The following is a 114555-nucleotide window of genomic DNA, read 5'->3' as shown; positions in this document are numbered from 1 at the left end:
CGGCTCCGACGCGGGCGCGCACCTGGACCGGATGTGCGGGGCGCCCTACACCACGCGCTTCCTCGGCGACTGTCTGCGCGGCCGGAAGCTGGCGGGCCTGGAGCAGGCGGTGAAGATGCTGACGGACGACCCGGCGCGGCTGTTCGGCCTCCGGGAGCGGGGCCGGATCCAGCAGGGCTGGCATGCGGACCTGGTCCTGTTCGACCCGGAGCGGATCGACGCGGGCAAGGCCACCCTGGTGCACGACCTGCCGGGCGACAGTCCGCGGCTGGACTCGAAGGCGATCGGCGTACGGGCGGTCTGGGTCAACGGAGTGGCGGCCATCCGGGACGACGTGGTGACGGGCGCCGTCCCGGGCCGGGTGCTGCGCTCGGGGCGGGACACCAGGACGGTGAGCACCAGGTGACCGACGGGAGCGCCGGCGCCGGAGGCGCCGGCGGGCAGCGGCTGTTCGTCGGCGGTGCCTGGGTGGAGCCCGACCGCGGGCACTACGAGGTCGTCGACCCGGCGACCGAGGGAACCGTCGGCTGGGCTCCGGAGGCCTCCCGGGAGCAGGTGCGCGCTGCCTGCGCGGCGGCCCGGGAGGCCTTCGGTCCCTGGTCGCGCACCCCGCCGGAGGAACGGGCGGCGACCCTGGCCCGGGCGGCCGACATCATGCGCGCCCGGCTGCTGCCGTACGCCGAGCTGGCCCAGGCGGAGACCGGCGCCACGACCGGCACCGCGCGCGGGATGCAGGTCGGGGTGGGCGTGGCCCGCTTCCGGCGCTACGCGCGCGTGGAGCCCGCCGAATGGCCGATCCCGCCGCAGGTCAACGAGGCCGGCCCGATGGGGAGCGCGGGGGTGATGGGCGCGGTCGCCGTACGGCAGCCGGTCGGCGTCGTCACCTGCGTCACCTCCTACAACAACCCGTGGGCGAACCCGGCCGGAAAGGTCGCCCCCGCACTCGCCATGGGCAACACGGTGGTCGTGAAACCGGCCCCGCAGGACCCCCTGTCCGTCTACCGGATGGCGGAGGCGCTGGAGGCGGCGGGCGTGCCGCGCGGGGTGGTGAACGTCGTCTCCGGCCGAGCCGTGGAGATCGGCGAGACGGCGGTGTCGTCGCCGGACGTCGACATGGTGAGCTTCACCGGCTCGACGGCGGTCGGGCAGCGCATCGCCGAGGTGTGCGGCCGGGACATGCGACGCCAGCTGATGGAACTGGGCGGGAAGGGCGCGGCGGTCGTCCTCGACGACGCGGACCTCGCCTCGGCGGTGGCCGGCATCGCCACCACCTTCTCCTTCTACAGCGGCCAGATCTGCACCGCCCCCACACGGGTGCTGGCGCAGCGCGGGGTGTACGAGCAGCTGGTGGAGCGACTGGCGGCCTGTGCGGTCCGGTTGAAGGTGGGCGATCCCCGGGCGCAGGACACGGTGGTCGGTCCGGTGATCTCGGCCGCCCACCGGGACCGGGTGGAGTCGTACGTCGAACTCGGCCGCAAGGAAGGGGCGTCGGTCGTCGCGGGCGGCGAACGCCCGCCCCTGGAGCGGGGCTTCTTCGTCGCCCCCACCCTCCTCGCCGACTGCACCAACGACATGCGGGTGGCGCGGGAGGAGATCTTCGGCCCGGTGGTGACGGTCATCCCCTTCGACGAGGAGGAAGAGGGGATCGCGCTGGCCAACGACAGCGACTACGGCCTGATCGACTACGTCTGGTCGGCGGACGTGGCCCGGGCCTTCCGGGTGGCCCGCCGGCTCCGGGCGGGCGGCGTCGGCATCAACACCGTGGGCCGCAACATGGAGGCGCCGTTCGGCGGGTTCAAACGCAGCGGAGTCGGGCGGGACGTCGGCTCGTACGCGCTGCACGCCTACAGCGAGGTGCAGTCGATCGTCTGGCCCGGGTGAGAACGCCCGACGACCACCCGTCACGGGCCGGGAACGGCACATAGGCCGCCACGTCGTCCGACAGGCTCATCGGCATGCCGACCGTCGTGCGGACCGGCATGTCGAACGTCGTGCCGTCATCATGCGGGAGGCATGGCGGCTCTCAGCTCGACAGATCCACCCGCACCGTGAGCAGGCCGGTCCCCAGGGCCCGGACGGCCGCGCTGTTGCCCCGGGGCAGGGTGCGCAGCCGGGCCACCGGGTCGTCGTCGGGGAGCAGCCGGGCGGTGCCCGCGTGCCACCGCCCGCCGATCCGCACCCGGACCCGCGGATCGGCCTGGATGTTGCGGACGTACTGCGACCGTTCGCCGAACTCCGAGACCAGCCAGAAGACGTCACCGACCCGGCGGCCGCCGAGCGGGGTGCGCCGGGGCAGACCGGAGACCCGGCCGGTGGTCTCCAGCAGCGTGTGGAACGGCAGCCGGCGCATCAGCGGATTGGCGACGTACCGCTGGAGTGCCGTGGTCGCGCGGAATCGGAGGTCGCTGGAACGGGCCATGATCCGGGGGCTCCTTCACGCACGGGATTGTTGCTTCAATGGTCCCCGACGCCGTCGGCGTGTCGAGAGCGGGGGCAGCACATGCGCGTCATGACCTGGAACCTGTGGTGGCGCTTCGGCCCTTGGCGGGAACGCCAGAAGGCGGTCCTGGCCGTCCTGCGCGAACTGGACCCCGACGTGGTCGGCCTCCAGGAGGTGTGGGCGGCCGGTGGCGAGAACCTCGCCGAGTGGCTGGCCGACGAACTCGGCCTGCACTGCACCTGGGCGCCGTCACCGGCCCCCGAACGCTGGCGGAAGCGGATCGACGACCCCGACGCCGGCTCGGTCGACATCGGCAACGCGGTGCTGAGCCGCTGGCCGGTGGTGGAGCGGGAGACGCTGCTGCTGCCCGCGCCCCCCGACCTGGCCGACGGCCGCGCGGCCCTCTACGCGCGCGTGGCCGCCCCCTCCTTCGACATCCCCTTCTTCACCGCCCACCTCACCTCGGCCGGGCACGCCTCGGCGGTGCGCCGCGCCCAGGTCACCGCCCTCGCGGAACTCGTCGCCCGGCACCGCGGCGGCACGCCCTTCCCGCCCGTCGTCACCGGCGACTTCAACGCCCGGCCGGACTCCGACGAGGTGCGCCTCTTCGGCGGCACGAGGACCGGGCCGGCCGTGCCCGGCCAGATCCTCCACGACGCCTGGGACTACGCCGACCCGGCCGCCCCCGCCGCCACCTGGACCCCCGAGAACCCCTACGCGGCCCGTCTGCTGGAACCCGCCGTCCGCATCGACTACATCCACGTGGGCCCGCCCGGCCCGCTGGGCGAGGGCCACGTCCGGCACGTCCGCCGGGCGGGCCACGGGCCCGTGGACGGAGTCTGGCCCTCCGACCACGCGGCGGTGGTCGCGGACCTGGCGGGGGAGGAGACGGCGATCACCTAGGCCGTCACCGTCGTGCCGGGCCGTTTCCGCCTCGAACGCGCGGGCGACCGCGAGGCGTCCTCGTACACGTGGTGCCGGGTGACCAGGCCGCCCCCGACCGTGGGGTACGACCATCGCGACCGGCGGGGTCGCCGCGGGCGCGTTCCGAGGCGGATGCCGACCAGTCGGTATGGACAGGCGTCCGTTCCGCCGGTAGAGATGAGAAGGTCACCCGCGACGACGCCGTCGAAAGAGCCGTACGCAGCGAAAGGGCCGCCATGCGCATCGCCGTCACGATCTTCCTCACCGACGAGACGATCACCCCCGTCCGCCTCGCCCGTGAGCTGGAGCAGCGCGGCTTCGCCGGGCTCTACCTGCCCGAGCACACGCACATCCCGGTCGAACGCACCAGCCCCTACCCGGCGGGTGGCGACCTCCCCCGCGAGTACGGCCGCACCCTCGACCCCTTCGTCGCCCTCGGCCAGGCGGCGGCGGTGACCGAGACGCTGGGCCTCGGCACCGGCATCACGCTCGTCGCCCAGCACGATCCGATCGACCTCGCAAAGCAGATCGCCACCGTCGACCACCTGTCGGGCGGCCGCCTCACCCTCGGACTCGGCTACGGCTGGAACGTGGAGGAGGCCGCGGACCACGGCGTCGAGTGGCGCACCCGCCGCGAGCTGGTCCGGGACCGGATGCGGCTGATGCAGGCCCTGTGGGCGGAGGAACCGACGGCGTACCAGGGCGAGTACGGCGGGGTCCGTGCCAGCACCGCGTATCCCAAGCCCGTACAGAAGCCGCGCGGGCCGGTCGTCGGCCCCCGCACCCTCGTCGGCGGCGCCGCCGGGCCGAAGCTGTTCTCGCACATCGGCGAGTACGCCGACGGCTGGCTGCCGATCGGCGGCCGGGGCCTGTCCGAGGCGCTCCCCGTGCTGCGCTCGGCGTGGGCGGACGCCGGCCGCGAGCCGGACGCCCTCCAGGTGGTGCCGTACGCCGTCCACCCGTCCCCCGGCAAGCTCGCGTACTACGCCGGGCTGGGCATCGAGGAGGTCGTGGTCCAACTGCCCCCGGTGGGCGAGGCGGAGGCGCTGCGCGCACTGGACGAGTTCGCGCCGTACCTCTAGGACCCGCTGTCCGCCGACGGGGGAGGCCGGGCGGCCACAGCTCGTCCCCGGCGGGCCGGCCGTCGCCCTGCCGCCGACCCGGGTCGACGGCGCGGGGCGTGGTCATGCGGCGACCGCAGGCCGGCCGGCGCGGGGCGTCGCTGCGGCTGCGTACGGCGGAACGGGGGTCCGGGCCGGGACCGCGCTCGCGCCGACGGAGCCGTCCCGGGAACCGCTCCCGCCCCAGGCTCGGAAAACGTGATCGTATGCTCGGAGGATGACGACTTCCGCGACCTCCGGAACCGGCCCCGGGCCGACCCCCGGCCCCACCGAGAACTCCATGCGTCGCGCTCTCAAACGGGCTCGTGACGGTGTCGCCCTGGACGTCGGCGAGGCGGCGGTGCTGCTCCAGGCGCGCGGGGCGGCGCTGGCGGATCTGACCGCCTCGGCCGCGCGGGTACGGGACGCCGGTCTGGAGGCGGCGGGCCGCCCCGGGGTCATCACGTACTCGAAGAGCGTCTTCGTCCCGCTGACCCGGCTGTGCCGGGACAAGTGCCACTACTGCACCTTCGTCACCGTCCCGGGCAAACTCCGCCGCGCGGGACACGGGATGTTCATGTCCCCCGACGAGGTCCTCGACATCGCCCGGCGCGGGGCCGCCCTCGGCTGCAAGGAAGCCCTCATCACCCTCGGCGACAAGCCGGAGGACCGCTGGCCGGAGGCCAGGGAGTGGCTGGACGCGCACGGCTACGACGACACGATCGCCTACGTCCGCGCGATCTCGATCCGCATCCTGGAGGAGACGGGTCTGCTGCCGCACCTCAACCCGGGTGTGATGTCGTGGACCGACTTCCAGCGCCTGAAGCCGGTCGCGCCCAGCATGGGCATGATGCTGGAGACGACCGCCACCCGGCTGTGGTCCGAGCCCGGCGGCCCGCACCACGGGTCCCCGGACAAGGAGCCCGCCGTCCGGCTGCGCGTCCTGGAGGACGCCGGCCGCTCCTCCGTCCCCTTCACCTCCGGACTGCTGATCGGGATCGGCGAGACGTTCGAGGAGCGGGCGCAGTCGCTGTTCGCGCTCCGCAAGGTCTCCCGCGCCTACCACGGCGTCCAGGAGCTGATCATCCAGAACTTCCGCGCCAAGCCGGACACCGCGATGCGGGGTATGCCCGACGCGGAACTCGACGAGCTGGTCGCGACGGTGGCCGTCGCCCGGCACATCATGGGCCCGGCCGCGAACCTCCAGGCCCCGCCCAACCTCGTCGACAGCGAGTACGAGCGGTTGATCGGGGCGGGCATCGACGACTGGGGCGGCGTCTCCCCGCTCACCATCGACCACGTCAACCCCGAGCGTCCCTGGCCGCAGATCGAGGAACTCGCCGCGAAGTCCGCCGCCGTCGGGTTCGAGCTGCGCGAACGCCTCTGCGTCTACCCGGAGTTCGTGCGGCGCGGCGAGCCGTGGCTCGACCCGCGGCTGCTCCCGCACGTCCGCGCGCTGGCCGACCCGGAGACGGGACTGGCCGTGCCGGACGCGGTCGTCGAAGGCCGCCCCTGGCAGGAGCCGGAGGAGGTGTTCGTGCCGTCCGGCCGTACCGACCTGCACCGCACCATCGACACCGACGGCAGGACGTCGGACCGCCGCGACGACTTCGACGAGGTGTACGGCGACTGGGGCGCCCTGCGTGAGGCGGCCGCCCCCGGCATGGTCCCGGAGCGCATCGACACGGACGTACGCCAGGCCCTGGCGACGGCCGCCGACGACCCCACGAAACTCACCGACGACGAGGCCCTCGCGCTGCTCCACGCGGACGGCCCGGCCCTGGACGCCCTGACCCGCATCGCGGACGACGTGCGCCGCTCGACGGTCGGCGACGACGTCACGTACATCGTCACGCGGAACATCAACTTCACCAACGTCTGCTACACGGGCTGCCGTTTCTGCGCCTTCGCGCAGCGCCGCACCGACGCCGACGCGTACACCCTCTCCCTCGACCAGGTCGCCGACCGCGCCCAACAGGCCTGGGAGCTGGGCGCGGTGGAGGTGTGCATGCAGGGCGGCATCCATCCGGACCTGCCCGGCACCGCCTACTTCGACATCGCGAGGGCGGTGAAGGAGCGGGTCCCCGGCATGCACGTGCACGCCTTCTCGCCGATGGAGGTGGTCAACGGCGCGACCCGCACCGGGATGTCGATCCGTGACTGGCTGACGGCGGCGAAGGAGGCGGGTCTGGACTCCATCCCCGGCACGGCCGCGGAGATCCTGGACGACGAGGTCCGCTGGGTCCTGACCAAGGGCAAACTGCCGACGGCGACCTGGATCGAGGTCGTCACGACGGCGCACGAGGTCGGGATCCGGTCGTCCTCGACGATGATGTACGGCCATGTCGACCAGCCGAGGCACTGGCTGGGCCACCTGCGGACCCTGGCCGGCATCCAGCAACGCACCGGCGGCTTCACGGAGTTCGTCACCCTGCCGTTCATCCACACCAACGCGCCGGTGTACCTGGCGGGCATCTCCCGGCCCGGCCCGACCATGCGGGACAACCGCGCGGTGACGGCGATGGCCCGACTGCTCCTGCACCCGCACATCCCCAACATCCAGACCAGCTGGGTCAAGCTGGGCTCGGAGGGGGCGGCCGAGATGCTCCGCTCGGGCGCCAACGACCTCGGCGGCACCCTGATGGAGGAGACGATCTCGCGGATGGCGGGCTCGTCGTACGGCTCCTACAAGTCGGTCAAGGACCTGATCGCGGTCGCGGAAGCCGCCGGCCGCCCGGCGAAGCCCCGCACCACCTTGTACGGCGAGGTGCCCGAGGAGCGGCAGCGCGCGGCTTCGGCGTCGGACGGGCACCTGCCGGACCTGCTGCCGGTGCTGGACTGAGCCGGCCGCTCCGGACCACTCAGGGAGGACTCGGGGGCCGCTTCCGGGACTTCTCGGGGATCAGGGAGCGGGCCCCTCGCAGTACGATGATCGGGCCCCGACCGGAGGGGTCCCGTAGCTGAGGAGATGCGTGCCCGTGCCTGCCCGACGGCTTCCCTCCTGGGTCTGGGTCACCGGCCTGACGACCGGCGCGATCGCCGCGGTCGTCTTCCTGACGGCGCAGGCCGAACAGGGCCCGCACCCCACGGCCTCGGCGGCGAAACGGCCGAGCGCGTCGGCGTCGGCGGGCGCGCGGCCCTCGGCCTCGCCGAAGCCGCCGGCCACTCCCGAGGCGGCCGGGATTCCCGCCGGTTCGGGCACCGGGCGGCGGATCGTCTACTCACTGGGGCAGCACCGGGTCTGGCTGGTCGACGCGGACGACACGGCCCGCCGCACCTTCACGGTCTGGCCCGGCACGGTGGACCCGGCCGTCGGCAGCTTCACGGTCTCGCTCCGCAAGGACGCCACCACGGGCTCCGACGGCGTGGCGATCGAGCACATCGTCTACTTCTCCGCCACGTCGGGCGTCAACATCGCCTTCTCCAACGCCGTCGACGGCTCCTCTCCGCCCCCGGCCGCCGCCGGTACGCAGACCGGCGGCATCCGGATGGCCAAGGCGGACGGGACGGCGCTGTGGGCCTTCGGCGAGACGGGCACGAAGGTCAGGGTCGTCGACTAGGTCCCCGGAACCGCGGGCGTCACGCCCGGGAGTCGTCCGGCGCCTGTCCGGCCGGCAGGTGGTCGACGATCAGCACGACCCCGGCGAACAGGAACGCCCGGGTCGCCGCGTCGAGCCCGTTCCAGGTGTCCGACTGCCACATCGAGAACCACTCCCCGCCGATCGCGATGAACCCGGCGCCGAACAGCAGCATCACCATGACGAGCCCGTACGTGGACAGCGCCCGACCGCGTATGTGGTCCCGCCGCGCCCAGAACCACGTGCCGGCGGCCAGCACCACGCCCGCGACGGTCTCCCACACGATGATCGCGACGTAGGCGGTGTCCTGGAGCCCCTTGCTCGTCACCGCCCGCCACATCACGTCGTCGTCCTTGAACGTCGTGTCCATCGCCAGCACATGGCGTACGAACTGCTGGTTCGTGCCGAAGTCCGTGATGTTCCCGAAGGCGACGAGAAGCATGTAGAGCGCGACCGTCCCGGTGAGGAGGGTGGCGGCGAGCGGCAGCACGCGTGACGCGTGTGCGATACGTGTGGTGGGGGTGGTCATGCCGGTGTCCTTACCCCACCAGGTCTTCATCACCCCTCCACCGGACAGCCCGTGCACAGGGTCGGAACGAGGCCCTGTTCGATTACAGTGACGGACGTCGTATGTACGCACGGTGCGGGAGGACTGGGTGGGTGCGACTGCCGGGCCAGTCTGGGGCCGTGCCGAACAGCAGGACTTCCGCAGCAGGGTGCGTGGCACGCTGCTGGGCGCGGCCGTCGGGGACGCCCTCGGGGCGCCCGTCGACGGGCTCGGCATCGAGGAGATCCGGCAGGCCCACGGGCCCGGGGGAGTCGTGGACCTGGCCCCCGCCCACGGGCGGCGCGGCGCGGTCACGCACCTCACCCAGCTGACCCTGTTCACCGTGGACGGGCTGATCCGCGCCCAGGTACGGCGGGACACCGGCGCCTGGCATCCGCCGACCGATCTGCACCGGGCGTACCTGAGATGGGCCGCCACCCAGCGCGACTGGGGGCCCGACCTGCGCCGCAAGGAGGACGGCTGGCTGGCTCGCGAGGAGTGGCTGTACGCCCGGCGCGCCCCGACCCGGACGCTGCTGCTCGGGCTCGGCGACGAGGTCATGGGCACCCTTGACTCGCCCAAGAGCCCCGGCGCGGCCGGGCCCGAGGTCGTTCCCCGTTCGGTGCCCTTCGGGCTGCTCGTCGGCTGGGAGCCGCAGCTCGTCGCCCAACTGGCCGTCGAGTGCGCCGCTCAGACCCACGGTCATCCCACGGCGTATCTCTCGGCGGCCGCCTACGCCGTCACCGTGCACGCGCTGGCCTGCGGCGAGAGTCTCGACGGGGCGGTGCAGCGGGCGCTCGCCCTGCTGGCCGCGTGGCCGGGGCAGGAGGCGGTCTCGCAGGCGCTGCGGCACGCGCTGGGCGCCGTACGGCAGGGGCTGCCCGGGCCGTCGAGGGTGGAGGGACTCGCGGGGGCGGGGACCGCGGAGGCCGTGCTCGCGGCCGCCGTCTACTGCGCCCTCGTCGCGGAGGACGTCGGGCACGGGCTGCGGCTCGCGGTGAACCACGGCGCGCCCTCGGGACCGACCGCCGCGCTCGCCGGCGGCCTCCTCGGGGCCCTGCACGGCGAGACGGCCCTCCCGCCGGCCTGGCTGGCCGAGCTGGAGGGCCGCCCCACGATCCTGGAACTGGCCGACGACTTCGCCATGGAGATGACCCAGGGGCCGGCTCTGCACGGCCCCGCGGGAGCTTCGCCCGGGTGGATGTCCCGCTACCCGAAGGGCTGACCGGGTCCGGGCCGGGCGGTCCGGGGGCCGCCGCCCCCGGACCGCCCGGCCCGGCCGCCGACAGGGCCTCGTCCTCAGACGCCGGACGGGCTGGTCGGTTTGTCCCCGACCGAGTCGCGCGGTTCGGGGACGACGGCCGCTGCCCCCGACGAGTCCCCGTCCGTGTTGATGCGCTCGATGAGCGCCAGCCGTTCCGGGGTGTCCTCGGGCTTGATGAACCCGATGAGGATGTAGAGGACCAGCGACACGGCCAGCGGGATCGACACCTGGTACTGGAGCGGCACTCCGCCGTCGACCTTCCAGTTGATCGGGTAGTTGACCAGCCAGAAGGCCAGCAGACCCATCGACCAGCTGGTGAGCGCGGCCGTCGGGCCGGAGCGGCGGAACGGGCGCAGCAGGCCCAGCATCATCGGGATGGCCATCGGGCCCATCAGCCCGGCCACCCACTTGATCACGACGGTGATGATGTCCTTGAAGGCGGGGGAGTTGACCTGCGTGGCCGCCGCCATCGAAAGACCGAGGAAGACGACGGTCGCCACGCGGGCCGCGATCAGCCCCGACCGCTGGTTCCACTCCCGGGCCCTCGCCCAGATCACCGGCGCGCAGTCCCGGGTGAAGACGGCGGCGATGGCGTTCGCGTCCGACGAGCACATGGCCATCGTGTGGGAGAAGAAGCCGACGATGACGAGCCCCAGCAGGCCGTGCGGCAGGAGCTGTTCGGTCATCAGGGCGTAGGAGTCGGAGCCGTCCGGCTTGTCCGACGTCACCAGCAGCGGCGACATCCACATCGGGAAGAACAGCACCAGTGGCCAGACCAGCCACAGCGCCGCCGACAGCCGTGCCGACCGCTCGGCCTCCTTCGGGGTGGCGGTGGCCATGTACCGCTGGGCCTGGTTGAGCATGCCGCCGTTGTACTCGAAGAGCTTGATGAAGAGGAACGCGAGCAGGAACACCGTGCCGTACTGGGCGACCAGGGGCTTGTCGTGGCCCTGGAGCGCCGGCTGGTCCCAGGCGTCCAGGAACCCGATGCCCTTGTCGTTCAGCTTCAGCACGACGGCGACGAACATCGCGACGCCGGCCAGCAACTGGATGATGAACTGGCCGAGTTCGGTCAGCGCGTCCGCCCACAGGCCGCCGATCGTGCAGTAGACGGCGGTGATCGCGCCGGTGATGAGGATGCCCTGGTTGAGGGAGATCCCGGTGAAGACCGACAGCAGCGTCGCGATGGCGGCCCACTTGGCGCCGACGTCCACGATCTTCAGCAGCATCCCGGACCAGGCCAGCGCCTGCTGCGTCTTGAGGTCGTAGCGGTTCTTCAGGTATTCCAGCGGGGAGGCCACGTGGAGTCGCGACCGCAGCCGGTTGATGCGCGGCGCGAACAGCTTCGAGCCGATGGCGATGCCGAGCGCGATGGGGAAGGACCAGGTGACGAAGGAGGTGACGCCGTAGGTGTAGGCGATGCCCGCGTACCCGGTGAACATCACCGCGCTGTAGCCCGACATGTGGTGCGAGATGCCGGACAGCCACCAGGGCATCTTGCCGCCGGCGGTGAAGAAGTCGCTCACGTTGTCGACGCGTTTGTGCGACCAGACGCCGATCGCGACCATCACGCCGAAATAGCCGATGAGCACGGCCCAGTCGAGACCGTTCATGTGCGTCCTCCCAGGGTTGAGCCCGGCGCTCATCGTGGGCGCTGCCGCGTGAACACGACAAGTAACCGTAGGGTCAAAGGGAGGTAAAGGAATTCGGTATGGTGGTTCGCGTTCACCTACATGAACTCATCGCATCAGCTCCCCGGCGTTGACCAGCAACGACTGTCCCGTGATCGCCCGAGCCCGGTCCGACGCCAGGAACACCGCCGCGTCCGCCACATCCCCGTCCGTCGCGAGTTCGGGCAACGCCATCCGCTCGGTGAGCCGCCCCAGCACCTCCTCCCGCGCCACTCCCTCCGTCTCCGCGGTGAACTGGACGTAGGCCTGCACCGGCGGCCCCCACATCCACCCCGGCAGCACGGTGTTGACCCGGATCCGGTGCGGGCCCCACTCCCGTGCGAGCGCATACATGACACTGGTCAACGCACCCTTGGAGGCCGCGTACGCGGCCTGCCGCACCTGCGAGGGGGCCGCCACGGCGGACTGCGTCCCGATGAACACCACCGACCCGCCGCCCGCCCGCAGCCCGGCCAGGCAGGCCCGCGTCATCCGCAGCGACCCCAGCAGGTTCACGTCGATCACCGACTGCCAGGTCGCGAAGTCGGCGTCCTCGACCCCGCCGAAGCAGGAGTCCCAGGCCGCCACGTTCACCACGGCGTCGATCCCCCCGAACCGCTCCCGCGCCAGCCCGGCGAGCGCCTCGCAACTCCGCTCGTCCGTGATGTCGGTGACCCGGTAGGCCGTGCGCACCCCCTCGGGATCGATCCCGGCCGCGCTCTTCGCGAGATTCGCCTCGGTCCGCGCCCCCAGCACGGCGTTCCCGCCGTCCCGGACGACCGCGGCGGCGACCTGGTGACCGAGCCCGGCGCCGACTCCCGAGACGACGACGGTCTTGCCGTCGAGCAGTGACATGAACCCTCCCTGATTCCCGACCCTGGCGCATGAACTGACGGACCGTCAGAGTATGAGCGACCGCAGGAGGACGGAAGGGAAGGGAAGTTCCCATGTCCGAGGAGACCCGCAGCGAGACCTACGCCGAACTGGCCGCCGTCGGCCCCTACGGGGTACACCCCGGCCACGCCCTGATCACCATGGTCGAACCGCACCCCGGCCACGAGTACGCCTACAACCGCTGGTACGAGGACGACCACTACTACGCCGGCGCGATGGCGATGCCCTGGATGTACGCGGGCCGCAGGTGGGTGGCGACCCGCGACCTCCAGCTCCTGCGCGGGCCGGACAGGTCGGCGATCGCCCAGCCGGTCACCGCCGGCTGCTACCTCTCCACCTACTGGATCACCGACGGCCGCTACGACGACCACATGAAGTGGACGGTCGCCATCAACAAGCGCCTCAACCGGGACGCCCGCGTCCATCAGGACCGCACCCACGTCTTCACGGCCTTCCAGGACCACGAGACCACCGTGTACCGGGACGGCGCCGCCGGCCCCCGCGACTTCCACGCCCTGGACCACCCGTACGCGGGCCTGGTGCTCGAGGTGGTCGACACCGACTCGGCGGAACAACGCGCCGAACTCCTGGAGTGGCTGCGCGCCCGCCACCTCCCCGAGCGGGTGGCAGGTTCCCCGACGGCCATGGTCACCGTCTTCCGCCCCACCCCGCTGCCCGGCGACCGCATGACCTACGTCAAGCAGGTCGAAGGGGTCGACACCCGCCTGACCCTGCTGTGGTTCCTGGAAACCGACCCGAGGCACTGCTGGCACCCGCACTTCACGGGCCTGGAGGAGGCGGTGACGGAGTCGGGCCTGGGAAGGGTGGAACTGGTGGCGCCCTTCATCCCGACGGTGCCGGGCACGGACCGGTATGTGACCGACCTGCGCTGACCAGCCCAGGACCGGGCGTCTCCGCCCGGCCGGCGATCATGGAAGAGGCCCGTCCAGAGCCGAAGCGGGGCCCCGGGGGAGCCGGCCCCCGGCCCCCGGCGACGCCCGCGTCGGCGGACGCCGGTCACCGCCCGCTCATCACTTCAACTCGTCCGGACACGGCGTGCCCCGCGGCAGCTGGTAGGGCGCGGCCAGCCGGTACACCCCCGCCCGCGGGGCGACCAGCATCGTCCACTTGTCCCCCTCCGCGTCCTCCTCCGTCTCGAACAGACACCCGTCGACGTTGTCGTACGTCCTCGGCTCGCCCTCGGCCCGGTCCTTCGACGCGTCCGTCTCCTGCGGCGGCTTCAGGCTCTTGCCCTGCGCGTCCACGACGCTCAGCCACGGCGAGTACGGAATCCGGATCAGGATCCGCCCCGCCTTCTTCACGTCGATCGTCATCTCGTCCTGCTTGGCCCGCTGCACCACCGCGTTCGGCTCGGCGAGCGAGGCCGGGTCGGTGACCTTGAACAGCTGCCAGTTGGCGTCGCCCCAGATCTGCACCAGATACGGCAGCCCCCGCTGCACCAGCTGCCGCTCCCGCTCGCCGCCGTCCCCGTCCAGCGCCTCCTTCGGGACGACGACGAAGTGCACGGCCCACCGCTGAAGCCATTCGTGGTAGTTCGCCGAGTTGAGGGTGTCGTCATAGAAGAGGGGGTTGCGCTCCATGTCGGCCTGGCGGTTCCAGCCCCGGGCGAGGTTGACGTACGGCGCGAGGGCGGACGCCTCGCGGTGCGAGCGGGCCGGCACGACCTCCACCCGCCCCTTCTCCGCGCCGATCTCCTGGAGTTCGTTGACGAGCGGCGCCAGCTCACGCGCCCAGGAGGCCGCCGGGGTCGTCCGCAGGACGTCGTCGACCGACTTGAAGCCGATCCAGCCCACGAATCCGGCGAACGCCAGGACGATCACGTACCACTTGCGGCTGCGCGGCACGGCGAACGGCAGCGCCGCCATCAGCACCACGCCCGTGAACAGCATCGCGAGACGCGTGATGTTGGACCCGATCTGGGAGCTGATCAGCCACACCAGCAGCACGCCGAGCCCGTACACCGCCGACGTGATCCGTACGGTCTTCCAGTCGCGCGGAACGGAGACGAAGACGGCGACGGCGGACAGCAGCGGCAGCGACGCCGAGCCGAACGACATCGGCTGGGTGCCGGAGAACGGGAACAGCCAGGCGGACAGGGCGACCACGGCCGTCGGCGCGAGCCCCAGCGCCCACGCGCCCGGTCGTCGCTTCTGGAGGAACAGCGCGGCGGCGACGAGCCCCACGAAGAGCCCCGCCACCGGCGAGCCCATCGTGGCGAGCGCGGCGAGCGGGGCGGCGCACAGCGCCTTCGCCCACCGTTTGTAGCGCCAGCGGTGCGGCCAGCAGAACACCACGGCGACCGCGCCCAGCGCGAACATGTTGCCGAGTCCGAACGTGACGCGCCCCGACGCCGCGTTGCACAGCAGGGCGAAGACCCCGGCCAGCGCCGGCCACCACGGGTTCCTCACCGGCCGGCAGCGCAGCAGGATCAGGGTGAGCAGCCCCGCCGAGAGCGTGCCCGCGATCATCATCGTCGTCCGGACGCCGAGCAGGGACATCAGATACGGCGACACCATGCTGTACGACACCGGGTGCATGCCGCCGTACCAGGCGAGGTTGTACGCGGAGTCGGGGTGCCGGCCGACGAACTCGGCCCAGGCGTCCTGCGCCGCGAGGTCGCCACCACTGTTCGCGAACGTGAAGAACCAGACGAGGTGCAGAGCGCCGGACAGCGCCGTCATGGACAGCACCGGGTGGCGTCGCAGCCACCCGCCCACCCGGTCGAGCGCGGATCTCACCCGGGACGGCTCCCGCGCGGGGGCCGCCTCGTCCGGACGGTCGGCCACACGGGCGTCCGCAGGGGTGTCCGTACGGCTGTCCACGCGGCCGTCCGTCGGCACGGGGTCCGGGACGTGGTCCCGCTCCAGCTCTGCCACCGCGTCACGGTCGCCGCGGTCGGCACGGTCGTGGTCGCCCGACTGTGGGACGGGCACCCTCGGTCGCGGGCCGGCGTCCGGGCCCGGACCGGTGTCGTCGGCGCGTGTCGGCTCCGCAGTGGCCACCTGAAGGCACTCCCCGTGTCCCGTCTTCTGCTCTCGGCCGCATGCCGTTCGCGTCCGCTTCACGGCTGCGTCCTTGCGACCGGCGACCTGTCCCGTTTCGTGACGCTAGCACGCACCCCGCCGGGCGGCTGCCCGACGGGGTGGCGCAGGCGTACGAGCGGGGCCGCGGGTCAGCCGATGCGCGTCAGCTTGTCCGAGAAGCCCGGCTCGGCCAGGTCCGTCTGGAGCGCGACCGGCACCTTCACGGCGCTGCTGGTGCCGTCCCCGACGGTGAGCGTGCCCACCTGGGTGCCGGCCTTCGCCGTGTGCGGCACGTCGTCGGCGGTGAAGGACAGCTCCACCGTCATGCCCGGCCAGCCGACCGCGGAGACGTCCTTGGTGATGACGACGGGCGTGCGACCGCCGAGCTGGTCGTCCACGTACCCGACGACGTCCCCCTTCTTCAGGATCTTCGCCGAGGCGAGCGCGTCCTGGGCGGCGAGCAGCGCCGTCTTGCTGACCGCGTTGACCGTTTCGAGGATCTTCGGCTTGTGCTGCCCGAGGACCGCGCCGACGAGGGTGACGGTCTGCCCGTTCACCTCCTTGCGGGAGGCGAAGAGCAGGTTGCCGCCGGCCGCGGTGGTGCTGCCGGTCTTGATGCCGATCGCGCCGATGTAGTACGGCAGGGTGTTGTAGTTGTTCCAGTACTTGCCGGAGGGGTCGGTCCAGCTGGCCGCACCGGAGATCGCCACCAGGGCCGGGACCTTCACGAACGCGCGGCCGAGCTTCACCTGGTCCTCGGCGGTGGAGACGGTCGTCTCCTTCAGGCCCGAGGGATCGGTGTACGTCGTGTTCGTCATCCCCAGTTCCTCGGCGGTGGCGTTCATCTTCTTCACGAACGCCGCCTCCGAACCCGCGTCCCAGCGCGCGAGGAGCCGCGCGATGTTGTTGGCGGAGGGGATCAGGACGGCCGACAGGGCCTGCTTCTCGGTGAGCCGGTCGCCGGCCTTGACGGTGTTGAGCGTCGACTCGTCGCCGGAGACGTCGTAGCCGCCCTCCTTCTCCGCCGTCGCGTCGACCTCGATCTCCGGGCCTTCCTCCCCGGCCTTCATCGGGTGGTCCTTGAGGATGATGTACGCCGTCATGGTCTTGGCGACCGAGCCGATGGCCACGGGCGTCTGCTTGCCGAAGCTGCCCATCGTGCCGACGCCGTCGGCGTCCATCCAGCCCTGCCCCTCACCCGGCCAGGGCAGCTGCGTCTTGCCGCCCTCGAAGGTGTACGAGTCCTTCGCGGTGAGCGTGAGAGCGGCCGCCGGGAGCGGTCGTACAGCCTGCGCGATCGCAAAGACGACCAGCAGCAGGATGACCAGGGGCGTCCAGATCTTGAGCCGCCGCCCGAGCGTGCGCATCGGGGTCGGCGGAGGCGGCGGGGTGTTCGTCAGCTCCGCCAGCAGGTCCAGCGGCGGCTTCGGCGGCAGCGGCTGCTGGGTGGTGCGCTCGGGACCGACCTGCGGGACAAGGGCGGTGACATCGGCCGGCTTCAGCGGGCGGGGCTCGTCGAGCGGCTTCAGCGCGACGAACTTGCTGGTCCGCTCGGCGGGAGCCTCGGGCTCGGCCTTCGCGTCGGCCTTCGCGTCGGCCTGTGCGTCGGCGTCGGCCTCCTCCGCGTCGGGCTTGGGCTTGGTGGCGCCGCCCAGCTTCAGCATGGTGGTCGGCTGGTCGACGGCGGGCTTGGGCCGGGGGGCCTTGAAGATGGCGGTGGGCTGGTCGACCGGGGAATCGGCGGGCCCGTCGGCTTCGGCGTCTGCGTCGGCGCCGGTTGCGGCTTCGGCGTCATCGGCCGGCCGGGCCCCACCGTCCGCAGCGGCGTCCTCCTCGGAGTCCGAGGCCCACTTCGGTGCGGGCTTGGACGCGGACCTGGAGGCGGGCTCGGGCTCGGCCGCCGGCTTCGCGTCGGCGGGCTCGTCGGCTTCCCCGGCGTCGCTCCCGGAACGTTCCTCCGCCTCGGCGTCGACGTCCTCGGCCGCGGTGTCCTCGTCCGGGGTGTCGCTGCTCGGGGTGTCGCTGTCCGGGGTGTCGCTGTCCGGGGTGCTCCCGGGCTCCTCGGTGGAGCTCTTGCCGTCGGCCGAGGCCACCCACTGGGCCACAGCCTCCCGCAGACGCTCGTCACCGCCCTCGGAAGCGTCCTTCGTGGCGCCGGGGGCGCTCTCGGCCGCCTCGGGGCCATCAAGGCCGTCCTGGGAGCCCTCGGAGCCGCTCCCGGCGTCCTCGACCTCGGCGGAGCCGGGCTTCGTGACGGTGCCGCCGCTTCCGGCCCCTGCCGCCTCGTCGGCGTCGGGCTCGTCGGCGTCGGCGTCGGGCTCGGTCCTCTCGGCGTCCTCGGCCTGCGCGGCGTCCTCGCCGGGCTCACCGGCCGTGGCCTCGTCGCCGTCCTCGGCCGCTGAGGGTTCCTCACCCTCCTCGACGGCTCCGGGCTTCCCGCCGTCCCCGGGCCGTTCGGACTCCGCGGTCTTCAGGTCCCGTACCGAGAACACTCGCGTCGCCGTGTCCACGCCGCCCCGTGACGCCGACGGCTCGGCCTCCCGCGCCACGGCCACCCGCGGATCGGGGACGTCGCGGGAATCGCGAGGCTCACGTGCCTCGGGAACCGTGCTCGCGCTCCCCGACGTCGGTTCCGCCGACGACTCGCGCTGCTTCGACCTGTCGGGGGACTCGCCCGCCACCGGTGCCTCCTCCATGTGCCGCACGCCCACCGCGCGCTCGTGCCGAACCGTGAACCGCCCGCCCGGGACACGCCTCACGGCGTGTCCGAACCATGTACCAGTGTCCTGTGTAGAGGGCTTGGCTCCTGCGGTAGACGAGAACGACATACCTACTGGTTCCACTACAAACAGGTCACGCACCCTCGACAGACCAATGTGAGAGGGGTCACCCTGTCACTCATCCACGCGGGGAGGCATGGATGGGCAGGAGCCGCAGAACAATTCCGGAAGAGCTTTTGTTGCTGGCGCTGGACCCGACCACGGGTACCACCGCACAGCCGCAGTCGCTCGACCTCGGTCTGGCCGGAGCACAGCTAGTGGAGCTGGCGCTGGCCGGACGGATAGCCCCTGACGGGGATCGTATCGCCGTGGTGTCCCCACGGCCGACTGGAGACCCAACGCTGGACTGCGCGTTGGAGTTGCTGCGAAGGCGTGGCGCTCCTGTACGGGCCGTCCACTGGATCGGCGGGCCGCGTCTCGGGCTACGCCAGACCTACCTCTCGCATCTGGAGCGGTGCGGCATGGTTCATGCCGTGGCGGGCCAGATGTGCGGAGTGCTGCCGACGACTCGCTACCAGGCGACGGACACCGACATCAGCCGGGAGATCAAAGCCCGGCTGGACTCCGCGATCCGCACCGGCGTACCGCCGGACCCGCGGACCGCGGCGCTCGCCGCACTGGCGCACGCGGTCGGCCTCGGCAAGCACCTGTACCCGGGCAACGAGGGACGTTCGTCCCGCTCCCGGCTGCGGGATCTGATCAGGCACGACCCGATGGGCGGCCTCGTGGCGCACGCCGTGATGGACGTCCAGAACGGCGCGGTGGCACAGCCGCGCCGCAACCAGGCACCACCCGGCCGGCAGGCCGGACCCGGTGCCAGGCCCGCTCCGGAGCCCGCCCGTGGCGTTCCGGCGCAGCCGCACCGCGGTCCCATGGCGCGTGTCGTGGCTCACTGAGCCGCAGTTCCACGACACCGCGCCGGCAGGTCCGGTGAACGCATGACGTAAGACCGCAGGACCGGTTGAACCCGTTGGACCCAGGACCCGTCCGGGAGCCGCAGCGGCCGCGCGGGGTGGTGGGGCGCATCGATCCGCCACTCCGCGCGGACGCATGTCGGTGACCGACCCGAACTGGCGTGTACCCGCCGCATATCCACCGTTTTCCAGCGCTGGAAAGCGCCTTGGTGGCAGTCTGCTCAACAGCAGATACGCAAAGTGTCAGTTACAGACACGCAGCCGGAGGTGCACGTCCCGTGGCGTCCAATGTCAATCCCACCGTCAGGCGACGCCGGCTGGGCCAGGAGCTGCGCCGGCTCCGTGAGCTCAAGGGCATGACGGCCGAAGAGGTCGCCGAGCGCCTGCTGGTGTCCCAGTCGAAGATCAGCCGGCTGGAGAACGGCCGGCGCAGCATCAGTCAGCGTGACGTCCGTGACCTGTGCGGGGTGTACGAGGTCGAGGACCAGCGGATGGTCGACTCGCTGATGGAGATGGCCAAGGACTCCCGGCAGCAGGGCTGGTGGCATGCCTTCGGCGATGTCCCGTACAGCGTCTACATCGGCCTCGAGACGGACGCGGCGAGTCTGCGCGTGTACGACCCGCAGGTCGTGCCCGGGCTGCTCCAGACCCGTCAGTACGCCGAGGCGCTGATCTCGGGCGCGCTGCCGGAGGCCCCGCCGGCGGACATCGAGAAGCGGATCCAGGTGCGCCTGCGCCGACAGGAACGTATTTCCACAGCCGACAACCCGTTGCGTCTGTGGGCGGTCCTGGACGAGGCGGCGCTGCGTCGCGAGGTCGGCAACCGGCAGGTGATGATCGAGCAACTGGACTACCTGCTGGAGATGTCCCAGCTGCCGCACGTGACCGTGCAGCTGATCCCGTTCACCATGGGCGCGCATCCGGGGGTGAGCGGCCAGTACGCGATCCTCGAGTTCCCGGACGCCGCCGACTCCAGCGTCGTCTACATCGAGGGAGTCACCAGCGACCTGTACCTGGAGAAGCCGCAGGACGTGCAGAAATACAGCGTGATGTACGAACACCTGCGGGCGCAGGCCCTGAACGCGGACCAGACACGGGAGTTCATCGCGAAGGTGGCGAAGGACTATGCCAGGGAGGTCACTTCATGAAGCGCCGCAAGGTACACCTTCGTCCCGGCTGCAGGGAAGTCCCTATGGAATATGCCATCCGGACGGGTGAATAGTCGCTCCGTATCACGATGTTGGCGAGTAGCGTCGATCACGCCATCAAGCAACAACGGTGGCGCAAACCATGCCGTGCAGACGGAGATCTGCGCACGGCGTGGTGACAGCAACTCAGCAACTGACTACCGGAGCGAACATGGCAATCCAGCAGGGCGCCGCGAACGAGTGGGTCAAGTCCTCCTACTCCCAGGGCAACGGCGCATGCGTCGAGATCAAGTCCCCTCTCCGTGCGGCCATGGCCGTCCGTGACTCCAAGGTCACCGAGGGTCCGACCCTGGCTTTCCCCGCAGACGCGTGGAACACCTTCGTGGCATCGGTCAAGGCATAAGGGGACGATCCCCTGAGACAGCCCCACAGCACGACCGGCTTCACCAGCAGGACCAGCTTCACCAGAACGATCGGCCTCACCTGTAGGGCCGGCTTCACCAGCACGACCCAAGAGCCCCCTCGACCAGATCGCCGTCCTTGCCGAGGGGGCTCGGCACATGCCCGGGCACATGCCGGGCGCGGGCCCGGCACTTGCCCGGCCCAGCCCCGCACCTGCCGGGCGCGGGCCCGCCGGCCGGACGCGTCGGCCGCGCCGGGTCCCCTGCCCCGCCGACGGGGCAGCCCGTCAGCCCCGCTTGACCGGGAACGCCACGTCACACACCGGGTCCTCGGCTCCCGCCGCGTCCCAGTCGGCGAAATAGATCTCCCGGCAGGGCCCGTCGTAGTCCCAGCCCTCCCGCTTCATCCACGCCTCCACCGCCTCGTACGGGGCGAGGATCTGCGGGTGTGCCACCTGCGCCTTGGTGATCCTCGTGTACGCGAGCCGCCGGGCCGGCTCCACCCGCGCCTGGAACTGCCGGCCCCGGCTCTGTGCGGCGGCCGCCCATGCCCGGGCCCCTGCCGCGTCCGCGACCGGCACACAGGACTCGACCGGCCCGTCGCTCTCCATGGACACCGCGGAGTAGTAGACGACGTACGGCGCGGCGACGACGCCCCCGCACCCCCCGGCCGCCTCCTCCAGCCGCCCCAGTGAGGCGGGGATCCACGTGGGCAGCTCGTCCGCGAGCGTGTGCCGTGTCTCGGTGACCACCACCTGCTCGGGCACGTCCACCAACCGGACCTCGAACTTCTCGTACATCTCGGAGCTCCTCCCCGACAGCCGTGCACGGAGGTAGGCGGCGAGGGTGCGCTGGGCGGCGAACCGGGCCTCGACATCGCCCCAGTAGGCGGCGAGCAGTTCCCCGGACACGGACCCGTCAGTGGTCTCCACCACCTCGGCGATCCGCGCGAGCGGCATGTCCAGCTGGCGCAGCATCGCCACCAGCCGGGCCCGTTCCACCTGGTCGGCCCGGTAGTAGCGGTAGCCGCTGGCGTCGTCGATGTGCGCCGGGGCGAGCAGCCCGAGCCGGTCGTACAGCCGCAGCGCCTTGGCCGAGAGCCGGGCCCGCGCGGCGAACGCGCCGATCGTGAGCAGCGCGCCGTCATCCCCGATGCCCATCACGCACCCCCGTCGTCCTCCGTCGCCGGACGGCCTTCGCGCCCGGCGACGAGGAGGCTCCGCCCTGCCCCAGGGACAAGGTCAAGCCGGACGATCCGTTCGATCCGTCCGTCCCGGGACGGATCAGCAAACGCCTAGGCCAGCTGGCCCTCGATGGCCGCGACGACCTCGGCGGCCTCGGGCTCGGTCTGCGGGGAGAAGCGGGCGACGACGGACCCGTCCCGCCCGATCAGGAACTTCTCGAAGTTCCAGCGGATGTCGCCGTCGTGGCCCTCGGCGTCCGCGAATCCGACCAGCCGCTCGTACAGCGGGTGCCGCTCCGCACCGTTCACCTCGACCTTCTCGGTCAGCGGGAAGGACACGCCGTAGGTGGCCGAGCAGAACTCGGCGATCTCCTCGGCGGTGCCGGGCTCCTGCCCGAGGAACTGGTTGCAGGGCACGCCGAGCACGGTGAAGCCCTGGGCGGCGTACCGCTCCTGGAGCTTCTCCAGGCCCGTGTACTGCGGGGTCAGGCCGCACTTCGAGGCCACGTTCACCACCAGCACGGCCTTGCCCGCGTACTGGGAGAGCTCCGCGGAACCGCCCTTGAGGGCATCGATCGAGACGTCGAGGGGAGAGGCACCGGCATCAGTAGTCATGCTCCGGATGCTAGCCCCGGACGGTGCGCCCACCTCTTCCGGGGCCGTCCCCCGCTTCCGCGTCCGGCGCGGACGCCCAGGGGGCCTGCCCGGCCGGTCGTGCCGTGGACCCGGGACCGGCCGGACAGGCCCTACCCGGCGGCGGCCCTGGCCAGGACGTCGCCCGCCGCGGTCCGCGAGTAGAGCACCGAACGCCCCGCACGCCGCCGCTCCACCAGCCCCGCGTCCAGCAGCACCCGCAGATGGCGGCCGACCGAACCGAGGCCCTGGCCGGTCAGGGCGACCAGCTGGGTGGTGCTCAGGGGGCCGGTGAGGAGGACGAGCACCGCGGCCCGGCTGGGCCCCAGCAGGGCGCCCAGCGCGGCCGGTACGGCACGGGCCCGGTCCCGCCGGTCCCCGGCGAGCACCCCCGTGCAGGGATAGACGACGGCGTACCGCTCCCGCGCCTCCCACGACACCCAGCCCGTCTTCGGGGTGACCGGCACGAACACCAGCTCGGCGCCGGAGATCTCGCGGGGCGGATACTCGTGCAGGTTGACCTGGAAGCGACTCTCGCCGAGCCACCGCGTCCCCGGCCGCAGCGAGTCCAGTACGGCGGCCCACCCGCCCCGGCTGACCTGTGCGGTCCGCGCGACCACATCGGCCTCCAGCACCCGCCGCCGCCGCTCCCAGTACGGCCGTACGCCCGCCTCCCACACGTACTCCAGCAGTCCGGCCGCCCGCTCCGGCAGGTCGTCCCGGTCCAGGGCGGCGGGAAGCGGGCCGGCCAGGGAGATCCGCAGATGGGCGCGGGCCTCCGCCGGGTCGGCCGCCCGTACCCGGGCCACTCCCTCCTCGAAACTCTCGCCGTCCCTCGGGGTGGGCGTGAGGAAGTCCGCGACCCAGCTCCGCCCCAGCCCGGCCCGCACCAGCAGCGCGGTCACCGGGTCGGCCGCCAGCACGGCTCGGTAGCCGGGGAGACGGTCGCGCAGCCAGTCGCGCTCGCCGGGGTGGGCGCCCACGCCCGCGTGCAGCAGCTTCAGGCTCGCGAAGGTCTCGGCGAGCGGCGAGAGCACGAACCGGCTGCGCGCCAGGGTGTCCGCGTTCACCTGCCACCAGCCCATGCCCCTGCGCCCCTCACCCGTGCCTGTGCCCGTACCGGTGCTTGGGCCCGTACCGGTGCCTGGGCCCCATGCCTGTGCCTGGGCCCGTACCTGTGCCTGGGCCCTGTACTCGTGCCTGTGCTTGCTGCCCGTACTCGGGCCCGCGCGCGTAACTCGTGCCCGCACATGCCTGTGCGACGTGCGACGTGCGACGTGCGACGTGCGACGTGCGACGTATGCCGTACGGCATACGACGTTTCGCGGTCACGCGAAACAATAACCACCCCTCTCCGGCCCGTCGCAGACTCCGCCCATGACCGGCCACACATACCGACAGCTCTTCCGGACCCCCGAGTTCACACCCCTCTTCCTCTCCGTCGCCGCGTCGACCGCCGCCGGGACGGTGAGCGGTCTCGCCCTCGGCACGCTCGTCTACCGGGCCACCGACTCCCCGCTGCTGTCGGCGGTGAGCATGTTCGGCCCGTCGCTCGCGCAGGTGCTGGGCGCGACCTTCTTCCTCTCGGGCGCCGACCGGCTGCCCCCGAGGTCGGCGCTGACCGGCCTCTCCCTCGCCTTCGCCGCCGCGACGGCCGTCCTGGCGCTGCCCGGGCTGCCGGTGTGGGGCGTCTTCGCGGTCGTGCTCCTGCAAGGGCTGATCGCCTCCCTCGGCGGCGGCGTCCGCTGGGGCCTGCTGAACGAGATCCTCACCAAGGACGGCTATCTGCCGGGGCGTTCGCTCTTCAACATGCTGAGCGGGTTGACGCAGATCATCGGGTTCGCCACCGGCGGCGCCCTCGTGACCGCGTTCTCGCCGCGCCCGGTCCTGCTGCTCGCCGCCCTGCTCCACGCGACCGCCGCCGTGGTCACCCGCCTCGGCCTGACCGCCCGCGCACCGCGGGCCTCCGGCCGGCCCTCGGTCGCGGCGACCCGGCGCACGAACGCCGTCCTGTGGTCCTCCCGCCCCCGCCGCCTGACCTACCTGGGCCTGTGGCTTCCCAACGGACTGGTCGTCGGCTGCGAGGCGCTCTTCGTGTCCTACGACCCCGAAGCGGCGGGCACGTTGTTCGCGTGCGGGGCGCTGGGCATGCTGGCCGGGGACCTGACCGTGGGCCGCCTCGTCCCACCGGCCCTGCGCCCCCGCCTGGCCACCCCTCTCCTTCTGCTGCTGGCCACCCCCTACGTCTTCTTCGCCCTGCGCCCCGCCCTCCCGCTCGCCGCGGTCTGCGCCGCTCTCGCCTCCGTCGGCTTCGGCGCGGGCCTGGTCCAGCAGGAGCGGCTGATGGCGCTCACCCCGCCCGAACTCAGCGGTCACGCCCTGGGGTTGCACTCGGCCGGAATGCTCACGATGCAGGGCGTGAGCGCGGCGCTGGCCGGGACGCTGGCCCAACTCACCTCTCCGGCAACGGCCATGACGGCGATGGCGCTCATGTCGATCGCGGTGACCCTGACGCTGAAGTTCACCGCCGCACGAGCCGACGCGGAACGCGAAGCGAACGACTTCGGGCGGGTCAGCGGGTGAGCGGGCGCCTGGCTGAGCGGGTGCCGACACGCGAGGCCCGCGGCGGCGCGGGCCGGGGTACAGGCGTAATCAGACGCGGCAGACGTAATCAGGCGCGGTCAGACACAATCAGGAGTGGTCAGGCGCGGCAGGCGTCGGGGTCGGTGAAGACCTCGGGGACCTTGTTGTCGACGACGACCCGGGCGAGCAGCGCGGCGAGGCGGTCGCGTTCGTTCGTGTTCAGCCCCGAGGGCAGGCCCTCGAGGCGGCGGCACGTCTCGTCGTAGAAGCCATGCGCGAGCCGGGCGCCCTCCTCGGTGAGCCCGACGCGTACGGCCCGCCCGTCCCGCGGATCCGGCTCGCGCCGGACCAGTCCGCGCTGGACCGTCCGGTCCACCAGCCCCGTCAGGCTCGACTTGGCGAGTCCGAGCATCTCGCCGAGTTCGCTCATGCCGTACGGCTGCGGCATCAGCACGCACAGCAGTTGACCCTGCTGGGGTGTGATGCCGTGGGCGCGGCTCGACTCGGCGTACACGGCGTTCACGAGGAACGCCGACCGTACCAACGCGGCCACGACCGCCCTCTGTCCACCCGCGGTTTTCCCCATGAGGGGACAGAGTAGCGGCGGGTGTGGGGACGGCTCGACCCTCGACAGGACGAGGTGTCCGGTCGGCTCGGCTGGTCGTTCGCGACCTTGCCATAGGTTGATCCGATGGGTTTTTTCGACAGATTGACCGGAACCAGGCACCCCGAGAGCGGTCTGGTGCCGCGTTCCGCCGACGAGGTCCGGGCCGCGCTCTTCGCGGTCAACGGCCCGGAGGTTCCCTTCCGCGTACGTCATGCGCTGCCCGAGGAGCGTGGCGATCTGGTGGCGGAGTGGCGGGTCCGCGAGCCCTCCTGGCACGCGCACTTCGTCCGGGTGCGGATGCACCGCACGCTCACGATACGGATGCGTCTGCTGCCGGGGGCTCACGAGGTGCGCAGCGTCGACGAGCAGCGCGAGGTCACCTGGATCGGCGATCCTCCCCGGCCCGGCGTGGCGCGGGAGTTCGGCCGCGGCCAGGTGACCGCCGTCTCCCGCCAGTGGTCCGTCGAACGCGGTCCCGACGGTCGCCGGCACCTCCAGGAGACGTACCGCTTCGACCCGGCGGAGCTGAAGGATCCGCTGCGGGATGCGGTGCTGGCGGCGGGTTGGACCTGGCGTGGGGTGGCGTTCGGCAGGCTGTGAGCGAGCCCGGGGGAGGACGATGGCCGCGAGGCGTTGCGAGGCGGGGCGAGGCGGGGCGAGGGCGTCAGGCGTGCTGGGCGTGGGCGACCGCGTGGCCTTTGCCGCGGCCGATCATCCACTTGTTCACGGGTGTGGTGATCAGGAAGGCGATCAGGAAGCCGCCCAGGAGGGCCGCCCAGAACAGCCCGTCCGAGAGCTGGGCCTCCATCGCGCCCGGGGTGAGGGCGACGACGGCGTTGTCGACCAGTTCCATCACGGCGATCGACACGGTGTCGGCGGCCAGTGCCACCTTGACCGCGGCCCGCAGCTCCAGGCCGGCCCGGCGCAACGCGAACAGGGTGAAGGAGTAGCCGAACAGGAACGCGAGAACGATCGCGACGACCATGGTCGGCGCATTGCCCCAGCCGAGGGCGGTACCGATGACCATCCCGAGGATCTCGCCGACGGCGCATCCGGTCAGGCAGTGCAGCGTCGCCTTCATCGCCATCGCCCAGGAGGCGCCGCCGTGCCCCGCGGGGGAGGCGTGATCGTGGTGCGGGTCGCTGTGCTGGTCGCTGTGCTGGTCGTGGTCCATGAGTCCTGTATACCCCCAGGGGGTATCCTGCGCAAGGATCCGCCCGGGCGGTGAAGGGCGGAGGCGAGAGGCTGCGTCTATACGATGTCCGACCGGGAAACGGACGGCGGCGGAGGGAGACGGGGCGTGGCGGATCACCGGCAGCGTCCCCGGCGTCGGGGACAGGGCGAGCTCGAGGCGTTGGTGCTGTCCGCGCTGCGGGAGGCGGACGGTCCGGCCACCGCGGGATGGGTGCGCGAACGCCTCGGCGGCGGTCTCGCCTATACGACGGTGATCACGATCCTCACCCGGCTGCTCGCCAAGGGCGCGGTCACCCGCGAGCGCGGCGGTCGGTCGTTCGCGTGGCTGCCCGCTTCGGACGAGGCGGGTCTCGCCGCCCACCGCATGCGCAGGGTCCTGGACGCCGAACGGGACCGCGAGGCCGTGCTGGCCAGCTTCGTCTCCGGCCTGCGCCCCGACGACGAACGCCTGCTGCGCGAACTCCTGGGACGGCCCCGCGATACACGCGCAGACGCAGACGCAGACGCAGACGAAGGCGCAGTAGCGGGCGCCGGCGAGGACGAACGCGAGGACAGAGGCGAGAACGCAGGGAAAGACCTCTGACCGCGTCGGGAGGTTTATCCCGACGCGATGCGGTAAGCAGGGCCCGGGTAATGGTGTCGGCTCTTCCCCCGGCGGGCCCGGGGCGGGGAGCACGGGTCGTGTGAGAGGTGTTCTGGTCTGTCCGGATCGCGCCAGGAGGGCATCGGGCAGACCACACTGCCCCCGAGCGGCACCGAGGAGGCACAGGGCGAGCCCCCAACGGTCCGCCCGGCACCGGCCCGGCCGGCCGAAGCCCCGCCGGTCCGGACGGCCTCGCCCGCGAAGAAGCGGGACGCCTTCTTCGACAACGCCAAGTACCTGGCGATCGTGCTCGTCGCGGTGGGCCATGCCTGGGAACCCCTGCGCGACGGCAGCCGTACGGTCACCGCGTTCTACACGCTCGTGTACGCCTTCCACATGCCGGCGTTCATCGTCATCTCCGGCCACTTCTCCCGCGGCTTCGACGGCAGCCCGCAGCGCGTCAAGCGCCTGATCACCGGCGTGGCCGTGCCGTACGTGGTCTTCGAGGTGGCCTACACCCTCCTCACGAGGTGGACCGACGACGCCCCGGACCGCGACATCAGCCTGCTGGACCCCCTCTATCTGACCTGGTTCCTGGCCGCCCTGTTCATCTGGCGGCTGACCGCGCCGGTCTGGCGACTCGTACGGTGGCCGTTGCCGCTGGCGCTGGTCGTCGCGATGCTCGCGACCCTCTCGTCCGCCATCGGCAAGGACCTCGCCCTTCAGCGGGTCCTGCAGTTCCTGCCCTACTTCGTCCTGGGCCTGCTGCTGAAACCGGAGCACTTCCGTCTGGTGCGCCGCCGCGCGGTCCGCGTCGCGGCGGTGCCGGTCTTCGCGGGCGCGCTCGCCGTCGCCCACCAGGTGGCCCCGCCGAACGTCTACCGCTGGTTCTTCCACGACGACAGCGCCGTGCAGCTCGGGGCGCCCGCCTGGTACGGCCCCCTGATGACCCTGGCCACCTTCGGCTGTTCCCTCGTCCTGGTGGCCTGCTTCCTGGCCTGGGTGCCGGGACGCCACACCTGGTTCACCGTCCTGGGCGCGGCCACGCTCTACGGCTATCTCCTGCACGGCTTCGTCAAGCAGCTCGCCGGCCCCGCCCACTTCTACGACCAGCCCTGGATCCACCGGCCGCTCGGCGCCCTCGTCGTCACCCTCGTCGCCGCCCTGACCGTCACCCTGCTGTGCACCTCCCCCGTCCGGCGGATCTTCCGGTGGGTGGTGGAGCCGAGGGCGGAGTGGGCGTTCCGGCGGAACGGCGAGGGCGGACGCGCGGCGGTTTAGCCAGGGTCACTCGGTGCGCAGGGCGGTGGCCGTGGTCGCCCGGGCGGCCCAGCCGGCCGGGAGCAGGGCGCCCGCCACCGCGATGACCAGCCCTCCCAGGGCGAGCAGGGCCAGAACGGGCGCGTCGTAGACGGCGATGTGCGAGGGGGGCAGCGTCATGCCGACGGCGTCGCCCATGAACGGCGTGACGTAGTGGTGCAGGGCCACGCCGACCGGGACCGCCAGCGCGCCGGCCGGCAGCCCGATCGCGGCGACCGAGGTGACGACCATGGTCAGGGTCTGGCGGGGCGCCATGCCCAGGGCCTTGAGGACGCCGAGGTCGCGGACCCGGTCGCGGGTGTCGAGGACGACCGTGTTGAGCACGCCCAGCCCGGCGACCACGACGAGCATGAGGGTCAGCGTCCCGATCAGCGCGTCCATGGCGACGATCACGCTGGATTCGTCCGAGGTGTCGGCCTGGGCGACCGCGCCGAGCGGGTCGAGCCTGTCGTTGAGCGCCGTCAGATAGCCCGTCAGATCCGTGCCCGGTTCCGTCTTCACGATGTACCGGCCCGGCGTCGCGTCGAGTCCGAGCGCGGTGAGGGTCGAGGCCGGGGTGAGGAGTTCCATGCCCTCGCCCTCCGTGAAGAACGCCTCGCCGACGATCCGTACCGCGACGTGCCGCCCCCGCTCCGTCAGGGTCACCGTGTCGCCGACCCGGATTCCGGCGGCCTTCAGGAACCGCCCGGTGACCACGGCCTGACCCGGCCCGTCCAGCCAGTCGCCCGAGACCATCGGGGGGCCGGCCCATGAAGTGTCGCCCTGGTACGCCACCACGGTGGTGGCTCCGGTGATGCCGGACGCGCCGACCTCCGCCTGCGTCGAGCCGTAGAAGCGGCCGGTCCCCTGCTGTGCGCGGAGCGCGGCGGCGACCGCGGCCGGGTCGGCCTTCGGCTCCTCGGGCCCGCCGCCCTCGTGTACGGCCTGCGCGCCGGGCGGTGCCTGTCCGCCGCCCGTCCCGACGACGACCGACCCGCCCGAGTTGAGCATGCGGCCCGACTGGACGGCGCCGAGCGTGAGCGCGAGCCCGACGCCGAAGGTGACGGCGACGGCGCCGAAGACCACCGCGGCGGCCGTCGTCGCCGAACGCGCCGGCCGCGCGAAGGGGCCCGCCAGCCCGAGGCCGACCGCGGGCGGCCCCGCGAACCGCCCCGCGAACCGCCGCGCCAGGCGCCCCCGGCCGGTGCTCGGCGTACGGCCGGCGGTGATCGCCGCGACGGTCCGCAGCCGTCCGGCGCGCAGCGCGGGCACCAGAGCGGCGCAGGCGACCAGGGCGAGGGCCGCGGTGGGCACGGCCGCGTCGATCCAGACAGGGATCGACGCCGCCGGACCGGCGAAGGCCTCGCCGACCTCGTGGAGCACGGGCAGGGCCAGCAGATTGCCCACCACCAGCCCTAGGGCGCAGCCGACGGCCGCCGGGACCAGCGCCTGCCCGACATACGCCCGCACGACCTGCGCCGGGGTGAAGCCGAGGGACTTGAGGATCCCGATGCGCCGGGTCGCGGCCCCCACCGCGCCGCTCACGACGATGCCGATGACCAGGACCGAAAGGAGCAGCCCGAGAACACCGAAAGCGGCCAGGAACGGCACGAACGCCATCGCGTTGGCGGTCGCCTCCTCCTTGACGGCCAGATAGGACTGCGACCCGGTCAGCGCGCCCTTCGGCACCGCCGCCGTGATCGCGGCCCGGTCGGCGGCCAGCTGTGCGTCCGTCCCCGCGCGGGCGAAGCGGTAGAGCATCTCGTACGAGGGGGTGTCGCCCGGCGCGGCCAGCGTCCCGGCCCGCGCGGGAGTCACCCAGGCGTCCGCGGTGCCGGTCACCGACCGCGCGATGCCGACCACGGTCAGCGTGGGGCTGCCCGGCGCGGCGGGGAACGTCAGCCGTGTGCCCGGTTCGACGGGCAGCATGCCGTCGGCCACCACGATCTGGCCGGGGCCGGTGAGCCAGGTGCCGGAGACGAGGTCGATCCGGTCGACATCGCCCCCGGTGTCCGCCCGGCCGACGACGGTCACCGGCGGCAGATCGACGCCCTCCGGGAACACGTCCGAGGACGAGGCGGTACGCGCGCGTACCGATGCGGTCCGGAACGGTCCGGCCGTGGCGGTCACGCCCTCGGCCCGGGCGGTCGCCGTGACCTCCACGGCCGTCACCCTGGCGCCGTCGAACCGCGCGGTCAGGTGGGCGCCGTGCTGCTGGGCGAAGGCGTGGTCGAAGGGCGCCCGGGACGCGACGAGCAGTCCGGCGGCGAGGACCGACGCGGTGACGGCCATGAGCGTCGTCATGATCATCACGGCGGTCTGCACCCGCCGCCGCCCGACCCCGGCGCGCACCACCCGGCCGAGGGCGCTCATCGGGCCACCGCCGCAGCGCCCTCGGCGCTTCTGGTGTCCCGGACGACACGGCCGTCGACCAGTTCGACGGTCCGGGTCGCGCAGGACGCGGCGAGGCCCAGATCATGGGTGACCAGGACGATCGTCTGCCCCGACGCGTTGAGTTCGGCGAGCAGTTCCCGGACCTCCGCGCCCGAGGCGGTGTCCAGCGCGCCGGTGGGCTCGTCCGCCAGCAGCAGAGCCGGACGGTTCATCAGGGCCCGGGCCACCGCGACCCGCTGCCGCTCCCCGCCGGACAGCCGGCCGGGGTAGGCGCCCGCGTGCCGGTCGATGCGCAGGTCCGCCAGCAGAGCGGCGGCCCGTGCGCGGGCCTCCGCCCGGGGCATCCCCGCCAACCGGGCGGGCAGCAGCACGTTGTCGGCGACCGTCAGATCGTCCAGCAGGTTGAAGAACTGGAAGACCATGCCGACCTTCGCGCGCCGGTAACGCGCCGACCCGGCCTCGCTCAGCCCGTCCACCCGCAGCCCGTCCACCGTGACGCTGCCGGTGCTCGGCCGGTCGAGTCCCGCGATCAGGTTGAGCAGCGTGGACTTGCCGCTGCCGGACGGCCCGAGAACGGCGATTGCCTCTCCGGCGGCCACGCTCAGCGTCACGTCGGCGAGGGCCGGCGGTCCTTCCCCGTACGTCCTGCTCACAGCCCGTATGTCGATGACGGGCGCGGTCGCTGCCACGGTGCCTCCAGGGTCGGCGGTCGACGGTTCGGTCCGAAGCTAGGGGCGGACCCCGGCCCGGGGCGTCGGCTGCCACGGCGAGACGGGCTGCCGTTGTGGGATGACCCGCCGGGCACGTCATCCCTGCGATGTACGCGGCGGATGTAGGCCGCCCGCGTCACCGTCCGCAGCGGGACGGATGTGGGAGGCCACACGGGTTGCCACACTGTGCGCATGGGCGGGGCGGGGACGGTGCGGGCGGAGATCGTGCAGCGGTGGCGGACGGGGGCCGCGGCCCTGCTGCGCCGGAGTCCGCTGCCCCGCCCGTCCCGCTGGATGTGGACGGCCGACGCGATCCTGGCCTTCGTCCTGGCCGCCTGCACGGTCGGCGCCGCCTACCGGCAGGGCGACGCCGCCGCGCCGGGCACGCCGGTCTTCGTGCCGGTCCCGCCGCGGATGCCCGCGCCCGGCCTCCCGCAGGTCGGTCCGCTCCCGGACGTCGGCGTGGGCATGGTGCGGTTCGCCGAAGCCGTCGATCCCTGGCAGCTGGTGCTGGCCGCCCTGACCGCGCTGCCCCTGGTGGTGCGCCGGAGGTTCCCGCTGTCCGCGTTCTGGGCGGTGATCGTCGCGAGTCTGCTGTTCAACGAGCACCTGCGCGGCGGCGACCCGACCCTGTACACGTTCCTGTCCGGTGTGGTCGCCGCCTACAGCGCGGCGGTGTACAGCCCGTACCGGGCGCGGGCCCTCGTCGGCCTGGTGATCGGCGCCGCCCTGCTCGCCGTACGGCGCGACGAGAACTTCCCGTCGTTCGCTCCCGGTCTCGTGCCGTTCCTCGCGCTGCTCGCGGTGGGGCTGGGAGCCAACGCGGTCCACACCTGGAAGCAGCGGCTGACCGCTCTGGAGGAGGAGCACGAGGCCGCCATGCGGCTGGCCGTCGACCGCGAGCGGTCCCGGATCGCCCGCGAACTGCACGATGTCGTCACCCACAATGTGAGCGTGATGGTGATCCAGGCGGGCGCGGCCCGCAAGGTGATGGACACCGCGCCCGACCGGGCCCGCCAGGCGCTGCTGGCCGTCGAGGCGGGCGGGCGTACCGCGATGGCCGAACTCCGGCACGTCATGGGCCTGCTCACCATGGCCGGTGACGTGGACGAGGGCGGGGCCGCGGAGCGGGCCGGGGGCGCCTGCGACCCGGCCGCCGGGACCGATCTGGCGCCGCAGCCGGGCCTCGCCCAGGTGCCCCTCCTCGCCGACCGGGTCCGCGAGACGGGCGTACCCGTCGAGCTGACCGTCACCGGCACCCCGGCGCCCCTCGCCGCCGGCGCCGACCTGGCCGCGTACCGCGTGGTGCAGGAGGCGCTGACCAACACGGTCAGGCATGCCGTCGGCAGCCGGGTGCGGGTCGTCGTCGAGCACGTCCCCGGGGCGGTGCGCATCGAGGTGTCCGACACCGGCGGCACGTCCGCGGCGCCGGGTGGTTCCGGTGGCGGCCGCGGACTGATCGGCCTGCGCGAGCGCCTCGCCGTGTACGGAGCCACCCTCTCCGCGGGCGAACGCCCCACCGGCGGCTTCGCGGTCCGCGCCGTCATCCCCGCGGAGGAGCCCGCGTGATCGAGGAGCCGCCGCGCGTGGTGATCGCCGACGATCAGGCGCTGGTCCGCACCGGCTTCGGCATGATCCTGGCGGCGGACGGCATCGAGGTCGTCGCGGAGGCCGCCGACGGCGACCAGGCCGTCGACGCGGTCCGCCGCACCCGCCCCGACCTGGTCCTCATGGACATCCGGATGCCGGGGACCGACGGCCTGGAAGCCACCCGGCGGATCCTCTCCGGCGCGGTGACGCCCGACCCGCCCCGCGTCATCATGCTGACCACCTTCGACCTCGACCGGTACGTGTACGCGGCCCTCACCGCCGGGGCGAGCGGCTTCCTCCTCAAGGACGTCACCCCCGAGCACCTGGTCGCCGCCGTCCGTCTCGCCCGCACCGGCGACGCGCTGCTCTCGCCGGCCATCACCCGGCGCCTGGTCGAACGCTTCGTCGCCCTCGAGACGGCGGCCTCCGCCGCCCTGCACCGCGATCTGACGGTACTCACCCCTCGCGAGCTCGAGGTCCTGGGCTCGCTCGGCACCGGCCTGAGCAACGCCGAACTCGCCGCGCGCTTCCGTCTGAGCGAGGCCACCGTGAAGACCCACGTGGCCCGGATCCTCGCCAAGCTCCACCTGCGGGACCGTGCCCAGGCCGTCGTCGTGGCCTACGAGACCGGCCTGATCACGCCGGGAGCGGGCACCCCGACCGGGGACCTCTAGAACTCCTCTCCGCCAAGCGGAGTGATCTGCCTCACATGCTGTCACAGGGGACGGCGACGCGGTGTCTTGAGGCCGAACCACTGAACACGGAGGAGATGTCATGGCTGAGAACATCGATGTCGTCGTGATCGGCGGCGGCTACGCCGGTGTCATGGCTGCCAATCGTCTGACGCAGCGCGACGACGTGACCGTGACACTGATCAACCCGCGACCGACCTTCGTCCACCGCGTCCGTCTGCACCAGCTGGTGGGCGGGTCCGACGACGCGGTCGTCGACTTCGGGGACGTACTGGCCGACGGCGTCCGGCTGGTGGTCGACACCGTGGCACGGATCGACGCGGCCGGGCGCAGCGTGACGCCGGCCTCCGGCGGCACGATCGACTACGACTACCTGATCTACGCGGTGGGCAGCGGCAGCGCCGACCCCCAGGTGCCCGGGGCGGCGGAGCACGCCTACCCGATCGCCGACCTGGAGGACGCCGAGCGACTGCGCCCGGCCCTCGACGCCGTGTCCGCATCGGCCGCGGTGACGGTGGTCGGAGCCGGCCCGACCGGCATCGAGACCGCCGCCGAGCTGGCCGAAGGAGGTCACAACGTCACCCTGGTCTGCGGCGGGGTGCTCGGCCCGTATCTGCATCCCCGGGGCCGCCGCTCGGTCGCCGGGCGGCTGGCCAAGCTCAAGGTGACCGTCCTCGACGGCCCCGGCACGATGGTGACGGCGGTGACCCGTGATGCCGTACGGCTCGCCGACGGCCGCGAGCTGCCGAGCGAGCTGACCATCTGGACCGCCGGGTTCGGCGTGCCGGACCTCGCCGCCCGCAGCGGCCTGCGCACCGACGCACTGGGCCGCCTGCTCACGGACGAGACGCTGACCAGCGTCGACGACGATCGCATCGTCGCGGCCGGAGACTCGGCGGCGCCGTCGGACCTGCCGCTGCGGATGAGCTGCCAAGCCGCGATGCCGCTGGGCGCGCGGGCCGCCGACACCGTGCTCAGCCGGATCGCCGGAGAGCAGCCCGCGCCGCTCGGCATGGCGTTCGTGGCGCAGTGCCTCAGCCTGGGCCGCAGCGACGGCATCTTCCAGAAGGCCAGCAAGACCGATGTCGCCCAGTGGTTCCACATCGACGGTCGTCCCGGCGCGCGGCTCAAGGAAGTCATCTGCAAGGTCATCGTCAAGCACCTGGCCGAGGAGGCCCACAAGCCCGGTGCCTACCGGTTGCACCGCACCGCGAGTCCCGCCAAGCGCCGGCAGCTGCTCGAGGCGAACGGCAAGACACTCGACCCCGTCGGCCGGGTGTCCTGACCGGCGGGCGTGACGGCACGGGAGAGAATGGCCCGTGGTGTGGACGCCACACCGAAGGCCGTCGGCAGCCAGGGCCGACCGTGAGGAACAGGAAGAGGCCGAACCATGGTCGACGACGCCGCTGATCGGGCGACCGACACGTTCGTCGCCCACCGCAACCTGCTCTTCACGGTCGCCTACGAGATGCTCGGGTCGGCGGCGGACGCGGAGGACGTGCTCCAGGAGACCTGGCTGCGCTGGAGCGAGGTCGACCTGGCGGAGGTCCGCGACCAGCGCGCCTACCTGATCCGGATCACGACCCGCCAGGCGCTCAACCGGCTGCGCACCATGAAACGCCGCAAGGAGGCCTACGTCGGCCCCTGGCTGCCCGAGCCGCTGGTCACCGCCTCGGACGTGGCCCAGGACGCCGAACTCGCCGACAGTGTGTCGATGGCGCTGATGCTCGTCCTGGAGACGCTGTCGCCGACGGAGCGCGCGGTCTTCGTGCTGCGCGAGGCCTTCGACGTCAGCTACGAGGAGATCGCGGACGCCGTCGACAAGAGCCCCGGGGCCGTCCGCCAGATCGCCCACCGCGCCCGCAAGCACATCGACGCCCGCCGCCCTCGCCAGGCGGTGTCCCCGCGCGAGACCCGGGCGGCTCTGGACTCGTTCCGGCGCGCGCTCCTCACCGGCGACATCCAGGCCATGCTCGACGTGCTCGCCCCCGAGGTCGTGCTCCTCAGCGACGGCGGCGGCGTCAAGCAGGCCGCACGGCGGCCGATCATCGGCGCGGACAAGGTGGCCCGCTTCATCGTCGGCGGCAGCGGCAAGTTCGAAGCCGAGATCACCGATGAGGCCACCATGGTCAACGGCAGTCCGGCACTTCTCGTACGGCTGGACGGCGAGAACGACGGCATCATGGCGATCCATGTCGAGGACGCCCGCATCACCGGCATCTATTACATCCGCAACCCCGAGAAACTGACCCGGGTCACCCGCGAGACCCCCCTCACGCTGCGCTGACCCGGCCCCCCCGCGGCAAATGACGGCACGCCCACCACAGCCGACGGGTCGGCAGGGCAGGGGCGGCGGCAGGGACGCGGGCGGCGGCAGCGGCACGGTCGGCAGGGGCACGGGCGACGGCGGCACAGGCGACGGTGACGCGGTCGGCAGCGGCACTGCCGGCGGCGGCAGCGGCGAGGTCGGCGACGACTTCCAGCGGGGCGGGCACCCTGTTTCCAGGCCGTGTTTCATGGCGTTTCCACAGGGTCGCGCCGGGATAGAAAGCGATATCCACCACTTTCCGAAACCGTTTCTGTTCGGAGCGTTGACACCCCGCACACCCCCTCTTATTGTCACGCCACTATTCCGACCACGTGACGAAATTTCGAACGGCTGAAAGGCAAGTGCCCTGCGCGCCACCGACATCCGTGCATACGTGGCAGGCGCGCCCCGGCGCAGCCTCACGTATGGACAGGCGCGCCCCGGTGACGCGCTCACGGGAGCCGGCGAAACCCGCTTACCGGGCCGTACCGCCGCACTGACCGGCGATCCACCGGACACCGAGGCGCTCCAGCGCCGTCCCGGGCGACGCGCCGGGCGATCCGATCGTCAGTCAGTCCAACGTGACCCTCCGCCTGTTCCCCGCCCATGAACAGGTGCGCCAGGCCCCCGACGGCCTCGCGGCCGCACGCGGATCCAAGAGATCGCCGAGCGGATCCGCGCCGCGGGGCGTACCGCTCCACCGGAAGCCCGGTCGGTACAGGCGCCCCGAACACACCCCCGCTCGGCGCCCCCTGAGGGGACGTGACCCGCACCCTCATGCGACCGCGCGGAAGCGGACCCGGCGCGTCCCACCCCCGGACCGCCCGGTCCCGTCCGCCGGCTGACCGGCTGACCGGCCCGCTCCACCGGTTCCCCACCGCCCTCAGATACGCCGCCACATCCTCTCAACGACGAGAAGAACGAGGAACGATCACCATGCGCAACCGAAGAGCGGCCCTCGCCGCCATCGCCGGAGCCGTCTCTCTCGCCCTCACGCTGTCCGCCTGCGGCAGCGACATCGGGAGCGGCTCCCAGAGCGACTCCGAGGGCGGCACCATCGGCATCGCCATGCCGACCCAGGCCTCCGAGCGCTGGCTCACCGACGGCAAGAGCGTCGTCGCCGACCTGAAGGCCGACGGCTACCGGACCAAGCTGGTGTACGGCGAGGACAACCCGAAGACGCAGGTCGCACAGATCGCCGCCCTGATCGAGCAGGGCGTCGACGCGCTGATCATCGCGGCCATCGACAACAAGTCCCTGAACGGCGTGCTCCAGAAGGCCGCCGACGCGGACATCCCGGTGATCTCCTACGACCGGCTCATCCTCGGCACCGAGAACGTCGACTACTACGTCTCCTTCGACAACGAGCAGGTCGGCCGGTTCCAGGCCCGTTACATCATCGACAAGCTCGGTCTGGAGGACGGCGCGGGCCCGTTCAACATCGAACTGTTCGCCGGTTCCCCCGACGACAACAACACCAAGTTCTTCTTCGACGGCGCGATGCACCTTCTCCAGCCGTTCCTGGACACCAAGCAGTTGGTGGTCCGGTCCGGCCAGACCGCGCTGAAGGACGTCACCACCCTGCGCTGGGACGGGCCCACCGCGCAGAAGCGCATGAACGGCATCCTCGCCGACTCGTACGGCAGCAAGAAGGTCGACGCGGTCCTGTCGCCGTACGACGGCATCTCCATCGGCGTCCTGAACGCGCTGAAGGCGGACGGCTACGGCTCCGGCGACACACCCCTCCCCATCGTCACCGGACAGGACGCCGAACTCGCCTCGGTGAAGTCGATCATCGCGGGTGAGCAGTCCCAGACCGTCTACAAGGACCTCCGTCAACTCGCCGGTGTGGCAGCGGAGATGGCCGACGACATACTCAACGGCAAGACGCCGAAGGTGAACAACAGAAGGGCCTACGACAACGGGGTCAAGGCCGTGCCCGCCTACTTGCTGCAGCCGACGACCGTCGACAAGACCAACTACGAGTACGTCCTGGTCGCGGGCGGCTACTACACCGACGCCGAACTCAAGTAGCCGCGGCCCGGCCCCGGCGGTCACGGCGATCGTCGCGGTGGTCGCGCCGACCGGTGCGACGGCCGGGGTGACCACCGGGACGACGGGCGGGGTGACCACCGGTGCGACGGCCGGGGCTGCCGCGGTCCTCGCGCGGCGTCCGCCCGGCTAGATCCACGTGTCCAGCCACATCCGCGCCCGCCAGTCGCCGACCGGGATCGCCTGACCCGTGTACACCGGCCAGAAGTAGACGAAGTTCCAGGCGATGAGCAGCACGAGCCCGCCCGCGACGACCGCGCCCCGTGTCCGACGCCTGGCGTCCGCCCCCGGCGGCCCGAGGAACGCCCCCAGCATCATCGTCACGGCCAGACACAGGTACGGCACGAAGGCGACCGCGTAGAAGGAGAAGACCGTGCGGTCCTGGTACAGGAACCAGGGCAGATAACCGGCCGCCACCGCGCACAGAACGGCGCCGGCGCGCCAGTCCCGGCGCAGCGCCCACCGGTAGAGCAGATACACGAGTGCGCAGCACGCCGACCACCACAGCAGCGGCGTGCCGAGCGCGAGGACCGCCTGTGAGCACTCGGCCGTGGCGTGGCACCCGTCCCGCCCGGCCTTCGGCGACCGGTAGTCGAACAGCACCGGGCGGCCGAGGACCAGCCAGCTCCAGGGGTTCGACTCGTACCGGTGCCAGGTGTGGAGACCCACGTTGAACCCGTAGACCCCGGACTCGTAGTGCCACAGGCTGCGGAGCGGAGCGGGTATCCACGCCCACGCGCCGCCGCGGCCGTCCGCCCAGTGCCGTCCGTATCCGTCGTCGGACCGGAACCAGCCCGCCCACGTCACCAGGTAGGTCACGACCGCGACCGGTACGACGGACAGCACGGACCAGCAGAGATCCCTGCGCAGCACCGCCCGGTACGGGCGCCCCGCCCCGGCCACGCGGCGGGAGCCGACGTCCCACAGCAGGGTGAGGACCACGAAGAAGGCGAGGAAGTACAGGCCGTTCCACTTGGTCGAGGCCGCCAGCCCCAGGAAGACGCCGGCCGCGAGCCGCCACGGACGCGGTCCCGTCCCGGCACGCTCGCCGGCGACCCGGTCCGGGCGCGCGTACCCGTCCCCGTCCACCGGAAGGGCCGCCGCGAGCCGGGCCCGTGCGTGGTCCCGGTCGACCAGCAGAGAGCCGAAAGCCGCCAGCACGAAGAACATGACGACGACGTCCAGCAGCGCGGAACGGCTCATCACCACATGCAGACCGTCCAGCGCCATCAGCGTGCCGGCCAGACAGCCCAGCGCCGTCGACCGGAACAGACGGCGTCCGACGCGGCACAGCATCAGCACCGACAGCGTGCCCAGGACCGCGGTCATGAAGCGCCAGCCGAACGGGGTGAAGCCGAACAGCCACTCGCCGAGGGCGATCACCCACTTGCCCGTCGGCGGGTGGGCGACGAACGCCCCGGTCTCGGAGAGCGGGATCACCTGAGGGTCCGCGAGGATCTGCGGGTCGGCGATCTTGCGGTCCGGCCAGGTGCCCTCGTAACCGAGCCGCAGCAGCGCCCAGGCGTCCTTGGCGTAGTAGGTCTCGTCGAAGACGAGGCCCCGCGGCTGCCCGAGACGCCGGAACCGGATCGCTCCGGCCAGCACGGCGACGAGCAGCGGCCCCAGCCAGTCCATCACCTCGGCGACGCGGTACGCCCCGGCCGGGCCCAGGCGCACGAACTCCCACCGGCGTGTCCGCGGCCCCGGAAAGGGCGGCACCAGACGTTCCCTGACATCGGCCCGGGGGCGCCCGGCATAGCCGAACAGACGCAGCCGGTCCTGCCAGCCGTCGTGAGCCTCCGTCGGACGGCCGACCTCCGGAACGGCGGAGCGCCGCGCACTGCTACTCGTCACCGCCCGACCCTAAACGCCGACTCGGGCGAACGTCCCCGCGACCAGTGAACACGCGGAGACCGCGCCCGGCCGAAGAGCGCCGAAGAGAGCCGAAGAGAGCCGAAGAGAGGTGAAGAGAGGTGAAGAGAGAAGCGGTGGCGGCAAGTTCGACGGTGGCGAACCGAATGGCGGGGCACCCAGAGAGGCACGGTAGTTCAGCGTGATCCAGCGCGGAACACCGGGCGTTCACGCCCGGGAGGAAGCGCTTCTTAACGCTGCTCTGGCCGCCCGCGCGGGTGCACGGCGTGGCCGGGGAACTCCTGCCGGAGGCGCCACGGCAAGGACCCCTGGCCGGCAGTCCAGTTGGAGGCCATGGTCCGTGCCTGCGCCGCGCTGTGCCGGGCGCACGGCTGGTCCGCCGCCTCCGTGATCGGCCACAAGGGGTGGACGAACACGAAGACGGACCCGCGCGGCTTCGGCATGGCGGACTTCCGCGCCAGGGTCGCGTCCCGGCTGCGCCAGGCCCCCGGCACCGACACACCGATCCCCACCCCGACCACCCCGAGCCAGGAGGACACCGTGCCCAACCCCTCGATGCTGAACGAGTCGAACGCCACCGACGTCGAACTGCCCTCCGGCGAGTGGGTCGGCCTCGCGTTCGCGGACCCGGTCGTCCACTCCGGGCCGCGCCTGCACGACACCCTGGTGCACGTCTCATTCGACGAGAGGACCCCGGACGACGCGCTCGTCGAGGGGCGCTTCTACCTGACGGACAATTCGGGCAAGCACCCGTCGGCCTTCCAGACCGTCACCCGGTACGGCGGCGGCGGCCACCAGTTCGCCCTGTCCGGCACCGTCCCGGCCGGGAAGCACATTGCGCTTCCAGCTCCGGGTGAAGACGGCCGACGCCGTTCCGGTCACCCTCGTACACCGCACGGCCCCGGCCCACCTCGGATGGCGCAGTAAATCGAACACATGATTGAATTAGGTCATGCGACGGTTCCCCGACGATCTCGTCCGAACACAACAGGAGTGGCGAGCCACCTACCGGCAGCTCGCCGCTCGGCCCGGTCGCACCGAGTTGCGGCGACGCCTGCACCGGCTGTCCGCTCAGGTGTTCTTCCACCCCTATTGGCAGCAACGGCGTCCCGGTCCCTCGGCGTGGCGGGACCTGCGGCGTCCGCAAGACATGACAGCGGACGTGGGCCGGCGGCTCACCGGATGACTCGCTGCGATGTCATCGTGCACCGGCCCTCCTTCAAGGGCGGCCGACGCGTTCGCGTGAAGGGCGAGATCCTCGGGCTGGCCCACAACGTCGCCGACGTCGCGGAGTTCCTCCGGCGCGCCGGCCTGGAGATCGACCCGGCCGACATCGCGGGCTGTCCCTGGATCGACTGGTGCGGCGTCGGGCCGGAGTGCTGGGACCCTGAGCAGCCGAGCAGCTGACGCCGGACCGTCCGCTCACCCATCGCCCACGCACTGTCGGCTCCGCCAAGTCCCTGCCATGTGCCGCCCGATCGGGCGCAGGAGGCATGGGCGCCGTCGGTCCGGCGTGCGGACGGACGGCGCTTACCTGTCAGGTCATCGACCCCGGGCACGTCGGCCTGCCATGCTCCCGGCGTACGGAGCTCGACCGACCGGAAGGACACCATGCCCGCCTACGCCATAGCTCACCTGCAAGAGGCCGCTCCGCACCCGGAGATCGTCGAGTACATCGAGCGCATCCCCGCCACCTTCGAGCCGTACGGCGGCTGCTTCCTCGTGCACGCCACGCAGCACGAGGTGAAGGAGGGCAGCTGGCCCGGGCATGTCGTGATGATCGGCTTCCCCGGGATCACCGAGGCGCGGGCTTGGTGGGACTCACCCGCATACCGGGAGATCGCACCGCTGCGCTCACGGCACATCGAGGGCGACATCATCCTGGTCGAAGGCGTCCCGGAGAGCTACGACCCGACGGCCACCGCAGAGGCGATGCGAGAGACCCTGCCTGCCGAGTAGCCCTCGAGCCCGGCTGAGCCCAGCGGCAGACGACGAACTGGGCTGACGGAGAGGAGTTCCGGGCGGAAATTTCCTCTACCGGTCGTTCACGCGGGTCGCGGCCGACGCGGGGCTGCGGGTGGTCCGGCTGCACGACGCGCGGCACGGCTGCGCCACGTTGCTGACGGCGGCCGGCGTCGCGCGACGGGTCACCAGGGAGATCCTCGGCCACAGCCAGATCAGCATCCCGATGGACGTGTACACGCACGTCGTGCACGACACCCCGCGCGAGGCGATCAGCCACATGGACCGGCTGCCGAGCGCCGCCTGCCGCCCACTCCCGTACCCCTCGCTCAGCTCGTTGATCCTGTTGGTCCTGGTGCGGGATCCTGAGCCGAACGAAGCGGAGGGAGACGTAGCGTGGCTGTCCCGTGGGGACTCCTGATATCCACCGTCGGAGGCATCACCGCCACCGTGGTGGGTGTCATCGCCGGTGGTGTCGTGGGACGGCGGAGTCAGAATCGTCAGTGGCTCCAGGAAGCACGAACCGCCGCCTACGAGAAGTTCCTCCAGGCCTTCGGCGCCGTGGAGATGGAGCTCCGCGAAGCCTTCGTGGACAGACGCACCCCCCATGTCGTCTGGGCGCCGTTCAATGCTGCTCTGCAGTCGATGTCCCTGGTGGCAAGCCAGGAGGCCATGGCGGCGGCTGAGCAGATCTGCGACGTCATCGAGGAGTTCACGATCCTGTTCCACGGCCGTCAGCCGGCAGATCTTGAGGAACTCCGGCCGATCCACAGCGGCTTGTACGAGGCGCACGTGAAGTTCGTCAACGCTGCCCGCCGCTCGCTCGATCCCTCCCAGGAACATCTCGTCCGGGCACTGGGCGGACCGTCGTCGTGGCACGGTGTCGAGTCCGCCTGGTCACCCGGGCACGGGGCTTCCCGATAGACCGTCCTCTTCAGTCGTAGATCGTGGTTGGGGGCGTCTGGGTCGTCGTAGTACTCGGTGCGTGCCATGATCACTTCTCTCCTACCGGCGTCGCGGTCGCCCACACCGCGTCGAAGCTGTCTGCGTAGGTGTCGAACATGCCGCCTTCCCCGTTTCGGCGCAGGTGCCAGACCGGGGCGCTGTAGGCGTTCACGCCCCAGACGTGGGCGTTGACCAGCGCCTGATCATCAGCCCGGTAGATCGAGTTGTAGAGCGTCGTGGCGTGAGTCCGTACCTCGATGCCCGGTACCCCGACGAGGGGGCGGTAGTGCATCAGCGCGAGACGGCACCGGGACTGGATGCCGTGGCCGAACTTCTCCTCGTCACCGCGCTGTTGGACGTCGGGGCTGTCCGCGTCGCCGACTGCGATGCGGACAGCGCAGCCCTCCGCCGCTCGCTCCTTCAACAACTCGTTGAGTCTCGGGTACGCCTCATGCGACATGGACCTCGGCCTGCACGCGCTCATCCTGCATACGAAGGAGTACGCCGAGCTGTGCGCACAGCACGGCGGGCCGCTTCCTGCACCACAACCCGAAGCCGGCCGGAGGAGTGCGCGACCCGGAGAAAGTCGCCGCCTCGGCGCACGCCATGAAGGCGGCCGGGTTCGTGGTCTTCGATGACCTGTGGACCGTGGACGGCACGAACCTCGCGCAGTGCGACTCGGACTGCGGCCGACCGTACGGTCAGGCGTAGCCCACGACACCAGCGACGCGGCCGGCCTCGACTCGTGGTCGGCCGCGCTCGCACGAAGGGAGTAGAGATCTTGTCCGGCCCAACCCCTGAACTGCCGATCGTGGTGCTCGACGCGCTCATGCCCACGACTCAGCGCATGGTCATCAACCGTCGAGGCTCCACGGTGTGGGAGGTGGAGAGCCACCGGGGCCACTTCGCCGTGAAGCTCGGCTATGCGATCGAGGCCACGGCCGAGTGGCCCGCCCAGCCCTGGACCGCGCTCGCGCCCGCACGCGAGGGCGCCGTCCTGCATCGCCTCGGGCTCGACCAGGTCGCATACGGCGAATGGGAGCGCGGTACGTGGAACTTTCAGCCGTGGCACGAAGGGCCGGACCTCTACAGGCTGTGGGAGCCATGCCGTGAGGCGGGCTCGTCCGCCAAGCCGCACACCAGCGTGGCGCTGGGATGTGTCGAGGCCCTGGCCGATCTTCACGTGAGGGGCTGGGCTCACGGTGACGTGCAGCCCGCCCACTTCATCGTCGGGCCGGAACGAACGCACCTCATCGACCTCGCCCTGGCCCAGGGCGGACAGGTCCCCGAGGGGTACGACTTCCCGTTCCGCGGCTGCCTCGTCCACTACGAGGCACCGGAGATCGCGCGCAGCGTGCTCGAGACCGGGCAAGCGGAGCCGACACAGGAAGCCGATATCTACGCGCTCGGGGCCTCGCTGCTCATCTCCGCCACGGGCTGGCGGGCGGTCGAGTACCCGGACGACGCTCCGCGCCCCGTGCAGCGAGAGGCGGTGGCCAACGGTCGGCGTCGGCCCGTGAAGGTGCCCGGTGAGCTGGGCGAACTGGTCGACGCGATGCTCAGCCATTCGCCGGGGGATCGGCCTTCCATCTATGAGGTGGGCAAAGCGCTGATCTGATCCCGAAGCCCCAGCTCGTCTCGCGTCACGTGCGCGGACGCTGACAACGGAAGACCGGATCACCCTCGGCCTGGACAGCATTCCGGGTGGTCCGGTCGTGGAAGCCCTGTTCAGGACCCCGGTGCCGATGGTGCCGGCGCGGTCGGCGTGCTCGGATTCAGGTGTGGCTACAACCCTTGGCTGTCGTTGAGTTGGAGAGGAGTGCGGTAGAAGCTCAGCCATGCGCAGCGCGGTTCTGACCTGCGCCCCGGAAGTCAGCCAGGGCGGCGCGTGCGCCGAACGAGCACTCGTCACGTATCGATCGTCAGTGACCGTCGCCGTTGATGTCAGATCTGGATGTCAGAAGGGGCCCACCTCCGAAATTTCGGAAGTGGGCCCCTTCTGGACTGGTGCCCCCGGCAGGATTCGAACCTGCGACACCCGCTTTAGGAGTTCCGGCCGCCGACTCTTGGGCTAGGACGTTGCCCGGCCATGGCGATCAGCCCGGTGCCAGGCTGTCTCTCCGAGTACGGCTGTGTGCACGCACGTTGCCGTCAGTCGTTGCCGTCAGACTCGCGCACCACGAGTCGTTCGATCTTGGTCCGTTGTGGACTCGGCTTACTGATACAGGTGTCGGCTGCCAGACTCCTCGCATGCTGGATGCAATCGTTGGCGGCCTCATCGGATCCGGGCTCGCCCTCATAGGCACGTTTGTCACGATGCGCGACGCCCGATGGGGAAGGACGTTGGCAACGGAGGAGAATGCTGCGGCGGTGCTGCTCGCGCAACTCCATCGCCTCCGTCATGACGACCGACTCCTTCGAAACCACCGAGCCAGCGTCGACTTCATCGAAGACTGCCTGGGTGCGGTACTAGCGTTCAGAGACACCCGCGTCAGAATGCGTCTGACCGCCTCGCTTGAGCTGATCGTCGACTGCGACCGCTGGGCACACATTCACGACGCTCACGATGCCGCCTATCAAGTTCGTCAGATGGTGCACCATCACATCCGCGAGTGCATCGAAGCTCGACTCGACCGGAAGCGTCTCCCGAAGCCTCCTCTCCCCTGGGACGAGGTATCGGGCGACCCTGCCGGCTATCTCACCCGAACCCAGCACGAGATCGATGCCGCCATGGAGGCCCTCGCCCTCGAGCAAGAAGAGGCAGCCGCACAGTGGGAAGGCCGCCTGTAGCGACGCGCCGCAGTCGCGACCACACGGCTCTGCTGTGCACACCGCGCCACAAGCAATGGCACGGTAATTCGCCACCGGAGATGAACTAGAGGCCTTTCAGAGCGTCTAGTGTGCGACACAAACGCGCTGGTCAGGTGCCATTTCCGAACATCCAAGGCCGCCTGGCCCACACGTGGTCCGCAGGTACGGCCGTCCCGCGATCGGCGTGACCCGGTGAGCCGTCGCGACCGTGACGACCATTGGCCAAAGGGTTACTCCAAGCAACTTTATAGATCACCCTGGTGACAGCGGCGCTGACGTCGCCATACTTACTCCATGGCGGCAGGTGAACAGCAGCAGGAACAGGGCCGAGAGGGCGCCTACTTCGCGCAGGCGTGGCTGGAGAGCACAACGCGCGTGAACGCTCCCTGGATTGTTTACGAAGCGCCGCAGATGACGACTTTGACGCTGCTGAACGGTAAGCACGAGTCCTGGGATGTAGCGGGGTATTTCGAGAACGGAAAGAAGAATCCGTTTTACGCCGAAATAAAGGCTTACTCAAGCGATAATCAAGGACCCAAATATCGCGAATATTTGACCGACTGCTACTCGGCCACGGCAAAAATGATCAAAGATGGACTGGATCGAGAGTGCGAGTTCATGTGGATAACATGGCACCCATTCGCAATGGGCGCATGGACCAAGTTATGTGACGAGGCTACGATCCAGCAAGCCGTTAACGAGTACCCGCATAAACTCGGAGAGGATGAATACGACCCCGAAATCGGTAAGTTGCTGGCTGACAGACTGTGGCTCATTGTCCTGTCGGCGCGGCAGGAAGAGCTGATGATGAAGCGCGAGTATCTGGGTCACATCCGCTCTTTCATCACAAGGGGGGCGTAGGCTATGAAGACGATTGACGCCCAAATCCAGAACGCTCTTCATCAGGCTTCCCCTGAAGCGGCGATTCGGGACGTCAAGCACGCTGTGGCGCGCGAACTTCAATCTCTTGACCCAAAAACCGAGATCAAGGCCACCGACTACTTCAATCACACATTCATTCCGGACTTTGTGTTGACTTGGGGCTCTGGGGGGCAGAGGCCAACTCGCGACATCTATCTCAGGTTCAGTGTGGATGCGCCGTTGATTCAAAGAGACTTGAAAAGTCTCCACGAAGATTCACCCGCATTCATCGCCATCGCCAGCGGCCAACGTCCCCCACGCGAGTCGGAATCCGTGGCTCGCGAGTACGACGACTGCCTTCTCTCAAGTACCTCTACGCTTGAGTCTATCTCCAGGGAAGACTCGCGCACTCCGGTAACTCAGATGCTTAAGGCATCCCTGTTGCAGGGTGGAAAGGGATACCTCGTCGGCGATTCAGCCGCAGGGGTACAGAGGGCTGTATCGTCTGCTGACGCTGCCCTTGCGAGGCTAGACGGGCAAGAGGTAGCGGCCAGCGTCAGGGCGCTGAGCAACCACCTCGCACCGGCGTTCTCCTCCCGTATCGAGCGCGTTATGCAAGTCATGTGGGTCAGTCAGGGCGGTGACGCAGAAAACTTTCCTGGAACTCACGAAACAGTTGCCTCCCTATCTTCGGGAGAATTGACCCAAATCCTTCCCTTTCTTCTTTCCTTGGAAGACGTAGTCAATAATGACTTCTGGAGGAATCTTGGAGAAAACCTTGAGCTTGGGCACCTGCAGGATCTGGAGTATTGGCGAGGCAGTAGCAACCTCAACTTGCTCATAAACGCGAATCTGGATCGTCTCAATGCGCGCGGTGCGGCGGTCGACCGAGTTCAACCGAACCTGTTCGATGAGCTCGACGGCCCGCCCTACTGGGAAGTCTCGGATTCTCACTTGCATCTTCGATGCGGCGATGTTGACTTCAAATTCGTCGACGATCGACGCCAAATCGCTCACCGAACCGAACTCGGGATCGCTCCGCGTTGGTTTGAGATTGAGCATCGCCTAGATCGATACGGGATTGAAGGCATCGAGTTCACATCCCCAGGAAGTAAGACCAGAATTCGGAGCAGCACCACTGAAGGCCTGCCTGAGTCTATGAACATGCAGGCGCTTTCTGAAGCGCTAGGGGAGTTCGCCAGGGTCATGGCTGTTGAACTCCGATGGCCCAGGTCTCGCCACAACGTCGAAGTTGATTTCGACCGTTTCGCGGTAGAGTCTGTGAAGTCTTCAATCGGCCTACATCTGTTGGCCTACTTAGGCCTGGACCTTCTCCATCAGGCCTCTCCGAGATTGTTGAGCTCATTCCAGAGATTTGTTACTGCAGACGAGCGTTTCCCGTGGTGGAACCATAATGGTGGCCATGCGGGGGCTCTCCATGAATAAGGAAATGCATCAGGCGTTGTGTCGATACAGTCGCGACCCATATCCCTGTGAGTAGCGCTCGCCTCTTGCGGTATAGGCATGTTCTGCAAGTTAGGACAGAGATGTAGCCGTTCAACCTCATCCATTCTTGCCCGCCCGTCCGGAGCGTAGCCCGCAGCGAATGGCTCCGGACGGGGGTGAACGAGACGGAGCGCTGCCCGACTGATCTGCGCGTCTGCCTTTGGTTGTCAGAGGTTGGAGGCATCCAAGAGCGCGACTACGACCGCAGGGTCACCGTCGTACAGCAGATGGGGTTCGTCTGTCTGAGGGGGGATGAACCGAGTGCGGTACCGCTGTAGGTCGCTCTCGGAGAAGTAGATCGAGTTGGGATCGTTCGCGTGGAAGTCGTTGCGCTTGCTGATCCTCGCCCACAGCTCATCGTGGCTGGCTGCGAGGTAGACGAGTACCGGCGTGGCACCAGCATCGATGGCAATCCCTCGCCACCTTGCCCGATCCTCTGGTGTCCAAAAGCCGTGGTCAACGACGACATCGTGTCCAGCTTTGAGCTGTTCCCCGAGGTCGGCAGCCACGTCTTCCAGGACCGGCCGCTCAAGGGTGGGGAAGACGCCCCGGGGAAAGTCCACCCCGTAGACGCCGTGTCGGCGGAACATCTCTTCATCGGGGCACAGCCGTATGAACCCGCGATCCGTGAGAGCGCGGGACAAAGTCGTCTTGCCGGACCCGGGGAGGCCGGCCATCAGGACACAGAACGGTGGGCGTGGGGGCATCGGTCTCGTCATGGTTCGGGAGATGGCGGCCATCTCCGCTTCGGCGTCGGGCGTGATTGTGCCAGCTCTGTGAGCCGCAAGCAGGGCATCTAGGCGGTCCTCGAGCACGCTCGCGAGCGTGTCATCCATGACCGTCACGGGGAGACCTCCGATTCTGTGCGCCAGGTCCGGCTGGGTCCCCCAAGGTCCACGCCGTATTCCACGATGGTGCCCTCGCTGTCGAGGAACTTCGCTGTCATCACAACTACCGGTTCCGCCGGCAGGTTGTCAGCGTCCAGCTCCAACAGCCGTGCGTACTCCGGGGTCAGCAGACGGGCTGAGGCCGTGTCAATGCGATGACTGATCGGGCGGCCGGTTGCCTGGGCGATGAGCTGGAGCGAAGTTCCCCCAGTCAGACGCTCACTCGCCGCAAGCTGAGGAATCAGCTTTCCGTACCGAGTGGGAATCCACGAGGTGCTGTGGGCCACGATGCCGTGCCGGTCCCTGTATACCCGGCTACGGCTGATGACGTCTGAGCCAGGCTCGATGTCGAGTGCCTGCGCCACTTCTGCGGGTGCCGGCACTACGGCCGCCTGGTGAGAGTCGGACCTTTCGCCTGCTCCCCAGCTAGATCCGGTACGGCGTCCCCGGTCCTGCCGCTGAGCTCCCGAAGACATCGGAGCCGGCCGGTCGAGCACTTCAGTGCCGATGCCGTGGATGCCACGGACAAGCCCTTCGTTGCGCAGCTTGCGTAGGGCCTTCTCGGCTGTCGCCGTGCTCACCTTCCACTCTTCCGAGAGGTTCTTGATGCTCGGCAAGAGGGTTCCTGGCTGGAGCTGACCAGACGTAATCAGCTCCATGTAGTGGGCTGCAATCTTCGCGTACGGCGCCCGATTGTCGGCCTGGCCTGCCATGTTGCCCGCTCCCTGTCGTCACTTCCCTGAGGTTCCCTAGCTTACCGCTTGACACCGCAGGGAACCCTAGGGAACCTTAGGGAAGTGCCCGCCGGTCGGAACGACGGATCGGAGGGTGTGGACCTCAATGCGCCCTCATTTAGGGCCTGTTCGAGGTCAAGGGGCCCGGGACAGAGCGGGCCGAGGGCGCCCCCGACCCTGGTCATTCGGGAGGGCTTAGACCGAAAGGTCACGTCTCCATACGCCTGCACCGGGAGCCCGCGTTCCCGAAGGAGACAGCTGGACCTCACCGCACCTCCGCTTCATGCGGCGGCCGGTTACCTCCGCTGCTCGTCTCGGACAAGCAGCGCTGAGGGGAGCCGGATGTTCCGACTTCCACGGCACGCGGCCCCGGTGCTGGAACACCGGGGCCGCTGTTCGGGCCGTCCACCTCTGGAAGGACACACGACCCAATGGATCACATCGTCACTGTTCAGGAAGCTGTTACCGCGTTCGCCGACTTCATGGAGCCGACGCTCGCGGAGCTGGACGCGATCGAGCTGGAGTCCCCGCTGATCCTGGCGGAGGTCGACTTGCTCGACGCGCAGATCAAGGCCATGGACCACCCCGAGAACGAGGTCGATACCCGCCGCATCCGCCGGGCCCGTAACCGGGTGCTCGCCGCGCGGCGGGACCTGGCCAACCGCACGGCCGACGCGAGCACGGCGGGCGGTGCGGCGTGAAGGCCAGGACGGCGCTGCCGGCCGTCGCGATGACTGCCGTGTCCATGGTCCTCACCCTGGCTGTGGTCGTGATGTGGCTCGGCAGCGCGATGCCGTGGCCGGTTGCGCTGGTCGTCGGTATCGGCATCGACGGGGGATGGCTTGCCACCCTCGCCTACGAACGCCGCCTGGCCGCGCAGGGCGACCACAGCCGCACGATGACCGCCGTCGGCTGGAGCTTCGGCCTGCTCGCCACCGGCGTCCTGGTCGCACACGCGCTCACCGCCCACCACTCCACCGGCGCGTGGCTCGCCGTGGCGTGGCTGCCGCTCGCGGCCAAAGCGTTGTGGCTCGTCCACAGCCTGTGGGAACACACCGCGCTCACCCCGTCCGCGATCGGCGCGATCCGCAGTATCCAGCAGGACGCCCGCGACGAGGCGGCCGTGGCACGTGCCCGGCTGCGGGCGGAAGCGTCCACGGAGGAGACGCGGCTGACGGCCGTGACGCAGGCCGGGGCGCGCGTCGCCCGCGTCCAGGCCCACACCGCCGCCACCCTCGCCGGAGCCTGGTCGACCCTGGAGAAGGCGCGCGCCGGGGAGGACACGGGCAGGGCGCTGACCAGCGTGACGACCCGCGTCACACCCGACGTCACACCCCGATGGGAACTCCCCGTCTGGGGCCCGACCGAGCCCGTTCCCGCCCTGGAGGCAGGGCCCGCGCTCACCGACGCGGAGCTTGACGCGCTGGTCGACACGATCCGCCACAGCCAGACCCCGGCCCTGTCCTATCGCGAGATGGCCATCCGCTTCCGCACGGCCGGCCACTCCGCTTCAGAGGTGCGCCTGCGGGCCGCGTGGAAGCGCGTCGCGTGAGCGCGCTGCGGATCGGTTCGGTGTGCACCGGCTACGGCGGTCTGGACATGGCCGTGCAGTCCGTGTTCGGCGGGGAGTTGGCGTGGGTGGCCGACGTCGACCCCGGCGCCGCTCGGATCCTCGCCCACCACTTCCCCGGGGTTTCGAACCTGGGGGACATCACCGCGCTCGACTGGCGCGACGTCGCCCCGGTGGACGTCCTGACCGGCGGGTATCCCTGTCAGCCCTTCAGCGTCGCCGGACGGCGGAAAGGAACAGCGGATGAGCGGCACATCTGGCCGTACATCGCGGACGCCCTTCGCGTTCTACGACCCCGATACGCGGTCTTTGAGAACGTCGCAGGACACCTTCGACTTGGGTTTGCCGACGTCCTCGCCGACCTTGCCCGCCTCGGGTTCGATGCGGAATGGCTCGTTGTACGCGCGGACCAGGTCGGCGCTCCGCACGAACGCCGCCGGCTCTTCCTCCTCGCCGTTGCTGCCGACGCCCCGCACCTCGGACACCAACGGCGCCGGAACACACGGGACGGGCGGACCGGACCTACGCACGGCCGTCGCGCTGCTGCCGACACCGACCGTGCAGAACTCGCACGGCAACCGCAGGAACGGGCAGGGGAAACTCCTGCTGCCGGGCATCGCCGACCTGCTGCCGACGCCCCGCGCATCGGACACCGGCACGCCGGGCCGTCGTGCGAGCGAGGGATGGCGACCCCCTCTGTCTCAGGTGGTGCTGCCGCTGACCCGGACGTCGACTGGGGACGCTTCGCCCCCGCCATCGGCCGGTGGGAAGCGGTCACCAGGCGACGTGCCCCTTGGGCAACTGACGATCGAGGACGCCTGAGTCCCGCGTTCGTCGAATGGTTGATGGGCCTGAACCTCGGCCACGTCACCGCCGTCCCCGGCCTGTCCCGCACCGCCCAGCTCAAAGCCCTGGGCAACGGCGTGGTCCCAGTCCAGGCCTCCCACGCCCTCTCCGTCCTGCGCGAGCGCCTCGCCCACGCGCCCGGACGACCCCACCTGCAAGCCGCCTGACCCTCTGCCATCACACATCCCTCAAGGGAGTACCGACCATGGGCAAGCCCGACACCCGCCGTCTCGACCGCGAGATCCACAAGACGATGCGCAAGCTGGACGCCGTCCGCGACCGGGAGATGTGGCCGCTGGACAGCCGCGAGCGACGCGCCGTCCTGGCCGGTCTCGCCGGCGGCTCCTACCGCGTGCTGCGCGGCGAGGCCCCGACCCGCGCGGAACGCAAGCTGGAGACCGCCTGGAACGCGGCGGAGACCCGACTGGTCGCGGAGATCGCCGCGCTCACGACCGAACGCCAGCGCGTCGTGAACGAGCACGCCAAGGCCAAGGCCGCCAAGAAGTCCTCCGGCTGGTGGTGACACCCGCCCACAGCACGTGAACCACCCGTCGGGACGGCCCGCACCCGTCCCGGCCTGCTTCCTTCCGCATGCCTTTACCCGCCCCCGCCGTGGGGTGTTGAGGAGACTTCCGCATGTCCGAGAACGTCGTTCACCTGTACAAAGACACCACCCCCGCCGGGCCGACCGTGCTCACCGTCGTCCCCGACCCGGCCCCGCCGACGCCCGTCCCGCTGTGGGTCCGCTCCGGCCGCGCGGTGAAGACGGCCGTCACGCACGAGCACACCAAGACGGCCGCTCGTACGGTCGCCCGCCACAGCCTGTACGTCGTGGGCGGGGCCCGGATCGTAGGCCGCCGCGCCTGGGACGGCCGCACCGCCGCCCGCTACGAGCGCTACATGCGCACGGCGGAAGCCGCGGGGAACATGGAACTCGCCGCCGAGTGGGAAGAGCGGGGCCAGCGCTACCGCGACGCCCGGCACCGCCGCCGCATGGACCTGCTCCACTCGCCCCTCGACGCGGGCAAGAGCGCGCTGGTCGGCACCGGGATGGGCATCGGCGGTCTGGTCGCCCTCGGCATCGTCATGGCGATCGCGACCAAGGACGTGTCCGACGTCGTCACCCCACTCATGGCGGCCGTGGACTTCATCAACCTGCTGATCACGATCGTTCAGGTGGTGTGGGGTCCGGCCGTCACCCTGGGCCCGTTCCTCGCCCTGCTCGCGCTGTGGGCGGTCGGCAGCAAGCAGCAGGCCGCACCCGCCTGGGCCCTGCCCGCCACCGTCCGCAACGGCGACGGCGAGCCGATCACCCCCTCGATCGTGGTCAAGGCCCTGCGCGACCTCGGAGTGCCCGCGCTGCGCAACGCGATCAAGGAGATGGGCGACGCCGGCGCGTCGATGCTCGGGCCGATCCGGATCGCCGGATGCGGAGTGGAGGTCGACGTCACGCTCCCGTCCGGGGTGTCGACGAACGAGGTGCAGGGCAAGCGGCGCAAGCTCGCCGAGAACCTCTCCCGGCACGAGCACGAGATGTTCATCACCATCCCGACCGCCGCGCGGACGGTGCGGCTGTGGGTCGCCGACTCCGGAGCCTTGGACGAGCCGATCGGTCCGTCCCCGCTGGTCACGGACGAGACGATGACCGCCGACTACGCCAAGGGCCGCGCCCCGTGGGGGCAGGACCTGCGCGGCGACGCGGCCGCGCTCAGCCTCTACCAGCGGCATCTGCTCATCACGGGTCTGTCCAACCAGGGCAAGACCGTGGCTTTGCGCTCTCTCGCGCTGTGGGTCGCGCTGGACCGGTCGGTGCAGTTCCTCATGGGCGACCTCAAGGGCGTCGGCGACTGGGCCATGTTCGACGGACTCGCCTCGACCCTCATCCAGGGCCCGACCGACGAGCACGTCATCCAGGTCACCGAGATGGTCGAGAGCGCGGTCGAGGAGATGAACCGCCGCATCCAGGCCCCGCCCGGCACCGTGTTCCCGCCGCTGATCGTGGTGGTCGACGAGGCACAGGTGGCCTTCATGTGCCCGGCCGTCGACGACGACCGCCGCCCCTACGGCGGATCCAAGGCCACCTCCCGCTACTTCATGGCCGTCCGCAAAATCCACAACCAGGGGCGAGCGGTCAACGTCCTGATGTGGCAGGGCACCCAGGACCCCACCGACCAGAACCTTCCCAAGCTCGTCCGCGAGGGCGCGCACACTCGGGCATCGCTCGCACTGGGCACCGAGCAGCAGGCCCGGATGGCGCTCGGGGACAAGGCCGTCGACGGCGGGGCCGCGCCGAACATGCTGCGCCCCGGCTTGGACAAGGGAACGCTGGTCGTCGCCTCCGACGGCATCAAGATTCCAGCCGGGCAGGCGTCCATCACGGTGCGCACGCACTACATCGACGACGACGGCGCCAAGGCCATCACCAACCGCGCCAAGGCCCTGCGCGACGGCGTCACCACCCTGCACGCCATCGACCGGAGCGAGGACCGCGACCCGCTCGCCGACATCCTCGCCGTCCTCGGCGACGCGTCCCGCGTCCTGACCGCCGACGTCCTCAAGCGACTCACCGTCCTGAACGCGGACGCCTATGGCGCGTGGACGCCCGGCGACCTCAAGCGCGTCCTGGAGGACGCCGGCGCGGAGCCCTACAAGTCCGACGGCCGCATGGTCGTAGGCCGCGACCGCGTCCACCGCGCCCTCACCAACCGCAACACCGAAGGTTCCGCTTCCGCCGACGGATGAAGGGAAGCAGCCCCCACCCGGGCCAGGGAGGCAGGGAGAACTCCCTCATCCCCTCCCTGACCCGCATCCCTGGCCCTGACCTGCACGAATGATCCATCAGGGAGGCAGGGAGGCACCCCAGGTCAGGCCCCTGAAACCCCCTCCACAGCCCACCCGGCAGGGAGTGTCTGAGCCTCCCTGAACCCTCGAAGCAGTGGATTCCGCATCGTCCGGCACCGATCCGTCGCACGCCCTCAAAGGAGGAGTCGTGACCCGCTTAGACCCGCCCGGGAACCTCGCCCCGCACATCCCCACCGACGCCTACCGCCGCGCACAGGCCACCGGCCAGCCCGTCGTGATCGTCGTCCACACCACCGACCACACCGGCCGCCCCCTGGGCCACTACCTCTACCCGCTCGCCGTCGCCACCGCCAGCGCGGTCGGAGTCTTCGCCACCGTCGCCGCGCTCCTCGCCCTGCTCGACTTCGCCGCCCACACCGCCGCGCAGATCGCCGCCGCCACCGGACCGCTCAGCGTCGGCGGGATCAGCCTCAAGCTCTTCGGCTCCAAGCGCTGACAGGAGACCACCACCCATGAACCAGCCCCACACCACCGACGCGCCGTTCCCGACGCCGGAGCAGGCGTACGCGGACGCCCCCAGCATCCTCGACGAGATCGGGTGGACAGCCCGCACCATCGCCGCCCGGGAGTGCTTCACCGCACTGGACCGGGACTTCTACCTCCGCAAAGCGGCCCTGCTCGACCGCATCGCGCTGCTCGACGAACCCGACACCCACGGTGAGACCACCGAAACCGCCGTCGCGGCCGCCCTGTACCTGCTCGACCTCGACCAGCCCGACCTGATCTGCGACCCGCGCGCCTACGTCCGCCAGCAGTACGCCCACACCCACACCGACGACCAGTAGCTACGCCAAGGGCGACCCCTACCTCTCGCCAAAGAACCGGGGTCGCCCTTGCCCAACCAGCCCACTACAGACCCGTTGGAGGTCACCCAGCATGCAGCAACCCACCGCCATCCGGCGAGTACCCCGCCCCGCCTCTCTGCCACTGCTGGACACCGCCCTCATGCTCGCCGCACACAGCATCCCGCCCCTGCCTCTACGGGCGGGGAAGGTGCCGTTCGGCAACTGCCCGGACTGCGCCGGCAACGCGTGCGGGGGACGGCCGAACATGAAAACCCCCGGCCCCTGCCGGTGCGCCGGCGTCTGCCACGCGTGGGCCGCCGCCACCACCGACACACGCGTCCTCACCTCCCCCGCATGGGCGACGGCATGGCGTCGGGCCGCCGCCGTCGCCTACCACCCGGGCGGCGCCGGCGTGACCGTCGTCGACCTCGACGACGCGGCGGCCGTCGACTGGGCCCACGCCACCCTCCCCGCCACCCTCACCGTGCCGACAACACGGGGAGAGCACTGGATCTACCAGGGCGTCATGCGGTCCGTGAACGCCGTCCGCCCCGGCATCGACATCAAATCCCTTATGGCATATGCCCGTTGGCTCGGTCCCGGCATCGGTGTCACCGCCCCTCTCCCGGACGTTGTGCGTGCGCTCGTAAAGGAGCCGTCTCCGGCCCGCAGCGCGCCACAGACGCCCACAGCGTCCCTGCGGGGTGGGCAGGGGGTGTGCCGTCACCGCACGCCCGCCTATCTGGACCGTGGCATCGCCATGGCCGAGCAGCGCATCACCGCGGCTTCCAGCGCGGTGCACGCCACCGTCTACCGGACGTTCCTCGCGGTGCTGTCGACGCACGGCCGGTGCGGATGCCTCACCGACGCCCACATCGGCCGGCTGTTCACCGCCGCGCAGGGCAAGGGCGAATCGGCCCGGCACTGCACCGACGCGTGGACCAACGCCCTGACCACGTTGGGACTGTGACCCGTGTCCGACGACGAGAAGAACCCCGCCCGCCAGATCATCACCGACTACGCGCAGGCGCACTTCCGGTACTTCCGCACCGCCGACGGCACCGTGTACGCGCAGCGCAACGGCCACCCCGTGGCCCGGCCGATCCGCTCCCAGGGCACCATGGGCAGCCACCGGCAGGAACTCATGGTCGGCCTGTTCAAGGACGGAGTGGGCGTGTTCAACGGGACCGCGCTCAAGGAAGCACTCGACCTGATCGAAGCGCTCGCGCTCACCGAGGACGTGCAGCCCGTCTACATCCGCGTCGCCCCCGGATTCGACGGGGCGACGTGGCTGGACCTGGGCCGCGCCGACGGGCAGTCCGTCCGCATCCACCCCACCGGCTGGGACATCACCGTCCCCGACCCGCGCGAAGTCTGCTGGCGACGCACCCAGCTCACCGGGGAACTCCCCCTGCCGGCCAAGGACACCGACGGCAAGGGCATCGACCTACTGATGCGGCTGTGTAACTTCGCCAACGCGGAAACGGAGTGCCTGGCCATCGCGTGGCTGATCGGCTGCTTGGGGCCGTCCGTGCCCGTCCCCGCCCCGTTCCTCACCGGCCCCCAGGGCGCCGGCAAGTCCACCGGGGGCCGGATGCTCGTGCGGATCGTCGAGGGCATGAGCGGCGACCTCCGCCGGGCACCGAAGGATGAGGAGAACCTGATCGCGGCCGTGGCCGCCGGATGGGTCACAGCCCTGGACAACCTCTCCCACATGACCCCGGACCTGTCCGACGCCATGTGCTGCATCGTCACCGGAGCCGAGAGCGTCAAGCGCGCTCTCTTCACCGACGGCGACGTGTTCCGAGTTGGCTACCGCCGGCCCCTGCTCCTGACCGGAATCGACGTCGGAGTCATCCGGCCCGACCTCGCCGAACGGCTCCTGCCCCTGCGGCTGGAACGGCCCCGGGTGCGACGGACCGAGGCCGAACTGTGGACGGACTACGCGGAAGTCCTGCCCGTCGTCCTCGGCTCGCTCCTCGACCTCACGGTCAAGGTCCGGGCCGTGGAGGCGGAGACGCCCACGGATCTGCGGATGGCGGACTTCGCGCACCTGTGCGCGCAACTCGACGCGGCGACCGGCCTCGGGGCGCTCACCGCCTACCGGGCCAGCCTCGACGACCTCAACGACGACGTGATCGAGGGCGACCTGTTGGCGCAGACCGTCCTGCGGCACGCCGAGACCATCGAGCCGGGCGCCGCGCAGCAGATGACGTCCACCGAGTGGCTGCACTGCCTCAGCCTCCTCTACAGCGGCGACGAATGCCGGGCCCTGCCCAAGGGGTGGCCGACCACCGGCAAAGTCCTCTCCGACCGACTCAAGCGCCTCCAACCGACCCTGGCCGCCCGGGGCGTCCTCATCGACTCGGGCCGAACGAAGGCGGGCCGCTACCTCGAAATGACCCGCACGGTCGCCCTGACCCTGCCTCCACACGAGCAGCAGCGGATGCACTGACCCCCGCGATCCGGAGGCCAGGGAACAAGCAAGAGGAGCACCAGGGGCCGGGCGTGCTCCTCTTGCTGTTCGGCGGAACGCCGCCCCAAGGTCGTGCCGCGCAGCGGCTCCTTCTTCGCGCTGTAAGGCGCACCGAAGTACTACAGGCAGCCCCTTCTTTGTCCTAAGTAGGAAGACGCTGCGTCACCTGCGTCACCCGAGCCGGAAAACGGCCGCTGATCTGCGACAACAGCGATGACGCAGACGGCCCGCTCTGCGTCATCCTGCGTCACCTGCGTCACCTGCGTGACGCAGCCGATGACGCACCGGTGACGCAGCCCCGATCCGCAGCGTCACCCAAACCCGCAGGTCAGAAGCCTGAATGACGCAGGTGACGCGGTGACGCAGAAATCCACACCTCGGACACACGCGGGCTCCTGAGAAGCCCTGACACCAACTCCACTCGCAGGCGCCGCCCTTTCCGGGAGACCTCAACGTGCTGACCGTCGTCACGAGCAACCCCCAAGCCCTCACCGTTCCGGAAGTCATGACCGCTCTGCGGCTCAGCCGCAGCAAGGTCTACGACCTGATCCGCTCCAAGCAGCTCCCTAGCTACACGTCCGGTCGCGCACGCCGCATCCCGGTCGATGCCGTACGCCACTACATGCAGGACCGACTTGAGGAGAACGCAGCCTGATGGCCCCCCGAAAGAGGAACCCCAACGGCGCCGGCAGCATCTGGCAGCGCAAGGACGGGCGTTACGAAGCGCGCGTCTACGTCCCCCAGCCTGACGGCACCCGCAAGCGCAAGACCGTCTACGGCACCACATGGGAGGAGTGCGACACCAAACGTCAGGAGTTGGTTCTGCGCGACCGCCAGGGCATCCCGACGCCCACCCGGTCCGCGAAGCTCTCCGAGTGGCTTCCGTACTGGCTGAAGCACTACGTCGAACCGCGCCGCAAGCTCAGCACGTACGACAAGTACGAAGTGCAGGTGCGGCTCTACCTCGTGCCCCTGCTGGGCACCAGGCGGCTGGAGTCGCTGAGCGTGGCAGACGTGCGCCGCTTCATCACCCGCGTGCAGAACACCCACACGGCCGCGACCGCGAAGGAGGCGCACCGGGTGCTGCGCTCGGCGCTCACGGCGGCCGTGCGCGAAGAACTGATCACGCGGAACGTGGCGTCGTTGGTGGAGCCACCGCGCGTCAAGCAGCGGGAGATCCGTCCCTGGTCCTTGGAGGAGACGCTGGGCTTCCTCGAGGCTGCGCGCAGCGATCCGCTGTACGCGGCGTTCGTGCTGGCCATTGCCATGGGTCTGCGACGCGGCGAGTTGGGGGGCCTGCGCTGGTCGGACGTGGACCTGGACAACCGCGTCGTGCACGTCCGCCAGCAGACGCAGCGCCGCAGAGGCGTGCTGTACGACGACGACCCCAAGAGCCGCCGCATCCGCGTGGTGCCGATGCCCGCGCTGTGCCTCGCACCGCTGCGGTGGCACCGGCTGCGGCAGCGCGAGACGTACGCGCGCACGGGCGTCGCCTGGTCCGAGACCGGCTACGTCTTCGCCACACGCAACGGCCGGCCGGTCGAGCCGCGGAACGTCTACCGGTCCTTCACGCGGGTCGCGGCTGACGCGGGCCTGCGGGTGGTCCGGCTGCACGACGCACGGCACGGCTGCGCCACGCTGCTGACGGCGGCTGGCGTCGCGCCACGGGTCATCATGGAGATCCTGGGCCACAGCCAGATCAGCATCACGATGGACGTGTACACGCACGTCGTGCACGACACCCAGCGGGAGGCGATCAGCCACATGGACCGGCTGCTCAAGCGCCGTCTGCCCGCCGCCTGAGACGCGACTGCCGTCAACCGCTACCGTCAAAGGCCCACCACCTACGGAAATCCGTAGGTGGTGGGCCTTTGACCTGGTGCCCCCGGCAGGATTCGAACCTGCGACACCCGCTTTAGGAGAGCGGTGCTCTATCCCCTGAGCTACGAAGGCGGGATGTGGCCCTGTGGGTCACAGGCGTCAGCGTACCGGATGCGGGTTGGAGGGGTGTGGGGGTCAGGTCAGGGGGACGTGGGTGAAGCGGGCGGCTGTGTGGAGGTCTGTCTCGATGTGGGAGGCGGTAGTGAGGAGGGCCGGGAGGATGTCGTGGACGCACTCCTCGGCTGTGCGGCGGGCGACGTGGGTCGCCGCGTCGAGGGCGGCGATCACCCGGCCGGCCCGGTCGTGGATCGGGACCGCGATCGCCCGTACGCCCTGTTCCGGTTCCTCGTCGATGAGGGTGTAGGACGCCTCCGCCGCCGGGCCGGTCAGGAGGAGGCGGCCCATGGATGTGGAGGCGGCCGGGAGCCGGGTGCCCACTGCGATGTCCACGCTCATGACGTGGTTCGCGGTAGCCCGGGCCGTGTACTGGATCTCGTCGCCCCGCTCGGTCAGGACCGCCAGGGAGGTCGTCTCCTGGATGGCGTCCGTCAGCGCCGTCAGGTGAGGGGTCGCGATCCGGGGGAGGGACGTGCGGGAGAGGGGCGGGAAGCCGAGGGAGAGGACCTGGGGAGTGAGGGCGAACGCGCGGCGGGGCGTGGGGGTCACCAAACCCAGGTGCTCGTAGGTGATCAGGGCGCGGCGGGCCGTCGCCCTCGCCAGGCCGGTCGCCTTCGCGACCTCCGTGAGGGTCAGCTCCGCCCGGCTCTCGTCGAACGCCGCCAGGACGGTCAGGCCCCGGGCCAGGGACTCGACGAATCCGCGGCCCAGCTCCTGCTTCGACGCGCCGGTCCAGGTCGCCAGTCCCGCAGAGGGCGGATCCTGTTCGGGGCGCGGTGCCCGGCGCAGGTCCTCCTCCATCGCGGCCACGGCCAGACGGAGGCGGGGGAGGAGCGTCTCGCGCAGGTCCGCCGACGTGTGCCGGCTCGTATGGCTGACGACGTTCGCCACGCACGCGATCCGGGCGGTGCGCGGATCCCGTACCGGGACGGAGACCGCGACCAGCCCCGGTTCGATCAGCTGGTCGTCCAGGGCGCAGTTCTCCTCCGCCGCCCGCGCGGTCCTGCGGATGAAGTCCTCGTCGCTCGACGCGCTCTGCGGGGGCGGCGGCGGCACGGTCGGGAAGTCGCTGTTCTGCGGATCCCGCGTCCTGCGGGCGCGCCAGGCCTGCCACTCCTCGTCCGTCCACTCCGTCGCGAACAGCGGTCCCGGCGCGGTGCGTTCGGCGGGGAGCAGGTCGCCGATGCGGAAGCTCAGGGACATCGCGCGGCGGCGGGTCGCCTGGTGGATGAAGCGGATGCCGTCGCGGTCGGCGACCGCCAGGGACACGGACTCGTCCAGTTCGTCGGCCAGGCGGTCCGCGCGGGCGGACAGCAGCGCGGGCAGGCGCAGCGCGGCCAGGTAGGCGTTGCCCAGCTCCATGACGTGCGGGGTGAGGGTCGCGTCGCGGCCGTCGAGACGGACGTACCCCATGCGGGTGAGGGTCGCGGTGATGCGGTCGACCGTGGACCGGGCGAGGCCGGTGGACCGCTCCAGCCCGCTCAGGCTCATCGTGCCGCCCGCTTCGGTCAGCTGCCGCAACACGGCGATCCCGCGGATCAGTGGCGAAACCGCCTCCGTCGGCGCCTGCCCCGCCTCCAGGACCGGAACCGGAACCGAGGCCGGAACCGAGGCCGGAACGGATGCGGTCGTCTTCGCGGACATAACTGCTCGGCTCTCCGATACGGCGGTGGAACTGGCGGTGGGGGCAGGGACAACGTGCTGTGCAGTGGCGGCGGCGTGCAGCAGTCGGGGTGGATGGCGGGTGGCGGGTGGCGGGGGACTGTGTACGTGCTCGGGCATGGGGGTTCGTGCGTGCCCGTGGGTGCGTGCTCGTGGTGTGGGTGCTTGCCCGCTGGGTGGGGGTGTGGGTGTGGGTGCTTGGTCGTGCGTGGTGATACGGCGTCGGGGAGGCCTACGGTAGCCGTGGTCGCCCCGCGGGCCGCGTGACTCCGTCCGCCTGCCCCGTCTTTTCCGCCCGCATCCACCTGGCCGGTCTGGCTACCCCCGGCTCACCCGTACGCGGTAGTCGCCCTTCAGGTCCGCCGCCACCACCGAGATACGGATGCCCCTCTTGGGATCCTTGAACGTCTCGCCCGGCGCGAAGGGGGCGTCGGAGAGTTCCGCGTGGACGTTGGGGCTGCGGGTGCAGCCACCGCTGTCGGTGTGGGAGTCGTAGACCGTGACCGGGCCCATGCCGGTGTCGACGTCCGCGTCAACCTTGTAGATGAGGACGCCCGACCGGCACACCGACTCGTCGTTTCCGCCGCGGGCGCGCAGTTCGACGGCGTAACCGGTGCGCTCGCTCAACGGGACGAAGATCAGCTTCGGGCCGGCCGTGCGGGAGAGGGGGGTCAGCGGGTACTCCGTCGTGCCCGGTGAGGCCGCGCAGGCGATCTGGGAGGCGTCCAGCCAGCCGAGTTTCCACTTGTGCCAGCCGAGCAGATCGTTGTTGGCGCCCCAGTCCTCGCTCATGATGTCCCAGTGGCCGACGGCGCCCCCGCCCTCCTGGGTGTAGAGGTCGGGCAAGCCGAAGACATGGCCGTTCTCGTGGGGGAGTACGCGGTAACCGGTGCGGTCGTAGGAGCCTGAGCCGTCGTCCTGGCGGGAGTACACGAAGGAGGCGTTCGCCACGGTCACGCCGTCGGCGACCGGTGCCTCCGCGTTGCCGGCGAACGTCACCGAAAGGACCGTGTCCAGGGCGGAGGGACCCGCGTTCGGGGTGACGAGCACGTTCAGAAGGTCGTACGAGCGGAAGTCCACCGTCGGGTCGGCGGAGGCCACGATGTCCTGGACGAGTTCGCGGTAGCCGGGATCGAAGGGCGCGCCGCGCTCTATGCCGTACTCGCGGAACGGCTTGGGCATGCGCAGCCAGCGCCGGATCGGCGTCTCGGCGCGGTAGTCGAGTCGGCCGTAGGACGCCGTGCGGAACCATTCCCCGGTCTGCGGGAAGAACTCGCGGTAGCGGCTGAGCGCGCTGCCCCGGCCGGGCGCGTCGGAGAAGTCGATCATCAGGGTGAGGGCGCGGACGGTGCCGGTGGAGCGGGAGTAGCCGCCGGGTGTGGGCAGGCCCTCCGACATCTGGACGGTGGCGCGGCCGTTGATCATGCAGGGGGCGAGGGCGGAGGAACGGGCCACGGAGACAGGGCCCGCGCCGGCCGTCGTCGCACCGGGGACGGGCGCGAGGCGTCCTGATCCGGCCGACGTGCTGACCGTCAGCGTCAGCACGGAGACGGAGACGAGGGCGGCGACGCGGCGCGGGCGTATCCGACGGCGCAGTGGCTCGCCTGCGCGGGCCGGGGCGGTGCGCAGGGGCTGCGGCTGCATGCAGGGGCCTTTCGCTCCAGGCAGCCACAGGTCACCGGCTGCACCCTTTCGATCACCCTCCGACGGGGTGCACGCGGGCGCGCGCTGGAGGAGACCGATCGTGGATTACCGGCCGGTACGGCTGTGGCGGTACCGTTCACGTGCTCACATCCCCCCTGGTCGCACTCGTCTCCTGGTGGTCCCGGCTACGGCTGTGAGCTCATCTCCGCCCCGGTTCGCCCGCTCCGGTCCGCCTCGGTCCGCCCGTTCCCGGTGGGCCTCCGTCCGCCGCTCCGGTCCGCCCGGTCCGGCTCGACTCCGGCCGTGAGAGACGTGTGACCCAGGTCACATGAAGAAACTTCGGGGTTTGGGAAATAACCGGGGACGCCATCCCCGTTTAGCCATGTGTCCGAGCGAAACGGGGAGTCGATCCCCGGATCGCCATCAGCGTCGATACGTGGATCCGTCCAAACGCAGATACGCAGATACTCAGATACGTCGAAACGTCGAACGTCAGAAGGAGTGCACCGTGCAGACCGCGACCGCTACCCCCACCGTGCGCAAGGCGACCCGGCCCCGTGCCGACGCTCTGCGCAACCGGGAGCGGATCGTCACCGCCGCCCGCGAGATGCTCGTCGAGTTCGGTGCCGATGTGCCGCTCGACGAGATCGCTCGCCGGGCCGGTGTCGGGAATGCCACGGTGTACCGGAACTTCCCCGACCGTGACGCCCTGGTGCGTGAGGTCGTCTGCTCCGTGCTGGACCGCATGGTCCAGCACGGACAGGTCGCCCTCGCCGAGAGGGACGCGTTCGGGGCGCTGGAGCGGTTCGTGCACGCCTCCGCCGATGAACGGCTCAGCGCGCTGTGCCCGATGATCTCCAGCACCTTCGACGAGCACCACCCCGACCTCGAAACCGCGCGCGAACGGGTCGAGCGGATCATCGAGGAGGTCATGGACCGTGCGAAGGCGGCCGGGCAGCTCAGGCCCGACGTCGGCGTGGGAGACGTGATGATCGCGGTGGCTCAGCTCAGCCGGCCCCCGGCCGGTACCGGCTGCCTGAACGCCGACCGTTTCGTCCACCGCCACCTTCAGGTGTTCCTCGACGGACTGCGGGCCCCGGCCCCTTCGGTCCTGCCGGGTTCGGCCGTGACCATGGAGGATCTGCGCCAGGCCTGAACGACCGGTTCGTGAAACCGCAGCAGCAGCAGTCGTCATCACCCGCACTGGTGGCCGCCGGTCCGCGGCGCCCCTGATGGCCCTCGGTCGCCCTCACCTTGCTTCGGCGGCAGGCGGCCGACGGCGACCCTCATGAGCCGTCACGCCCGTCGAGCGTCCATCGAGCGACGAGTTACTCCCCGAGCAACGAGTTACTCCTGAGCACCGAGCACTCCTCACATACCGAGCACTCTTCAAGTACCGAGCACTCCTGAAGTACCGAGCACACATCGAGCAACGGTCCGTCAGCGCTGACGAGCCGCCCCTTATCTCACTTCTTTTCCGTCACGAAGTCCCGAAGCGGGTATCCCCATGTCTGAAACAGCCCAGAAGGCCCCCGGTAAGACGGGCGGCCCGGACGCCAACCGCTGGAAGGCGCTGGCGTTCATCGCCCTCGCCCAGCTGATGGTCGTCCTCGACGCCACCATCGTGAACATCGCGATGCCCTCCGCCCAGCAGGACCTGGGCATCTCCGACGGCAACCGGCAGTGGATCGTCACCGCCTACGCCCTCGCCTTCGGCGGTCTGCTGCTCTTCGGCGGCCGCATAGCCGACCTGTGGGGCCGTAAGCGTGCCTTCGTCGTCGGTCTGGGCGGCTTCGCCGCGGCCTCCGCACTCGGCGGCGCCGCCGCCAACGAGGCGATGATGTTCGGTGCCCGTGCCCTGCAAGGCGCGTTCGGCGCCCTGCTCGCGCCCGCCGCACTCTCCCTGCTCGCCGTGATGTTCACCGACGCGAAGGAGCGCGCCAAGGCCTTCGGCATCTACGGCGCGATCGCCGGTGGCGGCGGCGCCGTCGGCCTCATCCTCGGCGGTTTCCTCACCGAGTACCTCGACTGGCGCTGGACGTTCTTCGTCAACATCCCGTTCGCGATCATCGCCGCGGCCGGCGCCTACTTCGTCATCCGTGAGCCCGAGGGCGGCCGCAACCGCTCCGCCCTCGACGTCCCGGGCGTCATCCTCTCCACCCTCGGTCTGGTCTCCCTGGTCTACGGCTTCACCCGCGCCGAGTCCGAGGGCTGGAGCGACTCCGTGACGGTCGGCATGTTCGTCGCGTCCGTCGTGCTGCTGGCTTCCTTCGTGGTCGTCGAGTCCAAGGTCAAGGCCCCGCTGCTGCCGCTGCGCGTGATCACCGAGCGCAACCGTGGAGGGATCTACCTCTCCCTCGGCCTCGCGATCATCTCGATGTTCGGTCTGTTCCTCTTCCTGACCTACTACCTGCAGATCGTGAAGGGCTACACGCCGGTCAAGACCGGTTTCGCCTTCCTTCCGATGATCGCGGGCATGATCACCGGCTCCACCCAGATCGGCACCCGCCTGATGACCCGGGTCGCCCCGCGCCTGCTGATGGGCCCCGGCTTCCTGGTCGCCGCCCTCGGCATGCTGCTGCTGACCCGGCTGGAGATCGACACCTCGTACGCGGCCGTGCTGATGCCGGCGATGCTGCTGCTCGGCCTCGGTATGGGTACGGCGTTCATGCCGGCGATGTCCCTGGCCACCTACGGCATCGAGCCGCGGGACGCCGGTGTCGCCTCCGCGATGGTCAACACCTCGCAGCAGGTGGGCGGCGCGATCGGCACCGCCCTGCTGAACACCATCGCCGCGTCCGCGACGACCTCGTACATCAAGGACCACGTCGCCGGTGCCACCTCCAGGCCCCAGCAGCAGCTGGTGCAGCTGGAGGGCATGGTGCACGGCTACACCAGCGCCATCTGGTTCGCCGTCGGCATCCTGGTCGCCGCCGCCACGATCGCCCTGACCCTCGTCAACGCCGGCAAGCCGGACATGGGCCCGGTCGCGGGCTCGGGTGCGGAGGACGGCGAGGACGTGGCGGTGCCGGTGATGGTCCACTGACCCGCCTACGGAACTGACCCGGCTGCGGAACTGAGCCGGTTGCGGAACTGAGCCGGCTACGGGAACTAGCGGAGCCAGGGCAGGTCCGCACCCGCTTCATCGGGCTGAAGTCCCTCGGCGACGATCTGCATGATCTCGCCGAGGGACTTCTGCTGTTCGGGGGTGAGCCGGTCGAACACCGCGTGGCGTACGACGGCGACATGGCCCGGCGCGGCGCGCTTCAGCACCTCCAGGCCCTGCTCGGTCAGTACGGCGAACTGGCCGCGTTTGTCGGAGTCGCACTCCTCACGGCGCACCCAGCCGTTCTTCTCCAGCCGGGCGACGGCGTGGGAGAGACGGGAGCGGGTGATCTTCGCGTACTTGGCCAGCTCGGTCATCCGGAGCCGCCGGTGGCTGGACTCGGCGAGCTTGACGAGCAGGCCGTAGTAGATGTGCGGCATACCCGCTTCACGCTGGAGCTGGCGGTCCATGTGGTCTTCGAGGAGGGTCGTGGCGTGCACGTAGGAGCGCCAGATGCGCTGTTCCTCGGCGGTGAGCCACTGGGGCTCGTCAGCGGATGCGGATGCCTTCGTCATGTAGTCCACTGTAAACGCCTTCTCCTTGAAGTTTAAACCAATCAGGAATATGCTGGCCGGCAGTGACGTTTTAGATTTCAATCAAGCGTCCCGAAGCGTTCGTCGCCGTCGAGCGTTCAGGGTCGCCGAGCATCCGAACCCCGCCGAGCACCCGGAGCCGGAAGCGTCCGGAGCCGAAGGCGTTCGAAGCCCGACGCGTTCGAGCCGGAAGCGACCGGAGGCGGGAGCGTCCGGAGTCAGGGGCCGAGGTCCCGGAAGGAGCAGTTGCCATGTCCGCCGCACCCCAGGAGCGTGCCCTCCCCCAGGAGCGCATGCCCGCGCTCTACCTCAGCCATGGCGCCCCGCCCCTCGCGGACGACCCGGTCTGGCCCGGCGAACTCGCGGCCTGGTCCGCCGACCTGCCCCGCCCCAAGGCGATCCTGATGGTCTCCGCCCACTGGGAGGAGGCCCCCCTCGCCCTGGGCGCCGTCGACCCGGTCCCCCTGGTCTACGACTTCTGGGGCTTCCCCGAGCACTACTACCAGGTGAAGTACGCCGCCCCCGGCGCACCCGAGCTCGCCGAGAGCGTACGGAAGCTGCTGCGCGCCCCTGGTACCCCTGTGCAGGACATTCCCGACCGAGGCCTCGACCACGGCGCCTACGTGCCGCTCGTCGAGATGTTCCCGGCCGCCGACATCCCGGTCCTCCAGATCTCCATGCCGACCCTCGACCCCGTGAAGCTGATGGAGATCGGGCGCAAGCTCGCGCCGCTGCGCGACGAGGGCGTCCTGATCGTCGGTTCCGGCTTCTTCACCCACAACCTGGCCGCGCTGCGGCACACCGGCGGGGGAGTGCCGACCTGGTCCTCGGAGTTCGACGACTGGGGCCGTCACGCGCTGGAGAACCGCGACTGGGACGGGCTGCTGGACTTCCTTCACAAGGCCCCGGCCGGCCGTTACGCCCACCCGCGCACCGAGCACTTCGCCCCCCTCTTCGTGACGATGGGCGCCGCGGAGATGTCCGGCGAGCTGGACGCGCAGAAGTCCGTGATCGACGGGTTCTGGATGGGGATGGCGAAGCGGTCCGTGCAGTTCGGCTGACGCTCCACCGCGGGGCTGGGGCTGGGGCTGGCGCGGAGGCTGGGGCCAGAGGGCGGCCGTATGGCGTCTGTGTGGGGTCCATGGGCCCCTTGTCGAGACCGCGTACGGGATCACGGCTCCGCCCGGCCCAGGGCTACCTGAGGAGTAGTCGGGGCGGCCTCTGAAGGGAGGGCTCCGTCCGGGGTCGGAGTTCCTTCTCGTACCAGGCCACGTCCCAGTAGCGGTCGAACTTGCGGCCGACCTCGCGGTACGTGCCGACGTGCCGGAAGCCGAAGCGCTCGTGCAGCCGCGCGGACGCTTCGTTCGGCTGCGCGATGCCCGCGTAGGCGCGGTGCAGGTCCTCGTCGGCCAGTGCCTCGAAGAGCGCCTTGTAGAGGAGCGTGCCGATGCCGCGCCGGCCGGCGTGCGGGGCGACGTAGACCGTGACCTCCACCGAGGTGGAGTAGGCCGCCTTCGGCCGGTAGGCGCTGGATGTGGCATAACCCAGGATTTCCTGTGAGCTCCCCCGGATGTCCTGTGAGTCCGCTTCCGTGGCAACCATCAGGCGGTGCGGCCCGTCTTCAGGGTGGGAGAGCAGCCAAGGACGTCGCTCTTCCGGAGTGAAGGCCACCGTGTCGAATGTGATGGGCGTCTCACGTACGTAGTGGTTGTAGAGGCTGGTGAGGGCTTCGAGGTCACCCTCGACTCCCGGTCTGACCTGCACCTCTGTACGTTCCGACGACATCGCGCCTCCTCGCGTGGTCGGACAGGGTACTGCAAGATCATCAAAATCGGGGTGCGGGTTGGGAATTCTGTCCTGATTCCAGTCGTTGTTTCCATCAGATGCAGGGCACCCGAGGAGAGTCCGAATCCGAGAGTGCCTGGTGTCTGAAGGGCCACCCGCTGAACCTCCATCGCAAGGGAGCACGCATGGCAACCCGTGCCGTCGCCCGTCGCAAGTCCGCCAATGGCGAGACGACCGACGCGGCCCGCAGTGTTCGCGCCCATGGCGGCGAGATCGCCGACCGCGACCTGGTCGGCATGTACCTCGACGAAATCGCGCGCACACCTCTGCTCGACGCCGCCAAGGAAGTCGAGTTGTCTCAGATCATCGAGGCCGGCGTATTCGCGCAGCAGGTCCTCGACGGTGACGAGGAGTCCCGTGCGGAGGCCTCGCGCGAGGAACTCGAGGCGCTGGTCGCCGAGAGCGAGCGGGCCAAGGACGTCTTCATCCGTTCCAACCTCAGGCTCGTCGTCGCGGTGGCCCGCCGCTATCCCCGCAGCGGTCTCCCGCTCCTCGACCTCATCCAGGAGGGCAACGCCGGTCTGGTCCGCGCGGTCGAGAAGTTCGACTACCGCAAGGGCTTCAAGTTCTCCACGTACGCGACCTGGTGGATCCGTCAGGCCATCACCCGCTCGATAGCGGACCAGTCGCGCACGATCCGCCTGCCCGTCCACCTGGTGGAGGAGCTCGGCCGGATCCGTCGTGTGCAGCGCGAGTTCAACCGCGAGAACGGCCGCGACCCGGAGCCCGCGGAGATCGCGACGGAGCTCGGTTCGACGCCGGAGCGCGTCACGGACGTCCTGGACTGGGCCCGCGACCCGGTATCGCTGAACATGGCGGTCGACGACCAGGGTGAGACCCAGTTCGGCGACCTGCTGGAGGACACGTCCGCGGTCTCGCCGGAGCAGTCCGTCATGACCCTGCTGCGCAGCGAGGAACTCGACGGCCTGATCGACCGCCTCGAGCCGCGCACGGCCTCCATCATCAAGATGCGGTACGGCATCGACGACGGTCGTGAGCGCACCCTGACCGAGGTCGGCAAGGAACACGGCCTGACGAGGGAACGCATCCGCCAGATCGAGAAGCACGCCCTGCTGGAACTGAAGAAGCTGGCCCGCGACACGGGCTTCGAGGCGGCGGCGTAGGCGCTTGTCCTTCCGTCGGCCGGCCGGAGCCCGACGCTCCGCCGGGCGACGCGGGGCCCCGGTCGGCCGCCAACCTGCCGATGACCTGGGGATCGTTGCCCGACGACCAGCGAACCGTTGGCTGACGGCTGACGGCTGACGGCTGACGGCTGACGGCTGACGGCTGACGGCTGACGGCTGACGGCTGACGGCTGACGGCTGACGGCTGACGCCGCTGACCGCTGTGACTGGTGGCTCGTGACTCATGGCCGATGGGGGCTTCCGGGTCGGGTGCCTTCGGCGGCGGTTGCCGGTGGTCGGTGTGGCCATCGCTCCACGGCGAACGGGCGCCGCGCTACGGCCCGGAGCTGCGACGAGTGGGCTTCGGGCGCCTTGTGGTGCAGGGTTCCCGCCAGCGTGCGCCGGGTGGTGGAGGGCCGCGCGAACATGGCGCAGGAACGCCGCTTCAATGGGGAAGAGCGCGGGAACAAGACTTCTGGGCACGGGAGTCCGAGTCGGCCGGCCCTCCGACGGACCGGACCTCGCAGCCCCGCCCTTCCTGCCATCTTCGCCGCACATGAGCCAAGTCCCGACGCACATCCCCCCGGCGCCGGGACTTTCCCCGAGCCGGGCTTCGGTGCCTCTCCCCCCAGGCGCCGGGGCCCGGCTCACCTTCGTACCCGGGCACCCGATTGTCGGCCAAGGGCGGGATTGCGGGCGCACACGTCCCGCCGGGCATATGACAGGGTGACGGGGCAGGCTGAGAGGGCGGGGCACCCCGTACCTGAACCACGGGGTGGCCCGCCCGAATGGCAGATTGTGCCACATGGGCATAGCCTGCCGACGTGATCAGCTCGACCTCCCCCTCCGCCTCGGCTTCGCTGACCGAGCGGCGCAAAGCGGCCACCCGCATGGAGATCGCCCGTGCGGCGGCAGGCCTCTTCGCCAGCCGGGGGCTGAAGGCCACCCGCGCAGAGGACATCGCCCAGGCGGCGGGCATCGCCCCGCGTACCTTCTACCGGTACTTCGCCACCAAGGAAGAGGCCATCGCCCCGCTCTACGCGGCGGGCGCGCAGCGCTGGGCGGAGGCGGTACGCGAGGCCCCGGCCGAACTGACCGTGCCGCAGGCCCTGGAACACGCGATACGACACACCCTCGTCCCCGGCCGCGGAGTTTCGGCGGCGTCCTGGGAGTGGGTCCGCACCCTGATCCGACTGGCCGGAACCAGCCCCGCCCTCGGCAAGGTCTGGGCGGAGGTCTGCCACACCTCGGAGGCGACGCTCACGGAGATACTGGCGGAGCGGACGGCGGCGGCACCCCGTACACCCGCCTCCGACGCGACGTCAGGCGCCGGTTCAGCCGCCACGTCCGCCACTGCTGACGCTTCTTCAGTCGTCCCTTCGGTCACCCCGTCAGACGCCCCTGACATCGCTGCGGACGTCTCTTCGAACGTCTCGTCGGGCGCCGCTTCGAACGTCTCGTCGGGCGCCGCTTCGGAAGTCTCCTCGCGCGCCGCTTCGGAAGTCTCCTCGCGCGCCGCTTCGGAAGTCTCCTCAGACGTCCCTGCTGCCGCCGCTTCCGAGGTCGCTTCCCCTCTCGACAACGTTGCCTCCCCCTATCAGCGGTTCGCCGCGGCGGTGGCCGGGGCGGCGGTGCGGGTCGCGGTCGAGAGCTGGGCGGTGACCAACCTGCCCCCGACCGGCCGACGGGGTCCCGCAGAGCTGGCGTTGCGCAATCTGCGGGCCCTGCACGGGTTCGCGTGGGAAGAGAGCCCGGCGGAGGAGGCCTGACCCGCGCCCCCTCCCGCGCCCCCTCCCGCGCCCTCTCCGCGCTCGTCCCTTCTCGCGCTCGCCCCTCGCGCGCCCTTCCCGCGCCTGTTCTCTCACCGTCCGGCGCTCCCCGGGGTGCCCTCCGTCCCGGCCGATCGGCTCAGGCGGGCGCCCAACTCACGTGCGCACCGGACCAGTTCCGGCGGCCCCTGGACCGAGAACTCGCAGCCCAGTGTCGCCAGCCGCATCGCCACCCACTCCACCGGGTTGCTGGTCGTCGCCCGCAGTCGGCACCCGTCCCCGCCGTCGGTGCCCGCCGTCGGGTGCGCGTCCGGGGTGCCCAGCCACGTCGGCAGGCGGGCCGTCACGAACTCCGTCGGTGCCTCGAACGTGACGTCGAGTTCGTACTCGTAGGCGTCCGGGCGCAGTTGGATGGATCGCCGGAGGTATTCCGCCGCGCTCCCCGTCGGCAGCTCGCGCGGAGTGAAGCGGGCCCCGGTCGCGAACGGGTCCGCGACCCGGTCCACCCGGAAGGTCCGCCAGTCCTCGCGGTCGAGGTCGTACGCCACGAGGTACCACCGCCGGCCCGTGGAGACGAGCCGGTAGGGCTCGGTCAGACGGCGCGACTCCGTGCCGTCCTTGGCGCGGTAGGCGAACCGCAGCCGTTCCTGCCCGGCCACCGTCGAGGCGATGACGGTCAGCGTCTCGGGTGCGATGCTCGCGCCGTCCCCGCTGGTCAGCGGTGTGGTTGCGGCCTGGAGGGTGGAGACGCGGTGGCGCAGCCGGGCGGGCAGCACCTGCTCCAGTTTGGCCAGGGCCCGGACGGACGCCTCGTCGACGCCCTCCAGCGCGTGTCCCGCCCCCGCCCGCAGGCCGACGGCGATCGCCACCGCTTCCTCGTCGTCGAGCACCAGCGGCGGCATCGCCTTTCCCGCCACCAGCCGGTAGCCGCCGTCCGAGCCGAGGCTCGCCTGCACGGGGTAACCCAGCTCGCGCAGCCTGTCGATGTCCCGTCGGACCGTGCGGCGGGAGACTCCGAGCCGGTCGGCGAGCTCGCCGCCGGGCCATTCGCGGGGCGTCTGGAGGAGGGAGAGGAGCTGGAGCAGCCGAGCCGGGGTGTCCGTCGTCATGTGTCCGAGGATGCCGCAGATCTAGGACATGATCTGACCTAGTGCGGTCCTACTGTCACATCATGACCTCCACGGAGACCTCCCTCGAGTCCTCGCCCGAGTCCTCGCCCGGCCCTCGAGCAGCAGCCAAGGCGGCGCCGGGCGACCGTCGCCGTTGGTTCGCGCTCGCCATCGTGATGACCGCGGCCTTCATGGACCTCGTCGACGTCACGATCGTCAACATCGCGATCCCCTCCATCCAGGAGGAGGCGGGCGCCTCCTGGAGCCAGATCCAGTGGATCACCGCCGGTTACGCGCTCGCCTTCGCCGCCGGGCTCATCACCGGCGGCCGGCTCGGCGACATCCACGGCCGCAAGCGGCTGTTCCTCCTCGGCATCGGCGGCTTCACCCTCGCCTCCGCACTGTGCGGCTTCGCCGCGAACCCGGAGATGCTGGTCGCCTCCCGCATCCTCCAGGGCGCCATGGCGGCGATGATGGTGCCGCAGGTGCTGTCGATCGTGCACGCCACCTTCCCGGCGCACGAGCGGGGGAAGGTCTTCGGGCTCTTCGGCGCGATCGTGGGGCTGGGCGCCGTCTCCGGGCCACTGCTCGGCGCGCTGCTGACCGAGTGGAACCTCTTCGGTCTGGAGTGGCGGCCGATCTTCCTCATCAACCTGCCGGTCGGTATCGCGGGCCTGATCCTCGGCAGCCGATTCATCACGGAGTCCAAGGCGCCGAAGGCGCTGAAGCTGGACCTCGTCGGCGTCGTCCTGGTCACCCTCGGCCTGCTCATGCTGCTCTACCCGCTCACCCGCGGCCGCGAGCTGGACTGGCCGGTGTGGGGGTACGTGTCGATGGCCGGCTCGATCGGTGTCTTCGGGGCGCTGGTCGCGTACGAGCGGCGCAAGGGCGCGCGGGACGGCTCGCCGCTGATCGAGCTCTCCCTCTTCCGGGTGCGCAGCTTCGCGGCGGGCGTCGCCGTGCAGACCGTCTTCGGGGTCGGCCTCGGCGTGTTCTTCCTGGTCTGGACGCTGTACATGCAGACCGGCCTGGGCTGGAGCCCGCTGCGGGCGGGGCTGACCGGTGTCCCGTTCTCGCTCGCCGTCTCGACGGCCGCCGGACTGTCCGTGCAGAAGCTGGTCCCGCGCTTCGGGCGCAAGGTGCTTCAGACGGGCGCCCTGACCATGGGCGTCGGCGTGCTCCTCTACATCTGGGAGTCCGAGCGGTACGGCCTCGGCATCGCCCCGTGGCAGATGGCGCTTCCGCTGGTCGTGATGGGCGTCGGCATGGGACTGATCGTCGCCCCGCTGACGGACGCGGTGCTGTCGGACGTACCACGCGAGCACGCCGGTTCGGCGTCCGGGCTGATCAACACCGTCCAGCAGATGGGCAACGCGCTCGGACTCGGCCTGGTCGCGGTCGTCTTCTTCGGCCGGATCGGCGACCGGCTGACCCCGGCCGACGTGGGCCCCGCCTTCGTCGACGCCTTCGAGCACGCCCTGGGCTGGGTCGCCCTGGTGATGTTCGCGATCTTCCTGTTGATGTTCGCCCTGCCGAAGCGGCCGGCCCAGCACCTCGAGGGCGGCGCCGAGGACGCCCCGGAGGCGGCCCCCTCCGGGGACCGGGAGCGCGAGCTCGTCGCCTGAGCGCGGAGGCTCCCGCGTGAGGGGCCCGTCACCCGATCGGGTGACGGGCCCCTCACGCGTCTCCTGCAGAGGAGGGGCATGTCCTGGTGCAAGGGGGCGAAGTCCGTTTGTGCCCACATCGCGTCCGAACCTGTTTACTTTCCAGAAATCCGAGCGTAGCCTCCGAGGCGAAACCACAGGTTCGGGCATAAATCCGGTAACGGTCGGAGGGAAACGGACATGTACGCACCGGAGCGGCAGCAGGAGATCCTGCGGCTCGCCCGTGACGGCGGCCGGGTGGACGTCCTGTCGCTGGCCGAGGAGTTCCAGGTCACGGCGGAGACGATCCGCCGCGACCTCAAGGCCCTCGACCGGGCCGGCCTGGTGCGCCGCGTCCACGGCGGTGCCATACCCGCCGGACGCCTCGACTTCGAACCGGACCTCGCCGAACGCGAAGGCACCTCCGCAGACGAGAAGGACCGCATCGCCAAGGCGGCCCTCACGGAACTGCCCACCGAGGGCACGGTGATCCTCGACGCCGGCACCACGGTCGCCCGTCTGGCCGCCGCCCTCCCGCTGGAGGCCTCGCTCACCGTCGTCACGCACAGCCTGCCCATCGCGGCCCGCCTCGCGGACCACCCGGGCATGCAACTGCACCTCGTCGGGGGGCGCGTACGGCACCGCACGCGCGCCGCCGTGGACGCGTGGGCGCTGCGTGCGTACGGCGAGATCCGCGCCGACGTCCTGTTCGTCGCCGCCAACGGGTTCTCCGCCGAGCACGGGCTGACCACCCCCGACCTCGCCGAGGCCGCGGTGAAGCGGGCGGCCGTCGCCGCCGCGCGCCGCGTGGTACTGCTCGCCGACTCGGCCAAGCACGGCCAGGAGCACTTCGCCCGCTTCGGCGACCTGAGCGACGTGGACCTGCTGATCACCGACAGCGGGCTGAGCCCCGACGACGCGGCCGCCATCGAGCGCGGCGGCACGGAAGTAGTACGCGCATGATCCTCACCGTCACCCCCAACCCGTCCCTGGACCGCACCTACGAGGTCCCGTCCCTCGACCGTGGCGAAGTCATCCGCGCCACCGGCGAGCGGATGGACCCGGGCGGCAAGGGCGTGAACGTCTCGCGCGCGGTCGCCGCCGCCGGACGGCGCACGGTCGCCGTCCTGCCCCTGGGTGGCGCACCGGGCGCACTCGTCGCCGACCTGCTCGACGCACAGGGCATCGAGGTCGCGCCGGTCCCGGTCACCGGAGCCACCCGCTCGAACATCGCACTCGCGGAGTCGGACGGCGTCCTGACGAAGATCAACGCACCCGGGCCCGAGCTGTCCCGGGAAGAGCAGGAACTGCTCCTGGAGACGGTCCGCGAACAGTCACGCGACGCCGACTGGATCGCCTGCTGCGGCAGCCTGCCCCGCGGTCTCGCGCCCTCCTGGTACGCCGAGGTGGTCGCCAGGGCGCACGCCGGAGGAGCACGCATCGCCCTGGACACCTCCGGGCGCGCCCTCCTGGAGGCGCTGCGGGAACGGCCCGATGTCGTCAAGCCGAACGCCGAAGAGCTCGCGGAAGCCGTCGGACGCCCCCTGGCCACCGTGGGCGACGCGGTGAAGGCCGCCGAGGAACTGCGCGGAATGGGCGCCCGTGCCGTGCTCGCGAGCCTGGGCGCCGACGGGCAGTTGCTCGTGGAGGACACGGGCACCTGGTTCGCGAGCGCCCGCGTCGACGTCGTACGCAGCAACGTGGGCGCCGGCGACTCCTCCCTCGCCGGCTTCCTCGTCGCCGGCGGCAGCGGTCCCGCGGCGCTCGCCTCCGCCGTCGCGCACGGAGCGGCGGCCGTACAGCTGCCCGGCAGCGTGATGCCGACCCCGGACGACCTGGACCCGGCCACCGTCACGGTCACGGCCCAGGTGCCGGTGGACCGCGAACTGAAGGAGCCGGTGTCATGACGACGAGCCCCACGGCGACCACACCGACGACGACTCCGGCGCCGTCCGCGCTGACGGTGACCGCGGGATCGTCCTCGAGGACGACTCCGGCGCTGTCCGTGCTGACGACTACCGCGGGGTCCTCCCTGAGGACGACCTCGGTGCCGTCTGTGCTGACGGTGACTGCGGGGTCGTTCTCAAGGACGGCTCCGGTGCCGTCCAGGCTGAAGACGATTGAGTCCCCCGTCCTGACGGCGACCGCTGCGTTCCCTGTCCCGACGGCGACTGTGACTCCCGTGGTCACCGTGGTCACCGTGGTCCCGGCGGTCCCCGTGCTGCCCGGCGAACCGGTCATCGAGCGGCGAGGTCCCTCGTTACGCGCCGCTCGATCGGCCGCTCGACATGGTCGGCCGGGCCGCCACAGGCACCCTGCCGACCAGGGGAGGCACGGTCCGAACCCGCCTGCCACCCCACGGAGGCGGGGTTTCCCCGGCCTCGTCTCCGCCTCCCCCACCTCCCCCCACTGCACCGCCGCAGCACCCCCCGTCCCCGTCCCCACCCTCGCCCACCACCCCATGCCCCGGGCGATACGCGTGCGAAGGAGCCCGCGATGAGCGACATGATCACCGCGGACCTGGTCGATCTCGACCTGTCCGTCCAAACGAAGGAAGCGGCGGCGCGATCCCTCGCCGAGCGCATGGTGGCCCTGGGCCGGGTGACCGACCTGGAGGGCTTTCTCGCCGACGTGGCCGCCCGTGAGGCCCAGATGCCCACCGGCCTCGACGGCGGCATCGGCATCCCGCACTGCCGCAGCGCCCACGTCACCGAGCCGACGCTCGCCTTCGGGCGCAGCGCCGCGGGCATCGACTTCGGCGCCGCCGACGGCCCCGCCGACCTGATCTTCCTGATCGCCGCCCCCGCCGGCGCGGACGACGCCCATCTGACGATCCTGTCGTCGCTCGCCCGCCAGCTGATGAACGCCGAGTTCACCGACGCGCTGCGCTCCGTCGGCGACGCGACCGCCGCGGCGGCGCTGATCCGCGGCGACGAGGCCCCCGGCGACGCCGCCCCGGCCACCGAAGCCCCGGCCACCGAAGCCGAGGGAACCACCGCAGACTCCGTGTCGGCGTCGGCGGCGGCCTCCGCCGACGCCGACACGGCCACCGGCGAGGACACCGACGCCGCGACCGCACGCCCCTTCCGGATCGTCGCCGTGACCTCCTGTCCGACCGGCATCGCCCACACCTACATGGCGGCCGAGTCCCTGGAGAACGCGGGCCGCGAGGCAGGCGTCGAACTGGTCGTCGAGACGCAGGGTTCGGCCGGCTTCACCCGGCTCGACCCGGCCGTCATCGCCGCGGCGGACGGCGTGATCTTCGCCCACGACGTCCCCGTACGCGACAAGGACCGCTTCGCCGGCAAGCCCACCGTGGACGTCGGCGTGAAGGCGGGCATCAACCGCCCCGCCGCACTCATCACCGAGGTGCGCGGCAAGGCGGCGCGCGGTGAGGTCAGCGCGTCGGCGGCCGGCGGTGGGACGCCGGTCGAGCGGACCGGGGAGTCCGGTGACAACTACGGCACCAAACTGCGCAAGTGGCTGATGACGGGCGTCAGCTACATGGTCCCGTTCGTCGCCGCGGGCGGTCTGCTGATCGCTCTCGGGTTCGCGATCGGCGGCTGGGAGATCAACAAGGCGCCCTCGGTCATGGAGCACTTCTCCTGGACCCAGGTCGACAGCTGGGGCGCCCTGCTGTTCCAGATCGGCGGGGTCGCCTTCGGCTTCCTCATCCCGGTCCTGGCCGGCTACATCGCGTACGGCATGGCGGACCGGCCCGGTCTCGTACCCGGCTTCGTCGGCGGCATGATCGCCTCCAACATCGCCGCAGGCTTCCTCGGCGGCCTGGTCGCCGGCCTGCTCGCGGGTGGCATCGTCCTCGCGATCCAGCGGATCAAGATCCCGCCGGTGCTGCGCGGCATCATGCCGGTGGTGGTGATCCCGCTGATCTCCTCGCTGATCGTCGGCTTCCTGATGTTCGTCGTGATCGGCAAGCCCATCGCCGAGGCCCAGAAGGGCATGACGGACTGGCTGGCCGGTCTCTCCGGCACCAACGCCGTCCTCCTGGGTGTGCTGCTCGGCCTGATGATGTGCTTCGACCTCGGCGGCCCCGTCAACAAGGTCGCGTACGCCTTCGCGACGGCCGGTATCGCCGTCCAGGACCCGAGCGACTCCGCGATGAAGGTCATGGCCGCCGTGATGGCCGCGGGCATGGTCCCGCCGCTGGGCATGGCGCTCGCGACCACCATCCGCAAGAAGCTCTTCACCCCCACCGAGCGCGAGAACGGCAAGGCCGCCTGGGTCCTGGGCGCCTCCTTCATCTCCGAGGGCGCGATCCCGTTCGCCGCGGCCGACCCGCTGCGCGTCATCCCGGCCTCGATGGCGGGCGGCGCGGTCACCGGCGCCCTGTCGATGGCCTTCGGTGCCACGCTGCGCGCCCCGCACGGAGGCATCTTCGTGGTCCCGCTGATCGGAAACCCGTTCCTGTACCTGGTCGCCGTCGCGGCGGGCGTGTGCGTCACGACGGCCGTGGTCATCGTCCTCAAGGGCCTGCGCAAGCCGGCCCCCGGCGCCGCCGAGGCCGGGACCGCGGAGGAGGCCGCGGCTGCCACGGCGACGGAAATGAAGCAGCCGGTGGCAGCCTGACCTGCGACGGCCGCGACCGGATCCGGCCGCGGCCGTCTGCCGTAGGCAGCGGCTGCTGTGACCACGGTCACCAGCCGCGGTGAACGATGGATTGCCGCGCCGACCAGGCCTGTCACGCGTTCTGAGCGATCTGCGTGATCTGTGCGGCCTGCGAGATACGTCACGGTCCGGGGCATAAGTCCCGGACCGTGGTGTGTACTGGGCGGTATGCCCGTGCACCTAACGTTCCCTCAGCTGGCGGCCCTGACGGTCCTCGCCGTGGTGTCCATCGCCTGGCTGGCCTTCGTCACCCGCATGCTGCGGCGCAGCCGCTCGGGCAGCGAGGCCCGCACCGTGCTCCCCGCGGCGCCGGTGCCGCCCGTCCCCCCGGTGCTGCCCGTCCCCCCGGTGCTGCCCGCTCTCCCGCGCCAACGGCAGTCCGGTCCCGGCCGGGAGGCCGTCGAACTGACGCCTGCGGAGAGGGACGCCTTCGCCGGCCTCGTACGACAGCTCGGCGGGGGCCGCTGACCGACGGCTCGGCGTCGCCGCCGAACGACTCAGGAGACCTGCGCCGCCCGGCGTTCCATCGCGTCCCTGGCCGCGGCCTCGGACACGTACACCTCGCACATGTGCCGACCGTCGGGCGTCGCCGTGTGTTCGACCTCCCACAGGGAGATCTCCCGACCGTCCCGCAACAGGAACGCGTGCTCGTAGAGCGAGTAGCCCAGTCCGATACGGCCCGCACGGCAGGGGCGCCCGAAGGCCTGCGTGATCTGGTGCGCGAACGCCGACTTCAGCAGCGCGTCCGTCTCCGCGTCCGGCCGGTCGGGGTTCTCCGCGCGACGCAGCAGCCTGCGCGCGTGGTCCGCCGAGTCGTCCGGCACGTACACGTGACGCGGCCCGGGGACCGGCGACAACTGCACCAGCACCGGCAGTTCGAAGTCCGGCGCGTCCGACGGCAGGGGCAGCCGGGCCGTGGCGGCCCGCAGCTCCTCCTCGTCGACGTACACCTCGTGCTGCGGCTCGCTGCCCGGCGCGGTGTTGTGCACGAGCTCCCACAACGTGAGCGCGCAGCCGTCGGCCAGCAGCCAGGTGTGTCGGTACGTCTCCCGGTGCAGGCCCGCGCTGTGGTGCGCGGAGTGCAGGGAGCTGTCATACGCGAGTGCGCAGTCGAGCCGCCGCAGGACTTCGTCGGGCAGCTCGAACGAGTTCAGGGCGCGACCGAGCAGTCGCGCGAGGTGCTCCTCCGGAGACTCGGGCGACTCGGCTGGTTCGTACGCTGTCGTCTCGTACGGAACGCTCAAGGTTTCTCCCGGCGTTGCTGCATGTCACCTTGTGGGTGCATACCGTAGCCCCTCGGTCGGACATCATGTCCGGGAACCGAGAAAACGTACGCCGTAAAAACGTGGGGGCCGCGCGAAAAATTCCCGCGCGGCCCGACGGTCCATCAGAAATCGCCGGTCAGAGGGCATCCACGGCGATCAGGCGGCACTCCCGGCGGTCCACTCGGCCCAGGACATGTTCCAGCCGTTGAGCCCGTTGTCCGGGGACACCGTCTTGTCGGGAGAGTTCTCGACGATCACCACATCGCCGATCAGCGAGTTGTCGTAGAACCACTTGGCGCTCGTGTCGCCCTGCGCGCCCTGAGCGTCCGCGAGCCCCACGCAGCCGTGGCTGGTGCCCGTGCGGCCGAAGGGCGGATTGCCCCTGTTGTACCAGTAGTTGCCGTGGATGAAGGTGCCGGACTGCGTCAGGCGCATGGCGTGCGGCACGTCCGGGATGTCGTACTCGCCGCCCAGGCCCACCGTCCGGCTGTTCATGCGGGTCTGCGTGAACTTCTCGGAGATGACCATCTGCCCGTTGTAGGTGGTGTGGTCCGGGCTGCCCGACGAGATCGGAACCGACTTCAGGGTCTGACCGTCCCGCACCACCGTCATGGTCTGCGTGTCGACGTCGACCGTCGACACCTGCGACCGCCCGATGGTGAAGGTGACCGTCTTCTTCTGCACCCCGTACACGCCGTTGGCGCCCTCGACCCCGTCCAGGTCGATCCTCATCGTCACCTTGGAGCCGGCCTTCCAGTACTCCTCGGGACGGAAGTCGAGCCGCTGCGCCCCGAACCAGTGGCCGATCACCTGCTGGCCGCTGCTGGAGCTGACCGTGATGTGCGACTGCACGGCCTTCGTGTCACTGACGGCCTTGTCGAAGGTGAACGACACCGGCATCCCCACGCCGACCGTGGTGTCGGCGTCCGGTGTGTACGTCCCTATGAAGCTGTTGGACGAAGAGACCGTGGTGAAGATGGCGTTGGCGGCGGCGGTCTTGCCGCTCGCGTCCTTCGCGGTCGCCGATATCTGGTACTTCGTCCCGCGCTCCAGCTGCTCCTTCGGCTTCCAGGTGCTGCCGTCGGCCGACAGGGAGCCCTCCACGGCCTGCCCGGAACCGGCCACGGTCATCTTCACCTCGGTGAGCCGGCCGTCGCTCACCTTCACGCCGGTCGCGTTGATCGACGCACTCGTCGAACCGTCCTTCGCCGAGATGACGATCTTCGCCGTGGACGTCTTGACGCTGCTCTTGCCGCCCTTGGCGTCCCCGTCGTCCTTGGCGTTGGCGCTGCCCCCGCAGGCGGTCAGGGTCAGGGCACCGACCACCAGGACGGCACAGGCTCCGACCGCGCGCCGTACTGCTTTGTCCGCCGTTGTCACGGGCTGCTCCAGCTTCGTGTGAGGTGAGTGATCCGCTCCAGTACGTGGAGAAGGAGGGATCCGACGGCCGATGAGGTTCCCTCCGGGCGCCGTTGGCACCATCACGTGACGGAACCCGGACAATCGCCGCCCGGTCCGCGGTGTCACCGGCCCCCGTACAACTCCTCGTACGAAGGCCACGTCCCGCCCGGACCGGTCACCGACTCGGCGGCGCGCACGGCCCGCACGATCGCGCGCGTCACCACATCCGCGCCCGCCGCGAGGAGGTCGTTCAGGGCGAGCGGACGGCCAGACGCTAGCGGGCGCGCGCCCGTCGCCAGCGTGAAGACGGTGTCCCCGTCGTGGAGCAGATGCACCGGGCGCACGGCCCGCGCGATCCCGTCGTGCGCCGTGCCCGCGAGTTTCTGCGCCTGCGCCTTCGTCAGGTCCGCGTCGGTGGCGACCACCGCCAGCGTGGTGTTGAGCGGGGGAGGCGCGTTCTTCGCCGTGATCTCGGCGAGACGTCGGCGCGCGGCCTCGTGCACGCGAGCCTCCGGATACTCCGCACGCCCCTGGAACAACTCCCCGTACAGCACGCCTGTCTCCGGATCCGTCACCGACCCCGCCGCGTTGGCCACGACCAGTGCGGCCACCGTGATCCCCGAGTCGAGAAGCATGCTCGCGCTGCCCACCCCGCCCTTCAGCGGCCCCGCAGTGGCGCCCGTCCCCGCGCCCACGCATCCCTCCCGCACCCGGGCCCCCGGAGCACTGGCCGCTGCCGCCTCCACGGCCGCTCGGCCGGTGGCAGCGTCCGGGCGAGCCCGGAAGTCGCCGCCCCGCGCCAGGTCGAAGACGCAGGCGGCGGGCACTACCGGCACGACGTGCGCCGGGTCGGGGCCGACGAGAACCCCGCGCCCCTGCTCCTCCAGCCAGGCCATCACGCCGGACGCCGCGTCGAGCCCGTAGGCGCTGCCGCCGGTCAGCACGATCGCCTCGACCCGCTGCACCACATTGCGTGGATCGAGGGCGTCGGTCTCCTTCGTGCCGGGACCTCCGCCGCGTACGTCGACGGCGGCCACGGCACCGCCCTCCGGTGCGAGGACGACCGTGGTTCCGGTGAGCCAACCGTCGCCGGTCCGCGTGGCGTGTCCCACGCGTACGCCGGCGACGTCCGTCAGAGCGTCAACTGTCATGGGGGTCAGTCTCGCCCGGATCGCGTCGCGCGCGGCCGTGTCACCCTCCCGTCACATCACCGCGCGCGAAGCCCGTGGGCGGTCCTCCCGCGCCTCCCGCGCGACCAGGCGTGCCGTCAGGGTCGTCCCGGTCGCGACCGCCAACGCCAGCGCCAGGCCGGCCGCGAGGACGGCCCACTCGCCGAGGAAGGTGGCGCAGAGCACCAGCAGCGCGGCGACGGGCAGCACCAGTTGCTGGGCCAGGCCCACCTTGAAGTGGCGTGCGTGCAGGACCCAGACCGCCAGCAGGTAAAGCGCCGTCGGCAGGGTGACCGCGGCCGACGCGGCGAGCGTCGAGATGTGGGCCTCGCCGACCGCCTGCTCGACTGCCACCTCCAGACCCGCACCGATCGCGGCGGCCGAGGCGAAGACCACGTAGTGCCCGTAGCCCCACAGAAACGCCTGACTGTTGGAGCGCAGATGCCCATGGATGGGCACCACGAAGTAGATCCACCAGGCGGCGAAGACGATCAGCAGCCCACCGACCGCGATGGGCAGCAGCTCGCCCAGTGCGTCGTTCTCGTCGATGCCGGACTTCACGGCGACCGTCGCCGCCGCGATCGTCTCGCCCAGCACGATGATCGTGAACAGTCCGTAGCGTTCGGCGATGTGATGCGGATGCCAGGACGTCGGGTGGTCCCTCTCGGCGTAGATCGGCACGCACATCTCCAGCGGCGCCATCACCAGGAACAGCCACGCCCTGCCGCCTTCGGGCAGGGTCAGCAGCCCCAGCCAGCCGATCTGGCAGATCAGCACGCCCCCCGCGTACCGCAGCGCCATCGTCCGCTCCGCGCCCTCGGCGGACCACGCGACTCGCAGCCACTGCCAGCTCAGCGCGAACCTCATGATCGCGTAGCCCAGCCAGACGGCCACGAACTCGTGGTCCTCGAAGGCCCGCGAGATGCCCGCCGCCAGCACGAGGACCCCGGCGATCTGCACCAGCGTGACGATCCGGTACAGGACGTCGTCGTTGTCGTACGCCGACGCGAACCAGGTGAAGTTCATCCAGGCCCACCAGATGGCGAAGAAGACCATCGCGTAGTTGAGGATTCCCTCGCCCGCATGGGACTCGGCCACGGCGTGCACCAGTTGGATGCCCGCCTGGGCGATGGCCACGACGAAGCACAGGTCGAAGAAGAGCTCGAGGGGCGACGCGACCCGGTGCGCATCGTCCCGCCCGCGCGCGGTCAGACTGCGCAACGGCTTCAGGCGGGCGGGAGCCGGGGAGACGGGGTTCCCGGGGGGAGGAGGAGAGGCCGACGGGGGCGTGCTGGACGTCATGGGTACCAGCACAGCAGACAACCGGCGGAAAATCTTGTGCGGAAGCCGAGGGTCCGCAGGCGGCGGGGCCGGCGACCAGACCCTGACCTGAGGGTGAATCGGGGTCGTACTCTGGAGGGATGAGCACCCCCTCCGCCTCCGAGCCGCGCGACCCGAAGGCCGCACTGATCTTCGACGACCCGCTGGACCGGCAGTCCTCGGACGACACCGACCGCGGTTGGGGTGAGCGTCCCTCTGCCGAGGGCGACAGCGTCGCCGACCTGAAGCGCTTCCTCGACGAGAAGCCGCCCCACCACGTCTGAGCCCTACGGACCGGTCCGGCCCGGCAGGCCCGGAAGCCTTGGCGGAGCACGGCCCGCAGGGCTCCGTCGAGCGCCTCTACCGCTCGCTGCGCCCCGAGCCCCGCTGGGCGACCAGCGCGTCGCGGATCTCCTTGAGCACCTCCAGCTCGGTCACCTCGATGATCTCCTGCGTGCCTTCCTTGGCCTTCCTGCGGGCTTCCGCCTTCGCCAGGTACTTCGACATGGGCAGGACCATCAGGAAGTACACGACCGCCGCGGTGATCACGAACGTGAGGGTCGCGCCGAGGACGGAACCCCACAGGATCCTGACACCCGTCGCGCTGTCCCCGGTGCCGGTACAAGGGCCCTTGAGGCAGGAGTTGTAGCTGTCCAGGTTCTTGGTGCCGACCGCTCCGATGAGCGGGTTGATGATTCCCTTCACCACCGAGTTCACGATGTTCGTGAAGGCCGCGCCGATCACCACCGCGACTGCCAGATCGACGACGTTGCCACGCATCAGGAAGGTCTTGAAGCCCTGCCAGACGCTTGCCTTCTTTTCGCTCACCTCGGGGACACTCCTCGCATGTACAGGTTGTGGAACAAACAGCTCCGCAACCTACGTCAACGCCAGGCGGCCGTGTCCAATGCGGTCCCTCGGACGAGGGACTTGACGTCACCACAGGGTCACCGCCAGCCGAGCCGTCGCACTCGCCCCCGCCAGACGCGCGGCAGTGGACCGGGGCACCGACAGGACGACCAGTGCCCCGTCGTCAGCTGAGCCGAGCGGGGTGTCCAGCGGCTCCGGCACCTTCGTCACCAGTGCCCCGCGCGCGACCACATGGGCGTCGCCGGCGGCGCCGTACACGCCGCCGGGTGTCGTCGGCTCGGCGGCGATGACATCGACGCGGTCACCGGGGCGCAGTAGCCGGACCGTGGCCGCGTCGGCGATCCGCACCGGCGCCGTCACCTTCTCCCCGGCGCGAGGGCCATGCACAGGGGCGCGCAGTGGCGCATGCGCGCGGGGGAGTGAGCGCCCGCCCGTGTCCGCGCGCGTAGTCCCGTCGGGACGTCCGCGGGCCGGATCGCCGTCCCATGGGCCGGACGCCACGAGCGCGGCGGCGGTGACGGCGAGACCTAGGGCAAGGGCCCGCCGCCGGCTCCGTACGAGCCGTCCGAGCCGGTACCGCCCGCCGCGGACCCGGACGGGGTCGAAGGACGGCACCTCGCGGGTGGCGGGAGCGTCCGTGCCGGGTGGACGCATCGCGAAGGGGGAGGGGGGCGGGGCGGGCGAGGGGAGCTGAGGGGGCGGAGGAAGCGAAGGGGAAGGAACGAACGAGTCGGACACGGGATCACCACCTGCGACGAGGAACGGGTTTGCGAAGCCACGATGAGCCTTCGCGCCGCCACTCGCCGGAGCCGGTGGACCACCGCCGGATTGTGGACAACTCCCTCACCCGAAGGTGAACTTCCGCGTCCGACGCTCCGCTTCCCGCCCCTCCGGCCCACACACGTCAGGGCAGTTCGAACCCCGGATTCAGGCCGCCCAGGGCGTTCGCGCACAGACAGTCCCGTTCGCCGCCGGAGGGCAGCGCGGCCACCGCGTCGAACAGCACGCCCCGCAGCCGGTCCACGTTCGCCGCGAACACCCGCAGCACCTCCTCGTGCGATACGCCCTCACCGCTCTCGGCGCCCGCGTCCAGATCGGTGACCAGGTTCAACGACGTGTAGCAGAGTTCCAGTTCACGGGCGAGCGCTGCCTCCGGGTGACCCGTCATGCCCACCACCGACCAGCCCTGCGTCTGATGCCACAGCGATTCGGCACGGGTCGAGAACCGGGGCCCCTCGATCACGACCAGCGTCCCGCCGTCCACCGGCTCCCACTCCCGGCCGCGCGCCGCCTTCAGGGCCGCCGAGCGCCCGGCGGGACAGTAGGGGTCGGCCAAGGACACGTGCACCACGTTGGGCACCGTGCCGTCGGGCAGGGGCAGACCGTCGAAGTACGTTCCGATCCGCGACTTCGTGCGGTCGACCAGCTGATCGGGCACGAGCAGTGTGCCGGGCCCGTACTCCGGGCGCAGACCGCCCACCGCGCAGCGACCGAGGACCTGGCGCGCGCCGACCGAGCGCAGCGCCCACAGGTTGGCCCGGTAGTTGATCCGGTGGGGCGGCAGATGGTGTCCGCGTCCGTGCCGGGGCAGGAAGGCGACCCGTCGGCCGGCGATCTCACCGAGGAAGAGCGAGTCGCTCGGCGGTCCGTAGGGGGCGTCGACCTGGAGCTCGGTCACGTCGCCGAGGAACGAGTAGAAGCCGGAGCCGCCGATCACACCGATCTCTGCGTTCGCCTTGTTCGCCATGCGTCGCACCCTAACCGCCTGGGAAGACGCCGAAGACCCCGTCGTCCTAAGACGACAGGGTCCTGTGAGCGAGCCTTACGCGGCCGAGCTGCTGCCCGTAGAGGTGCCGGTGCTCGACGACTTCGAGTCCGAGGACGTCGAGGTCGAGGTCGACGGCTTAGCGTCGGAACCGGACGTCGACGACTTCGAGGACGACGACGGCGAGCTGCTCGACGAGGAGCCGCGGCTGTCGTTGCGGTAGAAGCCGGAGCCCTTGAAGACGATGCCGACGGCGGAGAACACCTTCTTGAGGCGGCCACCGCAGTTGGGGCACTCGGTCAGGGCATCGTCGGTGAACTTCTGCACCGCCTCGAGGCCATCGCCGCACTCGGTGCACTGGTACTGGTAGGTCGGCACTGTCTTCCTCCTGGCACTCTCACTCAGTGAGTGCTAACGACGGTCTATCTTGACGTATTCCGGAGGATCAGTCCACTGTCACCGGCATCCGGTGACCGACGCCACGTGCGACGGTACGCGCGCGGGGACGCCCCGCCAGCCGTGAACGCAGCGCCAGCAGGGTCACCAGGGCCAGCACAGTGCCCCCCGCGGGCACCAGGAAACCGGCGCCGCCCCAGAAGCGGTCCTCGAGCTGTCCGGCGATCGTGACGGCGGCAGCCTGCCCGAGCGCCACCGCGCCCGTCAGCCAGGTGAACGCCTCGGTGCGGGCGCCGGCCGGGACCAGGTCCTCGACCAGCGTGTAGCCGGTGATCAGCGCGGGCGCGATGCACATGCCGACCAGGAGGCCGAGGCCCGCCAGGACGAGCACGGAGTGCGCCGCCCACAGGCCCGAGGCGACGAGCGCCAGCGCGGCGTAGGCGACGACCAGGCGCTGCCGCGGGGCGACCTTCCAGGCGATGGCGCCGCAGACCAGGCCGGAGAGCATGTTGCCCGCGGCGAAGGTGCCGTACAGGACGCCGTTCAGGCCCGGCTCGCCGATGGACTCGGTGAACGCGGTCAGCGAGACCTGCATGCCGCCGAAGACGGAGCCGATGCCCAGGAAGGCCACGATCAGCACGCGCACACCGGGGACGCGCAGAGCCGAGGCGTGCTCCACGCGCGCGTGCCCGGCGACGGCGACCTGGGGCTGCGTGCTCTTGCGTGCGGCGAACAGCAGACCGCCGAGCAGGGTCAGCGCTGCCTCGGTGACCAGGCCGGCGGCCGGGTTCACCGCGGTGCACAGTGCGGTCGCGAGCAGCGGACCGAAGACGAAGGTGAGCTCGTCGGTGACGGACTCGAACGCCGCCGCGGTGGTCATCAGGGGCGAGCCCTTCAGCCGCGCACCCCAGCGCGCCCGCACCATGGGCCCGATCTGCGGTACCGAGGCGCCCGTGGGAACGGCCGCCGCGAAGACCGTCCACAGGGGTGCGTGGGTCAGGGCCAGCACGGTGAGGGTGAGGCCCGACAGCGTGTGCAGGAGCACGCCGGGGATCAGCACCGCGCGCTGCCCGTAGCGGTCGGCGAGCCGCCCGCTGTAGGGCGCGCACAGCGCCATGGAGACACCGGTGACGGCCGCGGCGGCACCGGCCGCGCCGTACGAGCCGGTGGTGTGCTGCACGAGCAGCACGATGGAGATGGTCAGCATCGCGAACGGCTGGCGGGCCGCGAAGCCGGGCAGCAGGAACGTCCAGGCGCCGCGGGTGCGCAGCAACTGCCCGTATCCCGGGCGGGAGGGAGCCGACGAGTTCTTCGACGGCTCGGTGGTGACCGTGGATGCCACGGCCCGTGCCTTTCTGCCGCCTGGTAGCGCGACCCCGTCCGGTGGGCGGGGGCGCCGAGAGCTGTCCTCTTGCGCGTGCTGCGGTAGATGCCGGTGCTCGCCGCACGAGGTGTCCCGGCCGCCATACGGTCGCGCCAGCTCTGCGTCAGGCAGAGTTGGTTCGATCAAGGTGTGCCTTCATCGTACAGGGATCAAGGCGCCTCATCCCTGTGAAAATGAGCACCGTGAAGCCGCCCGCCTCGGAATGACGGGGGTGTGAACAGGGCGAAACATGCACTTAGAGGTCGTTTTCATCTGTCTTGCCTGTTTATAGACAGATTATCGATGGGTGAGGATGCGATGCGAAGGAGGCAGCCGGTGTGGCTGGGGTCGATGAGTCCTGAGGTGTGGCTGTTGGGGCGGAGTGCTGCTCGTTCCTGTCTCATCCCAGGATGACCGGCTTCCCATGCTGCGTGCTTCCGTCGTCATTGCTGTGCGCCTGGGCGCACTCGTTGAGCGGCGGTACGCCGGAGGCATGCCAAGTCGACGTCCTTATCCGAGTGATTTGTCCGATGCCCGCTGGGAGTTGGTCGAGCCGGTCCTGGCAGCCTGGCGCTTCGAGCGCCGTGGCAGAGCTCTGGACTTCGGCCGGCCGCCCGAGCATGACCTGCGCGACATCATGGACGCGATCTTGTATGTGGACCGCACCGGGGTCCAGTGGCGCTACCTCCCGCACGACTTCCCGCACTGGAACACGGTTTACGGCTACTTCGCCAGGTGGCAGCAGGAAGGCGTATTCGCCCAGCTCAACGGCCTGCTCAGGCAACTCTTACGACAGAAGGAAGGCCGGGAGGCCGAACCGTCGGCCTGCGTGATCGACGCGCAGAGCGTGAAAACCTCCACCAGTGTGCTCGCCACCAGCCAGGGCATCGATGCCGGCAAGAAGATCGTCGGACGGAAACGAAGCATCGTCACCGACACCATCGGCCTTGTGCTCGCCGTGTTGGTCACCGCGGCAAGCGTGCAGGACTCCATCGCCGGCACCCAGCTCCTGGACCAGGTCGCCGCCGCACATCCCAGCATCCGCAAAGCGTGGGTCGACGGCGGCTACCGCCAGCACCTCGTCGAGCACGCAGCCACCCTCGGCATCGACATGGAAATCACTCAACGCAAGCCCGGGAGCAGGGGATTCACCCCCATCCCGAAACGCTGGGCGGTCGAGCGGACCTACGGCTGGCTCATGCTCCACCGCCGGCTGGCCCGCGACTACGAAACCCACCCGCACCGATCCGAAGCCATGATCCACCTCGCCATGACCGACCTCATGGCCCGCCGCCTCACCAGCGAGAACACCATCTCTTGGCGCGACCCGGAACCGCGGACCAAACTGCAAATTCCGGGATGAAACAACGGGAGAAAACGACCTCTTAACGCGCGCTGCCGCCCGTGCCCAGCCATCCGGCGAGCTTGCCGCCGTGCCCGACGGCGCGCAGTCGCCGCTCGGCGGCGTCGCGGACCGGGTCGGTGGCGACCACGAGGAGTTCGTCGCCATGCCGCAGTACGGTCGCCGGCAGCGGCACGAAGGACGTCCCGTCGCGCACGACGAGGGTGACGGCCGCCCCGGCCGGCAGGCGTAGCTCGTTGACCTCGACGCCGTGCATCTTCGACCCCTCCGGGATCGCCACGGACAGCAGATGCCCGCGCAGCCGCTCCAGGGGCGCCGATTCGACGCCGAGGTCGGCGGCCTCGGGGTCGCCGCCCAGGCGCAGCTTTCGCGCCAGCCAGGGCAGCGTCGGCCCCTGGATCAGGGTGTAGACGACGACCAGGACGAAGACGATGTTGAAGATGCGGCGGCTGCCCTCGACGCCGTTCACCATGGGGATCGTCGCCAAAATGATGGGGACGGCGCCGCGCAACCCGGCCCAGGACATCAGTGTCTGCTCCTGCCAGGGCACCCGGAACGGCGTCAGGCACAGCGCGACGCTGAGCGGGCGGGCCACCATGGTCAGCACCAGGCCGATGACGAGCGCCGGGAGTACGTCGTCGCCCAGCTCGTGCGGGGTCACCAGGAGGCCGAGCAGCACGAACATGCCGATCTGGGCGATCCAGCCGAGGCCGTCGGCGAACCCGCGGGTGGCGGGCCAGTGCGGGAGCTTCGCGTTGCCCATGACCATCGAGGCGAGATAGACGCCCAGGAACCCACTGCCGTGCGCCAGGGAGCCCGCGGCGTACGCGGTGACCGCGATCGCCATGACGGCGATCGGATAGAGACCGGAAGCGGGCAGCGCGACGTGCCTGAGGCCCCAGGAGCCCAGCCAGCCGACCGCGAGGCCGATGGCGGCGCCGATGGCCAGCTCCAGCGCGATCTCGCCCAGCAGTACGTACCAGTGCTCCACGGGGCCTGCCATGGAGAAGGCGACCACCAGGATGACCACCGGGGCGTCGTTGAACCCTGACTCGGCCTCCAGCGTGCCTGTCACGCGCGAGGGGAGGGGGATCTTGCGCAGGACGGAGAAGACCGCCGCCGCGTCGGTCGAGGACACCACCGCGCCGATGATCAGCGCCTGTCTCCACTCCAGCCCGGTCACGAAGTGTGCGGCCGTGGCGGTGACGCCGACGCTGACCGCGACGCCGGCCAGTGCCAGTGCCGTGGCGGACGGCAGGGCCGGTTCGATCTCCTTCCACTTCGTGCCGAGGCCGCCCTCGGCGAGGATCACGACCAGGGCGGCGTAGCCGATGACCTGGGTCATCTCGGCGTTGTCGAAGTGGATGTTGCCGATGCCGTCCTGGCCCATGAGGACGCCGATGCCCACGTAGACGAGCAGGCTGGGGAGCCCGCTGCGCGAGGAGATCCGGACCGCTGCGACGGCGACGAGCAGGACGAGCGAGCAGACGAGCAGGAGCTGGTTGAGATGGTGGACAGTCAGCGGCGGTTCCCTTCACCGGCGCGCGCGGCTTGCGCGCGGGCGCACATGTGCTTCGGATACATCGGACACGAAGCCATGAGCTCCGGGCCCAACTACTTCGTTACCTTACCTAACTCTTGACGATTTCTTGACACTCGGCGGGGGAAGATCGAACATCCCTCCCCACCGGTACCCGACTCCGCGTCAAGGGGCGCAAGGCCCTGCGCCTATGGTTGCTCCAGCACTCCAGGACCGCCTGCCGCTCGCGTTAGGACAGCAAGGACAGCGATGCCCCCCAACACCACCGCCACATCGGGTGACAAGCCCGGCAAGTCCGGCAGGAAGAAGGGGCGCAAAGCCCGTTTGATCGTGCTTGTGCTGGTGCTGGCCATCATCGGAGGCATCGCCTACGGCGCCTACTGGTCCATCAGCACCGTCCGCGCTTCCTTCCCGCAGACCAAGGGTTCGATCACGCTCGAGGGCCTGACCGGCCCCGTGGACGTCAAGCGGGACGGCTACGGCATCCCGCAGATCTACGCGGACTCCGACGAGGACCTGTTCATGGCCCAGGGCTACGTCCAGGCCCAGGACCGGTTCTACGAGATGGACGTCCGCCGGCACATGACCTCCGGCCGCCTGTCGGAGATGTTCGGCAAGAGCCAGGTCGACAACGACGAGTTCCTGCGCACCCTGGGCTGGGACCGCGTCGCCAAGGAGGAGTACGACTCCAAGCTGGACGCCGACACCAAGAAGTACCTCCAGGCCTACGCCAAGGGGGTCAACGCGTACCTCAAGGGCAAGGACGGCGCCGACATCTCCCTGGAGTACGCGGCGCTGGGGTTCACCAACGACTACAAGCCCACCGAGTGGACTCCGGTCGACTCGGTCTCTTGGCTTAAGGCGATGGCCTGGGACCTGCGCGGCAACATGCAGGACGAGATCGATCGCGCCCTGATGACCAGCCGCCTCGGCCCGGCCCAGATCGCCGAGCTGTACCCGCAGTACCCGTACGACCGTAACCAGGCGATCGTCCAGGAAGGCCAGTACGACGAGCTGACCAAGACGTTCGAGCAGAGCGACGGTCAGAGCGACTCCGACGACAGCTCCACGGGCGACGGCACGGGCACGTCCTCGGACTCGTCCTCGAGTACGGACGGCTCGGCCCTCCAGAGCCAGCTCTCGGGCCTCTACAACGTCCTGGACGACCTGCCCACGGCCGTCGGCGTGAACGGCAACGGCATCGGCTCGAACTCCTGGGTCGTCGCCGGCAAGAACACCATCACCAACAAGCCGCTGCTGGCCAACGACCCGCACCTCTCGGCGTCGCTGCCGTCCGTCTGGTACCAGATGGGTCTGCACTGCCGCGCCGTCTCCAGCAAGTGCCAGTACGACGTCTCCGGCTACACCTTCGCGGGCATGCCCGGTGTGATCATCGGCCACAACCAGACCATCTCCTGGGGCATGACCAACTCCGGCGCCGACGTCACCGACCTCTACCTGGAGAAGCTCTCCGGAGAGGACGGCTACCAGTACGACGGCAAGGTGAAGCCGTTCATCACGCGCGAGGAGACCATCAAGGTCGCCGGCGGCGAGTCCAAGAAGATCGTCGTCCGGCAGACCGAGGACAAGATGCCTCTCTTGTCCGACCGCGACGACGAACTCATCGACGTCGGCAAGAAGGCCACCGTCGACAGCCTCGACGCGTCGGCGCCCGACCGCGGTGACGGTTACGGCGTCGCCCTGAAGTGGACCGCGCTGGAGCCGGGCACCTCCATGGACGCCGTTTTCGCCATCGACAGGGCGAAGGACTGGGACAGCTTCCGCAAGGCCGCCGAGGACTTCGACGTGCCCTCGCAGAACCTCGTCTACGCCGATACCTCGAACCACATCGGCTACCAGCTGCCCGGAAAGATCCCCACGCGCGCGAAGAGCGTCGACGGCTCGATCCCGGCGCCGGGCTGGGACTCCAAGTACAAGTGGAAGGGCTACATCGCCTTCGATGAGCTGCCCTACGAGTACGACCCCGCCCGCGGCTACATCGTCACGGCCAACCAGGCCGTCGTCGACAAGGACAAGTACCCCTACACGCTGACCACGGACTGGGGATACGGCGCGCGCAGCCAGCGGATCACCGACCTGATCAAGAGCAAGATCAAGGGCGGCGGCAAGATCTCCACCGACGACATGCGTCAGATGCAGCTGGACGACGACAGCGAGATCGCGAAGCTGCTCGTGCCCGTGCTGAAGAAGATCAACCTCGACGACCCGGACGTCCGCGAAGCACAGAAACTTCTCGAGAACTGGGACTTCACCCAGGACGCGGACTCGGCCGCGGCCGCCTACTTCAACGCGGTCTGGCGCAACATCCTCAAGCTGGCCTTCGGCAACAAGCTGCCCAAGGAGCTGCGCGTCGAGGACCAGTGCCTGTGGGTCGACCCGGTCAACACCACCGGCCCGGTCGACGACACCGAGAAGGTCCGTGAGTGCGGTCAGCGCGACGCCGACCAGGCGCAGCCGGACGGCGGTGACCGCTGGTTCGAGGTCGTGCGCACCCTCATGACGAAGACGGACAGCGACTGGTGGACGACGCCCGATTCGGGCACCCGCCCCGGCGCCGACCACGACCGCGACAAGCTGTTCGCGCGTGCCATGATCGATGCCCGCTGGGAGCTGACCGCCAAGCTCGGCAAGGACATCGACACCTGGAGCTGGGGCCGGCTGCACCGCCTGTTCCTGAAGAACCAGACCCTGGGCACCAGCGGCCCCGGTTTCCTCCAGTACGTCCTCAACCGCGGTCCGTGGAAGCTCGGCGGTGGCGAGGCGACGGTCAACGCTACCGGCTGGAACGCGGCCGGCGGCTACGGCGTCGTATGGGTGCCGTCGATGCGGATGGTGGTCAACCTCGACGACCTCGACAAGTCGAAGTGGATCAACCTCACCGGAGCCTCGGGGCACGCCTTCAGCGCTCACTACACCGACCAGACGAGCAAGTGGGCCAACGGTGAACTGCTCGACTGGTCCTTCTCGAAGAAGGCGGTCGACGACAGCACCAGCGACACCCTGGTGCTCAAACCCTGAGCTGCCGACCGTCCGGAAGGGCCCTCCACGCGCGCGTGGAGGGCCCTTCCGGCATGAGGCACGGGTGTCAGGTGAAGCGGCGCGTCCCCGACGGGGTCACCACCGCGTGTACCGGCCGGTCGTGTGCCTCGGCAGGGACGTGCTCGACGACCTCGGCGTCGTACAGGAGCACCACCAGCGAGGGGCGGGCCCCGGAGTCCTCCAGCCGGGCCAGCACGCGGTCGTACGATCCTCCGCCGCGCCCCAGGCGCATGCCGCGCCCGTCGACCGCCAGGCCCGGCAGCAGCACCACGTCGGCGGCCGTCACGGCGTCCGGGCCGAGGCGCTCGCCGGCCGGCTCCAGGAGGGCCATCTTCCCGCCGTGCCGGACCCGCGCCAGAGAGCCTTCGCCGGTGTAGGCCCCCCAGTCCAGGTCGTTGTCGGGCAGCAGCACGGGGAGCAGTACGCGCACGCCCCGCGCGCGCAGCGCGTCCAGCAGTGCCAGAGTGCCGGGCTCGATACCCACGGAGACGTACGCGGCCACCGTGCGCGCGTGCGCCAACTCGGCCAGCTCCAGGGCCCGCTCTGCCAGGGCGCCGGCTGCCGCGCGCACGTCATCGGGCGTCAATCTGTTTCTCACGGCGAGGGACCTCTGCCGCAACATACGTTTGTCAGACTCTGGTCCGCCTTCGAGGTGGCTCATATGTCGCTCCCGCACTTCTCCTACACCACTCCAATGCGTTCATATGATCATTAATTAACCGGAGCCACAGATCTCTCTCAAAGTCACCGGATAAGGTTGCCGACATGACGCAGTCGCACCCCAGGATCAGCAAGGCTGTCATCCCCGCAGCCGGCCTCGGAACCCGGTTCCTGCCGGCGACCAAGGCCACTCCCAAGGAGATGCTGCCGGTCGTGGACAAGCCGGCTATCCAGTACGTGGTCGAGGAGGCCGTCTCCGCCGGCCTCGACGACGTCCTCATGGTCACAGGTCGCAACAAGCGCCCTCTGGAGGACCACTTCGACCGCAACTACGAACTCGAGTCCGCTCTACAGAAGAAGGGCGATGCCGCCCGGCTCGCCAAGGTCCAGCAGTCCAGCGATCTCGCGACGATGCACTACGTGCGCCAGGGCGACCCCAAGGGCCTCGGACACGCCGTCCTGTGCGCGGCCCCGCACGTCGGTCAGGAGCCCTTCGCCGTCCTCCTGGGGGATGACCTGATCGACCCCCGTGACCCGCTGCTCCAGCGGATGATCGAGGTGCAGGAGCGGCACGGCGGCAGCGTCGTCGCGCTCATGGAGGTCGCCCCCGAGCAGATCCACCTCTACGGCTGCGCGGCCGTGGAGGCCACCGTGGACAGCGACGTGGTCAAGGTGACCGGCCTCGTCGAGAAGCCGGACCCGGCGGACGCCCCGTCGAACTACGCGATCATCGGACGCTACGTCCTCGACCCGAGCGTGTTCGGCATACTGCGGCTGACCGAGCCCGGCCGCGGCGGCGAGATCCAGCTCACCGACGCCCTCCAGCAGCTCGCGCAGGACGAGAAGATCGGCGGCCCCGTCCACGGCGTCGTCTTCAAGGGACGCCGCTATGACACCGGCGACCGCGGCGACTACCTGCGTGCCATTGTCAGACTCGCGTGCGAACGTGAGGATCTGGGTCCGGACTTCCGGTCCTGGCTTCGCAGTTACGTCACCGAGGAGATGTAGCCACTTTGAGCACCGCCGCGCCCCGCCCCACCGGTCAGGACCAGCTCTGGTCGGTGGACGAGCACCTGGAGGACATCCTCGCAACCGTCCGCCCTCTGGAACCCATCGAGCTGCAACTGCCCGACGCCCAGGGCTGTGTCCTGGTCGAGGACGTCATGGTGCCGGTCTCGCTGCCGCCCTTCGACAACAGTTCCATGGACGGGTACGCGGTGCGGGTCGCGGATGTCGCGGGCGCGAGCGAGGAGTTCCCGGCGGCTCTGGACGTCGTGGGCGACGTCGCGGCGGGACAGGCGGCCGACCTGCTGTACGTGGGGCCCGGCCAGGCCGCCCGGATCATGACCGGCGCCCCGCTCCCGGCCGGCGCCGAGGCCGTCGTCCCCGTGGAGTGGACCGACGGCGGACTCGGCGAGGGCCCGGTCAGCGGGATGCGTGCCCGCAGCCTCGCCCCTGAGCAGGCCTCGGGGCACGTGCGCGTGTACCGGCCCGCCGAGGCACGCGCGCACGTACGCGCGAAGGGCAGCGACGTGAAGGCGGGAGACCGCGCCCTCGACGCCGGGACCGTCCTCGGACCGCCTCAGATCGCCCTGCTCGCAGCGATCGGCAGGGGCACCGTACGCGTGCGCCCGCGCCCGCGCGTGGTCGTGATGTCCACCGGCAGCGAACTCGTCCAGCCCGGCGAGGAACTGGGCAGCGGCCAGATCTACGACTCCAACAGCTTCGCCCTCACCGCGGCGGCCCGGGACGCCGGCGCCATCGCCTACCGGGTCGGCGCGGTCGCCGACGACGCCGAGACGCTCCGCTCCACCATCGAGGACCAGCTCGTCCGCGCCGACCTCGTCGTCACCACCGGCGGGGTGAGCGTCGGGGCGTACGACGTCGTCAAGGAGGCCCTGGAGCACGTCGGCGACGAGGACGAGGAGGGCGGCGGCGTCGAGTTCCGCAAGCTCGCCATGCAGCCCGGCAAGCCCCAGGGCTTCGGCTCCGTCGGCCCCGACCACACCCCCTTGCTGGCCCTGCCGGGCAACCCGGTGTCGTCGTACGTCTCGTTCGAGCTGTTCGTGCGCCCCGCGATCCGCACGCTCATGGGCCTCGAGGACGTCCACCGGCCCACCACGCGCGCGAAGCTGACCGCCGACAAGGCGCTGACCTCGCCGAAGGGCCGCAGACAGTTCCTGCGCGCCACCTACGGCGCCGACGGCACCGTCCGCCCCGTCGGGGGCGCCGGCTCCCACCTGGTCGCGGCCCTCGCGCACGCCGATTCGCTGATCGTCGTCCCCGAGGACGTGGAGTCCCTCGAGCCCGGCGCCGACGTCGAGGTGGTCCTCCTCGGCTGAGTCCTCCTGGTGGGGAGTACCGTGTCGCGCACAACAGGCCCGGACCGGGAGCGCCACACCACCATGAGCACGCAGGACCGACTGACGCATATCGACGACGTGGGCGCCGCCCGTATGGTCGACGTTTCCGGCAAGGACGTCACCGCGCGCACCGCGCGTGCCAGCGGGCGGGTCCTCGTCTCGCCCCGTGTGGTAGAGCTGCTGCGCGGCGAGGGGGTACCCAAGGGGGACGCGCTGGCCACCGCGCGAATCGCGGGCATCATGGGCGCCAAACGCACCCCGGACCTGATCCCGCTGTGCCACCCCTTGGCCGTCTCCGGTGTGAAACTGGATGTGTCGGTCGCGGACGACGCCGTGGAGATCACCGCCACGGTGAAGACGACGGACCGCACGGGCGTCGAGATGGAGGCGCTCACCGCGGTCTCCGTCGCAGCGCTCACCGTGATCGACATGGTGAAGGCGGTCGACAAGGGAGCGGTCATCACGGACGTGCGCGTGGAGGAGAAGACGGGCGGCAAGTCGGGCGACTGGAGCCGGGCATGACACTCGACGTGCCGGCAGGCGGCGCCCTGGCCGCTCCGTACAGCGCACTGGTCGTGACCGCCTCCAACCGGGCCGCCGCCGGCGTCTACGAGGACAGGGGCGGCCCGCTGATCGCCGAGGGCCTGCGCGGCTTCGGCTTCGCCGTCGACGGGCCGCAGGTGGTCCCCGACGGGGACCCGGTGGAGGCCGCGCTGCGGGCCGCCGTCGAGGCCGGGTACGACGCCGTCGTCACCACCGGTGGCACCGGCATCTCGCCCACCGACCGCACCCCCGAGGCGACCCGCGCGGTGATCGAGCACGAGGTGCCGGGCATCGCCGAGGCCATCCGGGCGTACGGCCGGGAGAAGGTGCCCACCGCGGCGCTCTCCCGGGGCCTGGCCGGGGTGGCGGGCGGCACGCTGATCGTCAACCTGCCGGGTTCCACCGGAGGGGTGAAGGACGGGCTGGCCGTCCTCGCGCCCCTGCTGACGCACGCCGTCGACCAGATCCGTGGCGGCGACCACCCCAGACCGAGCCACGGGGGTGTGAGCTGAACACCTCATCCTGGCCCGTCGAACTGGTGGAGGGCGACATCGTCCTGCGGCCCATAAGGCTGCGCGACCAGCGGGCCTGGCGCGAGGTCAACCGGCGCAACCGGGACTGGCTGCGCCCCTGGGAGGCGACCATCCCGCCGCCCGCGCCCAGCGGGCCGATCGCGCACCGGCCGACCTACCGCCAGATGGTCCGGCATCTGCGGTCCGAGGCGAACGCGGGCCGGATGCTGCCGTTCGTGATCGAGTACCAGGGGCGGCTCGTCGGTCAGTTGACGGTCGCCGGGATCACCTGGGGGTCGATGTGCTCCGGGCACGTCGGCTACTGGGTGGACGAGTCGGTGGCCGGCCGCGGTGTGATGCCGACGGCCGTGGCGCTCATCGTGGACCACTGTTTCCGCACAGTCGGACTGCACCGCGTCGAGGTCTGCATTCGGCCCGAGAACGGGCCGAGCCGCCGGGTCGTGGAGAAACTCGGATTCCGTGAGGAAGGGCTGCGGCCGCGCTATCTCCACATCGACGGCGCCTGGCGTGACCACCTCGTCTTCGCGCTCACGGCGGAGGAGGTCCCCGAGGGCCTGCTCAGCCGGTGGCGGCGCACACGCTCGCAGAAGGCGTCCAATTGAATTAGCCGAATAAACGTTCGAAAATGATCGGTTGATCGCACCGGTCGCAAAAAAAGTTCGAAATATCAGCCAGATCGTGCGACACACCGGCCCAATTGGCGGATGGCCTTACGTAAACCCCTCTACCGTGTGAGGCGTGAGCAGCAGCGGCCTCATCTACGCAGTCATCGTCGGGGCCTGGGCCGCCTACTTGGTGCCTATGTGGCTCCGTAGGCAGGACGAGCTGAACGAGGCCCGTCCGACGGAACGCTTCAGCACCGCCATCCGGCTGCTGTCCGGACGGGCGGGAATGGAGCGCCGGTACGCCAAGGACCTGCAGGCGCGCTCCACCGACGAGGGGGAGTCCGACGCCGACGTTCCGGACGCCGCCACCGCATCGGTGGACGTCCGGTCCTTCGCCATGCCCCCGACCCGCCCGCAGGTGAAGGCGCCGGTCCAGGAGCGCGGGCAGGACCGGGTCCAGGAACGAGCTCAGGAGCGCGGGCAGGACCGGGCTCCCGAGCGAACTCAGGAGCGCGGCCAGGAACGAGGGTCGGGGCGCCCGGAGGCGGCGCGTGAACCGGCGCGCGATCCGGTGGCCAAGTCCGCGCACGACCACCGTGACCAGGGCAAGTCCGCGCACGAATATCGCGAGCAGGCCAAGTCCGCGTACGACCACCGTGAGCAGGCCAAGTCCGCGCACGACCACCGTGAGCAGGGTGCCAAGCCCGCGCGTGAGGGAGGCGCCGCTCCGGCCGGCCGGCGGGTGCCGGTGGCCCGGCGTACGCCCGCCGAGCAGGCGTCCGCCGCGCGCGCCCAGCGCTCGAAGGCGCTCGCACGCCGTCGGCGCACCACCGTGATGCTCTTCCTCGCCTTCACCCTCGGCGCGATCGTCGCCGCGGTCGGCGGGCTCGCGTTCCTGTGGGCGCCCGGCGTCCCCGCAGTCCTGCTCAGCGCGTACATCGGATACCTGCGCTCCCAGGAGCGCCGCCGCTTCGCCTTCCAGATGGACCGCAGGCGCGCGGAGGTCGCCGCACAGCGGCTGCGGGAACGTCAGCCGCGCCGGCGTGCGCCCGCCTCGGCGAACGCCTCGTCCGTCGACACCGGCCTCGACGCCGGCGCAGAGGAGCCGCACGCGGCCGCCGAGGCGGAGACCGATCCGGGGCTGCTGGCGCTCGCCGCGGACCGCAGGGCGCTCGTCGAGCAGACCGATCACGCGGAGTGGGTCGACCAGCAGCGCGAGCGGCAGCGCCGGCCCGGCCACGGCGAGAGCTGGGACCCGGTACCGGTACCGCTGCCGACGTACGTGACCGCGCCGGTCGCACCGCGGGCGACCTCCGACGTGGACCTCGGGGCGCCGGACTCCTGGAGCTCGGCCCGCTCGAGTTCGGTGGCGCCGGAGCACGAAGCGGCGGACGCCGGGGACTCCCCGGCCGGGGAATCCGGCGAGGCGGACCCCGCGGAGGACCGGGAAGCGGACGGCGGTGAGCGGAGCGACGCCCGGCGCGCGGCCTCGGCCCGGCGCTCGCGCGAACGCGGTCGCACCCCGCTGTTCGACCAGTACGAGGACGGCGAGCGGCCACTGGCCGCCAACGAATGAGAGCCCGGCATCACGCGCCCGGCCTCGGGGAACGGATTTCCAAGCAGGCCGAACGGGATGCTAGAGTTTCACTCGTTGCAAGGGCCTGTGGCGCAGTCTGGTAGCGCACCTCGTTCGCATCGAGGGGGTCTGGGGTTCAAATCCCCACAGGTCCACGCAGCATAGAGCCCCCGTCGGGTTACCGACGGGGGCTCTGTCGTGTTCGGGGTCATGGGCGGGTCGGGCGTAGTGCCGGTGTCGTCGTCGTCAGTGCCGTGGCCGTCGCGAGCAGGGCGCAGGCCGCCGTTGTCCAGGCGATCGCCTGCCAGGGCAGGACGATTGCCGCCGGGGCCGAGAGCAGGTGCAGGGCGGCGCTCAGGCCGGTCAGGTTGACGACCGTCACCAGGAGGCCCAGCAGCGCGCCCACCGCCACGGCGGTCAGCGCCTCCGTGGCGGCCAGTCGCAGTACCTGGCCGCCGGTGGCCCCGGTCAGCCGCAGGGCCGTCAGAGCGGGTCTGCGCTCGGCGGCCGCCATAACCAGGGTGTTGGCCAGCGAGATACCGGTGTAGAGAAGCGCGATGCCCAGGACGAGCAGCATGCCGAGCCGGGTCGTCCGGTTGGTCTGCGGGAGGGCGGCTCGCACCCACTGCGTGGTGTTCGTCACGCGTACCCCGTCGACGGTCCGCAGCCGTGCCGCGACCTCCGTCCGGTCGGCGCCCGCCCGCACGCGTACGTCCACGCGGTCCACGCCACCGCCACCGGCGTTGGCCGGGGTGACGTAGGCGCCGTTGTCGCCGGTGCCGACGGACAGTACGGCGGCGATCCGGAGGGTCTTCGGCGTCCCGTCTCCGAGCCACACCCGCACCCTTTGTCCCACCCGGTGCCGCGCCCACTCCTCGGTGACGACGATCGACCCGTCGTCGAGGTCGGCGAGCCGTCCGGCGGTCACCGGCAGCCGTACGGTGGCGGCGAGCAGTGCCGGATCGGCTGCCCTCGCCTCGGACTTCACGAGCGCCACGCCGTCCTCCAGCGTGAAGACGGCGGTGGCGGAACTGGCCGACACGACCGTGCCGGGCACCTTTCGCAGCCGTTCCAGTGCGCCTGTCCGCAGGGTTGTTCCGTCCTGCGGTGTCACCACGAAGTCGGCGGACGTCTGCTGCCGTACCTCCGCCGCCCGCGCCGCGCCGATCGTGGCCGTCGCGCCCAGCAGGGAGCCCGCGAGCGCGACGGTGACCAGGACGGGCGCGGCCACCGCGGCGGTACGGCGGACCCCGGTGACCGCGTCGGCCCGCGCCAACATCCCGATCGGGCCCGGCCATCGGGGGACGAGCGGACGGACCGTCAGGGGCGACAGCAGAGCGACCGCCGTGATGAGCATCATGGGACGGCTGATGTACGACTTGCGGTGCAGCAGCTCGCCGGGGTCGGTCACGAGCGTGTACGCCAGGGTCGCGACCGCCGCGAGCAGCAGTGCCGTACCGCACACGCGCCGTCCGCGGGTCAGCGCGCGCCCGTCGACGGAGGCTTCGCGCAGCGCCTGGGCCGGGGCGGTGCGTCCGGCCCGCCAGGACGCCGTGAGCGCACCGCACAGGGCGACCAGCAGGCCCGTCCAGAAGGCCAGATGGTACGGCCAGACGCCGGCCGACGGGCCGCCGATCGCGTACCAGTTCGGCGCGAGCCCGCCGTCGACCACCAGCTCGGCCAGGAGCGGCGCGCCGTACGTGCCCAGTCCGCAGCCCGTCGCGGAGGCGAGCGTGCCGACCAGCAGGGCCTCCGCGAGGACCGACCGCCGGAGCTGGGCCGGTGTCGCCCCGGCGGTGCGCAACAGGCCGAACTCGCGGCGCCGTCGGTCGACCGCGAAGGCGAAGGTGGAGGCCACGACGAAGACGGACACGAAGGCGGTCACGCCGCCCGCCGTGCCGAACAGGGCGTTCAGCGCCGTCAGGGCCTCGGCGTCGCGGTCCGGGTCGGCGTCGGCCAGCCGGCGGGCGTCCCCGGTGAGGATCCGTACGTTCTCGTCGGTGACCGCCGCCCGTACGGCCGCCGCGTCCGCCTCCACGACCAGCTGGGTCGATTCCGGGGCGAGGCGGGCGGCTTGGGCGTCCGGGAAGAACACGGCGTGCTCGAATCCGAGTTCGAGGTCTGGTCCGGAGCCGGAGCCGGAGTCGTGGTCGTACCCGTGGTCGTGGTCGTGGTCGAGTTCGCGTGCCGTGCGGGCCGTTCCGACCACGCGCAACGGTCCGGCCGTGGTGCGCAGTCGGGTGCCTACGGTCGCCCAGTCGCCGCTGGTCACCACCTCGTCGGCCGCTGCCGGGGCCCGGCCCGAGGTCAGCCGGTAGGGGGCGAAGCGGGCCGTCGACCAGGGGTGGCCGACCAGGTCGTCCGGCGCGGCGGGGGCGCCGTCCGCGCGGACCGGGAAGGAGCGGTCCTCGGTGACCGGGCCGAGCGCGCGGAGCGCGGCGACGGTCCCGGCGGGCACCGGCCGCGGCCGGGCCAGCCGCTCGGTCCGCTCACCGGTGGGGGTCGTCACCCGCAGGGTGTCCTGGCCCCCGACCACCACCGGCGCCGCCGCGAACCGCTCCGGCGCGCGCTCCGGCGCGTCCAGTGACGCGGCCAGCGCCTGCCCCGTCACGGTAAGCAGCGCGACACCGAGCGCGAGGGCGACGAAGCTGCCGGCGAAGGCGGCCCATCGGGCGCGCAGCGTGTGCCACGCGACGCTCAGCACGCGGCGCCCGCCGGGGAGAGCGCGGCGCCGTCGGCCGCGGTCTCCAGCCCCGCCATCCGGCTCGCGATCGTCTCCGGGTTCGCCCCGGCGCCGTGGAGTTCGCCGTGGACGCGCCCGTCGACCAGGAAGACCACCCGGTCCGCGTAGGAGGCGGCGAGCGGGTCGTGGGTGACCATGACGACCGTGCGGCCGGCCTGGTCGACCAGGGAGCGCAGCAGCGTCAGTACCTCGCGCCCGGTACGGGTGTCCAGCGCGCCGGTCGGTTCGTCGCCGAACAGGACCTCCGGGCGGGTGATCACCGCGCGGGCCAGGGCGACGCGTTGCTGCTGGCCGCCGGAGAGCCGGTCCGGGCGGTGACCGGCTCGGTCGGCGAGTCCGACCTGCCGCAGCGCGTCGCGGACCTGTGCCCTGGACGGGCGGCGGCCGGCGAGCCGCAGCGGGAGGGCGACGTTCTGCTCGGCGGTGAGGGCGGGCAGCAGGTTGAACGACTGGAAGACGAAGCCGATCCGCTCCCGGCGCAGCAGGGTCAGCCGCCGCTCGCTCAGGCCGGTCAGCTCGGTCCCGCCGATCCGCACCGACCCCGAGGTCGGCCGGTCCAGCCCGGCGGCGCACTGGAGCAGCGTCGACTTGCCCGAGCCGGACGGCCCCATGACGGCGGTGAACGAGCCCTCGGGAAGGGCCAGAGTGACGTCGTCGAGCGCGCTCACTCCGGTGCCCGCGGCACCGTATCGCCTGCTCACGGCGGTCAGTTGGACGGCGTGTGTGGTCATGGCCCAACGAAACCGCGCGCGCCCCGGTCCGGTCTCTGGGGCAGGACCGAGACCTGGGGTAGGGCCAGGTATACCCCCGGGACTCCGGTCAGGCCGATGGCTCCGGCGCGGTGACCCTTCTACGGTGATCCGCATGCACCCCCCAAACGTGTGGCAGGCCATGACCCGTCCGGGTTACCTGCTGTCGTCGTGGCCCTGGCGGGCCGTCGCCTATCTGCTGACGGGGGCGGTCACCGGAGCCGCCGTCCTCGTGGCGCTGGTCGCGCTGGTGGCGGCGGGCGGTGTCCTGGCGCTCGTTCTCGTAGGGCTGCCGCTGCTCGCGGCCGTCGCCTTCGCCGGGCTGCCGGTGGCCGCCCTCGAACGGCACCGGCTGCGGCTGGTCGACGCGGACGACGCGCCCGGCGCGCATGTCGAGCCCGCGGCGCCGGGTCTGCGCAGCTGGCTCACGACCCGGCTGCGGGAACGGGCCACCTGGCGCGAACTCGGCCACACCCTCCTCGCCGCGTGCCTTCTCTGGCCGGCCGAGGCACTGCTGCTGACCGTCGCCCTGTTCGTCCCCCTCGCGACGGTCGCGGCCCCACTGCTGATGGCGACGGCCGGTGAGGGACGTGAGACGAAGGTGCTCAAGGTGTGGACGGTGACCGGCTGGCCGGCCGCCTTCGGCGCCGCCGCGCTGGGCGTCCTGCTGCTGGCCGCGGGCGGGTACGTCCTCGGGGCGGCGGCGGGCGCCCGGGCCGCGCTGACCCGGCTGCTCGTCGCCCCGCGCGGGGGCGACCCGCAGACCAGGGTCGTGGAACTGACGCGCTCACGCGCGCGGTTGGTCGACGCGTTCGAGGGGGAGCGCCGGCGGATCGAGCGCGACCTGCACGACGGTGCCCAGCAGCGTCTGGTCGCGCTCACCATGAACCTCGGTCTGGCCCGGCTCGACGCCCCGCCCGGCGGGCCCCTCGCCGAGCAGCTCGCCCGGGCCCACGAGGAGGCGGGCGCGGCCCTCGCGGAGTTGCGTGAGCTGATCCACGGCATCCATCCCCAGGTGCTCGCCGACTACGGCCTGGAGGCGGCCGTCGCCGACGCGGCCGACCGCTCGCCCGTTCCCGTGGACGTGGAGTTCGCCGGGCCGGCGCCGCGGCTTCCGCAGGCCGTGGAGGCCGCCGCCTACTTCGTGGTCCGCGAGGCGCTGGCCAACGTGGCCCGGCACAGCGGGGCGCGGCGGGCACGCGTGCGTGCGGAGCACCGGGACGGGCGGCTGCTCGTCCTGGAGGTGGCCGACGACGGCCGCGGCGGCGCCGACAGCGCCCGCGGCACCGGCCTCACCGGTCTCGCCGACCGGGTGTCGGTGCTCGATGGAAGACTGACGCTGACCAGCCCGCCGGGCGGACCGACCCTGCTGCGTGTGGAGATCCCTTGCGAGCCGAGCCAGCCGAGCCAGCCGAGCCAGCCAGGCCAGCCGAGCCGACCGAGCCCGTCGGACGGGGCGAACGGGCCGAACGGGGTGAACGGGCGGACGGGGACGGTCACCGAGGCCTCCGCGTAGTCCTCGCGGAGGACGGCGTGCTGCTGCGCGACGGCCTGACGACGCTGCTCACCCGTTTCGGGCACGAGGTCGTGGCGGCGGTGGGCGACGCGCCCGGTCTGCTGCAGGCGGTCGCCGACCACGCGCCCGACGTCGTCGTGACCGATGTCCGGATGCCGCCCGCCTTCCAGGACGAGGGGCTGAGGGCGGCGGTCCGGCTGCGGGCGGAGCGGCCCGGGCTGCCGGTGCTCGTCCTCAGTCAGTACGTGCAGCGCGCGTACGCGGCCGAGCTCCTCGACTCCGGCGACGGCAGCGGCGTCGGCTATCTGCTCAAGGACCGGGTCGGCCAGGTGGAGCAGTTCGTGGACGCGCTGCGCGAGGTCGCGGCCGGCGGCACGGTCGTCGACCCGGAGGTCGTACGGCAACTGCTGCGTCGGCGTCGTGACCCGCTGGCCCGGCTCACCCCGCGCGAGCGGGAGGTGCTGGCGCTGGTGGCGGAGGGGCGGTCCAACGGTGCGATAGCCCGTCAGCTGGTGGTGTCGGAGGCGGCCGTCGGCAAACACATCGGCGGCATCCTCACCAAGCTGGACCTGCCCCCGGCCGACGACACCCACCGTCGCGTCCTGGCGGTGCTCGCCTACCTCAGAAGCTGAGGTTCTCCGGGAGCCGGGCGATCTCAGGAGCCAAGGTGCTTCAGGGGGCGAGGTGCTTCGGGAGCCGAGTGCTTCAGGAGCCGAGCGGCTTGGCGTAGCAGCGGCTGTCCTCGTACTCGCGGTAGTAGCCGAACTTCGTGCACGGCGTGTACCCGCTGGAGGTGTACAGGGCGATGGCCTCGGGCTGCTGGGTGCCCGTCTCCAGGACCATCCGGACGCGGCCGGCCGCCCGCGCGTCCTCCTCCAGGGCGGTGAGCATCCGCCGGGCCAGTCCTCTGCCGCGCATCTCCCGGATCACGAACATCCGCTTCAGTTCGGCGTCGCCGTCCTCGTGCCCCTTGCCGTCGGCGTCCTGGCTGCGCCAGCCGCCCGTGGCCACCGGCCGGTCCAGCTCGTCGTAGGCGATGAGGTAGATGCCGTGCGGCCGCCGGAAGTCGGACGGCTCCAGGACCGTGGCGTCACCGCCGTCGCCGTAGCGCTCGTGGTATTCGGCCTGGACCTCGTCGTTGAGCTTGACGGCGTCGGGGTGGTCGAAGGCGACCGGGCGTATATTCATGCTGCTCACAGTACTTGTATGCACAATCCTGGAAAAGTGGATGCGGACCCGCTCCAGTGTGCCGGTATCCGCCGCGGGTCCGCGCGGGGCCGGCCTGTATCGTGCCCGGGTGCTGACCGTGACCTCCGTGAATGTGAATGGACTGCGTGCCGCCGCGAAGAAGGGCTTCGTGGAGTGGCTCGCGGACACCTCCGCCGACGTGCTGTGCCTCCAGGAGGTGCGTGCCGAGGCGGGGCAGCTGCCGGAGGCGGTCCGGGCCCCGGAGGGCTGGTTCGTCACCCACGCGCCGGCCGCCGCGAAGGGTCGCGCCGGTGTCTCGCTCTACAGCCGCCGTGAACCGGACGCCGTCCGGATCGGCTTCGGCTCGTCCGAGTTCGACGGCAGCGGCCGTTACGTCGAGGCCGACCTGCCCGGTGTGACGATCGCCTCCCTGTACCTCCCCTCCGGCGAGGTCGGCACCGACCGGCAGGACGAGAAGGTCCGCTTCATGGGGGAGTTCCTGGCCCACCTCAAGGACCTGCGCGTCCGGGCCGCCGCCGACGGCCGCGAGGTCCTCGTGGTGGGTGACTGGAACATCGCCCACCAGCAGGCCGACCTGAAGAACTGGCGGTCCAACGCCAAGAGCTCCGGCTTCCTGCCGGAGGAGCGCGACTGGCTGACCCGGGTCTTCGACCCGGCGGACGGCGGCTACGTGGACGTCGTGCGGTCGTTGCACCCCGACGTGACGGGGCCGTACACGTGGTGGTCGTACCGGGGCCGGGCGTTCGACAACGACTCGGGATGGCGCATCGACCTCCACGTCTCGACGCCCACCCTCGCGGACAAGGCCGTCAAGGGTTTCGTGGAGCGGGCGGCCACGCACGGCGAGCGCTGGTCGGACCACGCTCCGGTGACCGTGGTCTACGACCTCTAGGGCCGTCGCGAGTACGACCCGGACGCGACCTTCAGGGCGACCGCACGTACGACTTGAGGATGACGGCGAGCACGACCCGGGAACGTCCGCGAGTGCGACCGCAGGTAGGTCATCGAGTGTGAACGCCGACGCGCTCCTCGACTGTGACCGCCGACGCGCTGTCGGGCGTGACCGCCCGCGCGCTGTCGAGCGTGACCGCTAGCGCGGGTTGTGCAGCCGTCGGTCCAGGGCGAGGGACAGTTCCGCCTCGACCACGCTGCGGGCCAGTGGGCGCAGGCGGGGCAGGTCGTCCTCGGTCGCGTGGCGCAGGATCAGGTCGGTGAAGAGGGTGGCGAGGGCGTCGGCGTGTTCGCGGACCCGGACGCCGGCCGCCAGCACCTCGGCGAGCGGGATGCCCTCGCGGACCAGGGCGGAGGAGACGTCCAGCAGGCGGCGGCTGATGTGGACGATCTCGTCGCCGTCGGTGCCCAGGTAGCCGAGGTCCAGGGCCGCGGCGAGGTTCTCGGTGGTGACCTGGCCCTCGAAGCGCGCGGCCAGTTCCTCGGGGGTCAGACGGACCGGTTCCTCCTCGGTGGGGCCGCCGACGCCGAGGAGGTCGGCCACGCCGCGGCCGTGGTCGAGGGCGTCCGCCAGCTCGGCGATGCCGGTGAGGGTGTGGCCGCGTTCCAGCAGCGCCGCGATCGTGCGCAGGCGGGCCAGGTGGTGCTCGTCGTACCAGGCGATACGGCCCTCGCGGCGGGGTGGCGCGAGGAGTTTGCGCTCGCGGTAGAAGCGCAGGGTGCGCACCGTGATGCCGGCCTCCGCGGCCAGCTCCTCCGTTCGGTACTCCCGCTTGTCCGTCACGGACGCAGCCTATGTTGTACCGCCGGTAACTTTCCCTCCCCCGGCCCTACCCATCGGTACGGAGCTGCTCTACGCTCCCATTGCGCCAGTGTTCACTGGCAGAGTCCGTAGAGTCGCACGCACGGCTAGGAGGTGTCGGGATGACCGAACACGTACGGGTGGCGGTGATCGGGTCCGGTTTCGGTGGACTGGGGGCGGCCGTTCGGCTGCGCCGCGAGGGGATCACCGACTTCGTCGTCCTGGAGCGGGCGGGCAGCGTCGGCGGGACCTGGCGGGACAACAGCTACCCGGGCTGCGCCTGCGACGTGCCCTCCCACCTGTACTCGTTCTCCTTCGCGCCCAACCCGGACTGGCCGCGCACCTTCTCCGGGCAGGAGCACATCCGCGCCTACCTGGAGCACGTCGCGGATGTCTTCGGACTCCGTCCCCACCTCCGGTTCGACTCCGAGGTGCTGCGGATGACGTGGGACGCGCAGGAGTTGCGCTGGGACATCGAGACCGTCGGCGGCCGGTACTCCGCCGAGGTCGTTGTGTCGGCCACCGGGCCGCTGTCCGACCCGAAGATCCCGGAGATCCCCGGCCTGGACACCTTCCCCGGCAAGGTCTTCCACTCGGCCCGCTGGGACCACGACCACGATCTCGCCGGGCAGCGCGTCGCCGTGGTCGGCACCGGCGCCTCCGCCATCCAGATCGTGCCCGCCGTGCAGCCCGACGTCTCCAGGCTGACGCTGTTCCAGCGCACCCCGCCCTGGGTGATGCCCCGCGTCGACCGGGCGATCAGCGGCGCGGAGCGCGCCCTGCACCGGTCCCTGCCCGTCACCGCCCGACTGCGCCGAGGGCTGCTGTGGGGCATCCGGGAACTGCAGGTCCAGGCGTTCACCAAGCACCCGAACCAACTCGGCTTCGTCGAGCAGCTCGCCAAGCAGAACATGGCCCGCGCCATCAAGGACCCGGCCCTGCGCGCCAGGCTCACCCCGGACTACCGCATCGGCTGCAAGCGGATCCTGCTGTCCAGCACCTACTATCCGGCCCTCGCGCAGCCCAACGTGGACGTCGTCGCGAGCGGGCTGAGCGAGATCCGCGGGTCCACGCTGGTCGCCGCCGACGGCAGCGAGGCCGAGGTCGACGCGATCGTCTTCGGCACCGGCTTCCACGTCACCGACATGCCGATCGCCGAGCGGGTGGTGGGCGCCGACGGGCGGACGCTCGCGGAGAGCTGGAAGGACGGCATGGAGGCCCTGCGCGGCGCCTCCGCGGCCGGCTTCCCCAACTGGATGACGATCATCGGTCCCAACACGGGCCTCGGTAACTCCTCCATGATCCTGATGATCGAGTCCCAGCTGAACTACATGGCCGACTATCTGCGCCAGCTCGACGTCCTCGGCGGGGGCGCGGCGCTGGACGCCCGGCCGAGCGCCGTGCACGCCTGGAACCGCCGGGTGCAGGACCGGATGAAGCGGACGGTGTGGAACACCGGCGGCTGCACCAGCTGGTACCTGGACGCCAGCGGTCGCAACACCACCATCTGGCCCGGCACCACGGCCGAGTTCCGGCGGGCCACCCGCCGAGTGGACCTCGCGGAGTACGAGGTCCTGCGCGCACCCGCCGTGAAGAAGGCCGTCGAGAAGCAGGACGAGGTGACGGCATGACCTCGTCCGCCGAGCCCTCCAGCCAGTCCGCCGCGCGCGCCGAGCTCTCCGGCCCGTCGGCCGAGCGCGTCGAGCCGTCCGGCCCGTCCGCCGAGCCCTCCAGCCTGTCCGTCGAGCGCGTCGAGCGCGTCGAGCCCTCCGGCCCGTCGGCCGTCGAGCCGTCCGCCCTCTCCGCCACGCTCTCCGGCCCCTCCGTCAAGTCTTCAGCCCAGCGCTCCGGCACATCTGGTGCGTCCTCGCGTGAGCTCACCGCCGTCTCCGCCGACGGCACGCTCCTGCACGTCGAGGTTCATGGCCCCGAGGGCGCGCCCGCCGTCGTCCTCGCCCACGGCTGGACCTGTTCCACCGCGTTCTGGGCGGCCCAGATCCGGGACCTGGCCGTCGACCACCGGGTCATCGCCTACGACCAGCGCGGACACGGACGCACCGGGCCGAGCCCGGCGTGCAGCACGGACACCCTCGCCGACGACCTGGAAGCGGTCCTCACCGCGACGCTCGCACCCGGCGAGAAGGCGGTCATCGCCGGGCACTCCATGGGCGGCATGACGGTGCTGGCGGCAGCCGCCAGAGACGTCTTCCAGGAGCATGCGGCGGCCGTCCTGCTGTGCAGCACCGGCGCCTCGGGACTGGTCGCCGAGTCCACCGTCCTGCCCCTGCGGCCCGGCCCGTTGCGGACCTGGCTGACCCGGCACATCCTCGGGTCGAGGGCGCCCCTGGGACCGGTCACTCCCCTCGCGAAGCGGATCCTCAAGTACGCCACGATGGGCGCGGATTCCGCCCCGCACATGGTGGACGCGTGCGCCCGTATCGTGCACGCCTGTCCGCGCACCGTGCGCTACACCTGGTCGCACGTGCTGAACCTGCTCGATCTCGACCACGGCGTACGGGAGTTGCGGGTGCCCACGGCGGTGATCGTCGGCAGCGGCGACCGGCTCACCCCGCCGGTGCACGCCCGTCGGATCGCCGCCGCGCTCCCGCACTGCGTGGGCCTCACCGAACTGCCCGGCCTCGGCCACATGACGCCGGTCGAGGCGCCCGACCTGGTCACCGGCCGGATCCGGGAACTCGTCACCGTATACGCACAGTTGGAGGAGGGCGCATGAGCAGGGTCAGTCTCGAAGGGCAGGTCGCCGTCGTGACCGGGGCAGCGCGGGGCGTCGGGGAGCTGCTCGCCCGCAAGCTCTCCGCACGCGGTGCGAAGGTGGCGCTGGTCGGTCTGGAGCCGGACGCGCTCAAGCAGGTCTCGGAGCGGTTGCACAGCGACAGTGACCACTGGTACGCCGACGTCACCGACCACGAGGCGATGGCCCGGGTCGCGGCGGAGGTGAAGGAGCGCTTCGGCAAGGTGGACATCGTGGTCGCCAACGCCGGTGTCGCCAACGGTGGTCCGTTCGCCGACTCCGACCCGGAGGCCTGGCGCCGGGTCATCGAGGTCAACCTGATCGGGTCGGCGGTCACGGCCCGCGCCTTCCTGCCGCTGCTGCGCGAGAGCCGCGGCTACCTGCTCCAGATCGCCTCGCTCGCCGCGATCACGCCGGCGCCGATGATGACCGCGTACTGCGCGTCCAAGTCGGGTGTGGAGGCGTACGCGCACAGCCTGCGCGCCGAGGTCGGTCACCTGGGTGTCCGCGTCGGTGTCGGCTACCTGTCCTGGACCGACACCGACATGGTGCGGGGCGCCGATCAGGACGAGGTGATGCGGGAGTTGAGGCAGCGGCTGCCGTGGCCGTCGAACAAGACGTACCCGCTGGGGCCGGCCGTCGACCGGATCGTGGCGGGGATCGAACGGCGGTCGTCGCACGTGTACGGGCAGTGGTGGCTGCGGGGGATGCAGGGGGTGCGTGGCTATCTGCCCGCGCTCATCGGGACGGTGGGCCAGCGCGAGATGAAGCGGTTCGCGCCCCGGCTGCACGGCATGCGGACGGGGCTGGTGGGCGCGGGCGGCTCGGCCGACGAAGAGGCGAGGGCTACGCAGCGTAGTTGATCGAGATGCGCGCGGTGAGCGCCCGTGTGAATCTGGTCGAGGCCCCACCAAGGGGCCCCAACCCCCCTCATCTCCTACAGGAGTGAACCCACATGGGTATGAAGGACAAGTTCCAGGACCAGTCCGAGCAGATCAAGCAGCAGGCCAAGCAGAAGGTCGGGCAGGCCAAGGAGCAGGCGCAGCAGCGTGGCAAGCAGCGTCCGGGCGAGCGTCCCGGTGAGCGTCCCGGTGAGCGTCCGGGCGAGCGGTCCGGTGAGCGTCCCGGCGAGCGCCCCGGTGAGCGTTCCGGCCAGCGACCCGGCCAGGACACGGAGCGTATGCGGCGCGATGACGACGACCGTATCGGCCAGGACTTCTAGCCGAACCCGGTCTGCGCGATGACGTGGGGCGCCCTCCCTTCCAGGAGGGCGCCCTGCCTCTTTGCCGAAACCGTCGCCGGCTGTTTGCCGAAACCGTTGTCGGGACCGTTGCGTCGTTGCGCCGGCCGCTGCCGGGTCCATGGCGAGATCCGTTGCCAAGTCCGTCGCGAGGTCCGTCGAGAAGACCCTAGAGCTGCCGGCGGGGAGGCAGTTCGGGCCGGGAGCGGTCGGGGACGTCGTCGTAGGTCGGCGGGGTGGCCGGAGGGCGGGTGGCGAGGAGGTCCAGGGCCAGCCGTACGGCGTCGTCGAGTTGGGCGTGGCGGCCCTCGGCCCAGTCGAGCGGGGTGCGCAGCACCTCGAGGTCGGGAGTGACACCCTTGTTCTCCACGGACCAGCCGTAGGCGTCGAACCAGGCGGCGTTCATCGGGACGGTGATGACCGTACCGTCGCCGAGCCGGTGGCGGCCGGTCATGCCGACCACGCCGCCCCAGGTGCGCTGGCCGACCACCGGGCCCAGCTTCAGCAGCTTGAATGCGGCCGTGATCATGTCGCCGTCCGAGGACGTCGCCTCGTCGGCCAGGGCGACCACCGGGCCCCTCGGCGCGTTCGAGGCGTACGACACCGGCTGGGCGTCGCGGGTGAGGTCCCAGCCCAGGATCGTGCGCGTCAGTTTCTCCACCACCAGCTCGCTGATGTGCCCGCCCGCGTTGCCGCGCACGTCCACCAGCAGCGCCGGCCTGGACACCTCCATCCGCAGGTCGCGGTTGAACTGGGCCCAGCCCGAGCCGCCCATGTCGGGGATGTGCAGATAGCCGCACATGCCACCGCTCAACTCGTGTACCACGGCCCGCCGTTTGGCCACCCAGTCCTGGTAGCGCAGGGGGCGTTCGTCGACGAGCGGGACCACGGCCACCCGGCGCGGACGGCCCGGCTCGCCCTGGGCAGGGGCGAAGGTGAGTTCCACCGTGGTGCCGCCCGCGCCCGCGAGCAGCGGGTACGGGCCGGTGACCGGGTCGACCCGGCGTCCGTCCACGTGGGTGAGGACCGCCCCCTCCCGGATCCCGGTCCCGGCCAGCGGTGAACGCGCCTTGGAGTCGGAGGAGTCACCGGG

General features: G+C 70.9%; 104 protein-coding genes, 2 tRNA genes and 3 pseudogenes (2 of these 109 running past the window's edge). 69 read left to right on the top strand and 40 right to left on the bottom strand.

Going from position 1 to position 114555, the window contains the following annotated elements:
• Both QF030_RS19220 and QF030_RS19215 read left to right on the top strand, forming a co-directional pair.
• Positions 1–406: the 3' portion of an N-acyl-D-amino-acid deacylase family protein gene (locus tag QF030_RS19220; RefSeq protein ID WP_307163907.1), read on the top strand. 1325 nt of this gene lie to the left of the window's left edge; the window shows 406 of its 1731 coding nt (coding positions 1326–1731); its start codon lies beyond the left edge, outside the window; it ends in the stop codon at positions 404–406.
• Positions 403–1881 (top strand): aldehyde dehydrogenase family protein, encoded by a 1479-nt coding sequence (locus QF030_RS19215; protein ID WP_307163906.1) that lies wholly within the window; start codon positions 403–405, stop codon positions 1879–1881. The genes QF030_RS19220 and QF030_RS19215 overlap by 4 nt, the downstream gene beginning before the upstream one ends.
• Positions 1882–2023: 142 nt before the next feature.
• Here QF030_RS19215 and QF030_RS19210 read toward each other — a convergent pair whose 3' ends face one another.
• The gene (locus tag QF030_RS19210) at positions 2024–2419 is read right to left on the bottom strand and encodes a nitroreductase/quinone reductase family protein (protein WP_307163905.1); all 396 of its coding nucleotides are present in this window, start codon (positions 2417–2419) and stop codon (positions 2024–2026) included.
• Positions 2420–2500: 81 nt separating this feature from the next.
• Here QF030_RS19210 and QF030_RS19205 point away from each other — a divergent pair, with 81 nt between their 5' ends.
• The 4 genes from QF030_RS19205 (at position 2501) to QF030_RS19190 (ending at position 8024) form a co-directional block, all read left to right on the top strand.
• The gene (locus QF030_RS19205) at positions 2501–3343 is read left to right on the top strand and encodes an endonuclease/exonuclease/phosphatase family protein (protein WP_307163904.1); all 843 of its coding nucleotides are present in this window, start codon (positions 2501–2503) and stop codon (positions 3341–3343) included.
• A gap of 257 nt (positions 3344–3600) precedes the next feature.
• Entirely contained in the window at positions 3601–4446 is an 846-nt protein-coding gene (locus QF030_RS19200; RefSeq protein WP_307163903.1) for a TIGR03619 family F420-dependent LLM class oxidoreductase, read from the top strand.
• A 256-nt stretch (positions 4447–4702) separates the two neighbouring features.
• Complete coding sequence (locus QF030_RS19195; protein WP_307163902.1) at positions 4703–7306, top strand: bifunctional FO biosynthesis protein CofGH; 2604 nt, start codon at positions 4703–4705, stop codon at positions 7304–7306.
• Between the two features lie 130 nt (positions 7307–7436).
• Positions 7437–8024, top strand: a complete 588-nt coding sequence (locus tag QF030_RS19190) for a hypothetical protein (protein ID WP_307163901.1) — start codon at positions 7437–7439, stop codon at positions 8022–8024.
• A gap of 19 nt (positions 8025–8043) precedes the next feature.
• Here the strand turns inward: QF030_RS19190 and QF030_RS19185 are convergent, their stop codons facing one another.
• Positions 8044–8571, bottom strand: coding sequence for a DUF2165 domain-containing protein (locus QF030_RS19185; protein WP_307163900.1), 528 nt, complete (start codon positions 8569–8571; stop codon positions 8044–8046).
• Between the two features lie 127 nt (positions 8572–8698).
• Between QF030_RS19185 and QF030_RS19180 the strand changes: the two genes are divergently transcribed.
• On the top strand, positions 8699–9814 hold the full coding sequence (locus QF030_RS19180; protein WP_307163899.1) for an ADP-ribosylglycohydrolase family protein: 1116 nt from the start codon (positions 8699–8701) through the stop codon (positions 9812–9814).
• Between the two features lie 74 nt (positions 9815–9888).
• Here QF030_RS19180 and QF030_RS19175 read toward each other — a convergent pair whose 3' ends face one another.
• Both QF030_RS19175 and QF030_RS19170 read right to left on the bottom strand, forming a co-directional pair.
• Positions 9889–11466, bottom strand: a complete 1578-nt coding sequence (locus QF030_RS19175; RefSeq protein ID WP_307163898.1) for a sodium:solute symporter family protein — start codon at positions 11464–11466, stop codon at positions 9889–9891.
• Positions 11467–11592: 126 nt separating this feature from the next.
• Positions 11593–12378, bottom strand: coding sequence for an SDR family oxidoreductase (locus tag QF030_RS19170; RefSeq protein WP_307163897.1), 786 nt, complete (start codon positions 12376–12378; stop codon positions 11593–11595).
• 92 nt (positions 12379–12470) lie between these two features.
• On the opposite strand from QF030_RS19170, the gene QF030_RS19165 reads away from it, so the two are divergent.
• Positions 12471–13310: a hypothetical protein gene (locus QF030_RS19165; protein ID WP_307163896.1), complete on the top strand. Its 840-nt coding sequence runs from the start codon at positions 12471–12473 to the stop codon at positions 13308–13310.
• A gap of 138 nt (positions 13311–13448) precedes the next feature.
• Here QF030_RS19165 and QF030_RS19160 read toward each other — a convergent pair whose 3' ends face one another.
• Positions 13449–15440 carry an MFS transporter gene (locus QF030_RS19160; RefSeq protein ID WP_307163895.1) on the bottom strand — a complete coding sequence of 664 codons (1992 nt, stop codon included), beginning with the start codon at positions 15438–15440 and terminating at the stop codon, positions 13449–13451.
• A 170-nt stretch (positions 15441–15610) separates the two neighbouring features.
• A complete protein-coding gene (locus QF030_RS19155) occupies positions 15611–18157 on the bottom strand; it encodes a D-alanyl-D-alanine carboxypeptidase (protein ID WP_307167618.1) in 2547 nt (848 codons plus the stop codon).
• Positions 18158–18381: 224 nt separating this feature from the next.
• Here QF030_RS19155 and QF030_RS19150 point away from each other — a divergent pair, with 224 nt between their 5' ends.
• The 3 genes from QF030_RS19150 (at position 18382) to QF030_RS19140 (ending at position 20706) form a co-directional block, all read left to right on the top strand.
• Positions 18382–19137, top strand: a complete 756-nt coding sequence (locus QF030_RS19150; protein WP_028807190.1) for a GOLPH3/VPS74 family protein — start codon at positions 18382–18384, stop codon at positions 19135–19137.
• A 296-nt stretch (positions 19138–19433) separates the two neighbouring features.
• Positions 19434–20303: a helix-turn-helix domain-containing protein gene (locus QF030_RS19145; protein WP_307163894.1), complete on the top strand. Its 870-nt coding sequence runs from the start codon at positions 19434–19436 to the stop codon at positions 20301–20303.
• Between the two features lie 211 nt (positions 20304–20514).
• Positions 20515–20706: a DUF397 domain-containing protein gene (locus QF030_RS19140; RefSeq protein ID WP_020131958.1), complete on the top strand. Its 192-nt coding sequence runs from the start codon at positions 20515–20517 to the stop codon at positions 20704–20706.
• Positions 20707–20991: 285 nt separating this feature from the next.
• Here the strand turns inward: QF030_RS19140 and QF030_RS19135 are convergent, their stop codons facing one another.
• The 3 genes from QF030_RS19135 to QF030_RS19125 form a co-directional block, all read right to left on the bottom strand.
• Positions 20992–21864, bottom strand: coding sequence for a MerR family transcriptional regulator (locus tag QF030_RS19135; protein ID WP_307163893.1), 873 nt, complete (start codon positions 21862–21864; stop codon positions 20992–20994).
• Positions 21865–21998: 134 nt separating this feature from the next.
• A complete protein-coding gene (locus QF030_RS19130; RefSeq protein ID WP_307163892.1) occupies positions 21999–22502 on the bottom strand; it encodes a glutathione peroxidase in 504 nt (167 codons plus the stop codon).
• A 131-nt stretch (positions 22503–22633) separates the two neighbouring features.
• Positions 22634–23605, bottom strand: a complete 972-nt coding sequence (locus tag QF030_RS19125) for an ArsR/SmtB family transcription factor (protein ID WP_307163890.1) — start codon at positions 23603–23605, stop codon at positions 22634–22636.
• 292 nt (positions 23606–23897) lie between these two features.
• On the opposite strand from QF030_RS19125, the gene QF030_RS19120 reads away from it, so the two are divergent.
• Entirely contained in the window at positions 23898–25103 is a 1206-nt protein-coding gene (locus tag QF030_RS19120; protein ID WP_307163889.1) for an MFS transporter, read from the top strand.
• A gap of 118 nt (positions 25104–25221) precedes the next feature.
• Here the strand turns inward: QF030_RS19120 and QF030_RS19115 are convergent, their stop codons facing one another.
• Positions 25222–25689 carry a MarR family winged helix-turn-helix transcriptional regulator gene (locus tag QF030_RS19115; RefSeq protein WP_307163888.1) on the bottom strand — a complete coding sequence of 156 codons (468 nt, stop codon included), beginning with the start codon at positions 25687–25689 and terminating at the stop codon, positions 25222–25224.
• Between the two features lie 123 nt (positions 25690–25812).
• Between QF030_RS19115 and QF030_RS19110 the strand changes: the two genes are divergently transcribed.
• Positions 25813–26310 (top strand): hypothetical protein, encoded by a 498-nt coding sequence (locus tag QF030_RS19110; protein WP_307163887.1) that lies wholly within the window; start codon positions 25813–25815, stop codon positions 26308–26310.
• A gap of 64 nt (positions 26311–26374) precedes the next feature.
• On the opposite strand, the gene QF030_RS19105 is transcribed toward QF030_RS19110, so the two are convergent.
• Positions 26375–26884: a DUF4396 domain-containing protein gene (locus QF030_RS19105; protein ID WP_307163886.1), complete on the bottom strand. Its 510-nt coding sequence runs from the start codon at positions 26882–26884 to the stop codon at positions 26375–26377.
• A gap of 126 nt (positions 26885–27010) precedes the next feature.
• Between QF030_RS19105 and QF030_RS19100 the strand changes: the two genes are divergently transcribed.
• Positions 27011–27487 (top strand): BlaI/MecI/CopY family transcriptional regulator, encoded by a 477-nt coding sequence (locus QF030_RS19100; protein WP_307163885.1) that lies wholly within the window; start codon positions 27011–27013, stop codon positions 27485–27487.
• Between the two features lie 141 nt (positions 27488–27628).
• Positions 27629–28768: an acyltransferase family protein gene (locus tag QF030_RS19095; RefSeq protein WP_373428901.1), complete on the top strand. Its 1140-nt coding sequence runs from the start codon at positions 27629–27631 to the stop codon at positions 28766–28768.
• Between the two features lie 6 nt (positions 28769–28774).
• Here QF030_RS19095 and QF030_RS19090 read toward each other — a convergent pair whose 3' ends face one another.
• Entirely contained in the window at positions 28775–31159 is a 2385-nt protein-coding gene (locus QF030_RS19090; protein ID WP_307163884.1) for an ABC transporter permease, read from the bottom strand.
• Positions 31156–31869, bottom strand: a complete 714-nt coding sequence (locus QF030_RS19085) for an ABC transporter ATP-binding protein (protein WP_307163883.1) — start codon at positions 31867–31869, stop codon at positions 31156–31158. The genes QF030_RS19090 and QF030_RS19085 overlap by 4 nt, the downstream gene beginning before the upstream one ends.
• A 213-nt stretch (positions 31870–32082) precedes the next feature.
• Between QF030_RS19085 and QF030_RS19080 the strand changes: the two genes are divergently transcribed.
• The 5 genes from QF030_RS19080 to chvE all read left to right on the top strand — a co-directional run bounded on the left by QF030_RS19080 (position 32083) and on the right by chvE (position 38514).
• Positions 32083–33459: a sensor histidine kinase gene (locus QF030_RS19080; RefSeq protein WP_307163882.1), complete on the top strand. Its 1377-nt coding sequence runs from the start codon at positions 32083–32085 to the stop codon at positions 33457–33459.
• The gene (locus tag QF030_RS19075) at positions 33459–34154 is read left to right on the top strand and encodes a response regulator (protein ID WP_307167616.1); all 696 of its coding nucleotides are present in this window, start codon (positions 33459–33461) and stop codon (positions 34152–34154) included. Before QF030_RS19080 ends, QF030_RS19075 begins: the two co-directional genes overlap by 1 nt.
• A 100-nt stretch (positions 34155–34254) precedes the next feature.
• Complete coding sequence (locus QF030_RS19070) at positions 34255–35457, top strand: NAD(P)/FAD-dependent oxidoreductase (RefSeq protein ID WP_307163881.1); 1203 nt, start codon at positions 34255–34257, stop codon at positions 35455–35457.
• Positions 35458–35562: 105 nt separating this feature from the next.
• Positions 35563–36459: an RNA polymerase sigma-70 factor gene (locus tag QF030_RS19065; protein ID WP_307163880.1), complete on the top strand. Its 897-nt coding sequence runs from the start codon at positions 35563–35565 to the stop codon at positions 36457–36459.
• Positions 36460–37416: 957 nt separating this feature from the next.
• Entirely contained in the window at positions 37417–38514 is a 1098-nt protein-coding gene (gene chvE, locus QF030_RS19060; protein WP_307163879.1) for a multiple monosaccharide ABC transporter substrate-binding protein, read from the top strand.
• 147 nt (positions 38515–38661) lie between these two features.
• Here the strand turns inward: chvE and QF030_RS19055 are convergent, their stop codons facing one another.
• Complete coding sequence (locus QF030_RS19055) at positions 38662–40386, bottom strand: dolichyl-phosphate-mannose--protein mannosyltransferase (protein WP_373428781.1); 1725 nt, start codon at positions 40384–40386, stop codon at positions 38662–38664.
• A 351-nt stretch (positions 40387–40737) separates the two neighbouring features.
• On the opposite strand from QF030_RS19055, the gene QF030_RS40600 reads away from it, so the two are divergent.
• The 6 genes and pseudogenes from QF030_RS40600 to QF030_RS19025 all read left to right on the top strand — a co-directional run bounded on the left by QF030_RS40600 (position 40738) and on the right by QF030_RS19025 (position 43290).
• Positions 40738–41331, top strand: coding sequence for a hypothetical protein (locus QF030_RS40600; RefSeq protein ID WP_373428780.1), 594 nt, complete (start codon positions 40738–40740; stop codon positions 41329–41331).
• 25 nt (positions 41332–41356) lie between these two features.
• On the top strand, positions 41357–41590 hold the full coding sequence (locus QF030_RS19045; protein WP_307163878.1) for a hypothetical protein: 234 nt from the start codon (positions 41357–41359) through the stop codon (positions 41588–41590).
• Entirely contained in the window at positions 41587–41811 is a 225-nt protein-coding gene (locus QF030_RS19040; RefSeq protein WP_307163877.1) for a hypothetical protein, read from the top strand. Before QF030_RS19045 ends, QF030_RS19040 begins: the two co-directional genes overlap by 4 nt.
• A 204-nt stretch (positions 41812–42015) precedes the next feature.
• On the top strand, positions 42016–42363 hold the full coding sequence (locus tag QF030_RS19035; RefSeq protein ID WP_307163876.1) for a DUF1330 domain-containing protein: 348 nt from the start codon (positions 42016–42018) through the stop codon (positions 42361–42363).
• A gap of 73 nt (positions 42364–42436) precedes the next feature.
• Positions 42437–42658 (top strand): annotated as a pseudogene (locus tag QF030_RS19030) (tyrosine-type recombinase/integrase); the annotation flags it as partial.
• A 104-nt stretch (positions 42659–42762) separates the two neighbouring features.
• The gene (locus QF030_RS19025; protein ID WP_307163875.1) at positions 42763–43290 is read left to right on the top strand and encodes a hypothetical protein; all 528 of its coding nucleotides are present in this window, start codon (positions 42763–42765) and stop codon (positions 43288–43290) included.
• 70 nt (positions 43291–43360) lie between these two features.
• Here the strand turns inward: QF030_RS19025 and QF030_RS19020 are convergent.
• A pseudogene (locus QF030_RS19020) lies at positions 43361–43765 on the bottom strand (XRE family transcriptional regulator); the annotation flags it as partial.
• On the opposite strand from QF030_RS19020, the pseudogene QF030_RS19015 reads away from it, so the two are divergent.
• The 5 genes and pseudogenes from QF030_RS19015 to QF030_RS18995 form a co-directional block, all read left to right on the top strand.
• Positions 43761–44022: pseudogene (locus tag QF030_RS19015) on the top strand (hypothetical protein); the annotation flags it as partial. The pseudogenes QF030_RS19020 and QF030_RS19015 overlap by 5 nt on opposite strands.
• 70 nt (positions 44023–44092) lie before the next feature.
• On the top strand, positions 44093–44929 hold the full coding sequence (locus QF030_RS19010; protein WP_307163874.1) for a protein kinase: 837 nt from the start codon (positions 44093–44095) through the stop codon (positions 44927–44929).
• A 632-nt stretch (positions 44930–45561) separates the two neighbouring features.
• On the top strand, positions 45562–46101 hold the full coding sequence (locus tag QF030_RS19005) for a hypothetical protein (RefSeq protein ID WP_307163873.1): 540 nt from the start codon (positions 45562–45564) through the stop codon (positions 46099–46101).
• Positions 46102–46416: 315 nt separating this feature from the next.
• Positions 46417–46983 (top strand): hypothetical protein, encoded by a 567-nt coding sequence (locus tag QF030_RS19000; protein ID WP_307163872.1) that lies wholly within the window; start codon positions 46417–46419, stop codon positions 46981–46983.
• 3 nt (positions 46984–46986) lie between these two features.
• The gene (locus QF030_RS18995) at positions 46987–48429 is read left to right on the top strand and encodes a hypothetical protein (RefSeq protein WP_307163871.1); all 1443 of its coding nucleotides are present in this window, start codon (positions 46987–46989) and stop codon (positions 48427–48429) included.
• A gap of 227 nt (positions 48430–48656) precedes the next feature.
• On the opposite strand, the gene QF030_RS18990 is transcribed toward QF030_RS18995, so the two are convergent.
• Both QF030_RS18990 and QF030_RS18985 read right to left on the bottom strand, forming a co-directional pair.
• Entirely contained in the window at positions 48657–49334 is a 678-nt protein-coding gene (locus tag QF030_RS18990; protein ID WP_373428779.1) for an AAA family ATPase, read from the bottom strand.
• Entirely contained in the window at positions 49331–50089 is a 759-nt protein-coding gene (locus QF030_RS18985; protein WP_307163869.1) for a GntR family transcriptional regulator, read from the bottom strand. Before QF030_RS18985 ends, QF030_RS18990 begins: the two co-directional genes overlap by 4 nt.
• Before the next feature lie 452 nt (positions 50090–50541).
• Here QF030_RS18985 and QF030_RS18980 point away from each other — a divergent pair, with 452 nt between their 5' ends.
• The 11 genes from QF030_RS18980 to QF030_RS18930 all read left to right on the top strand — a co-directional run bounded on the left by QF030_RS18980 (position 50542) and on the right by QF030_RS18930 (position 60452).
• Positions 50542–50811 carry a DUF6284 family protein gene (locus QF030_RS18980; protein WP_307163868.1) on the top strand — a complete coding sequence of 90 codons (270 nt, stop codon included), beginning with the start codon at positions 50542–50544 and terminating at the stop codon, positions 50809–50811.
• Positions 50808–51662, top strand: a complete 855-nt coding sequence (locus QF030_RS18975) for a protein spdB (RefSeq protein ID WP_307163867.1) — start codon at positions 50808–50810, stop codon at positions 51660–51662. Before QF030_RS18980 ends, QF030_RS18975 begins: the two co-directional genes overlap by 4 nt.
• Positions 51659–52693, top strand: coding sequence for a DNA cytosine methyltransferase (locus QF030_RS18970; protein WP_307163866.1), 1035 nt, complete (start codon positions 51659–51661; stop codon positions 52691–52693). Before QF030_RS18975 ends, QF030_RS18970 begins: the two co-directional genes overlap by 4 nt.
• A 38-nt stretch (positions 52694–52731) precedes the next feature.
• Positions 52732–53049, top strand: coding sequence for a hypothetical protein (locus tag QF030_RS18965; RefSeq protein ID WP_307163865.1), 318 nt, complete (start codon positions 52732–52734; stop codon positions 53047–53049).
• 113 nt (positions 53050–53162) lie between these two features.
• The gene (locus QF030_RS18960; RefSeq protein ID WP_307163864.1) at positions 53163–55268 is read left to right on the top strand and encodes an FtsK/SpoIIIE domain-containing protein; all 2106 of its coding nucleotides are present in this window, start codon (positions 53163–53165) and stop codon (positions 55266–55268) included.
• A 247-nt stretch (positions 55269–55515) separates the two neighbouring features.
• Positions 55516–55824: a hypothetical protein gene (locus QF030_RS18955; protein WP_307163863.1), complete on the top strand. Its 309-nt coding sequence runs from the start codon at positions 55516–55518 to the stop codon at positions 55822–55824.
• 16 nt (positions 55825–55840) lie between these two features.
• Entirely contained in the window at positions 55841–56173 is a 333-nt protein-coding gene (locus QF030_RS18950) for a hypothetical protein (RefSeq protein ID WP_307163862.1), read from the top strand.
• Positions 56174–56264: 91 nt separating this feature from the next.
• Entirely contained in the window at positions 56265–57143 is an 879-nt protein-coding gene (locus tag QF030_RS18945) for a bifunctional DNA primase/polymerase (RefSeq protein ID WP_307163860.1), read from the top strand.
• Positions 57144–57146: 3 nt separating this feature from the next.
• Positions 57147–58628 (top strand): ATP-binding protein, encoded by a 1482-nt coding sequence (locus QF030_RS18940; RefSeq protein ID WP_307163859.1) that lies wholly within the window; start codon positions 57147–57149, stop codon positions 58626–58628.
• Between the two features lie 475 nt (positions 58629–59103).
• Positions 59104–59304: a helix-turn-helix domain-containing protein gene (locus QF030_RS18935; RefSeq protein ID WP_307163858.1), complete on the top strand. Its 201-nt coding sequence runs from the start codon at positions 59104–59106 to the stop codon at positions 59302–59304.
• On the top strand, positions 59304–60452 hold the full coding sequence (locus QF030_RS18930; RefSeq protein WP_307163857.1) for a tyrosine-type recombinase/integrase: 1149 nt from the start codon (positions 59304–59306) through the stop codon (positions 60450–60452). Before QF030_RS18935 ends, QF030_RS18930 begins: the two co-directional genes overlap by 1 nt.
• Positions 60453–60526: 74 nt before the next feature.
• On the opposite strand, the gene QF030_RS18925 is transcribed toward QF030_RS18930, so the two are convergent.
• The 3 genes from QF030_RS18925 to QF030_RS18915 form a co-directional block, all read right to left on the bottom strand.
• Positions 60527–60602 (bottom strand) — tRNA-Arg (locus QF030_RS18925).
• Positions 60603–60665: 63 nt separating this feature from the next.
• Positions 60666–62291 carry an IclR family transcriptional regulator domain-containing protein gene (locus QF030_RS18920; RefSeq protein ID WP_307163856.1) on the bottom strand — a complete coding sequence of 542 codons (1626 nt, stop codon included), beginning with the start codon at positions 62289–62291 and terminating at the stop codon, positions 60666–60668.
• A 336-nt stretch (positions 62292–62627) separates the two neighbouring features.
• The gene (locus QF030_RS18915) at positions 62628–63953 is read right to left on the bottom strand and encodes a M6 family metalloprotease domain-containing protein (RefSeq protein WP_307163855.1); all 1326 of its coding nucleotides are present in this window, start codon (positions 63951–63953) and stop codon (positions 62628–62630) included.
• Between the two features lie 508 nt (positions 63954–64461).
• Here QF030_RS18915 and QF030_RS18910 point away from each other — a divergent pair.
• Together QF030_RS18910 and QF030_RS18905 are read left to right on the top strand one after the other, a co-directional pair.
• Positions 64462–65109, top strand: coding sequence for a TetR/AcrR family transcriptional regulator (locus QF030_RS18910; RefSeq protein WP_307163854.1), 648 nt, complete (start codon positions 64462–64464; stop codon positions 65107–65109).
• Positions 65110–65460: 351 nt separating this feature from the next.
• Complete coding sequence (locus tag QF030_RS18905) at positions 65461–66999, top strand: MFS transporter (RefSeq protein ID WP_307163853.1); 1539 nt, start codon at positions 65461–65463, stop codon at positions 66997–66999.
• Positions 67000–67064: 65 nt separating this feature from the next.
• Here QF030_RS18905 and QF030_RS18900 read toward each other — a convergent pair whose 3' ends face one another.
• The gene (locus QF030_RS18900; protein ID WP_307163852.1) at positions 67065–67574 is read right to left on the bottom strand and encodes a MarR family winged helix-turn-helix transcriptional regulator; all 510 of its coding nucleotides are present in this window, start codon (positions 67572–67574) and stop codon (positions 67065–67067) included.
• Positions 67575–67843: 269 nt separating this feature from the next.
• Between QF030_RS18900 and QF030_RS18895 the strand changes: the two genes are divergently transcribed.
• Entirely contained in the window at positions 67844–68653 is an 810-nt protein-coding gene (locus tag QF030_RS18895; RefSeq protein WP_307163851.1) for a dioxygenase family protein, read from the top strand.
• A gap of 133 nt (positions 68654–68786) precedes the next feature.
• Here QF030_RS18895 and QF030_RS18890 read toward each other — a convergent pair whose 3' ends face one another.
• Complete coding sequence (locus QF030_RS18890) at positions 68787–69377, bottom strand: GNAT family N-acetyltransferase (protein WP_307163850.1); 591 nt, start codon at positions 69375–69377, stop codon at positions 68787–68789.
• Positions 69378–69562: 185 nt separating this feature from the next.
• Here QF030_RS18890 and QF030_RS18885 point away from each other — a divergent pair, with 185 nt between their 5' ends.
• Positions 69563–70561 carry a sigma-70 family RNA polymerase sigma factor gene (locus QF030_RS18885; protein WP_307163849.1) on the top strand — a complete coding sequence of 333 codons (999 nt, stop codon included), beginning with the start codon at positions 69563–69565 and terminating at the stop codon, positions 70559–70561.
• An 827-nt stretch (positions 70562–71388) separates the two neighbouring features.
• Positions 71389–72330 (top strand): TetR/AcrR family transcriptional regulator, encoded by a 942-nt coding sequence (locus tag QF030_RS40595; RefSeq protein WP_373428900.1) that lies wholly within the window; start codon positions 71389–71391, stop codon positions 72328–72330.
• Between the two features lie 92 nt (positions 72331–72422).
• Here QF030_RS40595 and QF030_RS18875 read toward each other — a convergent pair whose 3' ends face one another.
• The gene (locus QF030_RS18875) at positions 72423–73439 is read right to left on the bottom strand and encodes a helix-turn-helix transcriptional regulator (protein ID WP_307163848.1); all 1017 of its coding nucleotides are present in this window, start codon (positions 73437–73439) and stop codon (positions 72423–72425) included.
• A gap of 62 nt (positions 73440–73501) precedes the next feature.
• On the opposite strand from QF030_RS18875, the gene QF030_RS18870 reads away from it, so the two are divergent.
• From QF030_RS18870 to pfkB, 3 genes are all read left to right on the top strand, one after another.
• Positions 73502–75064: an MFS transporter gene (locus QF030_RS18870; RefSeq protein WP_307163847.1), complete on the top strand. Its 1563-nt coding sequence runs from the start codon at positions 73502–73504 to the stop codon at positions 75062–75064.
• 219 nt (positions 75065–75283) lie between these two features.
• Positions 75284–76045: a DeoR/GlpR family DNA-binding transcription regulator gene (locus tag QF030_RS18865; RefSeq protein ID WP_062645330.1), complete on the top strand. Its 762-nt coding sequence runs from the start codon at positions 75284–75286 to the stop codon at positions 76043–76045.
• Positions 76042–76989: a 1-phosphofructokinase gene (gene pfkB, locus QF030_RS18860; protein WP_307163846.1), complete on the top strand. Its 948-nt coding sequence runs from the start codon at positions 76042–76044 to the stop codon at positions 76987–76989. The genes QF030_RS18865 and pfkB overlap by 4 nt, the downstream gene beginning before the upstream one ends.
• On the opposite strand, the gene QF030_RS18855 is transcribed toward pfkB, so the two are convergent.
• Positions 76940–77323, bottom strand: a complete 384-nt coding sequence (locus QF030_RS18855; RefSeq protein ID WP_307163845.1) for a hypothetical protein — start codon at positions 77321–77323, stop codon at positions 76940–76942. The genes pfkB and QF030_RS18855 overlap by 50 nt on opposite strands.
• A gap of 255 nt (positions 77324–77578) precedes the next feature.
• On the opposite strand from QF030_RS18855, the gene QF030_RS18850 reads away from it, so the two are divergent.
• Together QF030_RS18850 and QF030_RS18845 are read left to right on the top strand one after the other, a co-directional pair.
• A complete protein-coding gene (locus QF030_RS18850) occupies positions 77579–79669 on the top strand; it encodes a PTS fructose transporter subunit IIABC (protein ID WP_307163844.1) in 2091 nt (696 codons plus the stop codon).
• Between the two features lie 207 nt (positions 79670–79876).
• Complete coding sequence (locus QF030_RS18845) at positions 79877–80176, top strand: hypothetical protein (RefSeq protein ID WP_307163843.1); 300 nt, start codon at positions 79877–79879, stop codon at positions 80174–80176.
• Positions 80177–80205: 29 nt separating this feature from the next.
• On the opposite strand, the gene QF030_RS18840 is transcribed toward QF030_RS18845, so the two are convergent.
• From QF030_RS18840 to QF030_RS18825, 4 genes are all read right to left on the bottom strand, one after another.
• Complete coding sequence (locus QF030_RS18840; protein ID WP_307163842.1) at positions 80206–80952, bottom strand: DUF6227 family protein; 747 nt, start codon at positions 80950–80952, stop codon at positions 80206–80208.
• Positions 80953–81129: 177 nt separating this feature from the next.
• Positions 81130–82353: a L,D-transpeptidase gene (locus QF030_RS18835; protein ID WP_307163841.1), complete on the bottom strand. Its 1224-nt coding sequence runs from the start codon at positions 82351–82353 to the stop codon at positions 81130–81132.
• A 143-nt stretch (positions 82354–82496) separates the two neighbouring features.
• Positions 82497–83525, bottom strand: coding sequence for a P1 family peptidase (locus tag QF030_RS18830; protein WP_307163840.1), 1029 nt, complete (start codon positions 83523–83525; stop codon positions 82497–82499).
• 51 nt (positions 83526–83576) lie between these two features.
• Positions 83577–84845 (bottom strand): low temperature requirement protein A, encoded by a 1269-nt coding sequence (locus QF030_RS18825; RefSeq protein ID WP_307163839.1) that lies wholly within the window; start codon positions 84843–84845, stop codon positions 83577–83579.
• Between the two features lie 119 nt (positions 84846–84964).
• Between QF030_RS18825 and QF030_RS18820 the strand changes: the two genes are divergently transcribed.
• On the top strand, positions 84965–85147 hold the full coding sequence (locus tag QF030_RS18820; RefSeq protein WP_054244066.1) for a hypothetical protein: 183 nt from the start codon (positions 84965–84967) through the stop codon (positions 85145–85147).
• Positions 85148–85223: 76 nt separating this feature from the next.
• Here QF030_RS18820 and mscL read toward each other — a convergent pair whose 3' ends face one another.
• From mscL to QF030_RS18795, 5 genes are all read right to left on the bottom strand, one after another.
• Complete coding sequence (gene mscL / locus QF030_RS18815; RefSeq protein WP_307163838.1) at positions 85224–85691, bottom strand: large conductance mechanosensitive channel protein MscL; 468 nt, start codon at positions 85689–85691, stop codon at positions 85224–85226.
• A gap of 108 nt (positions 85692–85799) precedes the next feature.
• The gene (locus QF030_RS18810) at positions 85800–86387 is read right to left on the bottom strand and encodes a hypothetical protein (RefSeq protein WP_307163837.1); all 588 of its coding nucleotides are present in this window, start codon (positions 86385–86387) and stop codon (positions 85800–85802) included.
• Between the two features lie 250 nt (positions 86388–86637).
• Entirely contained in the window at positions 86638–87480 is an 843-nt protein-coding gene (locus tag QF030_RS18805) for an S-methyl-5'-thioadenosine phosphorylase (RefSeq protein ID WP_307163836.1), read from the bottom strand.
• Positions 87481–87555: 75 nt separating this feature from the next.
• Positions 87556–87876 (bottom strand): FmdB family zinc ribbon protein, encoded by a 321-nt coding sequence (locus QF030_RS18800; protein WP_307163835.1) that lies wholly within the window; start codon positions 87874–87876, stop codon positions 87556–87558.
• A gap of 67 nt (positions 87877–87943) precedes the next feature.
• A complete protein-coding gene (locus QF030_RS18795; RefSeq protein ID WP_307163834.1) occupies positions 87944–89236 on the bottom strand; it encodes an MFS transporter in 1293 nt (430 codons plus the stop codon).
• Positions 89237–89750: 514 nt separating this feature from the next.
• Here QF030_RS18795 and QF030_RS18790 point away from each other — a divergent pair.
• The gene (locus QF030_RS18790; protein WP_307167452.1) at positions 89751–90620 is read left to right on the top strand and encodes an IS5 family transposase; all 870 of its coding nucleotides are present in this window, start codon (positions 89751–89753) and stop codon (positions 90618–90620) included.
• Between the two features lie 22 nt (positions 90621–90642).
• Here QF030_RS18790 and QF030_RS18785 read toward each other — a convergent pair whose 3' ends face one another.
• Positions 90643–92142 carry a potassium/proton antiporter gene (locus QF030_RS18785; RefSeq protein WP_307167614.1) on the bottom strand — a complete coding sequence of 500 codons (1500 nt, stop codon included), beginning with the start codon at positions 92140–92142 and terminating at the stop codon, positions 90643–90645.
• Positions 92143–92409: 267 nt separating this feature from the next.
• Between QF030_RS18785 and QF030_RS18780 the strand changes: the two genes are divergently transcribed.
• Positions 92410–95199, top strand: coding sequence for a penicillin acylase family protein (locus QF030_RS18780; RefSeq protein ID WP_307163832.1), 2790 nt, complete (start codon positions 92410–92412; stop codon positions 95197–95199).
• Between the two features lie 67 nt (positions 95200–95266).
• Here the strand turns inward: QF030_RS18780 and QF030_RS18775 are convergent, their stop codons facing one another.
• Positions 95267–95881 carry a 5-formyltetrahydrofolate cyclo-ligase gene (locus QF030_RS18775; RefSeq protein ID WP_307163831.1) on the bottom strand — a complete coding sequence of 205 codons (615 nt, stop codon included), beginning with the start codon at positions 95879–95881 and terminating at the stop codon, positions 95267–95269.
• 104 nt (positions 95882–95985) lie between these two features.
• On the opposite strand from QF030_RS18775, the gene galU reads away from it, so the two are divergent.
• The 7 genes from galU to QF030_RS18740 all read left to right on the top strand — a co-directional run bounded on the left by galU (position 95986) and on the right by QF030_RS18740 (position 101655).
• A complete protein-coding gene (gene galU / locus QF030_RS18770; protein WP_307163830.1) occupies positions 95986–96888 on the top strand; it encodes a UTP--glucose-1-phosphate uridylyltransferase GalU in 903 nt (300 codons plus the stop codon).
• A 5-nt stretch (positions 96889–96893) separates the two neighbouring features.
• Positions 96894–98222, top strand: coding sequence for a molybdotransferase-like divisome protein Glp (glp, locus tag QF030_RS18765; protein WP_307163829.1), 1329 nt, complete (start codon positions 96894–96896; stop codon positions 98220–98222).
• A 63-nt stretch (positions 98223–98285) separates the two neighbouring features.
• On the top strand, positions 98286–98765 hold the full coding sequence (gene moaC / locus QF030_RS18760) for a cyclic pyranopterin monophosphate synthase MoaC (protein WP_020128380.1): 480 nt from the start codon (positions 98286–98288) through the stop codon (positions 98763–98765).
• Positions 98762–99298 (top strand): MogA/MoaB family molybdenum cofactor biosynthesis protein, encoded by a 537-nt coding sequence (locus tag QF030_RS18755; protein WP_307163828.1) that lies wholly within the window; start codon positions 98762–98764, stop codon positions 99296–99298. The genes moaC and QF030_RS18755 overlap by 4 nt, the downstream gene beginning before the upstream one ends.
• Before the next feature lie 26 nt (positions 99299–99324).
• Positions 99325–99921 (top strand): GNAT family N-acetyltransferase, encoded by a 597-nt coding sequence (locus QF030_RS18750; RefSeq protein ID WP_307163827.1) that lies wholly within the window; start codon positions 99325–99327, stop codon positions 99919–99921.
• 136 nt (positions 99922–100057) lie between these two features.
• On the top strand, positions 100058–101500 hold the full coding sequence (sepX, locus tag QF030_RS18745) for a divisome protein SepX/GlpR (RefSeq protein WP_307163826.1): 1443 nt from the start codon (positions 100058–100060) through the stop codon (positions 101498–101500).
• Between the two features lie 81 nt (positions 101501–101581).
• A tRNA-Ala gene (locus QF030_RS18740) sits at positions 101582–101655 on the top strand.
• A 53-nt stretch (positions 101656–101708) separates the two neighbouring features.
• Here QF030_RS18740 and QF030_RS18735 read toward each other — a convergent pair.
• Together QF030_RS18735 and QF030_RS18730 are read right to left on the bottom strand one after the other, a co-directional pair.
• Positions 101709–104204 carry an FtsX-like permease family protein gene (locus QF030_RS18735; RefSeq protein ID WP_307163825.1) on the bottom strand — a complete coding sequence of 832 codons (2496 nt, stop codon included), beginning with the start codon at positions 104202–104204 and terminating at the stop codon, positions 101709–101711.
• Positions 104198–104974, bottom strand: a complete 777-nt coding sequence (locus tag QF030_RS18730) for an ABC transporter ATP-binding protein (RefSeq protein ID WP_307163824.1) — start codon at positions 104972–104974, stop codon at positions 104198–104200. The genes QF030_RS18735 and QF030_RS18730 overlap by 7 nt, the downstream gene beginning before the upstream one ends.
• Before the next feature lie 133 nt (positions 104975–105107).
• Here QF030_RS18730 and QF030_RS18725 point away from each other — a divergent pair, with 133 nt between their 5' ends.
• Both QF030_RS18725 and QF030_RS18720 read left to right on the top strand, forming a co-directional pair.
• Positions 105108–106508: a sensor histidine kinase gene (locus tag QF030_RS18725; protein WP_307163823.1), complete on the top strand. Its 1401-nt coding sequence runs from the start codon at positions 105108–105110 to the stop codon at positions 106506–106508.
• 17 nt (positions 106509–106525) lie between these two features.
• On the top strand, positions 106526–107140 hold the full coding sequence (locus QF030_RS18720) for a response regulator (RefSeq protein ID WP_307163822.1): 615 nt from the start codon (positions 106526–106528) through the stop codon (positions 107138–107140).
• Between the two features lie 73 nt (positions 107141–107213).
• Here the strand turns inward: QF030_RS18720 and QF030_RS18715 are convergent, their stop codons facing one another.
• Positions 107214–107696: a GNAT family N-acetyltransferase gene (locus tag QF030_RS18715; protein ID WP_307163821.1), complete on the bottom strand. Its 483-nt coding sequence runs from the start codon at positions 107694–107696 to the stop codon at positions 107214–107216.
• 109 nt (positions 107697–107805) lie between these two features.
• On the opposite strand from QF030_RS18715, the gene QF030_RS18710 reads away from it, so the two are divergent.
• Positions 107806–108609 carry an exodeoxyribonuclease III gene (locus QF030_RS18710; RefSeq protein WP_307163820.1) on the top strand — a complete coding sequence of 268 codons (804 nt, stop codon included), beginning with the start codon at positions 107806–107808 and terminating at the stop codon, positions 108607–108609.
• Positions 108610–108807: 198 nt separating this feature from the next.
• Here the strand turns inward: QF030_RS18710 and QF030_RS18705 are convergent, their stop codons facing one another.
• The gene (locus QF030_RS18705; RefSeq protein ID WP_307163819.1) at positions 108808–109452 is read right to left on the bottom strand and encodes a MerR family transcriptional regulator; all 645 of its coding nucleotides are present in this window, start codon (positions 109450–109452) and stop codon (positions 108808–108810) included.
• Positions 109453–109592: 140 nt separating this feature from the next.
• Here QF030_RS18705 and QF030_RS18700 point away from each other — a divergent pair, with 140 nt between their 5' ends.
• From QF030_RS18700 to QF030_RS18685, 4 genes are all read left to right on the top strand, one after another.
• Complete coding sequence (locus QF030_RS18700) at positions 109593–111101, top strand: flavin-containing monooxygenase (RefSeq protein WP_307163818.1); 1509 nt, start codon at positions 109593–109595, stop codon at positions 111099–111101.
• Positions 111098–112204, top strand: coding sequence for an alpha/beta fold hydrolase (locus QF030_RS18695; RefSeq protein WP_307163817.1), 1107 nt, complete (start codon positions 111098–111100; stop codon positions 112202–112204). The genes QF030_RS18700 and QF030_RS18695 overlap by 4 nt, the downstream gene beginning before the upstream one ends.
• Positions 112201–113085: an SDR family oxidoreductase gene (locus QF030_RS18690; protein ID WP_307163816.1), complete on the top strand. Its 885-nt coding sequence runs from the start codon at positions 112201–112203 to the stop codon at positions 113083–113085. The genes QF030_RS18695 and QF030_RS18690 overlap by 4 nt, the downstream gene beginning before the upstream one ends.
• Before the next feature lie 92 nt (positions 113086–113177).
• Positions 113178–113444: a hypothetical protein gene (locus QF030_RS18685; protein WP_307163815.1), complete on the top strand. Its 267-nt coding sequence runs from the start codon at positions 113178–113180 to the stop codon at positions 113442–113444.
• A 187-nt stretch (positions 113445–113631) separates the two neighbouring features.
• Here QF030_RS18685 and QF030_RS18680 read toward each other — a convergent pair whose 3' ends face one another.
• A protein-coding gene (locus tag QF030_RS18680) for a S41 family peptidase (RefSeq protein ID WP_307163814.1) crosses the window boundary here: on the bottom strand, positions 113632–114555 show its 3' end. 2421 nt of this gene lie beyond the right edge of the window; only the last 924 of its 3345 coding nucleotides appear in the window; the start codon falls outside the window, past its right edge; its stop codon occupies positions 113632–113634.

It is taken from the genome of Streptomyces rishiriensis, from assembly GCF_030815485.1.
Lineage (GTDB): Bacteria > Actinomycetota > Actinomycetes > Streptomycetales > Streptomycetaceae > Streptomyces > Streptomyces rishiriensis_A.
Note: the sequence above shows the minus strand (reverse complement) of the source record. Positions and strands in the feature narration are given on the sequence as shown.

Coding starts and splice junctions, on each gene's coding strand:
- QF030_RS19210 (WP_307163905.1), bottom strand. CDS start 2,419: ATGGCCCGTTCCAGCGACCTCCGATTCCGCGCGACCACGGCACTCCAG.
- QF030_RS19205 (WP_307163904.1), top strand. CDS start 2,501: ATGCGCGTCATGACCTGGAACCTGTGGTGGCGCTTCGGCCCTTGGCGG.
- QF030_RS19200 (WP_307163903.1), top strand. CDS start 3,601: ATGCGCATCGCCGTCACGATCTTCCTCACCGACGAGACGATCACCCCC.
- QF030_RS19195 (WP_307163902.1), top strand. CDS start 4,703: ATGACGACTTCCGCGACCTCCGGAACCGGCCCCGGGCCGACCCCCGGC.
- QF030_RS19185 (WP_307163900.1), bottom strand. CDS start 8,571: ATGACCACCCCCACCACACGTATCGCACACGCGTCACGCGTGCTGCCG.
- QF030_RS19175 (WP_307163898.1), bottom strand. CDS start 11,466: ATGAACGGTCTCGACTGGGCCGTGCTCATCGGCTATTTCGGCGTGATG.
- QF030_RS19170 (WP_307163897.1), bottom strand. CDS start 12,378: ATGTCACTGCTCGACGGCAAGACCGTCGTCGTCTCGGGAGTCGGCGCC.
- QF030_RS19165 (WP_307163896.1), top strand. CDS start 12,471: ATGTCCGAGGAGACCCGCAGCGAGACCTACGCCGAACTGGCCGCCGTC.
- QF030_RS19155 (WP_307167618.1), bottom strand. CDS start 18,157: ATGGAGGAGGCACCGGTGGCGGGCGAGTCCCCCGACAGGTCGAAGCAG.
- QF030_RS19150 (WP_028807190.1), top strand. CDS start 18,382: ATGGGCAGGAGCCGCAGAACAATTCCGGAAGAGCTTTTGTTGCTGGCG.
- QF030_RS19140 (WP_020131958.1), top strand. CDS start 20,515: ATGGCAATCCAGCAGGGCGCCGCGAACGAGTGGGTCAAGTCCTCCTAC.
- QF030_RS19135 (WP_307163893.1), bottom strand. CDS start 21,864: ATGGGCATCGGGGATGACGGCGCGCTGCTCACGATCGGCGCGTTCGCC.
- QF030_RS19130 (WP_307163892.1), bottom strand. CDS start 22,502: ATGACTACTGATGCCGGTGCCTCTCCCCTCGACGTCTCGATCGATGCC.
- QF030_RS19125 (WP_307163890.1), bottom strand. CDS start 23,605: ATGGGCTGGTGGCAGGTGAACGCGGACACCCTGGCGCGCAGCCGGTTC.
- QF030_RS19120 (WP_307163889.1), top strand. CDS start 23,898: ATGACCGGCCACACATACCGACAGCTCTTCCGGACCCCCGAGTTCACA.
- QF030_RS19115 (WP_307163888.1), bottom strand. CDS start 25,689: ATGGGGAAAACCGCGGGTGGACAGAGGGCGGTCGTGGCCGCGTTGGTA.
- QF030_RS19105 (WP_307163886.1), bottom strand. CDS start 26,884: ATGGACCACGACCAGCACAGCGACCAGCACAGCGACCCGCACCACGAT.
- QF030_RS19090 (WP_307163884.1), bottom strand. CDS start 31,159: ATGAGCGCCCTCGGCCGGGTGGTGCGCGCCGGGGTCGGGCGGCGGCGG.
- QF030_RS19080 (WP_307163882.1), top strand. CDS start 32,083: ATGGGCGGGGCGGGGACGGTGCGGGCGGAGATCGTGCAGCGGTGGCGG.
- QF030_RS19070 (WP_307163881.1), top strand. CDS start 34,255: ATGGCTGAGAACATCGATGTCGTCGTGATCGGCGGCGGCTACGCCGGT.
- QF030_RS19065 (WP_307163880.1), top strand. CDS start 35,563: ATGGTCGACGACGCCGCTGATCGGGCGACCGACACGTTCGTCGCCCAC.
- chvE (WP_307163879.1), top strand. CDS start 37,417: ATGCGCAACCGAAGAGCGGCCCTCGCCGCCATCGCCGGAGCCGTCTCT.
- QF030_RS40600 (WP_373428780.1), top strand. CDS start 40,738: ATGGTCCGTGCCTGCGCCGCGCTGTGCCGGGCGCACGGCTGGTCCGCC.
- QF030_RS19045 (WP_307163878.1), top strand. CDS start 41,357: ATGCGACGGTTCCCCGACGATCTCGTCCGAACACAACAGGAGTGGCGA.
- QF030_RS19040 (WP_307163877.1), top strand. CDS start 41,587: ATGACTCGCTGCGATGTCATCGTGCACCGGCCCTCCTTCAAGGGCGGC.
- QF030_RS19035 (WP_307163876.1), top strand. CDS start 42,016: ATGCCCGCCTACGCCATAGCTCACCTGCAAGAGGCCGCTCCGCACCCG.
- QF030_RS19005 (WP_307163873.1), top strand. CDS start 45,562: ATGCTGGATGCAATCGTTGGCGGCCTCATCGGATCCGGGCTCGCCCTC.
- QF030_RS19000 (WP_307163872.1), top strand. CDS start 46,417: ATGGCGGCAGGTGAACAGCAGCAGGAACAGGGCCGAGAGGGCGCCTAC.
- QF030_RS18995 (WP_307163871.1), top strand. CDS start 46,987: ATGAAGACGATTGACGCCCAAATCCAGAACGCTCTTCATCAGGCTTCC.
- QF030_RS18985 (WP_307163869.1), bottom strand. CDS start 50,089: ATGGCAGGCCAGGCCGACAATCGGGCGCCGTACGCGAAGATTGCAGCC.
- QF030_RS18980 (WP_307163868.1), top strand. CDS start 50,542: ATGGATCACATCGTCACTGTTCAGGAAGCTGTTACCGCGTTCGCCGAC.
- QF030_RS18965 (WP_307163865.1), top strand. CDS start 52,732: ATGGGCAAGCCCGACACCCGCCGTCTCGACCGCGAGATCCACAAGACG.
- QF030_RS18960 (WP_307163864.1), top strand. CDS start 53,163: ATGTCCGAGAACGTCGTTCACCTGTACAAAGACACCACCCCCGCCGGG.
- QF030_RS18950 (WP_307163862.1), top strand. CDS start 55,841: ATGAACCAGCCCCACACCACCGACGCGCCGTTCCCGACGCCGGAGCAG.
- QF030_RS18945 (WP_307163860.1), top strand. CDS start 56,265: ATGCAGCAACCCACCGCCATCCGGCGAGTACCCCGCCCCGCCTCTCTG.
- QF030_RS18930 (WP_307163857.1), top strand. CDS start 59,304: ATGGCCCCCCGAAAGAGGAACCCCAACGGCGCCGGCAGCATCTGGCAG.
- QF030_RS18920 (WP_307163856.1), bottom strand. CDS start 62,291: ATGTCCGCGAAGACGACCGCATCCGTTCCGGCCTCGGTTCCGGCCTCG.
- QF030_RS18915 (WP_307163855.1), bottom strand. CDS start 63,953: ATGCAGCCGCAGCCCCTGCGCACCGCCCCGGCCCGCGCAGGCGAGCCA.
- QF030_RS18905 (WP_307163853.1), top strand. CDS start 65,461: ATGTCTGAAACAGCCCAGAAGGCCCCCGGTAAGACGGGCGGCCCGGAC.
- QF030_RS18900 (WP_307163852.1), bottom strand. CDS start 67,574: ATGACGAAGGCATCCGCATCCGCTGACGAGCCCCAGTGGCTCACCGCC.
- QF030_RS18895 (WP_307163851.1), top strand. CDS start 67,844: ATGTCCGCCGCACCCCAGGAGCGTGCCCTCCCCCAGGAGCGCATGCCC.
- QF030_RS18890 (WP_307163850.1), bottom strand. CDS start 69,377: ATGTCGTCGGAACGTACAGAGGTGCAGGTCAGACCGGGAGTCGAGGGT.
- QF030_RS18885 (WP_307163849.1), top strand. CDS start 69,563: ATGGCAACCCGTGCCGTCGCCCGTCGCAAGTCCGCCAATGGCGAGACG.
- QF030_RS18875 (WP_307163848.1), bottom strand. CDS start 73,439: ATGACGACGGACACCCCGGCTCGGCTGCTCCAGCTCCTCTCCCTCCTC.
- QF030_RS18870 (WP_307163847.1), top strand. CDS start 73,502: ATGACCTCCACGGAGACCTCCCTCGAGTCCTCGCCCGAGTCCTCGCCC.
- QF030_RS18865 (WP_062645330.1), top strand. CDS start 75,284: ATGTACGCACCGGAGCGGCAGCAGGAGATCCTGCGGCTCGCCCGTGAC.
- pfkB (WP_307163846.1), top strand. CDS start 76,042: ATGATCCTCACCGTCACCCCCAACCCGTCCCTGGACCGCACCTACGAG.
- QF030_RS18855 (WP_307163845.1), bottom strand. CDS start 77,323: ATGACCGGTTCGCCGGGCAGCACGGGGACCGCCGGGACCACGGTGACC.
- QF030_RS18850 (WP_307163844.1), top strand. CDS start 77,579: ATGAGCGACATGATCACCGCGGACCTGGTCGATCTCGACCTGTCCGTC.
- QF030_RS18845 (WP_307163843.1), top strand. CDS start 79,877: ATGCCCGTGCACCTAACGTTCCCTCAGCTGGCGGCCCTGACGGTCCTC.
- QF030_RS18830 (WP_307163840.1), bottom strand. CDS start 83,525: ATGACAGTTGACGCTCTGACGGACGTCGCCGGCGTACGCGTGGGACAC.
- QF030_RS18825 (WP_307163839.1), bottom strand. CDS start 84,845: ATGACGTCCAGCACGCCCCCGTCGGCCTCTCCTCCTCCCCCCGGGAAC.
- QF030_RS18820 (WP_054244066.1), top strand. CDS start 84,965: ATGAGCACCCCCTCCGCCTCCGAGCCGCGCGACCCGAAGGCCGCACTG.
- QF030_RS18810 (WP_307163837.1), bottom strand. CDS start 86,387: ATGCGTCCACCCGGCACGGACGCTCCCGCCACCCGCGAGGTGCCGTCC.
- QF030_RS18805 (WP_307163836.1), bottom strand. CDS start 87,480: ATGGCGAACAAGGCGAACGCAGAGATCGGTGTGATCGGCGGCTCCGGC.
- QF030_RS18790 (WP_307167452.1), top strand. CDS start 89,751: ATGCCAAGTCGACGTCCTTATCCGAGTGATTTGTCCGATGCCCGCTGG.
- QF030_RS18780 (WP_307163832.1), top strand. CDS start 92,410: ATGCCCCCCAACACCACCGCCACATCGGGTGACAAGCCCGGCAAGTCC.
- QF030_RS18775 (WP_307163831.1), bottom strand. CDS start 95,881: ATGAGCCACCTCGAAGGCGGACCAGAGTCTGACAAACGTATGTTGCGG.
- galU (WP_307163830.1), top strand. CDS start 95,986: ATGACGCAGTCGCACCCCAGGATCAGCAAGGCTGTCATCCCCGCAGCC.
- moaC (WP_020128380.1), top strand. CDS start 98,286: ATGAGCACGCAGGACCGACTGACGCATATCGACGACGTGGGCGCCGCC.
- QF030_RS18755 (WP_307163828.1), top strand. CDS start 98,762: ATGACACTCGACGTGCCGGCAGGCGGCGCCCTGGCCGCTCCGTACAGC.
- QF030_RS18730 (WP_307163824.1), bottom strand. CDS start 104,974: ATGACCACACACGCCGTCCAACTGACCGCCGTGAGCAGGCGATACGGT.
- QF030_RS18725 (WP_307163823.1), top strand. CDS start 105,108: ATGCACCCCCCAAACGTGTGGCAGGCCATGACCCGTCCGGGTTACCTG.
- QF030_RS18715 (WP_307163821.1), bottom strand. CDS start 107,696: ATGAATATACGCCCGGTCGCCTTCGACCACCCCGACGCCGTCAAGCTC.
- QF030_RS18700 (WP_307163818.1), top strand. CDS start 109,593: ATGACCGAACACGTACGGGTGGCGGTGATCGGGTCCGGTTTCGGTGGA.
- QF030_RS18695 (WP_307163817.1), top strand. CDS start 111,098: ATGACCTCGTCCGCCGAGCCCTCCAGCCAGTCCGCCGCGCGCGCCGAG.
- QF030_RS18690 (WP_307163816.1), top strand. CDS start 112,201: ATGAGCAGGGTCAGTCTCGAAGGGCAGGTCGCCGTCGTGACCGGGGCA.
- QF030_RS18685 (WP_307163815.1), top strand. CDS start 113,178: ATGGGTATGAAGGACAAGTTCCAGGACCAGTCCGAGCAGATCAAGCAG.